96 protein-coding genes, 1 tRNA gene and 2 pseudogenes (1 of these 99 running past the window's edge) are annotated in these 115,343 nt (G+C 69.4%); 34 read left to right on the top strand and 65 right to left on the bottom strand.

Translation table 11 applies throughout. The annotated features are described in order from the left end of the window. The 4 genes in view from ACTWP6_RS13480 to ACTWP6_RS13465 are tightly spaced (at most 19 nt apart) and all read right to left on the bottom strand, a layout consistent with a single transcriptional unit that may run on beyond the window. On the bottom strand, positions 1–536 hold the 5' portion of the coding sequence (locus ACTWP6_RS13480) for a metallopeptidase TldD-related protein (protein WP_443187956.1). 838 nt of this gene lie to the left of the window's left edge; 536 of the gene's 1,374 nt are visible here — the first part of the coding sequence; the start codon lies at positions 534–536; its stop codon lies off the left edge, out of view. A gap of 4 nt (positions 537–540) precedes the next feature. Continuing rightward, entirely contained in the window at positions 541–2,055 is a 1,515-nt protein-coding gene (locus ACTWP6_RS13475; protein WP_260754075.1) for a TldD/PmbA family protein, read from the bottom strand. Between the two features lie 19 nt (positions 2,056–2,074). Continuing rightward, positions 2,075–2,920, bottom strand: a complete 846-nt coding sequence (locus ACTWP6_RS13470; protein ID WP_396884580.1) for an energy-coupling factor transporter transmembrane component T family protein — start codon at positions 2,918–2,920, stop codon at positions 2,075–2,077. Next, the gene (locus tag ACTWP6_RS13465) at positions 2,917–4,962 is read right to left on the bottom strand and encodes an ATP-binding cassette domain-containing protein (RefSeq protein ID WP_443187955.1); all 2,046 of its coding nucleotides are present in this window, start codon (positions 4,960–4,962) and stop codon (positions 2,917–2,919) included. The genes ACTWP6_RS13470 and ACTWP6_RS13465 overlap by 4 nt, the downstream gene beginning before the upstream one ends. 105 nt (positions 4,963–5,067) lie before the next feature. Here ACTWP6_RS13465 and ACTWP6_RS13460 point away from each other — a divergent pair, with 105 nt between their 5' ends. Continuing rightward, positions 5,068–5,508: a MarR family winged helix-turn-helix transcriptional regulator gene (locus ACTWP6_RS13460; protein WP_260754077.1), complete on the top strand. Its 441-nt coding sequence runs from the start codon at positions 5,068–5,070 to the stop codon at positions 5,506–5,508. Between the two features lie 37 nt (positions 5,509–5,545). Then, entirely contained in the window at positions 5,546–6,760 is a 1,215-nt protein-coding gene (locus ACTWP6_RS13455) for an MFS transporter (protein ID WP_443187954.1), read from the top strand. Here ACTWP6_RS13455 and ACTWP6_RS13450 read toward each other — a convergent pair whose 3' ends face one another. Further along, positions 6,761–7,522, bottom strand: a complete 762-nt coding sequence (locus ACTWP6_RS13450; RefSeq protein ID WP_443187953.1) for a VIT1/CCC1 transporter family protein — start codon at positions 7,520–7,522, stop codon at positions 6,761–6,763. It lies immediately after the preceding gene. 102 nt (positions 7,523–7,624) lie between these two features. Here ACTWP6_RS13450 and ACTWP6_RS13445 point away from each other — a divergent pair, with 102 nt between their 5' ends. Continuing rightward, positions 7,625–9,586: an acyl-CoA dehydrogenase family protein gene (locus ACTWP6_RS13445; protein ID WP_443187952.1), complete on the top strand. Its 1,962-nt coding sequence runs from the start codon at positions 7,625–7,627 to the stop codon at positions 9,584–9,586. 6 nt (positions 9,587–9,592) lie between these two features. Here ACTWP6_RS13445 and ACTWP6_RS13440 read toward each other — a convergent pair whose 3' ends face one another. Next, complete coding sequence (locus tag ACTWP6_RS13440) at positions 9,593–10,084, bottom strand: LppP/LprE family lipoprotein (RefSeq protein ID WP_443187951.1); 492 nt, start codon at positions 10,082–10,084, stop codon at positions 9,593–9,595. 328 nt (positions 10,085–10,412) lie between these two features. After that, positions 10,413–10,488: transfer RNA gene (locus tag ACTWP6_RS13435), tRNA-Asn, on the bottom strand. 156 nt (positions 10,489–10,644) lie between these two features. Between ACTWP6_RS13435 and ACTWP6_RS13430 the strand changes: the two genes are divergently transcribed. Further along, positions 10,645–10,896, top strand: a complete 252-nt coding sequence (locus ACTWP6_RS13430) for a hypothetical protein (RefSeq protein WP_443187950.1) — start codon at positions 10,645–10,647, stop codon at positions 10,894–10,896. On the opposite strand, the gene ACTWP6_RS13425 is transcribed toward ACTWP6_RS13430, so the two are convergent. The 3 genes from ACTWP6_RS13425 to ACTWP6_RS13415 are packed head-to-tail and all read right to left on the bottom strand — an operon-like array spanning position 10,893 to position 14,466. Beyond that, positions 10,893–11,186 carry a DUF7155 family protein gene (locus ACTWP6_RS13425; RefSeq protein ID WP_260754085.1) on the bottom strand — a complete coding sequence of 98 codons (294 nt, stop codon included), beginning with the start codon at positions 11,184–11,186 and terminating at the stop codon, positions 10,893–10,895. The two genes, ACTWP6_RS13430 and ACTWP6_RS13425, sit on opposite strands and share 4 nt — an antisense overlap. 57 nt (positions 11,187–11,243) lie before the next feature. Further along, a complete protein-coding gene (dnaG, locus tag ACTWP6_RS13420) occupies positions 11,244–13,187 on the bottom strand; it encodes a DNA primase (RefSeq protein WP_443187949.1) in 1,944 nt (647 codons plus the stop codon). A gap of 4 nt (positions 13,188–13,191) precedes the next feature. After that, a complete protein-coding gene (locus ACTWP6_RS13415; protein WP_260754093.1) occupies positions 13,192–14,466 on the bottom strand; it encodes a deoxyguanosinetriphosphate triphosphohydrolase in 1,275 nt (424 codons plus the stop codon). Between the two features lie 73 nt (positions 14,467–14,539). On the opposite strand from ACTWP6_RS13415, the gene ACTWP6_RS13410 reads away from it, so the two are divergent. Continuing rightward, on the top strand, positions 14,540–16,525 hold the full coding sequence (locus ACTWP6_RS13410; RefSeq protein ID WP_443187948.1) for a TPM domain-containing protein: 1,986 nt from the start codon (positions 14,540–14,542) through the stop codon (positions 16,523–16,525). Between the two features lie 170 nt (positions 16,526–16,695). Then, a complete protein-coding gene (locus ACTWP6_RS13405) occupies positions 16,696–17,580 on the top strand; it encodes a hypothetical protein (RefSeq protein ID WP_443187947.1) in 885 nt (294 codons plus the stop codon). Positions 17,581–17,646: 66 nt separating this feature from the next. Here ACTWP6_RS13405 and ACTWP6_RS13400 read toward each other — a convergent pair whose 3' ends face one another. Further along, positions 17,647–19,077, bottom strand: coding sequence for a glycine--tRNA ligase (locus ACTWP6_RS13400; RefSeq protein WP_443187962.1), 1,431 nt, complete (start codon positions 19,075–19,077; stop codon positions 17,647–17,649). Positions 19,078–19,193: 116 nt separating this feature from the next. On the opposite strand from ACTWP6_RS13400, the gene ACTWP6_RS13395 reads away from it, so the two are divergent. Next, the gene (locus tag ACTWP6_RS13395; protein WP_396885533.1) at positions 19,194–19,487 is read left to right on the top strand and encodes an ArsR/SmtB family transcription factor; all 294 of its coding nucleotides are present in this window, start codon (positions 19,194–19,196) and stop codon (positions 19,485–19,487) included. Beyond that, entirely contained in the window at positions 19,484–19,879 is a 396-nt protein-coding gene (locus tag ACTWP6_RS13390) for a Fur family transcriptional regulator (RefSeq protein WP_260754105.1), read from the top strand. Before ACTWP6_RS13395 ends, ACTWP6_RS13390 begins: the two co-directional genes overlap by 4 nt. On the opposite strand, the gene ACTWP6_RS13385 is transcribed toward ACTWP6_RS13390, so the two are convergent. From ACTWP6_RS13385 to recO, 4 genes are read right to left on the bottom strand one after another with little or no spacing between them, the layout of a single operon-like run. Next, positions 19,876–20,064, bottom strand: coding sequence for a hypothetical protein (locus ACTWP6_RS13385; RefSeq protein WP_260754106.1), 189 nt, complete (start codon positions 20,062–20,064; stop codon positions 19,876–19,878). The two genes, ACTWP6_RS13390 and ACTWP6_RS13385, sit on opposite strands and share 4 nt — an antisense overlap. A gap of 10 nt (positions 20,065–20,074) precedes the next feature. Next, entirely contained in the window at positions 20,075–20,482 is a 408-nt protein-coding gene (locus ACTWP6_RS13380; RefSeq protein WP_260754108.1) for a hypothetical protein, read from the bottom strand. A gap of 7 nt (positions 20,483–20,489) precedes the next feature. Next, the gene (locus ACTWP6_RS13375) at positions 20,490–21,377 is read right to left on the bottom strand and encodes a decaprenyl diphosphate synthase (RefSeq protein WP_396884582.1); all 888 of its coding nucleotides are present in this window, start codon (positions 21,375–21,377) and stop codon (positions 20,490–20,492) included. Next, on the bottom strand, positions 21,319–22,146 hold the full coding sequence (gene recO / locus ACTWP6_RS13370) for a DNA repair protein RecO (protein ID WP_260754114.1): 828 nt from the start codon (positions 22,144–22,146) through the stop codon (positions 21,319–21,321). Before recO ends, ACTWP6_RS13375 begins: the two co-directional genes overlap by 59 nt. Before the next feature lie 63 nt (positions 22,147–22,209). On the opposite strand from recO, the gene ACTWP6_RS13365 reads away from it, so the two are divergent. Both ACTWP6_RS13365 and ACTWP6_RS13360 read left to right on the top strand, forming a co-directional pair. Then, on the top strand, positions 22,210–23,736 hold the full coding sequence (locus ACTWP6_RS13365; protein WP_443187946.1) for an amidase: 1,527 nt from the start codon (positions 22,210–22,212) through the stop codon (positions 23,734–23,736). Positions 23,737–23,812: 76 nt separating this feature from the next. Beyond that, entirely contained in the window at positions 23,813–24,232 is a 420-nt protein-coding gene (locus tag ACTWP6_RS13360) for a CAP domain-containing protein (protein WP_260758180.1), read from the top strand. Here the strand turns inward: ACTWP6_RS13360 and era are convergent, their stop codons facing one another. The 10 genes from era to hrcA all read right to left on the bottom strand — a co-directional run bounded on the left by era (position 24,233) and on the right by hrcA (position 34,847). After that, positions 24,233–25,150 carry a GTPase Era gene (gene era, locus ACTWP6_RS13355; protein ID WP_443187945.1) on the bottom strand — a complete coding sequence of 306 codons (918 nt, stop codon included), beginning with the start codon at positions 25,148–25,150 and terminating at the stop codon, positions 24,233–24,235. Beyond that, positions 25,147–25,464 carry a cytidine deaminase gene (locus ACTWP6_RS13350; RefSeq protein ID WP_260754119.1) on the bottom strand — a complete coding sequence of 106 codons (318 nt, stop codon included), beginning with the start codon at positions 25,462–25,464 and terminating at the stop codon, positions 25,147–25,149. Before ACTWP6_RS13350 ends, era begins: the two co-directional genes overlap by 4 nt. Further along, entirely contained in the window at positions 25,461–26,759 is a 1,299-nt protein-coding gene (locus tag ACTWP6_RS13345) for a hemolysin family protein (RefSeq protein ID WP_443187944.1), read from the bottom strand. Before ACTWP6_RS13345 ends, ACTWP6_RS13350 begins: the two co-directional genes overlap by 4 nt. Then, positions 26,756–27,346 (bottom strand): rRNA maturation RNase YbeY, encoded by a 591-nt coding sequence (ybeY, locus tag ACTWP6_RS13340; protein ID WP_443187943.1) that lies wholly within the window; start codon positions 27,344–27,346, stop codon positions 26,756–26,758. The genes ACTWP6_RS13345 and ybeY overlap by 4 nt, the downstream gene beginning before the upstream one ends. 8 nt (positions 27,347–27,354) lie before the next feature. Next, entirely contained in the window at positions 27,355–28,410 is a 1,056-nt protein-coding gene (locus ACTWP6_RS13335; RefSeq protein WP_260754127.1) for a PhoH family protein, read from the bottom strand. A gap of 77 nt (positions 28,411–28,487) precedes the next feature. Continuing rightward, positions 28,488–31,328 (bottom strand): MMPL/RND family transporter, encoded by a 2,841-nt coding sequence (locus tag ACTWP6_RS13330; protein WP_443187942.1) that lies wholly within the window; start codon positions 31,326–31,328, stop codon positions 28,488–28,490. Continuing rightward, the gene (locus tag ACTWP6_RS13325) at positions 31,325–31,744 is read right to left on the bottom strand and encodes an MmpS family protein (RefSeq protein WP_260758181.1); all 420 of its coding nucleotides are present in this window, start codon (positions 31,742–31,744) and stop codon (positions 31,325–31,327) included. The genes ACTWP6_RS13330 and ACTWP6_RS13325 overlap by 4 nt, the downstream gene beginning before the upstream one ends. A gap of 111 nt (positions 31,745–31,855) precedes the next feature. Further along, a complete protein-coding gene (locus ACTWP6_RS13320) occupies positions 31,856–32,596 on the bottom strand; it encodes a 16S rRNA (uracil(1498)-N(3))-methyltransferase (protein ID WP_260754129.1) in 741 nt (246 codons plus the stop codon). Between the two features lie 18 nt (positions 32,597–32,614). Beyond that, a complete protein-coding gene (dnaJ, locus tag ACTWP6_RS13315) occupies positions 32,615–33,763 on the bottom strand; it encodes a molecular chaperone DnaJ (RefSeq protein WP_260754130.1) in 1,149 nt (382 codons plus the stop codon). Between the two features lie 52 nt (positions 33,764–33,815). Next, a complete protein-coding gene (gene hrcA / locus ACTWP6_RS13310; protein WP_260758182.1) occupies positions 33,816–34,847 on the bottom strand; it encodes a heat-inducible transcriptional repressor HrcA in 1,032 nt (343 codons plus the stop codon). A gap of 161 nt (positions 34,848–35,008) precedes the next feature. Between hrcA and ACTWP6_RS13305 the strand changes: the two genes are divergently transcribed. Then, entirely contained in the window at positions 35,009–35,320 is a 312-nt protein-coding gene (locus ACTWP6_RS13305; RefSeq protein WP_260758183.1) for a type II toxin-antitoxin system VapB family antitoxin, read from the top strand. Positions 35,321–35,720: 400 nt separating this feature from the next. Next, positions 35,721–37,124, top strand: coding sequence for a hypothetical protein (locus tag ACTWP6_RS13300; protein ID WP_443187941.1), 1,404 nt, complete (start codon positions 35,721–35,723; stop codon positions 37,122–37,124). 76 nt (positions 37,125–37,200) lie between these two features. On the opposite strand, the gene ACTWP6_RS13295 is transcribed toward ACTWP6_RS13300, so the two are convergent. From ACTWP6_RS13295 to ACTWP6_RS13260, 8 genes and pseudogenes are all read right to left on the bottom strand, one after another. Next, the gene (locus ACTWP6_RS13295) at positions 37,201–37,410 is read right to left on the bottom strand and encodes an MbtH family protein (RefSeq protein WP_260754132.1); all 210 of its coding nucleotides are present in this window, start codon (positions 37,408–37,410) and stop codon (positions 37,201–37,203) included. After that, complete coding sequence (gene mbtG / locus ACTWP6_RS13290) at positions 37,388–38,695, bottom strand: NADPH-dependent L-lysine N(6)-monooxygenase MbtG (protein WP_443187940.1); 1,308 nt, start codon at positions 38,693–38,695, stop codon at positions 37,388–37,390. Before mbtG ends, ACTWP6_RS13295 begins: the two co-directional genes overlap by 23 nt. After that, on the bottom strand, positions 38,692–43,188 hold the full coding sequence (locus tag ACTWP6_RS13285) for an amino acid adenylation domain-containing protein (RefSeq protein WP_443187939.1): 4,497 nt from the start codon (positions 43,186–43,188) through the stop codon (positions 38,692–38,694). The genes mbtG and ACTWP6_RS13285 overlap by 4 nt, the downstream gene beginning before the upstream one ends. Beyond that, positions 43,185–48,341, bottom strand: a complete 5,157-nt coding sequence (locus ACTWP6_RS13280) for an amino acid adenylation domain-containing protein (RefSeq protein WP_443187938.1) — start codon at positions 48,339–48,341, stop codon at positions 43,185–43,187. The genes ACTWP6_RS13285 and ACTWP6_RS13280 overlap by 4 nt, the downstream gene beginning before the upstream one ends. Further along, positions 48,338–51,253: a mycobactin polyketide synthase MbtD gene (gene mbtD, locus ACTWP6_RS13275; protein WP_443187961.1), complete on the bottom strand. Its 2,916-nt coding sequence runs from the start codon at positions 51,251–51,253 to the stop codon at positions 48,338–48,340. Before mbtD ends, ACTWP6_RS13280 begins: the two co-directional genes overlap by 4 nt. Then, on the bottom strand, positions 51,253–52,563 hold the full coding sequence (locus tag ACTWP6_RS13270) for a polyketide synthase (protein ID WP_443187937.1): 1,311 nt from the start codon (positions 52,561–52,563) through the stop codon (positions 51,253–51,255). Before ACTWP6_RS13270 ends, mbtD begins: the two co-directional genes overlap by 1 nt. After that, positions 52,560–53,313 (bottom strand): annotated as a pseudogene (locus tag ACTWP6_RS13265) (thioesterase II family protein). The gene ACTWP6_RS13270 and the pseudogene ACTWP6_RS13265 overlap by 4 nt, the downstream one beginning before the upstream one ends. After that, positions 53,310–56,780 (bottom strand): non-ribosomal peptide synthetase, encoded by a 3,471-nt coding sequence (locus ACTWP6_RS13260; RefSeq protein ID WP_443187936.1) that lies wholly within the window; start codon positions 56,778–56,780, stop codon positions 53,310–53,312. The pseudogene ACTWP6_RS13265 and the gene ACTWP6_RS13260 overlap by 4 nt, the downstream one beginning before the upstream one ends. A gap of 109 nt (positions 56,781–56,889) precedes the next feature. Here ACTWP6_RS13260 and ACTWP6_RS13255 point away from each other — a divergent pair, with 109 nt between their 5' ends. After that, on the top strand, positions 56,890–58,551 hold the full coding sequence (locus ACTWP6_RS13255; RefSeq protein ID WP_443187935.1) for a (2,3-dihydroxybenzoyl)adenylate synthase: 1,662 nt from the start codon (positions 56,890–56,892) through the stop codon (positions 58,549–58,551). Positions 58,552–58,606: 55 nt separating this feature from the next. On the opposite strand, the gene ACTWP6_RS13250 is transcribed toward ACTWP6_RS13255, so the two are convergent. After that, positions 58,607–59,113: a putative immunity protein gene (locus ACTWP6_RS13250; protein ID WP_260758185.1), complete on the bottom strand. Its 507-nt coding sequence runs from the start codon at positions 59,111–59,113 to the stop codon at positions 58,607–58,609. A gap of 217 nt (positions 59,114–59,330) precedes the next feature. Between ACTWP6_RS13250 and ACTWP6_RS13245 the strand changes: the two are divergent. Then, a pseudogene (locus tag ACTWP6_RS13245) lies at positions 59,331–60,730 on the top strand (HNH endonuclease signature motif containing protein). Positions 60,731–60,788: 58 nt separating this feature from the next. Here ACTWP6_RS13245 and ACTWP6_RS13240 read toward each other — a convergent pair. Then, positions 60,789–65,969 carry a type I polyketide synthase gene (locus ACTWP6_RS13240; RefSeq protein WP_443187934.1) on the bottom strand — a complete coding sequence of 1,727 codons (5,181 nt, stop codon included), beginning with the start codon at positions 65,967–65,969 and terminating at the stop codon, positions 60,789–60,791. A gap of 78 nt (positions 65,970–66,047) precedes the next feature. Continuing rightward, the gene (locus ACTWP6_RS13235) at positions 66,048–66,431 is read right to left on the bottom strand and encodes a nuclear transport factor 2 family protein (protein WP_443187933.1); all 384 of its coding nucleotides are present in this window, start codon (positions 66,429–66,431) and stop codon (positions 66,048–66,050) included. Between the two features lie 48 nt (positions 66,432–66,479). On the opposite strand from ACTWP6_RS13235, the gene ACTWP6_RS13230 reads away from it, so the two are divergent. Further along, positions 66,480–67,340, top strand: coding sequence for an LLM class F420-dependent oxidoreductase (locus tag ACTWP6_RS13230; protein ID WP_260754147.1), 861 nt, complete (start codon positions 66,480–66,482; stop codon positions 67,338–67,340). On the opposite strand, the gene hemW is transcribed toward ACTWP6_RS13230, so the two are convergent. Further along, the gene (gene hemW, locus ACTWP6_RS13225; protein WP_443187960.1) at positions 67,341–68,480 is read right to left on the bottom strand and encodes a radical SAM family heme chaperone HemW; all 1,140 of its coding nucleotides are present in this window, start codon (positions 68,478–68,480) and stop codon (positions 67,341–67,343) included. It abuts the gene before it with no gap. Positions 68,481–68,831: 351 nt separating this feature from the next. On the opposite strand from hemW, the gene ACTWP6_RS13220 reads away from it, so the two are divergent. The 5 genes from ACTWP6_RS13220 (at position 68,832) to ACTWP6_RS13200 (ending at position 74,425) form a co-directional block, all read left to right on the top strand. After that, the gene (locus ACTWP6_RS13220) at positions 68,832–70,538 is read left to right on the top strand and encodes a nitrite/sulfite reductase (protein WP_260754148.1); all 1,707 of its coding nucleotides are present in this window, start codon (positions 68,832–68,834) and stop codon (positions 70,536–70,538) included. Between the two features lie 6 nt (positions 70,539–70,544). Continuing rightward, a complete protein-coding gene (locus tag ACTWP6_RS13215) occupies positions 70,545–71,276 on the top strand; it encodes a phosphoadenylyl-sulfate reductase (protein WP_260754149.1) in 732 nt (243 codons plus the stop codon). 7 nt (positions 71,277–71,283) lie between these two features. Further along, positions 71,284–71,985 (top strand): sirohydrochlorin chelatase, encoded by a 702-nt coding sequence (locus tag ACTWP6_RS13210; protein WP_260754150.1) that lies wholly within the window; start codon positions 71,284–71,286, stop codon positions 71,983–71,985. A gap of 90 nt (positions 71,986–72,075) precedes the next feature. Further along, positions 72,076–73,437 carry a hemolysin family protein gene (locus ACTWP6_RS13205; RefSeq protein ID WP_260754151.1) on the top strand — a complete coding sequence of 454 codons (1,362 nt, stop codon included), beginning with the start codon at positions 72,076–72,078 and terminating at the stop codon, positions 73,435–73,437. After that, on the top strand, positions 73,430–74,425 hold the full coding sequence (locus tag ACTWP6_RS13200; RefSeq protein ID WP_260754152.1) for a CNNM domain-containing protein: 996 nt from the start codon (positions 73,430–73,432) through the stop codon (positions 74,423–74,425). Before ACTWP6_RS13205 ends, ACTWP6_RS13200 begins: the two co-directional genes overlap by 8 nt. 4 nt (positions 74,426–74,429) lie before the next feature. Here the strand turns inward: ACTWP6_RS13200 and ACTWP6_RS13195 are convergent, their stop codons facing one another. The 7 genes from ACTWP6_RS13195 to ACTWP6_RS13165 all read right to left on the bottom strand — a co-directional run bounded on the left by ACTWP6_RS13195 (position 74,430) and on the right by ACTWP6_RS13165 (position 79,996). Next, entirely contained in the window at positions 74,430–75,527 is a 1,098-nt protein-coding gene (locus ACTWP6_RS13195) for a class I SAM-dependent methyltransferase (RefSeq protein ID WP_443187932.1), read from the bottom strand. Positions 75,528–75,675: 148 nt separating this feature from the next. Next, the gene (locus ACTWP6_RS13190; protein WP_260754154.1) at positions 75,676–76,698 is read right to left on the bottom strand and encodes a sulfate/molybdate ABC transporter ATP-binding protein; all 1,023 of its coding nucleotides are present in this window, start codon (positions 76,696–76,698) and stop codon (positions 75,676–75,678) included. A gap of 19 nt (positions 76,699–76,717) precedes the next feature. Then, entirely contained in the window at positions 76,718–77,530 is an 813-nt protein-coding gene (gene cysW / locus ACTWP6_RS13185; protein ID WP_260754156.1) for a sulfate ABC transporter permease subunit CysW, read from the bottom strand. After that, on the bottom strand, positions 77,527–78,420 hold the full coding sequence (gene cysT, locus ACTWP6_RS13180) for a sulfate ABC transporter permease subunit CysT (RefSeq protein WP_443187931.1): 894 nt from the start codon (positions 78,418–78,420) through the stop codon (positions 77,527–77,529). Before cysT ends, cysW begins: the two co-directional genes overlap by 4 nt. Next, positions 78,417–79,442: a sulfate ABC transporter substrate-binding protein gene (locus ACTWP6_RS13175; protein WP_443187930.1), complete on the bottom strand. Its 1,026-nt coding sequence runs from the start codon at positions 79,440–79,442 to the stop codon at positions 78,417–78,419. Before ACTWP6_RS13175 ends, cysT begins: the two co-directional genes overlap by 4 nt. A gap of 114 nt (positions 79,443–79,556) precedes the next feature. After that, positions 79,557–79,649 carry an Ms4533A family Cys-rich leader peptide gene (locus tag ACTWP6_RS13170; RefSeq protein ID WP_356948658.1) on the bottom strand — a complete coding sequence of 31 codons (93 nt, stop codon included), beginning with the start codon at positions 79,647–79,649 and terminating at the stop codon, positions 79,557–79,559. Between the two features lie 140 nt (positions 79,650–79,789). Beyond that, positions 79,790–79,996 (bottom strand): hypothetical protein, encoded by a 207-nt coding sequence (locus ACTWP6_RS13165; protein WP_443187929.1) that lies wholly within the window; start codon positions 79,994–79,996, stop codon positions 79,790–79,792. Positions 79,997–80,081: 85 nt separating this feature from the next. Between ACTWP6_RS13165 and ACTWP6_RS13160 the strand changes: the two genes are divergently transcribed. After that, on the top strand, positions 80,082–82,088 hold the full coding sequence (locus tag ACTWP6_RS13160) for a glycoside hydrolase family 15 protein (protein ID WP_443187928.1): 2,007 nt from the start codon (positions 80,082–80,084) through the stop codon (positions 82,086–82,088). A 75-nt stretch (positions 82,089–82,163) separates the two neighbouring features. After that, positions 82,164–82,430, top strand: coding sequence for an ANTAR domain-containing protein (locus ACTWP6_RS13155; RefSeq protein ID WP_260754161.1), 267 nt, complete (start codon positions 82,164–82,166; stop codon positions 82,428–82,430). 3 nt (positions 82,431–82,433) lie between these two features. Here the strand turns inward: ACTWP6_RS13155 and ACTWP6_RS13150 are convergent, their stop codons facing one another. The 3 genes from ACTWP6_RS13150 to lepA all read right to left on the bottom strand — a co-directional run bounded on the left by ACTWP6_RS13150 (position 82,434) and on the right by lepA (position 85,944). Continuing rightward, positions 82,434–83,159 carry a sensor domain-containing protein gene (locus ACTWP6_RS13150; protein WP_443187927.1) on the bottom strand — a complete coding sequence of 242 codons (726 nt, stop codon included), beginning with the start codon at positions 83,157–83,159 and terminating at the stop codon, positions 82,434–82,436. Between the two features lie 30 nt (positions 83,160–83,189). Beyond that, positions 83,190–83,930, bottom strand: a complete 741-nt coding sequence (locus tag ACTWP6_RS13145; protein WP_443187926.1) for a sensor domain-containing protein — start codon at positions 83,928–83,930, stop codon at positions 83,190–83,192. A gap of 109 nt (positions 83,931–84,039) precedes the next feature. Then, positions 84,040–85,944, bottom strand: a complete 1,905-nt coding sequence (gene lepA, locus ACTWP6_RS13140) for a translation elongation factor 4 (RefSeq protein ID WP_443187959.1) — start codon at positions 85,942–85,944, stop codon at positions 84,040–84,042. Between the two features lie 60 nt (positions 85,945–86,004). Between lepA and ACTWP6_RS13135 the strand changes: the two genes are divergently transcribed. Then, positions 86,005–86,616, top strand: a complete 612-nt coding sequence (locus tag ACTWP6_RS13135; protein ID WP_443187925.1) for a type II toxin-antitoxin system PemK/MazF family toxin — start codon at positions 86,005–86,007, stop codon at positions 86,614–86,616. A 7-nt stretch (positions 86,617–86,623) separates the two neighbouring features. Here ACTWP6_RS13135 and ACTWP6_RS13130 read toward each other — a convergent pair whose 3' ends face one another. Continuing rightward, positions 86,624–87,232, bottom strand: coding sequence for a GNAT family N-acetyltransferase (locus ACTWP6_RS13130; protein ID WP_443187924.1), 609 nt, complete (start codon positions 87,230–87,232; stop codon positions 86,624–86,626). A 5-nt stretch (positions 87,233–87,237) separates the two neighbouring features. Then, positions 87,238–87,666, bottom strand: a complete 429-nt coding sequence (locus ACTWP6_RS13125) for a CBS domain-containing protein (RefSeq protein ID WP_260754167.1) — start codon at positions 87,664–87,666, stop codon at positions 87,238–87,240. A 160-nt stretch (positions 87,667–87,826) separates the two neighbouring features. On the opposite strand from ACTWP6_RS13125, the gene ACTWP6_RS13120 reads away from it, so the two are divergent. Continuing rightward, positions 87,827–88,687, top strand: a complete 861-nt coding sequence (locus ACTWP6_RS13120) for a ribonuclease Z (protein WP_443187923.1) — start codon at positions 87,827–87,829, stop codon at positions 88,685–88,687. On the opposite strand, the gene ACTWP6_RS13115 is transcribed toward ACTWP6_RS13120, so the two are convergent. From ACTWP6_RS13115 to ACTWP6_RS13105, 3 genes are read right to left on the bottom strand one after another with little or no spacing between them, the layout of a single operon-like run. Further along, complete coding sequence (locus tag ACTWP6_RS13115; RefSeq protein WP_443187922.1) at positions 88,671–89,510, bottom strand: transglutaminase family protein; 840 nt, start codon at positions 89,508–89,510, stop codon at positions 88,671–88,673. The genes ACTWP6_RS13120 and ACTWP6_RS13115 overlap by 17 nt on opposite strands. Before the next feature lies 1 nt (position 89,511). Further along, positions 89,512–90,486 carry an alpha-E domain-containing protein gene (locus ACTWP6_RS13110; protein WP_443187921.1) on the bottom strand — a complete coding sequence of 325 codons (975 nt, stop codon included), beginning with the start codon at positions 90,484–90,486 and terminating at the stop codon, positions 89,512–89,514. 12 nt (positions 90,487–90,498) lie between these two features. Continuing rightward, positions 90,499–92,136 carry a circularly permuted type 2 ATP-grasp protein gene (locus ACTWP6_RS13105; protein ID WP_443187920.1) on the bottom strand — a complete coding sequence of 546 codons (1,638 nt, stop codon included), beginning with the start codon at positions 92,134–92,136 and terminating at the stop codon, positions 90,499–90,501. Between the two features lie 197 nt (positions 92,137–92,333). Between ACTWP6_RS13105 and rpsT the strand changes: the two genes are divergently transcribed. Beyond that, on the top strand, positions 92,334–92,594 hold the full coding sequence (gene rpsT, locus ACTWP6_RS13100) for a 30S ribosomal protein S20 (protein ID WP_260754174.1): 261 nt from the start codon (positions 92,334–92,336) through the stop codon (positions 92,592–92,594). A 143-nt stretch (positions 92,595–92,737) separates the two neighbouring features. Here rpsT and holA read toward each other — a convergent pair whose 3' ends face one another. Genes holA through ACTWP6_RS13085 form a run of 3 tightly spaced genes read right to left on the bottom strand, consistent with a single transcriptional unit; the run spans position 92,738 to position 95,989 of the window. Beyond that, positions 92,738–93,688: a DNA polymerase III subunit delta gene (gene holA, locus ACTWP6_RS13095; RefSeq protein WP_443187958.1), complete on the bottom strand. Its 951-nt coding sequence runs from the start codon at positions 93,686–93,688 to the stop codon at positions 92,738–92,740. 5 nt (positions 93,689–93,693) lie between these two features. Next, positions 93,694–95,151 carry a ComEC/Rec2 family competence protein gene (locus ACTWP6_RS13090; protein WP_443187919.1) on the bottom strand — a complete coding sequence of 486 codons (1,458 nt, stop codon included), beginning with the start codon at positions 95,149–95,151 and terminating at the stop codon, positions 93,694–93,696. Positions 95,152–95,155: 4 nt separating this feature from the next. After that, a complete protein-coding gene (locus ACTWP6_RS13085; RefSeq protein WP_443187918.1) occupies positions 95,156–95,989 on the bottom strand; it encodes a ComEA family DNA-binding protein in 834 nt (277 codons plus the stop codon). 113 nt (positions 95,990–96,102) lie between these two features. On the opposite strand from ACTWP6_RS13085, the gene ACTWP6_RS13080 reads away from it, so the two are divergent. From ACTWP6_RS13080 to ACTWP6_RS13070, 3 genes are read left to right on the top strand one after another with little or no spacing between them, the layout of a single operon-like run. Continuing rightward, positions 96,103–96,774: a hypothetical protein gene (locus ACTWP6_RS13080; protein WP_260754177.1), complete on the top strand. Its 672-nt coding sequence runs from the start codon at positions 96,103–96,105 to the stop codon at positions 96,772–96,774. Next, positions 96,774–97,919 (top strand): acyl-CoA dehydrogenase family protein, encoded by a 1,146-nt coding sequence (locus tag ACTWP6_RS13075; protein WP_260754179.1) that lies wholly within the window; start codon positions 96,774–96,776, stop codon positions 97,917–97,919. Before ACTWP6_RS13080 ends, ACTWP6_RS13075 begins: the two co-directional genes overlap by 1 nt. Next, positions 97,916–98,908, top strand: a complete 993-nt coding sequence (locus ACTWP6_RS13070; RefSeq protein ID WP_443187917.1) for an acyl-CoA dehydrogenase family protein — start codon at positions 97,916–97,918, stop codon at positions 98,906–98,908. The genes ACTWP6_RS13075 and ACTWP6_RS13070 overlap by 4 nt, the downstream gene beginning before the upstream one ends. Positions 98,909–98,911: 3 nt before the next feature. On the opposite strand, the gene ACTWP6_RS13065 is transcribed toward ACTWP6_RS13070, so the two are convergent. Continuing rightward, entirely contained in the window at positions 98,912–99,718 is an 807-nt protein-coding gene (locus ACTWP6_RS13065; protein WP_443187916.1) for an SDR family NAD(P)-dependent oxidoreductase, read from the bottom strand. Between the two features lie 31 nt (positions 99,719–99,749). Between ACTWP6_RS13065 and ACTWP6_RS13060 the strand changes: the two genes are divergently transcribed. After that, the gene (locus tag ACTWP6_RS13060) at positions 99,750–100,805 is read left to right on the top strand and encodes an NAD(P)H-dependent amine dehydrogenase family protein (RefSeq protein WP_443187915.1); all 1,056 of its coding nucleotides are present in this window, start codon (positions 99,750–99,752) and stop codon (positions 100,803–100,805) included. 72 nt (positions 100,806–100,877) lie between these two features. Here the strand turns inward: ACTWP6_RS13060 and ACTWP6_RS13055 are convergent, their stop codons facing one another. Genes ACTWP6_RS13055 through ACTWP6_RS13030 form a run of 6 tightly spaced genes read right to left on the bottom strand, consistent with a single transcriptional unit; the run spans position 100,878 to position 104,965 of the window. Next, positions 100,878–101,711, bottom strand: coding sequence for a DegV family protein (locus ACTWP6_RS13055; RefSeq protein ID WP_443187914.1), 834 nt, complete (start codon positions 101,709–101,711; stop codon positions 100,878–100,880). 6 nt (positions 101,712–101,717) lie between these two features. Then, a complete protein-coding gene (gene octT / locus ACTWP6_RS13050) occupies positions 101,718–102,473 on the bottom strand; it encodes a diglucosylglycerate octanoyltransferase (protein ID WP_443187913.1) in 756 nt (251 codons plus the stop codon). After that, positions 102,463–103,140, bottom strand: coding sequence for a glucosyl-3-phosphoglycerate phosphatase (gene gpgP, locus ACTWP6_RS13045; RefSeq protein WP_260754187.1), 678 nt, complete (start codon positions 103,138–103,140; stop codon positions 102,463–102,465). Before gpgP ends, octT begins: the two co-directional genes overlap by 11 nt. Further along, on the bottom strand, positions 103,137–103,559 hold the full coding sequence (gene rsfS / locus ACTWP6_RS13040; RefSeq protein ID WP_260758189.1) for a ribosome silencing factor: 423 nt from the start codon (positions 103,557–103,559) through the stop codon (positions 103,137–103,139). Before rsfS ends, gpgP begins: the two co-directional genes overlap by 4 nt. Further along, positions 103,556–104,179 carry a nicotinate-nucleotide adenylyltransferase gene (gene nadD, locus ACTWP6_RS13035; RefSeq protein WP_396885538.1) on the bottom strand — a complete coding sequence of 208 codons (624 nt, stop codon included), beginning with the start codon at positions 104,177–104,179 and terminating at the stop codon, positions 103,556–103,558. Before nadD ends, rsfS begins: the two co-directional genes overlap by 4 nt. A gap of 57 nt (positions 104,180–104,236) precedes the next feature. After that, positions 104,237–104,965 carry a GntR family transcriptional regulator gene (locus ACTWP6_RS13030; RefSeq protein ID WP_443187912.1) on the bottom strand — a complete coding sequence of 243 codons (729 nt, stop codon included), beginning with the start codon at positions 104,963–104,965 and terminating at the stop codon, positions 104,237–104,239. Positions 104,966–105,106: 141 nt separating this feature from the next. On the opposite strand from ACTWP6_RS13030, the gene ACTWP6_RS13025 reads away from it, so the two are divergent. Genes ACTWP6_RS13025 through ACTWP6_RS13010 form a run of 4 tightly spaced genes read left to right on the top strand, consistent with a single transcriptional unit; the run spans position 105,107 to position 110,683 of the window. Further along, positions 105,107–106,600, top strand: coding sequence for an amino acid permease (locus tag ACTWP6_RS13025; RefSeq protein WP_260754191.1), 1,494 nt, complete (start codon positions 105,107–105,109; stop codon positions 106,598–106,600). A gap of 11 nt (positions 106,601–106,611) precedes the next feature. Next, positions 106,612–108,060: an FGGY family carbohydrate kinase gene (locus ACTWP6_RS13020; protein ID WP_443187911.1), complete on the top strand. Its 1,449-nt coding sequence runs from the start codon at positions 106,612–106,614 to the stop codon at positions 108,058–108,060. After that, positions 108,057–109,442, top strand: a complete 1,386-nt coding sequence (locus tag ACTWP6_RS13015) for an NAD(P)/FAD-dependent oxidoreductase (RefSeq protein WP_443187910.1) — start codon at positions 108,057–108,059, stop codon at positions 109,440–109,442. The genes ACTWP6_RS13020 and ACTWP6_RS13015 overlap by 4 nt, the downstream gene beginning before the upstream one ends. After that, positions 109,439–110,683, top strand: coding sequence for an NAD(P)/FAD-dependent oxidoreductase (locus ACTWP6_RS13010; RefSeq protein WP_443187909.1), 1,245 nt, complete (start codon positions 109,439–109,441; stop codon positions 110,681–110,683). Before ACTWP6_RS13015 ends, ACTWP6_RS13010 begins: the two co-directional genes overlap by 4 nt. Before the next feature lie 77 nt (positions 110,684–110,760). Here ACTWP6_RS13010 and ACTWP6_RS13005 read toward each other — a convergent pair whose 3' ends face one another. The 3 genes from ACTWP6_RS13005 to ACTWP6_RS12995 are packed head-to-tail and all read right to left on the bottom strand — an operon-like array spanning position 110,761 to position 114,359. Next, on the bottom strand, positions 110,761–112,194 hold the full coding sequence (locus ACTWP6_RS13005; RefSeq protein ID WP_443187908.1) for a vWA domain-containing protein: 1,434 nt from the start codon (positions 112,192–112,194) through the stop codon (positions 110,761–110,763). Next, positions 112,194–113,090 (bottom strand): AAA family ATPase, encoded by an 897-nt coding sequence (locus tag ACTWP6_RS13000; RefSeq protein ID WP_260754197.1) that lies wholly within the window; start codon positions 113,088–113,090, stop codon positions 112,194–112,196. The genes ACTWP6_RS13005 and ACTWP6_RS13000 overlap by 1 nt, the downstream gene beginning before the upstream one ends. 21 nt (positions 113,091–113,111) lie before the next feature. Then, positions 113,112–114,359, bottom strand: a complete 1,248-nt coding sequence (locus ACTWP6_RS12995) for a glutamate-5-semialdehyde dehydrogenase (RefSeq protein WP_260754198.1) — start codon at positions 114,357–114,359, stop codon at positions 113,112–113,114. Between the two features lie 86 nt (positions 114,360–114,445). On the opposite strand from ACTWP6_RS12995, the gene ACTWP6_RS12990 reads away from it, so the two are divergent. Continuing rightward, positions 114,446–115,306 (top strand): PfkB family carbohydrate kinase, encoded by an 861-nt coding sequence (locus ACTWP6_RS12990; RefSeq protein WP_443187907.1) that lies wholly within the window; start codon positions 114,446–114,448, stop codon positions 115,304–115,306. Positions 115,307–115,343 lie beyond the last annotated feature (37 nt).

Here is a 115,343-nt window from a genome sequence, read left to right as displayed (position 1 = left end):
CGTTTGGCATTGATCTCCACCGAGCCGGTCGGCTGCGTGAAGCGCCGGCGCAGACCCGTCGAGGTCGCGACGAACGTCGTCTCCAGTTCGTGGCGGGCGAAACCGAACAATGTGTCGCGGCCCCGGAAGCCTTGCGCCAGAGCCTGTGCCACCCCGCCGAACACCTCCGCGCCGGTGCGCGGGATGCCAGCGTCCCAGTCGGCCGGGGTGTCCCCGCCGGGCAGCGGCGGGGCGTTGTCGCGGGCGGGCGGCGCCGTCGCCGCCGCGTTCTGGGATGCGGACACCAGATCGGTGATGACGGCCGGGTCTACAGCACTGGAACGCACCGACCCCACGTGGGCGTCCTCGCCATTGCGCACCACCGAGATGACGGTGGTGGTGCGGCTGGTCGATTCACCGTTGGTGGTCATCGTGTTGTTGGCCCACCGCAGCGACGCATCCACCCGGTCGGTCACCAGCACGATGGTCTCGTCGGCTCTGCCGAGCCTGCGCGCCTCATTCAGCGCAACCTCGACTACCAGTTGTGCTCCGATCATGTGTCTAGCGCCCGCCTTCTTCACGCGTGTTCAGCACGTTGACACCCCGGAACAGTGCCGCCGGGCAGCCGTGACTGACGGCGGCCACCTGACCGGGCTGGGCCTTGCCGCAGTTGAATGCCCCACCGAGACGCCACGTGGACTGTCCGCCAACAGCTTCCAGCGCACCCCAGAAATCGGTGGTGGTCGCCTGGTAGGCGACGTCACGCACCTGGCCGTCGAGCCTGCCGTTACGGATCCGGTAGAAGCGCTGACCGGTGAACTGGAAGTTATAGCGCTGCATGTCAATCGACCAGCTCTTGTCACCGACGATGTACAGCCCGTCGGACACCCGCGCGATCAGGTCCGCGACGCCGAGGTCCTCCGGTCCGGGCTGCAACGAAACGTTGGGCATCCGCTGGATCGGCACGTGATGTGCGGAGTCGGCGTACGAGCAGCCGTTGGACCGGCCCACTCCGAGCCGCGGCGCGAACACACGGTCGAGCTGGTATCCGACGAACACCCCGTCGCGCACCAGATCCCAGCTCTGCGCGCGCACCCCCTCGTCGTCGAAGCCCACTGTCGCAAGTCCGTGCTGCACGGTCCGGTCGGCGGTCACGTTCATCACCGGGGAGCCGTACTGCATCCGGCCGAGCTTGTCCGGGGTGGCGAACGACGTTCCGGCGTAGGCGGCTTCGTATCCGATCGCGCGGTCGTACTCGGTGGCGTGGCCGATCGACTCGTGGATGGTGAGCCACAGATTCGTGGGGTCGATGACCAGATCGGTGGGGCCGGCAACCACGCTGGGCGCCTTGACCTTCTCGGCAAGCAGCGTCGGCAGTTCGGCCAATTCGCCGGACCAGTCCCAGACCTCGTCACCGGCCACCGCTTCCCAGCCCCGCGCGGTCGGCGGGGCCAGCGTGCTCATCGACTCGAACGACCCGGCCGCCGCGTCGACGGACACGGCGTCCAGGCTGGGCAGCACCCGTACCCGCTGCTGCGTGATCGCCGAACCGAACGTATCGGCGTAGAAGGTCTGCTCCTTGGCCGCGTTCAGCCAGGCCGACACGTGATCCACCCCGTCGGCGGCGAGCAACCGGCCGGAGTAGTCCTCCAGCACCGCGATCTTGTCCCGGGCCGGGACCCCGAACGGGTCGATCCGATAGTCCGACACCCAGGAGACGTCCCGGTAGACCGGCTCGGGCGCGAGTTCGATGCGCTCGGCGTTCAACGGCGCCAGCGTGGTGGCGATCCGCACGGCGCGCCGGGCGGTGTCGGCGGCGGCAGCGGTGTCCAGTTCGGCGTGCGAGGCGAACCCCCAAGTGCCGTCGACGATCACCCGCACCGCCAGCCCGATCGCGTAATCGGTGACCGCGGTCTCCAGCGCGCCGTCGCGCAACTGCACGGACTCGGTGGTGATGGCGTGGATGCGAAGGTCTGCGTAGCTGGCGCCCGCCTGCGTCGCGGCGGTCAGGGCCGCATCGGCGAGCGCGTGGCGCGGCAGCGCAAGGAAGTCCGGATCGACGGTTCGGGCTGTCACGCCTTCACACCGTAGTGGTTCAGCGTTGGATGGCGCTGGTGCCCAGGACGGTCAGCTCCAGCGCGAGTGCGATGCCGCACACCGCGATCACGACGGTGAACGCCAGCCAGTCGCGGCGTTTGGGCCCGGACGGGACGGCCGAGATCTGTCCGGCCCCGCCCCGCGCGGTGATCGCGTCGCCCATCTCGTCGGCGCGGCGCAACGCCACCGTGACAGCGGCGGCGAGCAGGTCGATCAGGCTGGACAACCGCTGCCGGATCCGGGGACCGCGGCGGCCGTCCACCTCGCGCGGGCGCAGCCGCCGCGCGGCGTACAGCACGCTGAACTCGTCGACAAGCATCGGAAATGCTCTCAGCGCCAACGCCAGCGCCACCGCCCAGTCGTCGACCGGGATGCGCAGCGCGCGCAGCGGTCGGCCGAGCCTGGCCACCGCGGGCGCGACTTCGGCCACATTCGTGGTCCACGACACCATCGCGCCCAAGCCCAGCAGCACGATCGACAGCGCGGTGATGCGCAGGAAGTTCAACAGCCCGCCCAGGCCGATCTCGACGGATCCGAAGTCGAGCACCGGGCTTCCGCCGGCGAAGGTGGCGGTGACCCCGCCCAGCAGCAGCAGGAACCACAGCCAGCCCGGGATGGTGGGCAACACGCCCCTCGGGATGCGGGCGATGACCGCGCCGACGACGACCAGCAGCGCGACCGCCCCGATCGGCACCCAGCCCGGGTAGAACGTCAGCAGCACCCCGATCCCCGCGACGATCAGCAGCTTCGAGCCCGCCCAGAGCCGGTGCATGACAGTGTCCCCGGGCACCGGCCGCAGCAGCACCACCTGGCGGCGCGGCTTGCGCGGCTCCGCGGCGGTCACGGCCGTCCGCCCGCGGTGGCCGGGGCGGGACTCAGCACACCGTTCTCCAGATGCACTGTGCGCGGGCACAACTCCTCGAGGCCGGCGAAGTCGTGGGAGATCACCACCACGGTCAGGCGCTCTCGGCGGCGCAGATCCTCCAACAGCCGCAACAGACCCCGCTGTGATTCGGCGTCCAGACCGGCGAGCGGTTCGTCGAGGATCAGGGCCCTGGGTGAGCGTGCCAGCAGACCGGCCAGCACCACCCGACGCATCTGGCCCCCGCTGAGCTGGTCGATGCGTCGCATCGCCAGGCCCGGGTCGAGTCCGACGCTGGCCAGCGCGGCGATGACCCGGTCGCTGTCGCGCACCGAGAATCCCGCGGCCGAGGCGATCTCGTGGGCGACGTGACTGCGCATCAGCTGCAGCCGCGCGGCCTGGAATGAGATCGCCACGGCCCCAACCTGTTCGGACACCGGTTTGCCGTCGAGCAGGCAACTGCCGGTGGTGGGCACGGTCAGGCCGGCCATGATCCAGGCCAGTGTGGACTTACCGGAGCCGTTGAGGCCGTGGATGAGCACACCGTCGCCCTCGTGCACCGTGAGGTCGATGTCCTGCAGTGCGGCCTTCGCCCATGGTGTCCCGCTGCCGTACTCGTGGCCGACGCCGACGAGCTCGAGGACGGGGACTCCTCGCGTCGCGTCGGGAGCTGCCGCCGGTGCCGGCACCTCCGCCTGCTCGACCATCTCGGTGTTGTCGGCGGCGCCGTTGCCGGCCAGCATCACCGTGCGGTCGGCGGCCTCGGCCTCGTTGTTGTAGTGGGTGATGTGCACCAGCGCGGTCCGATGCCGCGTGGTCAGCCCAGACAGCACCGACATCAGCGCCTCGCGGCCGTCCTGGTCGACCATGCTGGTGACCTCGTCGGCGATCAGCAGCGCCGGGTCGCGGGCGAGCGCGGCGGCGACCGCAAGCCGCTGCAGTTCGCCACCGGACAGTCCGCCGGTGTCGCGCTCGGCGAACCCGTCGAGCCCGACCTCGGCGAGCAGCTGGTCCACGTCGATGGCGGCCCCCGGCGGCAGGCCCCACACCACGTCGTCGGCGACACGGGTGCCCAGCACCTGGCTCTCCGGATGCTGCATCACCACCGCGGTGCCGCCGATCCTGCCCAATCCGACCGCGCCCGGGCGCTCCACGGTCCCGGCGGTGGGTTCGCGCCCGGACAACACCAGCATCAGCGTCGTCTTGCCCGAGCCGTTGGCGCCGGTCACCGCCAGATGCTCCCCGGGGCGGACCTGCAACGAGACCGGGCCGAGGGCGTCGTGGTCGGTGTTGGGGTAACGGAAGCGGACGTCGCGCAGCTCCAGGGGAACCGGAGCCACGGCGCCGATGTCGGTAGGGGCTTCCAGCTTGTGCACGTCGGGCACGCCGAGCAGGCGGCCCAACACCCGCGACAGCGCCCACCAGCCCACCAGGCTGACGAACGTGATGCTGACGACGCCCGAGGCGAAGAACAGGAACGGCCAGTAGTGCAGCGCGGTGGCGAAATCGCGGGTGAGCCGCGCGGCGAGACTCTCCAGGCCGGGGATGCGCTCGAGGACCGCGGCCAGACCGGTGATGTTGGCGGTGACGGATTCGAAGATCAGGTTGCGCAGCCGGCTCAACACGGCCAGGGCGGCGACGATGACGAGCCCGAACAACGCGCCGGCCACCAGCGCGCAGGCGATGACGGTCGGTGTGCCGCGGCCGCGACGTTTGACGATCCCGGTCAGGCCGCCGATGTAGGCGCAGTTCACGACGGTCATGAAGCCGCCCATTCCGGCGATCAGGAAGGCGACGATCCCGCCGGCCACCGTTGCGGCGAGCAGCACCCGCAGCCGGTATCGGTAGGCGAGCAGCCCCATCGGTACGGTCCCGAGCAGCGACAGTCCGGCGGCGAAGGGCACCACGACGGCGATGATCGCGATCGCCGCGCACAGCGCGGCCATGACGGCGGCCTGGGCCAGTTCGACCGGTTGGAGCGGGCCGGTCCGTCGAAGGACGCGCTCCGGTCCGGCCGATGTCATCACACGATTCTGCCAGTCGTACCGCCGCGGGCAGACAGCCCGGGCTGTGACCGAGACCACGGCCCGCCTTGATTTACATAGCCCCGCCTATGTAACCATGGGCGCATGTCGACGACGCTCGGATCCGATCTGCTGGCGGTGGTGGCCCGGATCAACCGGCTGGCCAATCAGCGGGTCCGGATGCCGGTGCCCTTCGCGCAGGCGCGCCTGCTGTCCACGATCGAGGACCGCGGCGAGGCCAGGATCTCCGATCTGGCCGCACTCGACCACTGCTCTCAACCGACCATGACCACACAGGTGCGCCGCCTGGAGGACGCCGGCATGGTCACCCGCACGGCCGACCCGAACGATGCACGGGCGGTGCTGATCCGGATCACCCCGCAGGGCGTCGCGGCGCTGCGGCAGGCTCGCGCTGACCGCGGCGCGGCGATCGACCCGCACCTGGAGCGGCTGACCGACGCCGAGCGGGACTGCCTGGCCGGCGCGGTGGACATCATGCGCCGGATCATCGAGGACGCCACGACCCAGGGTCCGGGGACGCGCTGATTTGAGCCGATGCATTGGAGATCTATATAGTTCTCCTATGCTTCGTTCCCAACCCAAGGCAGTCTGGGCGGTCGCGTTCGCCTCCGTCGTCGCGTTCATGGGCATCGGCCTCGTCGACCCGATCCTGAAGCCGATCGCCGACAACCTGGACGCGACGCCGTCACAGGTGTCGCTGCTGTTCACCAGCTACATGGCGGTGATGGGGGTCGCGATGCTGGTCACCGGCGTGGTGTCCAGCCGGATCGGCCCGAAACGCACGCTGCTGCTCGGGTTGGTGATCATCATCGCCGGCGCCGGCCTGGCCGGGATGAGCGACTCGGTGATGGGCATCGTCGGCTGGCGGGCGCTGTGGGGCCTGGGGAACGCGCTGTTCATCGCGACCGCGCTGGCCACCATCGTCAACGCGGCCAAAGGTTCGGTCGCGCAGGCCATCATCCTGTACGAGGCCGCACTCGGTGTCGGCATCGCGGTCGGCCCGCTGGTCGGCGGCGTGCTCGGTTCGATCTCGTGGCGCGGCCCGTTCTTCGGGGTCTCCGTGCTGATGGTCGTCGCGCTCGTCGTGACCACGTTCCTGCTTCCGGCCACACCCCGCGCCGAACGCGCCACGACGCTGGCCGACCCGTTCCGCGCCCTGCGCCACCGCGCCCTGTTCGGGGTGGCAGTGACCGCGCTGCTCTACAACTTCGGATTCTTCACGTTGCTGGCGTTCACGCCGTTCCCGCTCGACCTGAGTGCCCACCAGATCGGGTTCATCTTCTTCGGATGGGGTGTCGCGCTGGCGTTCACCTCGGTGTTCGTCGCACCCCGCCTGCAGCGCCGCTTCGGGACCGTGCCGACGTTGCTGGTGAACCTGGTCGCGATGGCGCTGACCCTGGCCGTGATGGCCGTCGGCACCGACAGCAAGGCCGTCCTGGCCACATGCGTGGTGATCGCCGGACTGTGGATCGGCATCAACAACACGTTGATCACCGAGACGGTGATGAAGGCCGCGCCCGTCGAACGCGGTGTCGCGTCGGCGGCCTACAGCTTCATGCGTTTCGGCGGAGCCGCCGTGGCGCCGTGGCTGGCCGGCGTGCTCGGCGAGCAGGTGAACGTGCATCTGCCGTTCTGGGTGGGCACGGCGGCGCTGCTGCTGGCGGCCGGCGTCCTCGTCGCGACGCGCGGACATCTGCGCCACATCGACGTCGAGGAGAGCGAACTCGACGAGCTCACCGATCAGGCGCGCGCGGTCACCGTGGGCAGCGACAGCTGATCACCCGGTCACCGCAGCGCCGATCAGATAACCGACCAGATAGGTCGCGGCGATCGCCACGCCGCCGAGAAGCAGCTGCCGCGACGCCGCCCAGATCAGCGGCCGGCGGGTGAAGCGCGCCGCCACGCCCCCGGCCAGCAGCAGCCCGACCCCGCCGCACGCCAGACCGGCCCACAGCGATTCGTAGCCGAGCAGATACGGAATCAACGGGATGATCGCGCCGACGGCGAACAGGAAGAATGACGAGATCGCCGCGACCCACGGCGACGGCTTCTCGCGGGGATCCACCCCAAGCTCCTGCACGAGATGGAAATTCATGGCCTTGTGCTCGTCCCGGTGGATCTCCTCGGTGGCCTTGGCGGCGGTCTCCGGGCTCATCCCCATGTCGGTCAGCATCGCCACCAACTCGGCGCGCTCGGCCTGCGGATAGTTCTTGAACGCGCGGCGCTCCACCCGCACCTCCGACTCGATCTGCTCGTTCGCCGTCGTCACCGACGTGTACTCCCCCAGCGCCATCGAGAACGCGCCGGCCAGCAATCCGGCCACGCCGCTGATGACGACGGTGTGCGCGTCGGCGCTGGCGGCCACGCCCGCGATCAGGGCGGTGTTGCTCACCAGACCGTCCATCGCGCCGAATGTCGCCGCGCGCAACCAACCTCCGGTCACATCGGAATGTCGATGGCCGGCGACGTGCGGCTTGCCGGTCGGGGACAGAGGCCCCTGCAGTGGCGCCTCGGACGGCCCCTCGGACGGCTGCGTCATGGGCTTGATTGAACACCGGCACGCCACCACCCCGGTGATGAGGTTTACCTGGGTTTGCCACATCACAGTTTGCGGTCACGCCCGGAGGGCTACCGTCGCATCATGACCACCACCGCGGAGCATCTGCGCAACTCACTCGACGGCCGTTTCCGTGACGTGAAGAACCGGGTGCGACAGGAACTCAGCAACGCAATCTTCCGGCCGCACTACACCCCGAACACCGTCATCGCGCGCACGAAAGTCGCCGAGCAGATGAAGATCATGGCCGCCCGCGGCGCGGCCGAGGACGGCTTCAAGAAGGAGCACGGCGGCAACGGCGACGTCGGCGCCGCGGTCACCCAGATCGAGATGCTGGCGATGAGCGACCTGTCGTTGATGGTCAAGGCCGGCGTGCAGTGGGGTCTGTTCGGCGGCGCCATCGAGAATCTGGGGACCGAGCGTCACCACCAGGCGTACGTCAAGAAGCTGATCGACCTCGAGCTGCTCGGCTGTTTCGCGATGACCGAGACCGGTCACGGCAGCGATGTCCAGTCGCTGGAAACCACGGCCACCTACGACCCCGCCACCGAGGAGTTCGTCATCGACTCCCCCACCCCCTCGTCACGCAAGGATTACATCGGCGGCGCAGCCGAGACCGCCCGGGTCGCAGCGGTTTTCGCGCAGCTGATCACCCCGGACGGCGTCACGCACGGCGTGCACTGCTTCGTGGTGCCCATTCGCGACGACGACGGCAACGACCTGCCCGGCGTGACGACGTCGGACTGCCACTACAAGGGTGGGCTCCCCGGCGTCGACAACGGCCGCATCCAGTTCGACAACGTCCGGGTACCGCGCGGGAACCTGCTGAACAAGTACGCCGACGTCGCCGCCGACGGCACCTACAGCTCCCCGATCGAGAACCCCAACCGCCGCTTCTTCACGATGCTGGGCACCCTGATCCGCGGTCGGGTCACCGTCGGTGGCAGCGCGGGCGCGGCCGCGCGCGTCGCTCTCGACATCGCGACCCGGTATGCGTTGCAGCGCAGGCAGTTCTCCGATCCCGACGGCGGTGAGGTGTTGTTGATGGACTACCTCGTCCACCAGCGCCGGCTGTTTCCGTTGATCGCCCGCTCCTACGCGCTGCAGTTCGCTCAAAATGAGCTGGTGGCCCGCTGCCACGAACTGCAGACCGCCGACGACCCAGACCCCGAGGAGCAGCGCGAGCTGGAATCCCGCGCCGCGGGCCTGAAGGCGGCCAACACCTGGCACGCCACCCGCGCCATCCAGGAGGCCCGCGAGGCGTGCGGCGGCGCAGGCTATCTCGCCGAGAACCGGTTGATCGCGTTGAAGGCCGACACCGACGTGTTCACCACGTTCGAAGGCGACAACCACGTGCTGTTCCAGCTGGTGGCCAAGGAGCTGCTGACCGCCTACGCCGACGACATCAAGGGCATGAGCCCGGTCGAGTGGGTACGCTTCGCGGCCAACTTCGCCGGTGAGCGGGTGCTCAAACGCACTGCGGCACAGACGATCATGCAAACCATCCTGGACACCCGGCAGGACAACGAGGAAGAGGGCAGCCTTTTCAACCGGGGTACGCAGGTCCAGATGTTCGAGGACCGCGAGGAGTACATGATCTCGTCGGTGGCGCGGCGGCTGCAGAGCAAGGCCAAGGAGATGAGCGCCTTCGACGCGTTCAACTCGGTGCAGGACCATGTGCTGCACGTCGCGCAGGCCCACATCGACCGCATCGTGCTGGAGGCCTTCGTCGCGGGCATCGACGCCTGCCAGGACCGCCTGGCCCGCGAGATCCTGGGCATGGTGTGCGACCTGTACGCGTTGTCGGTGATCGAAGAGGACAAGGCCTGGTTCGTCGAGCACCGGTTCCTGTCCACCGAGCGCGCCAAGGCCGTCACCCGGGGCATCAACGACCGTTGCCGGCGCCTACGCCCCTATGCCGAGATGCTCGTCGACGGATTCGGCATCCCCGAGCAGCTGCGCTATGCCGAGATGCTGCACCCGGAGCACATCCCCGACGCCGACGAGCACACCCCGCAGAACGCGACCAGCGCGGGGACCATCTAGCGGACGTCAGGGCCCCGGTATCGGGTCCAGGACCGTCAGCCTGCCCTCCTCGAGTGTGACCTTGGCGGTGCCGATACCGGTCGGGCAGCACGGCTCGTCCCGGCCTTGCCGCCACTGGTACTGCACGACGGCGTCGTGCTGGCCCTGCGGGGTCACGGTGATGTAGGGCCGCGGGTCCATCGTCGGTGAACCGACGGGCTCGTCACCGTCGAAGAACAACACCTGCTGCGGGCTGTCGGGCTGATCGCCGGAGGTCACCACCGCCCACTGCAGCCGACAGTCTGCGGCGCTGCCGCGGGCGGTCTCACGCCACGACCCCGGCGGCAGCAGCGACAATTCGGACTCGATGGCCTGCGGGGTCGGGCCCGGGCCGCAGTCGGCGGCCACACTCGTCGGCGCCGGCGCCGGGGGACTCCAGCCACATCCGGCGGCGGCCGTCACGCCGGCGACCAGCACGGCCAGCGCCACATGACTGCCCTGAAGGCGCGCAACTCGCATGCGCCTCAGAATATGCGGGCGCGGCGGGCAACCGTCAAAGCGCTTCTGAGCGCGCGTCTTATCCGCAGCCGCCCCACGGCGCAGCACCACAGGGCGCCGTGGCGCGCACCGGGGGCGAGAAGGACATGGTGGCGAGCGTCGCTCCCGTAGTCGTCGTAGGACGCGAAACCCGTTGACACTCAGTATCGGAGGCTTGCGTCGGTGCGAGGAGCGTATCCACCCGACTGCGGTGCGGACGTGCCGTGACAGGGGGTTCCCACCGAGGCCACAGGAGATTCGCCGACTGCCCCCGGGCGGGAAACCGCCCAGGGCGGTGGGCGGGAACTGATGGCTCCCCCGGCTGGACTCGAACCAGCAACCCTTCGGTTAACAGCCGAATGCTCTGCCAATTGAGCTACAGGGGATTGCCCTCCCGCGGTCTGCGCCGCGGGCCAGAGAGCACTCTAGCCTACGTCGGCGCGACGGTGCCAATGCGCTCCCGGCCCGGCGCGTACAGCCCGTCGTGAGGCAGGATGGAACCCGACACGTCACCTCACTTCGAGACCTCCGGGAGGAGCCCTGTGATCGGGTATGTCGCCGCAGCGGCCGTCGGCTACGTGATGGGAACGAAGGCCGGCCGGCGGCGTTTCGAGCAGATCGCGGGCACCTACCGGGCCGTCACCGGCAGCCCGGCGGCCAAGGCCGTCATCGAAGCCGGGCGACGCAAAATCGCCGAGCGGGTGTCCCCCGACCCGGCGATGGTGAAGTTGACACGCATCGACTCCGGCACCGAGGTTCTCGAGCCGGAGCCGATGGTGAGGAAGAACCCCTAGTTGCCGCCGATGCCCTGACTGATCGTGGTGCCCGGCAGCAGCGGGCCGGTGTAGAAACCGAAGCCGTTGTCACCGAAACCGATCTGCGGGGTGCCGATCGTGGCGCCTGAACCGTTGGAGTAGGACAGGCAGTTGCCGTCCTCCTTGTTGCCGAACCACGCCAGGCAGCGCGGCCCGGCGTTGGCCTCCGCGGCGTTCACGCCGGCGACCGCGTAGAGAGGGACGGCGACCGCGGCGGCGGCGATGGCCCCGGCGATCAGCCGCATCCTGTTGCCCTGGATCCTGCCCATCACAACCCACCTTCTCCCCGACGGTTCAACGCGACCACCATAACCCGCCTATCGGCATCACGCAGTCAGGTCGTTACCGCTGGCCTGTTCCAGCAGGCTGCGCCGGTAGGCCTCCATCGCCACGAGGTCCCCGAACAGCGCGTGGTATTCGTCGCCCTGCTCCACCGGCGACATCCGCTGCAGTTTCGACTTCACCTCGGCGATCTGCCTGCCGATCCACACCTCCTGCAGGCGGGCCAGCACGCCGCCGATGTAGCGCGGCAGCCGCTCGTCGTCGGCGTTGATGGCTTCCACGCCGAGTTCGTTGACCAGGCTCGCCGTCTCCGGGCCGGCCACCCGGTCGCGCACCCTCTCGATCCACTGTGCGCCGGTGATGCCTGAACCGGTGCCGCCGGCGGCCTCGACGGCCGCGCGCACCGCGGCGTAGCCGGGATGGGTGAAGCTGTCCGCGGCCAGCGAGTCGAACACCGGCCCGGCCAGCGCCGGGTACTGCAGCGCCGACTTCAGGGCTTCGCGCTGCGGCCACAACGTCGGATCGGCCGGGTCCGGCCTGGCCATCTGCGGGGCGGGCGCACTCCGGGCGTTCGGCGCCTGCTCGGCGGCGGCTCCACGGCGGCGGGAGCGTTCGGGCATGCCCCGCCTGGTCGCCTCCTCACGCACGCGGCTGAGCACCTGTCCCTCGTCGTTCCAGCCTGTCCATCCCGCGAGGCGCCTCGCGTACTCGTCGCGTAGCGCGTAGTCGCGGATCCGGGCCACCAGCGGGACACATTGGCGCAGCGCGTCAACCTTGGCCTGCGGGTCGTTGTCCAGGACGTCGCCGGCCGGGATCAGGCTGCGGACGGCGAACTCGAACATCGGGATACGGCGCGCCACCAGGTCACGCAGCGCACCGTCGCCGGAGCGCAACCGCAGGTCACACGGGTCCATCCCGTCGGCGGCGACGGCGACGAAGGACTTTCCGGCCACCTGCTGGTCCCCGTCGAACGCCTTCAATGCGGCGGCCTGCCCCGCGGCGTCGCCGTCGAACACGAAGATCAATTCGCCGCGGTACCAGTTGTCGTCCATCATCAGCCGGCGCAGCAGCGCGAGGTGGCTGTCGCCGAACGCGGTGCCGCACGACGCGACGGCGGTGGTCTCCCCGGCCAGGTGCATGGCCATCACATCGGTGTAGCCCTCGACCACCACCGCACGGTGCGACTTGGCGATGTCCCGCTTGGCCAGGTCGAGCCCGAACAGCACCGAGGACTTCTTGTACAGCACGGTCTCGGGGGTGTTGACGTACTTGGCTTCCATCGGGTCGTCGTCGAAGATGCGCCGGGCCCCGAACCCGATGACCTCGCCGCCGCTGGCCCGGATCGGCCACAGCAACCGGCGGTGGAAGCGGTCCATCGGGCCGCGCCGGCCCTCTCTCGAGAGTCCGGCGGCCTCCAGCTCCTTGAACTCGAAGCCCAAGCGCCGCAGGTGTTTTGTCAGCGTGTCCCAACCCGACGGCGCGAAACCGCAACCGAACGTGGTGGCCGCCGCCGCGTCGAAGTTGCGGTCGAGCAGGTACTGGCGCGCCGCCGCGGCCTCGTCGCTCTGAAGCTGTTCGGCGTAGAACTCCTGGGCGGCCGCGTTGGCGGCCAGCAGCCTGCTGCGGCTCCCCCGGTCGCGCTGGACGTTGGTGTTCGCGCCGCCGGTGTAGGTGACGGTGTAGCCGACGCGGTCGGCGAGCAACTCGACGGACTCCACGAAGCTGACGTGCTCGATCTTCTGCAAGAACGCGTAGACGTCGCCGCCCTCGCCACAGCCGAAGCAGTGGAAGTGGCCGTGGTTGGGACGCACGTGGAACGACGGGGACTTCTCGTCGTGGAACGGACACAGCCCCTTCAGCGAGTCGGCGCCCGCCCGGCGCAGCTGCACGTAGTCGCCGACGACGTCCTCGATGTTGACGCGTTCACGAATGGCGGCGATGTCGCGGTCGGGGATCCTGCCCCGTCCTCGAGTCGCTTCGGCCGCCACCCGCTCAGTCTAGAGGCCGGGGCGAGCGCGCTTCGTGCACTCGTTCCAGTCGCCCCTCGGTGTAGGAGGCGATCTGGTCGATAACCACCCGCAGGCGAGCGCCGTCGTCGGGGGCCGCGGCGAACTCCGCCGCGAACTGGGGGTCCAGGCTGCCCGGCGCCTGCCCCCACAGCGCCAGCGCCACCTCGTGGATCCGGTTGCGCTGATCGGCCTGGATCTGGAGGTGCCGGTGGTCGGACATGATGAATTGCAACGCGAGGGTCTTGAGCAGCGCCACCTCGGCGCGCACCAGGCTGGGCACCGCCAGCTCGGCGTCGAACCGGCGCAACCGCCCGGGGCCGGCAACCTCGCGGGTGGCGGTCAACGCGGCGTTGGCGAACCGTCCGACCAACTCACTGGTCAACGTCTTGAGCGCCACCGACGCGGACAGGGTGCCGTCGAACTTGCCCACCGCCGCCACCACCGGCACCTGCGAGAGCCGCGCGGCGGCCTCCATCAGATCGTCGGGGGTCAGCGACGGAAACGACTGGGCGCCGACGTGGGCCAGCGAGGCGGCGGCGTCGGCGTCGGCCAGCACCCGCAGGTCGATGCGGCCGGAGATGACACCGTCCTCGACGTCGTGCACCGAGTAGGCCACGTCGTCGGCCCAGTCCATCACCTGCGCCTCCAGGCACGGCTGCCGGGCGGGTGCGCCCTCGCGCACCCACTGCGCTGCGGCCATGTCGTCGCCGTAGAACCCGAACTTGCGGCGGCCGCCCTCACGGGACCACGGGTACTTCGCCACCGCGTCCAGCGATGCCCGGGTCAGGTTCAGGCCGGCGCTGCGCCCGTGCTCGTCGAGCACCTTGGGCTCGAGCCGGGTCAGGATGCGGAAGTTCTGGGCGTTGCCCTCGAAACCGCCGAAGGCCTTGACGATCTCGTCGAGGGCGCGTTCCCCGTTGTGCCCGTAGGGCGGGTGGCCGATGTCGTGCGCCAGACCGGCGAGATCCACGAGGTCCGGATCGCATCCCAGACCGATCGCCATCCCGCGGCCGATCTGGGCCACCTCCAGCGAATGCGTCAACCGGGTGCGCGGCGTCTCACCGTCGCGCGGGCCCACCACCTGGGTCTTGTCGGCGAGCCGGCGCAGCGCGGCACAGTGCAGGACGCGGGCCCGGTCACGCGCGAAGTCGGAGCGGTGCTCGGTGTCGGTCCCGGGCAGGCCGGCGCTCTTCGCCGGTTCGGCCACCAAGCGCTGGCGGTCGAACGCGTCGTAGCTGTCCTGCAGTCGTGGGCTCACCGAAGCACAGTCTGCCAGGGGTGATCACCCGGTAAACGCAGCCGTCCGGGTGTGCCGCACTACATTGGCGGACATGCGCGTCGCCCGCCTGCTGACCATGCTGCTCGCCATCCTGACCTTGGGGCTTCTCTGCGCCCCCGGGGCCGCCGCCGAGCCGCCGCTGCGGCTGCCCACCTACCTGACCGACAATGCCGGCGCGCTCGACGCGGCCGGGAAAGCCGAGGTGCAGGCCGCGATCGACCGGCTGTACAACGAGAAGCGCCTCCGGCTGTGGGTGGTGTTTGTCGAGGACTTCTCCGGCCAGGACGCGCAGACGTGGGCCCAGACCACTTACCAGCGCAGCGATCTCGGCGATCGGGACGCGATCCTGGCGGTGGCGACCGTCGACCGGGCCTACGCGCTGCTGGCGCCGACCGACGCGGTGCGCGGTGTCGACGTGGATAAGGTCCGGACCAACGACGTCGAACCACTGCTGCGCAACGGCGACTGGGCCGGCGCGGCCGTCGCGGCCGCCGAGGGACTGGCCGGCGGTGGCGGCGGTTCGGTCAGCTGGGTCGGCGTGCTGGTCGCCCTGGCCGTCATCGCGCTGGCGCTGGCACTGTTGGTGGTGTGGCAGCGCCGCCGCCGGCGCAAGCGCCGCAAGGCCGAATTCGAGGCGGCCCAGCGGGTGGACCCGTCGGACCCGAACGCGCTGGCGTCGGTCCCGCTGGATGCGCTCGACGACCTGTCCCGCAAGATCGTCGTCGACGTGGACAACGAGGTGCGCACCAGCGAGAGCGAATTGGCGCTGGCCGTCGAGGAGTTCGGCGAGCACGACACCGCGGCGTTCACCCGGGCGGTGGCCAACGCGAAAACCACGCTGGCCCAGGCGCTCAACGTGCGGCACATCCTCGACGACGCGGTGCCGGAGACCCCGATGCAGCGCCGCGATCTGCTCACCCGCGTCATCGTCGCCGCGGCGAAGGCCGACCAGGAACTCGAAGCGCAGCGGGAGGCGTTCGCGCAACTGCGGGATCTGGTGATCAACGCGCCCAGCAGGCTGGACACCCTGACCCAGCAGATGGTCGACCTGACCGCCCGGCTGACACCGGCCGAACAGACCCTGGAGCACCTGAAGTCCCAGTTCGCCGACACCGCACTGGTTTCGGTGGCCGACAACATCGACGAGGCCCGGCAGCGGCTGGCATTCGCCGACGAGAGCATCGGCACGGCCCGGGGACTGGTGTCCCGGCCCGCCGACAAGCAGGGCGGCCTGGTCGACGCCATCCACGCCGCGGAGGCCGCGCTCGGACAGGCCCGCACCCTGCTCGACGCCGTCGACAGCGCGTCCACTGACATCAACCGGGCGGTGACCGGCCTACCCGCCGTCATCGCCGACATTCAGAACGGCATCAAACAGGCCGGGGCGCAGCTGGGGCAGGGCAACGTCGCGGTGGCCACCGAGCTGAGCGCGGCCAGGGATGCTGCCGTGCAAGCGGTTTCGCACGCGCAAAGCACCGGCAGCAGCGATCCTCTCGGTGCGTTCACCCAGCTCACCCAAGCCGACGCGGAACTCGACCGGCTGCTTGCCGAGGTCGCGCAGGAGCGCGAGACCATCGAGAGGCTCAGCCGGACCTTCGACCAGGCGCTGTTCAACGCGCAGTCGCGGGTGAGGGCGGTGTCGGATTACATCGACACCCGACGCGGGGCGATCGGGCCGGAGGCGCGGACCCGGCTCGCGGAGGCGGTGCGCCAGTTGCAGGCCGCTCGCGACAAGCGCGAGACGAACTTGAACGAGGCCATCGCCCACGCCAACGGCGCAGCGATGCTCGCCGCGCAGGCCCAGTCGCTGGCCAACTCGGACGTCACCGCCGCGCAGCGGCATTTCAACGGCCCGTACGGCGGTGGCGGGGGCGGGGGCGGTCAGATGGGCGCGGTGATCGGCGGCATCCTGATCGGCAACCTGCTCTCGGGCGCGCTGCGTGGTGGGTTCGGCGGAGGCGGCTTCGGCGGCGGTTTCAGCGGCGGCGGGGGCTTCGGCGGCGGCGGCGGCTTCAGCGGAGGCGGCGGCCGCTTCTAACCGCCCTCGTCGCCTCGCCCGCGAGCGTGCGTGTCTGCGGGCGCCACGCCGCCACTTATCCGAACTTCACGCACGCTCGTCGGGCGCTGTTCATCCCCAACCGCGATTTCATCCACAGGCGGGCAGCCCGGCGCGCTGTGAAGCCGGGTCGCCGGCTGACGATCGTGACCATGAACGCGTTCGACGAGCTCTTCGACGCGCAGGGGGGCGTCGCGACATCCGGCCAGCTGCTGCATTTCTGCAGCCGCAGTCGGCTGGACATCGAGATCCGCGACGGCCGTCTGATCAAGGTGTGGCCCGGCGTGTACAGCCGGGTGGAACCGGACACGATGACGCGACTGCGCGGCCTTGACCTGCGGGCCGGCGAGCCCGTCGCGATATGTCTGGGCACCGCGGCCGCCGCGTACGGCTTCGACACCGAGGACACCCGGGACATCCATGCGCTCAATCCGCCGAGACACCAACTGCGCAACTGCGACGGCCTCGTCGTTCACCGGCGTGACGGTGCCCCGTTGAGCGTGGCGGACGGCCGCCCGGCGACTGCAGCGGCGTGGACCGCCGTCGAGGTGGCACGGTCCCTCCGGCGGCCACGGGCGTTGGCGACGCTGGACGCGGCGCTACGCAGTAGAAGCTGCGACCGGCGGGAGCTGACGATCGCTGCCAAGGCGCAGGCCGGTCGGCGCGGCATCGTGGCGGTACGTGACCTCATCCCGCTGGCAGACCCTCGGGCCGAATCGCCGATGGAGAGCGAGGCGAGGCTGGCCATGATCGACGGCCGGCTGCCCGCACCCCTGTTGCAGCACGAGCTCGTCGACCGCAGTTGGCGGATGTGGCGCGTCGACTTCGCCTGGCCGGACGCCAGTCTCGCGGTCGAGTACGACGGGTTCGACTGGCACAGCGACCCGGAGCGGTTCGCCCGGGACCGTCAGAAACGAGCCGCACTCCAGGAGATCGGCTGGAGCATGCTGTCGGTGGTGTCCGACGACGTCCGCAACCACCCTGCGGTCATGGTGCGGCGCATCGAGAACGCATTGATGCGCCGGATGGCGGCCTGAGCGTGCGTGAACTTCGTGATTTCGACGGCGTGTCCGCCGCAGACACGCACGCTCGCGGCAAAAGCCTCAGCTGCCCTTGAGGCGCACCGCGAGGTAGTTCCACACCTCAGAGATTGCCACCCGCTCCTGGGTCATCGCGTCGCGCTCGCGGATCGTGACCGCGTGGTCCTCCAGCGAATCGAAGTCGACCGTGATGCAGTACGGGGTGCCGATCTCGTCCTGGCGGCGGTAGCGGCGTCCGATCGCGCCGGCGTCGTCGAACTCGACGTTCCAGCTCTGGCGTAACTCTGCGGCCAGATCACGCGCCTTCGGCGACAGGTCGGCATGGCGCGACAACGGCAGCACCGCGGCCTTGACCGGCGCCAGGCGCGGATCCAGCCGCAGTACCGTGCGCTTGTCGACGCCGCCCTTGGCGTTGGGAGCCTCATCCTCGGTGTAGGCATCGACCAAGAACGCCATCAGCGAACGCGTCAGGCCCGCTGCCGGCTCGATCACGTACGGCACGTAGCGGGTGTCGCTGGCCTGATCGTAGAACGACAGATCCACGCCGGAATGCTGTGCGTGCGTGGACAAGTCAAAGTTGGTGCGGTTCGCGATACCCTCCAGCTCGCCCCACGGGTTACCGGCGAAACCGAACTTGTACTCGATGTCGGTGGTGCCGTCGGAGTAGTGCGACAGCTTGTCCTTGGGATGCTCGAAGAGCCGCAGGTTGTCGCGATCGATGCCGAGGTCGACGTACCACTGCAGCCGGGTGTCGATCCAGTACTGGTGCCACTCGGGGGCGGTCGACGGCTCGACGAAGAACTCCATCTCCATCTGCTCGAACTCGCGGGTGCGGAAGATGAAGTTGCCCGGGGTGATCTCGTTGCGGAAGCTCTTGCCGATCTGCCCGATACCGAACGGCGGCTTCTTGCGCGCGGTGGTGACCACGTTGGCGAAGTTGACGAAGATGCCCTGCGCGGTCTCTGGTCGCAGATAGTGCAGACCCTCCTCGGATTCGATCGGGCCGAGATAGGTCTTGAGCATCATGTTGAAGTCACGCGGCTCGGTCCACTGCCCCTTGGTGCCGCAGTCCGGGCAGACGATGTCGCTCATCGGCACCGAATCGGGGTCATTGATCCCCTTTTTCTCGGCGTACGCCTCCTGCATGTGGTCCTGCCGGTGGCGCTTGTGGCAGTTCAGGCATTCCACCAGCGGATCGTTGAACACGTCGACGTGGCCGGAGGCCACCCACACCTGACGCGGCAGGATGATCGCGCTGTCCAGGCCGACGACGTCGTCGCGGCCGGTGACCACCGACTTCCACCACTGCCGCTTGATGTTCTCCTTGAGCTCGACGCCCAGCGGCCCGTAATCCCAGGCGGACTTGGTGCCGCCGTAGATCTCGCCGGACTGGAACACCAGCCCGCGCCGCTTGGCCAGGTTCGCAACGGTGTCGATGATCGAAGACGGAGCCACGGATTGACAGCGTAGCGAGGTCACCGGTGACGCCCGCATCACATCCCCCATTGACATGCGCGGTCGTGCATGTATCGTGACACCTAATGAAAACCGTTTCCACTACGGCAGGTGTGCCCGACGTGCACATCCATGCCGGGACCCCGCCGGCCGAGATGCCGGCCCGTGCGGTCCTCGACTCGGCCGGGGATCTGCTGCGCGCCCTGGCCGCACCTGTACGCATCGCCATCGTGCTGCAGCTGCGTGAAGAGGCGCGCTGCGTCCACGAACTGGTCGACGCGCTGGACGTGCCGCAGCCCCTGGTCAGCCAGCACCTTCGCATCCTGAAGTCGGCCGGCGTGGTGGAGGGCTCCCGGTCGGGACGGGAAGTGTTGTACCGACTGGTCGACGATCACCTGGCCGAGATTGTGGTCGCCGCGGTCTCGCACACCGCCGAGGAGCCGCAATGACGGGCGTGATCCGCTCCACCCGGCAGCGCGCCGCCATCTCGGCACTGCTGGAGAACATCGACGACTTCCGCTCCGCCCAGGAACTTCACGACGAGCTCCGCCGCCGCGGCGAGGGCATCGGTTTGACCACGGTGTACCGCACGCTGCAGCAGATGGCGGCGGCCGGCGCGGTCGACACGCTGCGCACCGACACCGGCGAATCGGTGTACCGGCGCTGCTCCGAGCACCACCACCATCACCTGGTCTGCCGCGCCTGCGGTTCGACCGTCGAGATCCAGGGCGGTCAGGTCGAGACGTGGGCCGCCGAGGTCGCCCGCGAGCACGGCTTCTCCGACGTCAGCCACACCATCGAGATCTTCGGGGTCTGCAGCGACTGCGCAGACGGGAACTAACGCCGCTTCCGTCGCGCGCCGGCAACGGCGATGAGGACACCGCCGATCGCGATGATCGGTCCGAGTACAGACCAGGTCGTGGTGCTGCTCATCGGGCTCCCCTGCACCGCGCCGAACCCCTGCAGGGCGAACAGCAGGCCGAACAGCGCGACGACGACACCGACGACGATCATGGCGATGCGCATGTCCGCGACCCTAGCCCGTCAGAGCCTGTCGCACGTCGCTCCCGGTGGACAGCACCATCAGCACAAGCGTCCGCAGCGCGTCGTCAGTGAGTCCGGCGGCCGGAAAGTTGTAGCGCAACAGCACATCACCGGTCTTCTTGGCGTTGCCCCGCGCAGCGCCGATCTTCTCGACCAGAGACACCGTGCCCAGCAGCGTGTCGTGCGCATGCTTGGCCACCTTGGCGCGAATCTTGTTGTCCAGCGGCAGGTCCCACGCCAGCACCTGGGTCAGCGCCACCAGGTCGAGGTCCTTGGCGATGGTGACCACCCGCAACGACGCGAACGTCCCGTCGTGCTGCACCGTCAGCGCGCCGTCGTCCTCGCGGGTCACGGGCAGGATCTCGGCCAGCACGACCGCCAGGCGCTCCGACAGTTCCATCAGGCTCCTAGGCGCGCCCGAAGCGCCGGTTGCGGTTGACGTACTCCTCGCACGCCGCCCACAGGTCGCGGCGGTCGTAGTCCGGCCACAGCTTGTCCTGGAAGACGTATTCGGCGTAGGCGGCCTGCCACAGCAGGAAGTTGCTGGCCCGCTGCTCACCGGAGGTGCGGATGAACAGGTCGACGTCGGGGATGTCGGCCCGGTGCAGGTGCTTGGCGAACGCGGCCTCGCTGATCCGGGCCGGGTTGATCCTGCCGTCGACGGCCTCTTGCGCGAGTTCGCGCGCCGCCTCGACGATCTCGGTGCGGCCCCCGTAGTTGACGCAGTAGTTGATCGTGATGACGTCGTTGTCGACGGTCATCTGCTCGGCGATGTCGAACTCCTTGATCACGCTGCGCCACATGCGGGGCCGCGATCCCACCCAGCGCATCCGCACACCCATGTCGTTGAGGTTCTCGCGGCGGCGGCGCACCACTTCCCGGTTGAACCCCATCAGGAAGCGGACCTCTTCGGTGCTGCGCTTCCAGTTCTCGGTGGAGAACGCGTACACGGTGAGGTGCTTGATGCCGATCTCGATCGCCCCGCAGGTGATGTCGATCAGCACCGCCTCGCCCATCTTGTGGCCCTCGGTGCGCCCCAGACCGCGCTGGGTGGCCCAGCGTCCGTTGCCGTCCATCACGACGGCGACGTGGTTGGGCACCTGACCGGCCGGGATCTGCGGCGCGGCCTCCTTGGAGGTGTGCTGCGGCGGCCGGGCGAATTTGCCGTTGGTGTGCGGGGGCAGCTCGGGGAAGACGACCGGCCAGGTCGACTTGTCCGGGAAGGTCGGATAGTCGTCAGGCGCCGGGGGCAGCTGCGGGTAGCCCTTCTTCCGCTTGGTTGCCATGCGCAACATCCTGCCTGATGCCGCCGGCAGCCATCCGCTCTGCCCGGTAGACACGCTCCACCAGGGGCAAAGTCCGCAACTGCCGTTCCAGATGCCATTGCAGATGGGCGGCCACCAACCCGCTGGCCTGACTGCGGTGCGCCGGGGTGGAGATCTGCGCGTGCTCCCAGTCGCCTTCGTAGAGCGCGGCCATCAGATCCAGCACGCCCTGGGGCGGGGTCACCGACCCGGACGGCCGGCAGTGCACACACACGCTTCCGCCCGCGCCGACATGGAACGCCCGGTGCGGGCCCGGAGCCGCGCACCGCGCGCACTCGGTCAACGCCGGCGCCCACCCCGCGACCCCCATCGCGCGCAGCAGATAGGCGTCGAGGACGAGTTCGCGGGGACGGGTGGCGTCGGCCACCGCGCGCAGCGCGGACACGGTGAGCCTGTGCAGCGCCGGCACCGGGGCGCGCTCCTCCCCCGCGATCCGCTCGGCGGTCTCGAGCATCGCGCAGGCACAGGTGTAGCGGCCGTAGTCGCTGACGATGTCGGAGGCGAACGCGTCGATGGCCTGGACCTGGGTGACGATGTCCAGATTCCGGCCCGGGTGCAGCTGAACATCGATGTGCGCGAACGGTTCCAGCCGCGCACCGAACTTGCTGCGGGTGCGCCGCACGCCCTTGGCCACCGCCCGCACCAGACCGTGATCGCGAGTGAGCAGACTCACGATCCGGTCGGCTTCGCCGAGCTTGTGCTGACGCAGCACCACCGCCCGGTCCCGGTACAGACGCATCGGCCCAGTCTCCCACTGCCGGGGGACGATTTCCGGTTCGCAGCGCCGATATTCTCGTACGTGATGGCCGACACCGATTCCTCCAGCCCTTCCCGCCCCGTCTCCCCTGCTTCCCGGCGCCGCTTCCCCACCCTTGGCAACCAGTTGTTCCAGCTCGCCAGCGGCACCGCCACCTCGGTCGACCTGGTGACCCGCTCGCTGGAGGCCATCGAGGCGAGCCAGCCCACTCTGAACGCGTTCCGGGTGGTGCTGGCCCAGCAGGCGCTGGCCGACGCGGCCGAAGCCGACCGCACCCGTGCGGCCGGCGTGGACCTGTCGCGGTATCCGCTCCTCGGCATTCCGATCGCGGTCAAGGACGACGTCGACGTGGCCGGCGTGCCGACCCGGTTCGGCGCCGACGGCGAGGTCCGTCCCGCCGCGGCCGACGCGGAGGTGGTGCGCCGGCTGCGCGCCGCCGGCGCGGTGATCGTCGGTAAGACCAACACCTGCGAACTCGGCCAGTGGCCGTTCACCAGCGGGCCGGCATTCGGACACACCCGCAATCCGTGGTCGCGGGAGCACACCCCGGGCGGCTCGTCGGGTGGCAGCGCCGCGGCGGTGGCGGCCGGTCTGGTCGCCGCCGCGATCGGTTCCGACGGCGCCGGCAGCGTCCGGATCCCCGCGGCGTGGACGCACCTAGTCGGCATCAAACCTCAACGCGGACGCATCTCGACGTCGCCGTTGGCCGAGGCGTTCAACGGGATCACCGTCAACGGGGTGCTCGCGCGCACCGTCTCCGACGCCGCGCTGCTGCTCGATGCCGCCTCGGGCAATGCGCCCGGCGACCTGCACACCCCGCCTCCGGTGCGGGTATCGGACTACGTCTCACGGGCGCCCGGACCGCTGCGTATCGCAAAGTCCACGAAGTTCCCGTTCACGGTGTTCCGCGCGGCCCTGCACCCGGAGATCGGTGCCGCGCTCGACACCGTCGCCGACCAACTCACCCAGCTGGGTCACACCATCGTCGCCGCCGACCCCGACTACAACCTGCGGATGTCGTGGAACTTCCTCGCCCGCTCGACATCCGGCATTCCGGAGTGGATGGATCGCATGGGTCAGGGCGTGCGGTGGGACGGACGCACCCGCTCCAACGCGCGGATGGGCTGGCTGCTGTCGCAGAACGTGCTACGCAAGGCCCGCGCCCGGGAAGCACAGACCCAACAGCGCATCGGCTGGATCTTCAACCTCGCCGATGTCGTCCTGGCCCCGACCACCGCGCTGCCGCCGCCGAAAGTGCACACGTTCGACGGCCTCGGCGGCCTGGGCACCGACCGGACGATGATCAAGGCGTGCCCGGTGACGTGGCCGTGGAACCTGTTGGGCTGGCCGTCGATCAACGTGCCCGCCGGCTTCACCTCCGACGGCCTGCCGATCGGGGTGCAGTTGATGGGCCCGGCCAACAGCGAACCGCTTCTGGTGTCGCTGGCCGCCGCGCTGGAGGCCCTCAACGGCTGGGCCGCTCATCAGCCAGAGGACTGGTGGACGCCCCAAGCCCCGGCGGAGACACCGAAAATCGCGGCTCCGGACCCGGTCACCGGTCAGGTCGCGTAACCTGCGCTCTGTGATCGTCTGCAGGCTCGCGCGCGCGCTGCCCGCCCTCGTGGTGGTCGGCGCGGCCGTGGCGGCGATGCCCGTGGCCCAGGCCGACAACCGGCGCCTCAACGAGAGCGTCGTCGTCAACGTCTACACGATCCAGAAGAACAACAACTGCGGCACCGAGATCAAGATCAACCCGCAGCTGCAGTTGGCCGCGCAGTGGCACACCAACGACGTCCTGCGCAACCGGGCACTGAGCGGCGACATCGGTTCCGACGGATCCACCGTGCAGGACCGCGCCAACCGTGCCGGGTTCGTCGGCACCGCCGCCGAAACCGTCGCGATCAACCCGGCACTGGCGATCAGCGGCATCGAGATCCTCAACCAGTGGTACTACCGGCCCGACTACATGGCGATCATGAGCAATTGCGCAAACACCGAGATCGGGGTGTGGTCGGAGAACAGCCTGGACCGCACCGTGGTGGTCGCGGTGTACGGCCAGCCTCGCTAGCTAAAAGCCAAGCCTGCCAAGCTGTTTGGGATCGCGCTGCCAGTTCTTGGCGATCTTGACGCGCAGATCGAGAAAGACCTTGGTGCCGAGCAGCTTCTCGATCTGAGTGCGCGCGGCCGTGCCGACCTCGCGCAGCCGGGCCCCGCCCTTACCGATCACGATGCCCTTCTGACTGTCGCGTTCGACGTAGAGAATGGCGTGCACGTCCATGAGCGGATCGTCCTCCGGGCGGCCCGGTCTGTGCTCGACCTCCTCGATCACCACCGCCAGCGAGTGCGGCAGCTCGTCGCGCACCCCCTCCAGCGCGGCCTCCCGGATGAGTTCGGCCATCAGCACTTCCTCGGGTTCATCGGTGAGCTCACCGTCGGGATAGAACGCCGGGCCTGCAGGCAACTGCGCGGCGAGCACATCGGTGAGCACATCGAGCTGTGTTCCCGAAGTCGCTGAGACGGGGACTATCTCGGTGTCCGGCCCGACCAGTTCACTGACCGCGAGCAGCTGCTCGGCGATGCGGTCCTTGGACACCTTGTCGATCTTGGTCACGATCGCCACCAACGTGGTCTTGGGGGCGACGGCGCGAATCTGCTCGTAGATCCAGCGGTCACCAGGACCGATCTTCTCGTCGGCCGGGATGCAGAGCCCGATGACGTCCACCTCGGAATAGGTGTCCTTGACCAGATCGTTGAGCCGCTGACCGAGCAGTGTGCGGGGACGGTGCAGACCGGGGGTGTCGACGAGCACGATCTGGAACTCGTCGCGGTGCACGATGCCGCGGATTGTGTGCCGGGTGGTCTGCGGCCGGTTCGACGTGATCGCGACCTTGGTGCCGACGAGCGCGTTGGTCAGAGTGGACTTGCCGGTGTTGGGTCTTCCAACGAAACAGACGAAGCCGGACCGGAATTCGGCGTCGGCCGTCACAGCGGATTACCCGCGCGGTCGGTGACGATGACAGCGGCACCGCAGGACAGCTCACGGACGGCGGCCACTCCGGCGTCGTCGGCCGAACCACCCACCAGCACGGCGGCTTCCAGCCCGGTGGCGCCGCTGGACACCGCCGCCGCGACGGCCGCCTGCAGAGCCGTAAGGCGCAGGGAGTCGAGGGCGACGGGCGCTCCGGCGTAGGTGCGGCCGTCGGCGTCGCGTACCGCGGCCCCGCTGCCCGCCTCGGCCCGGCCCATCGCACCCCGGGCCAGCACCACCAGCTTGGCGTCCTCGGGTTCGAGCGCGCTCATTCGTGTCCTTCCGCGTTCTCCGGCTGTGCTTCGACAGGACTGACCAATACGGTGCCCACCCGCACCCGGCCGCGCGGGTCCGGCCCGCCCTCGGCCCGAAGTCGCAGCCCGTCCCAGGTCACCTCGGCGCCCGGCAGCGGGACGCGGCCCAGTTCCAGGGCGACCAACCCGCCGACGGTGTCGACGTCGAGGTTCTCGTCGAACTCCAGGTCGTAGAGCTCGCCGAGGTCTTCGATCGACAGGCGGGCTGACACCCGATACTGCCCGTCGCCGAGGTCCTCGACCGGGGCGACCTCGTCGGTGTCGTACTCGTCGGCGATCTCCCCGACGATCTCCTCCAGCACGTCCTCGATCGTCACCAGCCCGGCGATCGCACCGTATTCGTCGACCAGCAGCACCATGTGGACGCGGTCGCGCTGCATCTCGCGCAGCAACTCGTCGAGCGGCTTGGAGTCCGGCACGAAGGTGGGCTTGCGCATCACCTCCGAGACCGGCGTGTCACGGCCGCGGTTGGTCGAGTAATAGGTGCGCTGCACCAGATCCTTGAGGTAGACGACCCCGACGATGTCGTCGACGTTCTCACCGATCACAGGGATGCGCGAGTGGCCGCTGCGCACCGCCAGCGAGGTGGCCTGGCCCGCGGTCTTCTCGCTCTCGATCCACACCATCTCGGTGCGCGGGACCATCACCTCGCGGGCCGGGGTGTCGCCGAGTTCGAACACCGACTGGATCATCCGGCGCTCGTCGTCGGCCACCACACCGCGCTGCTGGGCCAGGTCGACGACCTCGCGCAGCTCGATCTCGGAGGCGAACGGGCCGTTGCGGAAGCCGCGGCCGGGGGTCAGCGCGTTACCGATCAACACCAGCAACCGGCTCACCGGCAACAGCAGCACCGAGATCGCCTGCAGCGGAAGCGCCGTCATCAACGCGATGGTGTAGGCGTTCTGCCGGCCCAGCGTCCGGGGGCCGACCCCCACCGCGACGAAGCTGATGACCGCCATGATCGCCGCCGCAGCCACCAGCCCCCAGGTCACGCCCAGGGTTCCGTCGAGGAACGCCGCCAGCAGCACCGTCGCACTCACCTCGCAGGTGATGCGCAGCAGCACGATGAGGTTGATGTAGCGCGGCCGCTCGGCCATCACCCGGGCCAGGCGCACCGCACCCGGCCGTTCCTCGCGGACCAGCTCCTCGACACGGGCCATCGACACCGTGCTCAGCGCCGCGTCCATCGCAGCGAACAGTCCGCCCAGAAAGATCAGCACGATGGCGCTGATCAGTTGGCCGGCCGGGCTCACGGAGTGTCGCCGGGGTTAACATCGGCGCCGTAGTTCACATCGTCGCCGTAGTTCACATCGTCGAAGTAGCGCGACTTGTCCAGCAGCCGGCGGTCTTTCTCGGTCTGCCGGTCCTGGTGATACGCCTGCACCTGGTCGGCGACCCACTCCTCGAGCAGTTGGCGCTGCAGCGCGAACATCTCTTTTTCCTCGTCGGGTTCGGCGTGGTCGTAGCCGAGCAGGTGAAGCACTCCGTGCACGGTCAGCAGGGCGAGTTCCTGACCGAGCGTGTGGCCCGCGTCGGCGGCCTGCTTGGCGGCGAACTCCGGGCACAGCACGATGTCACCGAGCATCGAGGGACCGGGTTCGGGCGCGTCCGGCCGCCCCCCGGGTTCCAGCTCGTCCATCGGGAAGCTCATCACGTCGGTGGGCCCCGGCAGATCCATCCAACGCATGTGCAGATCGGCCATGGCCGCGGTGTCGAGCAGCACCATCGACAGTTCCGCGGCGGGGTTGACGTCCATCTTGCGGATCACGAACCGGGCGACGCTGATGAGCTCCTCTTCGGAGACATCGACACCGGATTCGTTCGAGACCTCGATACTCATGAAAGTCGTTACCGCCGCGGACGTCCGGAGCCGGACGAACGCCGCTGCGCCCGGTTCATCAGGGTGGGTTCCTCGTATTTCGCGTAGGCGTCCACGATCTCGGACACCAGCCGGTGCCGCACCACGTCGGCGCTGGTGAGTTCGGCGAAGTGGATGTCGTCGATGCCGTCGAGGATGCGCATCGCAGCGTGGAGGCCGGACGCCGCACCGCCGGGCAGGTCGACCTGCGTGATATCGCCTGTCACAACGATTTTCGAGCCGAAACCCAACCGCGTCAGGAACATCTTCATCTGTTCGGCGGTGGTGTTCTGCGCTTCGTCTAAGATGATGAACGCATCGTTTAACGTCCGGCCACGCATAAATGCCAGCGGAGCCACCTCGATCACCCCGGCGCTCATCAGCTTCGGGATCAGTTCGGGATCCATCATGTCGTGCAGCGCGTCGTAGAGCGGCCGCAGGTAAGGGTCGATCTTCTCGTACAGCGTGCCCGGCAGGAAGCCAAGGCGCTCACCGGCTTCCACCGCCGGGCGGGTCAGGATGATCCGGCTGACCTGCTTGCTCTGCAGTGCGCTGACGGCCTTGGCCATCGCCAGATACGTCTTGCCGGTGCCGGCCGGGCCGATACCGAACACGATCGTCTTGGCGTCGATGGCGTCGACGTAGCGTTTCTGGTTGAGCGTCTTGGGCCGGATCGTCTTTCCGCGCCGGGACAGGATGTCGAGCGTCAGCACCTCGGCGGGCGATTCGTCGCCAGTGCCGGTCAGCATCCCGACACCGCGCCGCACCGCGTCCGGCGTCAGCCGCTGCCCCGCGCCGACCACCTCGACCAGCTCGGAGATGACGCGCTCGGCGAGCGCGACGTCGGCGGGCTCACCGGACAGGGTGATGTCGTTGCCGCGAACGTGGATCTCGGCGGACAACAGCTCTTCGAGTTCGCGCAGGTTCTCGTCGGAGGATCCCAGGAGGCCCATGACGTAATCGGGCGGAACTGTGATGCTACTGCGGACCAGCGATCCAGAAGACGATTCAGATGCGGCCGAGCTTGCGTTCTCGCGGGGCGCCACGTGAGGTTTTCTGCCTGCTTCCTGGGTCGGGTATGGGAAACCCCAGTTTAGCGCCGCCCCCGGCGAGCGCCCAATGCTTATGAGCTGGGGCGTTCGCGCGGGGGGCGGGACCGAACCACCAGGGGCCACCAGAACCAGCGTCCCAGCAGCGTCGCGATCGAGGGCATCATGAACGCCCGCACGATGAACGTGTCGAACAGCAGGCCCAGGCCGATCGTGGTGCCGACCTGCGCCATCACCCGCAGATCGCTGACCACCATCGATGCCATGGTCAGAGCGAACACCACCCCGGCGACCGTGACGACGCTGCCGGTGCCGCCGATCGCACGGATGATGCCGGTCTTGATCCCTGCCGGGATCTCCTCCTTGAACCGGGACACCAGCAGCAGGTTGTAGTCCGAACCGACGGCGATCAGCGCGATGATCGACAGGGCCAGCACCATCCAGTGCAGTTCGATGCCGACGATGTGCTGCCAGATCAGGATCGAGATGCCGAACGACGCGCCCAGCGACAGCGTCACGGTCCCCACGATCACCAGCGCGGCGACCAGACTGCGGGTCAGCACCAGCATGATCATCAGCACCAGACACAGCGCCGAGATCACCGCGATCAGCAGGTCGTAGCGGGAGCCGTCAGACATGTCCTTGAACGTCGCGGCGGTGCCTCCGAGCTGGATCGTCGCGTTCTCCAGCGGGGTGCCCTTGAGCGCCTCGATCGCCGCGATCTTGATCGGCTCGACGCGCTGCAGCGCCTCCTCGGTGGTGGGGTTGCCGCGGTGAGCGATCAGCATCCGCACGGTCTTGCCGTCGGGCGAGAAGAAGCTCTCCATCGCCCGCTTGAAGTCCTCGTTCTCGAACACCTCGGGCGGCAGGTAGAACGAGTCGTCGTTCTTCGCGGCGTCGAATGCCTTGCCCATTTCGGTGGAGTCGCGGGTCAACTCGTCCATCTGGTCGTAGAAGCCGCCCATGGTGGCGTACGTCGCCAGCATCATCTGGCGCATGCTCTCCATGGTCTCGATCATCGGCGGGAACGTGGCGAGCATCTCCGGCAGCAATGCCTTCATCTCGTCCATGTTCAGAACGGCCTTGTCGAAGGTGTCGGTCATCGTGCCGATGCCGTCCATGGAGTCGAACAGCGACCGAAACGACCAGCACAACGGGATGTTGTAACAGTGCGGTTCCCAGTAGAAGTAGTTGCGGATGGGCCGGAACTGGTCGTCGAAGTTGGCGACCATGTCACGCAACTGGTGGACGGTGTCGCGCATGTCCGTCATGTCGTCGATCATCACGGTGGTGATGTTCGAGAACTTCGTCATCAGGCCGTACATCTTTTTCATCGTCGCGATGGTCTCGCCGATGTCGTCGGCCTGGACGCGCATGTCGGCGATGCGGTCCTTCATCAGCTTCATGTTCTGCTGCTGGCCGACCCCCTGCATGCTGATCAGGAACGGGATCGACGTGTGTGCGATGGGCGCCCCGTCGGGCCGGCTCGGGGCCTGTACCCGGGCCACCCCTTCGACGTTGAAAACGCGTTTGGCGAGCCGGTCGAGGATCAGGAAATCCGACGGGTTCCGCAGGTCGCGGTCGGCTTCGACGATGAGCACCTCGGGGCTCATCCGTGAGAGCGAGAAGTACTTGGTGGCCGCCTGCAGACCGGCGTTGGCCGGGATGGACTCGGGGATGTAGCGGGTGTCGTCGTAGCTGGTCTGGTAGCCAGGCAGCGCGGCCAACCCGATCAGCGCCAGCGCAAGGGACGCCACCAGAATCGGCCCGGGCCAACGGACCACGGTTGCACCGACCCGCCGCCACGCCCGGATCCGCATGGCGCGCTTGGGTTCGAGCAGCCCGAAGCGGCTGCCGACGGTGACGATGGCCGGTCCCAGGGTGAGCGCGACCGCGACACCGGCGAGGATGCCGACCGCGCACGGCACACCCATACTCTGGAAATACGGCATCCGGGTGAAGGACAGGCAGTACATCGCGCCGGCGATGGTCAGACCGGACCCGAGCACCACGTGCGCGGTGCCACCGAACATCTCGTAGTAGGCCGCTTCGGGGCTCGCCCCCGACGCACGGGCCTCCTGGTAGCGGCCCACCAGGAAGATCGCGTAATCGGTGCCGGCCGCCACGGCCAACGAGATCAGCAGGTTCACCGCGAACGTGGAGAGCCCGATGATCTGGAAGTGGCCCAGCGCCGCCACCACGCCGCGCGCGACCGACATCTGAACGCCGACCATGATCAGCAGCAGCACCACGGTGGCCACCGAGCGGTAGAAGAACAGCAGCAGCACGATGATCACTGCGAACGTGACGAGCAGGATCAGCGCCATGCTGCTCTCGCCGGCGATGTTGACGTCGGCGGTCAATGCCGCGGGGCCGGTCACGTGCACCTGCACGCCGGGCGGCGGAGGCGATTCGGCGACGATCTCGCGCACGGCCGCGACCGACTCGTTGGACTTCGTCTCGCCCATGTTGCCGGCCAGGTTCAGCGCGACGTACGCGGCGTGGCCGTCGGTGCTCTGCGCGGCGGCCTCGGTGAGCGGGTCACCCCACATGTCCTGGATGTTGCGGACGTGATCCGGTGCGGCTTCCAGCTTTTCGATGAGCCGGTCGTAGTAGGCGTGCGCATCGTCGCCGAGCGGCTGGTCGCCCTCGAGCACCACCATCGCGATGGAGTCGGAGTCCGATTCGCCGAAGAGCCGGCCCATGTCCGACATGGCCTTCATCGCCGGCGCATCGCTCGGGCTCATCGACACCGCGTTCTGGGCGGCCACCACCTCCAGCTGCGGCACCAGCAGGTTCAGCGCCGCGACCAGAAGCACCCAGCCCAGGATGATCGGGACCGCGAGCCGGCGGATCCAGCGGGCAACGGGCGTCGGGTCCTGCAGGGACCGACCGGGGTGGGCCGACGCTCTCATGCCGACTTCGTGAAGCAGTAGACGTAGGCGGTCACGTTGTAGGCGGTCCGTTCGTCTTTGACGATGTCGTCGGCCAGGATGCGGCAGCCGATGAAGTCACCGTCACCCTGGGCCACCACGTTGCCGACCATGGCCGGGGAGTTCGTCTCGACCTCGATCGACCACGGCAGCGCGGCACCGACGACCTGATTCGGATCGCCCTGGTCGTCGATGTAGTTGATGTCGGCGGTGGCCCCGGGCTCACCGAAGATCTCGTAGCGGACGATCTTCGGGTCGGAGCGGTTGGCCTCCTCGGACATGTTCCCCGCATAGGTGGGCAGTTGGTGCGAGCCGAAGATGTTGCGGATCCGCCACACCGAGAAAGCTCCGACCACGAGGACGATCACCAATACGAGCGGTATCCACGCTCTGGTCAGACGGGTGAGAATCGGGAGTCCTTCGAGATCGGCGCAGCCCTCAGGCCCTTACAGTCAGAGGGAAGGCTAACCTATCTAAATTCCGGGTGGACGACTACCCCCCGGGGGTGTCTAGGACCAGCGGCCGGTCAGCGCGCCCAGCGCGCCCAGCGCGACCGCGGCGGCCGTGGAGGTGCGCAGCACCGTGGGGCCGAGCCGCACGGCGACCGCACCGGCCGCGGTGAGCGCGGCCAGCTCGTCGTCGGCGACCCCGCCTTCCGGGCCGACGATCAGGGTCAGTGAATCCGCTTGAGCCACCGGCATTTCGGCGAAGGATCGGGTGGCAGACTCGTGCAGCAACAGCACCGTGCCGGGTGCGGCGTTGCGCACCGACGCGACCAGGTCGCGGGTGGACACCACGCCGTCGACCGCGGGGATGCGGGGTCGGCGCGACTGCCTGGCCGCCGATCGGGCCACCGCGCGCCAGCGTCGTAACCCCTTGTCCACCTTCGCGGCGCCGTCCCATCGCGCCACGCAGCGCGACGCCTGCCAGGCGAGGAACGCGTCCGCCCCGGCCTCGGTGGCCAGCTCGACGGCCAGCTCCGAGCGGTCGGATTTGGGCAGGGCCTGCACCACCGTGACCGCCGGCGCCGCAGGCGGGGCGACGCGGCGGTCCAGCACCCTGGCCGTCAGCCGTCCTTTGGCGACGTCCTCGACGATGCAGTGCGCGATCGCCCCGGCGCCGTCGGCGAGGTCGAGCTCCTCCCCCGCCCGGGTCCGGCAGACGGTGGCGGCGTGATGTCCCTCTTCGCCGTCAACGATGGCGAGGTCGCCTGGGGCGGGAACGACGTCGACGTAGAAGAGACTGCGCATCGGGACGGCGGCGCGGGATCAGCGGCCGGTGAACGTCTCACGTAGACGCGAGAACAGCCCGCCGCCGTGCGAGGAGGCACTGCCGTTCTGGGCCGAGCGCACCTCCGCCTTGTCCTTGGTGCGTTCCCTGAACGCGCGCAACAGTTCGATGTCCTCATGGTCGAGCCGGGACGGCACGACCACGTCGATGTGGGCGTGTAGGTCGCCGCGCACCCCGGAGCGCAGGTGCGGCATACCGTGTCCGCGAAGCGTGGTCACTGACCCGGGCTGGGTGCCCGCGGCAATGGTGATCTCGGTGGGGCCGTCGAGGATCGCGTCGACGGTGACCGTCGTACCGAGTGCGGCGTCGACCATCGGCACCGACACCGTGAAATGCAGGTCGTCACCGTCACGGACGAACACCGGGTGGGGCTTCTCGTGCACCTCGACGTAGAGGTCGCCGGCCGGACCCCCGCCCGGCCCGACCTCACCCTGGGCGGCCAGCCGCACCCGCATGCCGTCGCCGACACCGGCGGGGATCTTGACGCTGATCTCGCGGCGGGCCCGCACCCGTCCGTCACCGGAACACCGGTTGCACGGGTCCGGGATAACCTCGCCGACCCCACCGCACACCGGGCACGGCCGTGAGGTCATCACCTGACCCAGCAGCGAGCGCTGCACGGTCTGGATCTCCCCGCGTCCGCCGCACGTGTCGCACGTGATCGGGGAGGAGTCGCCGTGGGTGCCCTTGCCGTGGCAGAGGTCGCACAGGATGGCGGTGTCGACGGTGACCTGCTTGGTCACGCCCGTCGCGCACTCCTCAAGGTCGAGGCGCATCCGCAGCAGCGAATCGGAGCCGGGCCGGACGCGACCGACCGGTCCGCGTGAGGTGGCGCCGCCGCCGAAGAACGCCTCGAAGACGTCGCCGAGACCACCGAACCCGGAGAACCCGCCGCCGCCGGCCGACGCGGATTCCAGCGGGTCGCCGCCGAGATCGACGATGCGCCGCTTCTCCGGATCACTGAGGACCTCGTAGGCGGCGCTGATCTCCTGGAAGCGGGCCTGGGCGCCTTCGTCCGGATTGACGTCCGGGTGCAGTTCGCGGGCGAGCCTGCGATAGGCGCGTTTGATCTCCGAATCACTCGCGCCCTTGCTCACTCCGAGCAACCCGTAATAGTCGCGTGCCACGCTCAACCTTTCCCACCCCACCGATCCGCGTAAACCCGTTCAGGGCGCGCGGTCAGCGGTTTCCTAAGACTTCGCCAATATAGAGAGCAACTGCGGCGACGTTGGCGATGGTTCCCGGATAGTCCATCCGTGTGGGACCCAACACACCCATGCCGCCGAACACCTTGCCCGCGCTGCCGTACGCCGTGCTGATCACCGAGGTTCCCGCCATCTCCTCGGCCTCGGTCTCGTGACCGATGCGCACGGTCACCTTGCCCGCCTCCTGCTGTTTGGCCAGCAGGCGCAGCACCACCACCTGCTCCTCCAGCGCCTCGAGCACCGACCGCAACGAGCCACCGAAGTCGGCGGTGTTACGCGTCAGGTTCGCCGTGCCACCCAGCAGCAGCCGCTCCTCGGTATGTTCGACCAAGGTCTCGACGAGCACGGTTGCGGCTCTGCCGACTGCGTTACCCAGGCCGTCGTGCTCGTTGAGGTTAGACGCCAGGTCCGACACCGCGATCGAGGCCGCCGTCAGGGGCTTGCCTTCGAGGGCCTGGCCCAGCAGGTCGCGCAGCCGCGACAGCTGCGCGTCGTCGATCGCGTCGCCGAGTTCGACGATGCGCTGATCGACGCGGCCGGTGTCGGTGATCACGACCAGCAGCAGCCGCGCCGGCGTCAGCGCCACGACCTCCAGACGCCGCACCGAGGACGTGGTCAGGGTCGGGTACTGGACGACCGCGACCTGACGGGTCAGCTGCGCGAGCAGCCGCACCGCCCGGCGCAGCACATCGTCGAGGTCGACACCGGACTCGAGGAACTGCAGGATCGCTCTCCGCTCCGCCCCCGACATCGGTTTGACGTCCTCGAGCCGGTCGACGAACTCGCGGTAGCCCTTCTCGGTAGGCACCCGCCCCGAACTGGTGTGCGGCTGGGTGATGTACCCCTCGGCCTCCAGAACAGCCAAGTCGTTGCGCACGGTTGCGCTCGATACGCCGAGGTTATGACGTTCCACGAGAGCCTTGGATCCGATCGGCTCCTTCGTGGCGACGAAATCGGCGACGATGGCCCGGAGAACCTCGAAACGACGTTCGTCGGCGCTGCCCATTTGTTCACCCACCTGAAGAAGTCACGTACCGGTCGCGTTCATTTTACGGCGGACCCCGGATGCGGGTCGGTCGAGCGGCCGGGCGACACGGTCGTCGGAGGCAGGCTAACCTAACGAATCAGGCAACAATCACGGGGGCAATGGGCAGCAAAGGCGCGTCGATGATCTTCAAAGGGGTTCGCGATGGCAGGCCCTACCCTGACCACGGTCTGTCGCACCGACAGTGGGCCCAGATCCCGCCCCGGCAGATCCGGCTCGACGAACTCGTCATGACGACCACGGTGCTGGCGCTCGACCGGCTGCTGTCCGAGGACTCGACGTTCTACGGCGATTTGTTCCCACACGCGGTCAAATGGCGCGGCAACGTCTACCTCGAAGACGGACTGCACCGCGCGGTGCGGGCCGCCCTGCGCAATCGCACCGTCCTGCACGCCCGGGTGTTCGACATGGACGTCGCTTCGCAGGCCACCTGAGCCCGTCTCCGTCAGTAACCGGCTTCAGCAATCTCTCGCCGTACGACGTCAGCAGATTCGTAGCAACGATTCTCGCCCACCAGCGCCCAGCCGCCCGGCGCTCAGGCGGCGCTCATAGCAGACTCACGCAACCTCTGCGGCGAAGTGCGCAACACACTGCCGCGTTGCCGATTCGCCCGTTCGCCCACAAACCTGCAGCTCATCGATTACCTTTTAGGTTAGGCAAACCTATTGCCAGGGTCACATCCCTCCGTTAGCATTCACCAATCTCACAGGAGATACATAGGAAATACATAGCTGACAGGGGAAATGTGTGAAGCAAGACCTTCGTGTCCCGGTGCCGGGATGCGTGTACGACACCGGGCGCGCTCCAGCGAGCCACCGTCGCAGCAAAGCGTTCATGGCGAGTGTTGCGGTCGCCGGCGCCGGCGTTCTGGCCGTCGCCCCCACACTCGACACGGCGGCATCGACCGTCCGTCCGCACGCACACGTGACGGCTCACGAGTTGTCGGCGTTCGAAAACCCCCTGGCGCTGTGGGGGACGACGATCTCGAACTCCCTGACCACCGCGGGTGGGCTGGGACACAACATCGTGGCGCAGACGACCGCGCTGGGACAGGCGCTGGGTAACCCCGCGCTGCACGCCGAGATAATCGAGGTCCTGTTCTCGTCGGTGACCAATCCACTGCCGTTTCTCACCGAGACGCTGAAGTTCCCGTTCACCTACGGTGCCCGGATCGGCGCGGGACTCGAGGCCGCCTCGGCGGCCTCGTGGGGTGCGCTCGCGAAGCTGCCCGAGGCGATCGTCACCGCGGCGGGCTTGCTGCTGCAGGGCCAGTTCCTGGCGGCATACGGTCAGATCAACCACTGGTTCCTGGTCGACGCCCTCTCAGAGGGCAGGGCCGGTCTGCTCGATGCCCTCCGCGTTCCCGGCGACTTCCTGGAGTCCATCGGGTTGCACCCCCTAGCCCGAATCCTCGGCACGTCGTGGATGGACGAAGGCACCGCCGGACCCGGCTACGGACCTGGCCTGCTGTCGCGCGGTGTGATCGGCAACCTCGGTCGGGCCCTGTTCGCACCGCCGATCACAGCGATCTTCCAGACCGTCGAGATCCTGGACCGAGCACGGGAAGCGCTGTTCTCAGGCGATCTGGTCACGTTGGTCAGCGAGGTCGTCAACGCCCCGGCCAAGATCCTCAACGCGTTCCTCAACGGCTACGTGCCTGCCTTCGTCGACGACCCCGACAGTCCTTTCCCGCCCGACGGCCCCGGCCGGAACTTCCCCGGCCTGTTCTCCCCCACCGGCACTCTCGACTTCCTCTTCGTCCAATTGCCGCGGGAGATCGCCCGGGCGCTCAATCTGCAGCGCCCGCAGCCGGAGCCCGAAGCCGACGCCTCGGCGAGCAGTCCGACCACAGAGGTGTCGTCGACCTCGGCAGCCTTCTCCGACGATGCGGCGACTTTCACGATCGACACGGCCGGGTCGGGATCAGCCACCGATGCCCAGGACACCGGCGCCCCGGAGGTACCCGCCGACACGGACACGGTGACCGACACCGACGGTCAGAACGGCGGTGACGGCACCGAGCCCCCCGTCGACACTGACGGGGACGACGTCGACGGCGCACCTGTCGGCGAGGACGACACCGACAGCGCGGACGACGTGGCGAGCGACGAGTCGGGCGGCGACGACGCGCCCGCCGGTGGTGACGACGACGAGTCGGCGGCAACCGCACCCGGGTTGGACGCCGGTGCAGGTACCGACGGTGACTCCGGATCCGGCGGATCGGACAGCACCGAGTAACCGGCGTTGACACGAGGGCCCTTGGGGGTGGCCGGGCCGCCACTCCCAAGGGCCCTTCCGGCCTGTGCCTGCGCGGTCAGCTCATCGACTCCCGCAGGCTGCGAGGCCGCAGGTCGGTCCAGGTGTCTTCGACGAAGGCCAGGCAATCGGCACGGGTGCTCTCCCCGAAGACAATTCGCCACCCGGCGGGCACGTCGGCGAAGGTCGGCCACAGGCTGTACTGCTCCTCGTCGTTGACCAGCACGTAGAACGCACCGTTGTCGTCATCGAACGGGTTGGTGCTCATCGGTTCTCCTCGTCGAAGGGGGTTGCGCGGCACCCGCGTAGTGGGCCCCGAGCACACGATCGGACAGCAGCCCGAGGCAGCTGAGGTTCGGAAATCCCGGGCCTTGCATCAGCCCGGACAGGCCGGGCAGGAACAACTTCGGAGTCAGCGCGGCCACCGACAGGTCGTGACCGATGGATTCCTGCAGCGAATCACCCGTCAGCGGGGCGCGCAGCGCCAGCTCGATCAGATCGCGCGCGTCCTGGCTGAACAACGGCTCGAACCACATGGAGTCGGCGCCGGAGCCGTCGATCACCAGATCGAAACCGTGCACGGTCTCCAGCGCTTCGCCGCCGCGGTTCGAGCTGAGGGTCAAGCGGATCCGCTCGTCGCGCGCGACGGCGTGGGCGACCCGGCCGCGCAGATGGCGGATCCGATCGTCGGCGAGCAGCGCGTCCTGCACCCGAGCCGAGAACACGCCACGGTCGGTGCGGGCCAGCGCGTCGCGCCGTTCGGTCACCGTCAAGCCGGCCCAATCCGTCGGGTCGGAGAACAATGTGTTCTCGAAGAAGCTCTCCCCGCGGGTGAACAGGGTGACCTGCGGCGAGATCACGGTGATGGTCGAAACACGGTGCCGGAAAAGCTCGTTGAGCATGGACGCCGCCGTCTCGCCCCCTCCGATGACCGCGACCCGCTCGGCGACGATCAGATCCGGCCGGGCCGCGCGTTCCCAGAACTGGGCGATCGACAGGACATGTGGGTCGTGCGGCAGTATCGAGCGCTGAGCCTGCCCGGGTCCGGTGATCATCACGCCGTCGGCAGCCGCGCTGCGCTGCGGCGTGACCACCTCCCACCGCCGGCCGTCGGTTGAGATGCGTTGCACCTCACCGGTGATCACTGTCATACCGATGTTGTGGGCGACCCAGCGCAGGTAGCGGCTCCACCCGACGTGGGTGGGTGCCGGCCGGCCCCGGTCGATCCATTCCGCGAACTGTGCGGTGGCCACCAGATAGGACTGCCAGCTGTGCCGCATCATCCGCTCGTCGAGTTCGGCGTTGCGGCGGGGCACCAGCGAAGACCGGTACGGGAAGCCCACGTCCTTCTCGGGGCTGGTGCCGAGCCGGTGCTGACCGTCGGTCCAGCCGCCCACGGACTGCCAGTTGGCGGCCACGACGCTGCGCTCGATCGCCACCACGTCGGGCACGTCGACGCCCATGGCGCGCAGTTCGGCGGCTTTGGCCGCCACCGCGATCGCCTTCGGGCCGGCGCCGACGACGGCGAGGGTCGGGGTGGGCGGAGTCGTCATAACGCCTCTGCGAGTGCGGTGACCGCCCGCTGCCAGAGCACGGTGAGCCGGTCGACTTCTGCCGCGTCGGACAGCACGGTGCTCCAGCGCCAGCTGGTGCGTAGCTGCGGCCCGTCGGCGCCGCCGGAGATCACCGAGATGACGTCGAACGTATAGCGCAGCGGCAGGTCCGGCTCGGCGGCGGCCGGCATGTGCGCGTTGAGGGTTTCGTCGGTGATCAGCGACCACGCGTGCGTAGTCTGGTCGGCGCTGAGGTCGTGCCTGCCGACGTAGTTGAACTCGACCTGCGGGTCGGGCATTGCCGCCAGGGCTTCGTCGCGCCGCGTATAGCGCAGCAACCCGTAGTCGAGGCCCCGGTCGGGCACCTCGGCGAGCTGCCGGGCGACCGCGCGGAGCAGGGTGCGGGCCGCGGCCGGATTCCGACCCGCGGTGTGCACGTCGATCGCGGCCTCCCCGGCGCCGAGGCGCACCGGATACACCGACGTGAACCACCCGACGGTGGTGGAGGTGTCGACACCGCCCCCGACGAGCGCGTCCTCCCGGCCGTGCCCCTCCAGGGCGACGAGCGTGCCGTGGTGGGCGGGCTGCCCGCGCTCGATCCGCCACGACGCCAGCGTGAGAGTCAGTGCGGTGAGCAGGAAATCACGCATCTGAAGGCCCGCGTGGTCGAGCCGGTCCAGGATGGCCCGGGTGACGGCGGCATCGGTGAGGACGTCGGTCGTGCGCAGCGAGGCCCAGGTGTCGCGCCGCGGGTCGGCCCGGCGCCGGCCGAGCTCCGGGTCGGGTCCGGCGAGTTGCCCGACCCAGTACTCCCGGCTGTGCTCGACAGTCTCGGTACGGCTGCGCTCGTGCAGTCGCCGCGTCCATTCCCGGTAGGTGGTGTACTCGTGGGCCTGGTCCACGGGGTGCCCGGCAGCCAGCGCGGCATCGAGTTGGGCCAGCGCGCCGAGGATCACGTACCACGACACCACGTCGGTGGCCAGGTGGTGAACGCACAGCGCCAGCACCGGCGGACCCTGCCGGAACCAGACCGCCTGGACCATCGAGCCCGAAGCCGGGTCGATACGGTCAAGTGCGGCAGCCACTTCGACCTCCAGCGCGGTATCGGCGGCGGCATCCACCGCGTGGAGCACGTCGGCGGCGCACACCGCGCCGGGCGCACGGGTCACCAGCCGGCCGCGCTCGTCGAGGACCGCTCGGAGCATGTCGTGGCGGTCCAGCAGGGCCTGCACGATCTGCTCCAGACGCTGCCCCGGCAGATCCGCAGGCAGCGACACGAGCACATTCTGGGTGAACCGGCGGAAGTTCCCGTACTCGTACATCCAGGACATGATCGGCGCGGGCATCACCTCACCGAAGCGGTCGTCGGTGACCGGGGCCGGGGCGTGGTCGTGCGCAGAGGCATCGATCGCGGCGGCCAGTTCGCGAATGTTGTTGCACTCCAGCATCAGCCGGGCCCGCATCTCGATCCCGCGGCGGCGTGCGGCCTGCACCAGGGTCAGCGCCACGATGCTGTCCAGCCCGGTCTCCAAGAAGTCGGCCTCGACGTCGACGCCGTCCTCGCCGAGCACCTCGGACAGCAGTTCGACCAGTGCCGTCTCGGTCGGCGTCTGCGGCGCCGCCGACACGGCGTCCTCGATCGCGATCCCGGCCAGCGCGGCCTCGTCGATCTTGCCGTGCGAGGTCAGCGGCAGCTCGGACAGCACGACGACGCGCTGCGGAACCATGTAGCGCGGCAGGCGTGTGGCCATCAGCGCCCGCAGATCGGCGAGAGCCGGAGGGTTCACCCCTGCGGCGACGTACGCGGTCAGCCTGGCCTGCGCGCCACGCCGGTCGACGGTGACGTGTGCGTCGGTGACGGCTGGGTGCTCGCTCAGTACCGCCGCGATCTCACCGGGTTCGACGCGGAAGCCGCGAATCTTGACCTGGTCGTCGGCACGGCCGAGGAACTGCAGGCCGCCGTCCGCACCGCGCCGCACCACGTCGCCGGTGCGGTACATGCGGGCCCCGGGCGTGAAGGGGTCGGCGACGAACCGTCCCGCCGTTTCGGCGGCACGGCCCAGGTAGCCGCGGGTCAGCTGCCGGCCCGACAGGTACAGCTCCCCCGCGACGCCGTCGGGCACCGGCCGCAGCCATGCGTCGAGCACGTAGGCGCTCATGCTCCGGGTCGGCCGGCCGATCGAGGGTTTCCGGTACTCGTCGATGGGCGCGACCACCGCCTCGACCGTGGTCTCGGTCGGCCCGTAACAATTGAACGCGGTCATTCCGGTGCGGACGCACTCGTCGCCGATCAGCCGCCACAGCGCGGGACTCACCGCCTCCCCTCCGAGGGCCAGCACCGCGAGCGGAACGGTGCTCAGCAGGCCGAAGTCGCGCAGTTGGGCGAACATCGACGGCGTGGTGTCGAGCATGTCGACGGCGAAGCGGCCGATGCCGTACACCAAAGCCTCTGCGTCACGCTGGGATTCGTCGCCGATGAGGTGCACCGAATGCCCGTCGAGCAGCGCCGCGAGCGGCTGCCAGGCGGCGTCGAAGGTGAACGACCACGCGTGACCCACGCGCAGCGGACGACCGATCCGCTCGGCCGCCGGGCGCAGCACGTGCTCGGCGTGGTCCTCGGCGTAGGCCAGCACCGCGCCGTGCGTGCCGACCACGCCCTTGGGTCTGCCGGTGGTGCCGGAGGTGAACACGATGTACGCCGCCTGGTCGGCGGACGCGCGGGCGGGTCGGTATCCGGCCGGCGGCCCGGCGGTGGGCACCGCGGCGACGAACGCATCATCGATCACCACCGCCGCGCCGGACTGTTCGAGAATGTCGCTGATGCGTTCGCCGGGCATGGCCGGGTCGAGCGGGACGATCACCCCGCCTGCCTTGAGCACGCCGAACATCGCCACCACGTAGTCGGGCCCACGCGGCAGCAACACCGCGACCGGGATCTCGGGGCCCACGCCGGCGGCGATGAGCGCAACGGCCATCCGGTCGGCGGCCTCGTCCAGTTCCCGATACGTCAGCGTGCCGCAGTCCCCGCCGGCCTCCCAGGTCAGCGCGACCGACCCGAGCCGGTCGCCGGCGATGCGGGTGAACCTGTCGTGGATGCTGTGGGCAGTCGCCGGATCCGGCGTCACCGGCCCGGGGGGGTACTCGGCGGGCAGCAACACCCCGGCGGCGCGCAGCGGTCGCTCCCAGCAGTCGATCAGGCGTCCAGCAGTGTGCAGCACCCGCCTACCGAGATCGTCCGGCCGCAGCGCGCCGAGCGCGCCGTCGACCGCCTCGACGAACACCGTGAGCCGGTCGTCGGCCAGATGCGCCGCGATGGTCACCGGGAAGTGCGACAGACTCTCCAGCGCCGACGGCACGAACGTCGCGCCGTTCGCCTCGAACTCCGTTTGGCCCACCAGCCCGCCGGGCGGGAAGTTCTCATACACCAGCAAGGTGTCGAACATCTCGCCGATTCCGCCGAGGGCACGCAGCGCGGAGTGGCTCAGGTAGCTGTGATCGCGCAGCGCAGCTGCTTCGCGCTGCAGGGCCAGGCACTGCTCGCCGGTCGGCGCGCCGGGGTCCAGGCGCACCCGCAGCGGCACGGTGTTGATGAACAACCCGACCATGCGCTCGACGCCGACGAGTTCGCCCGGACGTCCGGACACCGTCACGCCGAACACCACGTCGGTGCGGGCGGTGACGACCGAAAGCACGGTGGCCCAAGACATCTGGATCAGGGTGTTGAGCGTGACGCCGCGACTCCTGGCGGCCTCGGCGAGCCGACCGATGGTCTCGGCGTCCAGCATCACCTCGGTGAGCCGGGGCCGTCCCGACGGCGCCGACGACGTCAGAGCCGGCGTCATCAGCGTGGGCCCGTCGACACCGGCCAGATGCCGCCGCCACAGTGCGCGGCCGGACTCGTCGTCGCGACCGGCCAGCCAGCCGATGTAGTCCCGGTAGGGCCGTGGCGGCGGCGGCAGCGCCGTAACGTCACCGCCGGCGCGGTACAGGGTCAGCAGCTCACCCATGAACAACGGCAGCGACCAGCCGTCGATCAAGATGTGGTGGGCGGTCACCACGAACCGCCAGCGCTGCGGCGCCTCGATGAGCAGGAAACGGATGACCGGGCCCCGCTCGAGTGTGAAAGGCGCAGCGCGCTCGTCCTTTTCGATCTCTTCCAGTTCGGCGTCGTCGGCGGCGGTGACATGACGCCACGGCACGTCGACCCGTTTCGGGATGACCTGCACGGCACGGCTGAGGTTGCCCTTGACGAAACTGGCCCGCAGGTTGGCGTGCCGCTCCAGCAGCTCCGCCGCGCACCTGCGGAGCAGGTCGGCGTCCAGCCGACCGGTGGCGTCGGCGGCCATCGCGATGACGTAGGGGTCGTCGTCGCGGCCATCGGACAGCGTCGCCATGGAGAAAAGCCCCTGCTGCAGCGGGCTCAGCGCCAGCACGTCCTCGATGACGGGCGGCTCGGCGCCGGGTTCGGTCTGGGTCGGCTCGGTCTGGGTCATTGCCCGGCGCCCCACGATGCGGTCAGTGCGGCGAGTTCGTCGGCGGGAAGCCCCGACACCGACATCGGCGCGTGGTGGGTGTCCGGCTGGTCATCGGCCGCGCCGGTGCCGCTGTCGATGGCGGCGGCCAGTTGCGCGAGCTGCGGATGCTCGAAGACCATGCGCGCGCTCAGGTCCAGGCCGGCATCGCGTGCCCGGGCGGCGAGTTGGACGGCCAGCACGCTGTCACCGCCGAGCCCGAAGAAGTCGTCGTAGCGGCCCACCTCCCCGGCGCCGAGCAGCCCGGAAAGCAATGCGGCCAAAGCACGTTCGGTGTCGGTCTGCGGCTCCTCGAACTCGACCTCGGCGGGCGGAGCCGCGTTGACGACGTCGCCGGCGGCGGGCCGGCGGGCGACGATCTCGAGTCGGCCGTCGTCGTTCCAGCGGGCACGGTCGCCGGTGCGGTAGCGCTCCGTTGCCTCGAAAGGACCACCGCTCAGGTACAGGTCGCCGAGCACGCCGACCGGCACGGGCGACAGATCGGCGTCGAGCACCTCGACGCGGGCGCCGGTGCTCCATTCCTGCGAGATGCGTTTCCTCTCCTCGGCGCAGAGGATGTCGACGTCGCCGAGCGCACGGTCGGGGGTGTCGACGAACGCCGCCACCACCCGGGTCAGCCACCCGCCGAGCCGTTCGACGGTGCGGCGGGTGTAGAGCTCCGGCCGGTAGATCAGGTAGCCGCGGTAGCCCTCGCCGTCGCGCCCGGAACCGTCCCCGGCCAGGAAGTTCAGCGACAGATCGGCCTGGGCGATGTCGAACGTCGGTTCCAGTGCCGTGAATTCGGTGTCGGCGTCGATCATCTGGCGCTGCGGCAGTTGTTCCCGCACGTGCACCACCACCTGAAACAGCGGGTTGCGGGCCAGGGTGCGCGGCGGATTCACCGCCTCGACGACCTGTTCGAACGGCACGTCCTGATTGGAGTACGCCGACAACGCCATGTCGCGGGCGCGGGTCAGCACCTCGCGCAGCGTCGGGTTGCCGCGCAGGTCGTTGCGCAGCACCACGAAATTGACGAAGAACCCGACGAGCTGTTCCAGCTCGGCCTCGGAGCGGCCCGCCACCGGTGTGCCCATCGGGACGTCCAGGCCGCCACCGGCTTTCGCCAGCGTCACCGCGACCGCGGCCTGCAGCAGCATGAACTCGGTGATGCCGACCTCGCGGCACAGCTCGGCGATTCTGCGCCGAACGTCACCGTCGATGGTGAACTCGACGGCGTCACCCTTGCCGGTGGGCAGCCGGGGGCGCGAGAAGTCCAACGGCAGCCCGGATTCCACCGGAGCACCGGCAAGCTGACGAACCCAGTACTCGCGCTGCGGTGCGGCGATACCGGTGTCGTCGCTGAGCAGCTTCGCTTGCCATGCACCGTAATCCGTGTACTGCACGGGCAGCGGCGCCCAGGTCGGCCGCTCCCCGGCCTTCCGGGCGCGGTATGCGGTCACCAGGTCGCTGAACAGCACGCCGCCGGACCAGTGGTCACCGGCGATATGGTGAATCACCACGGACAGCACATGTTCCGGAGTTTGATCGGCGGCTCGGCCGTCCGGAGCCTGATCCACGGCGAACACCGCCGCCCGGATCGGCCAGTCTTCTTCCAGATCGAAGGTGCGTTTGCGCTCGCGGTCAAGTTCGGCCTGCAGCCACTCCTCGCCCTCACCGCGGGCCCGCCGGACCGGGACGTCAGAGACCGGGTTCACGATCTGGTAGGGCACACCGTCGATCTCGCGATAGGTGGTGCGCAGGACGGCGTGCCGCTCCACGACGTCGCGAATAGCGGCGACGAACGCGTCGACATCGCAGGGGCCGGTCACCCGCGCCGCGAACGGGATGTTGTTGATCGGGCTGCGACCCTCGATCCGGTACCCGAACCACGAACGCAGCTGCGACGACGACAGCGGCGCCGGGCCGTCCAGTGGCGCGGCGACCAGCCGAGGCCTGCGGGTGGTGGCGTTCTCTCCGAACGCCAAGGTGTCGATGTGGGCGGCCAACCGGGCGACGGTCGCGTGCTCGAAGACATCGCGCACCTCGACGTCCGCGCCGAACCGGCTCCGCAGCTCGGCCACCAGCCTGGTGGCCAGCAGCGAGTGCCCGCCCAGGTCGAAGAACGAGTCGTCGGCGCCGACGCCGCTACGACCGAGCAACTCGGCGAACAGCTGCGCCAGTCGGGCCTCGGTGCCCTCGGCCGGCTCACGGAACTCGGTTGCCGCCGAGATGTCCGGCTCGGGCAGCGCGGCGCGGTCGATCTTGCCGTGCGCGGTGATCGGGATCTCGTCGACCACCACGTAGGCGGCCGGCGTCATGTACTCGGGCAGTGCGGCGGCCACCCGGGCGCGGACCCTGTCGACGTCCACCGCCGCCCCGTCGGCCGGGGTCAGGTAGCCGACCAGGCTCTTGCCGAGGTTGGGCAGGTCGGCGACGACGACCACGGCCTGCCCGACGCTGGGGTCCACGGTGATCGCGGCGGCGACGTCGCCCAGTTCGATGCGGAACCCGCGGATCTTGACCTGTTCGTCGGCGCGGCCGACGAACTCGATGTCACCGTCGGCGTTGAGCCGCGCCAGGTCACCGGAGCGGTACATGCGCGCACCGGGGGTGAACGGGTCGGCGACGAACCGCTCGGCGGTCAGCCCCGGCCGGTGATGGTAGCCACGCGCGACATGGGCTCCGCCGATGTAGATCTCGCCGATGGAACCAACCGGCACCGGTTGCAGCGCATCGTCGAGCAGGTGGATCTGCGTGTTGATCTTGGGTTTGCCGATCGGGACGATCCGGGTGCCCTGCCTGCCCTCGACCTTGAACCGGGTGGCGTTGATGACGGTTTCGGTGGGTCCGTAGAAGTTGTGCAGCAGCGCGTCGAAGGTGGCATGGAACTTGTCGGCCACCTCACCGGGCAGCGCTTCACCGCCGATCGGCACCCGCTGCAGGGTGCGCCACTGGTTCACCCCGGGCAGCGACAGGAACAGCCCGAGCAGTGACGGGACGAAGTGCATCGCGGTGATGCCCTCGTCGCGCAGCAGCGCGGTCAGGTAACCGATGTCGTTCAGACCGCCGGGGCGGTGGATCACCAGCCGGGCACCGCAGGCCAGCGTGCCGAACACCTCGGCGATGGACACGTCGAAGCTCGGTGAGGCGACCTGCAGCAGCCGGTCGTTCTCGTCGACCTCGTACTCGTCGGCGAACCAGACGAAGTACTCGGCGACCGGTCGGTGCGGCACCGGGACGCCTTTGGGCAGGCCGGTTGAACCGGAGGTGTAGATCAAGTAGGCCGTGTTGTCCGGGCCCACCGGGCGCACCCGGTCGCTGTCCGTCGGATCGTCGGCGCGCAGCTCGCCGGCATTGCTGACCGCCTCCCGCACAACCACTTTCGCGTCGCAATCGCCCAGGATGAAGTCAACGCGGTCCTGCGGGTAGGTGGGGTCGACCGGGACGTAGACCGCGCCGGCTTTGAGCACGCCCAGCGCGGTTACCACCAGCTCCGGTGACTTGTCGAGCAGCACGGCGACCCGGTCCTCGGCGCCCACCCCTTCCCGGATCAGCCAGTGGGCGACGCGGTTCGCCGCCTCGTTGATCTCGCGGTAGGTGTGCTGGCGCCCCTCGAAGACGACGGCGGTGCCGTCGGGACTGCGCCGGGCCTGCGCCTCGATGAGGTCGGTGATGGTGGCCGGCGGGGTCTCGAACGCCGGGCCCGACGACACCGCGCGCAGCCAGTCGAGGTCCTCGTCGCTCATCAGCTGCAGTGCGCTCAGCGCGGTGTCGGGTGCGCCGAGTGCGCTGCGGATCAATACGGCGTAATGGTCGAGCAGTTGCCGGGCCAATCCGGGTTCGATGATCTCCACCAGGTGCTCGAGCTCCACCACGATCTCGTCGGTGTCGAACTCCACCATGATGCCCAGCGGGAGATGCGTCAGATGTGAACGCAGCTCGGCCCTTTCGCAGGTGACACCGGGCGGGGTGAAGCCGAACCGGTCGCGGCCGCGGAAGCCGAAGCTGACCCGCGTCATCCGCTCGGCGCCGTGCCGCCGGTCGGGGTTGAGCTCACGGACCATCCGGTCCAGGCCGACCCGCTGGTGGGCGAACGCCCCGAGCGCGGTGTCGCGGGTCTGGGTCAGCAGATCGCGGAATGTCATCGCCGGGCGTGGGCGCAACCGCATCGCGACGGTGTTGCCGAAGTAGCCGATGACGTCGTCGGGGTTGCCGTCGCGGTTGAGCACCGGGGTGGCGACCAGGAAGTCGTCGACGTGGCTGTACCGGTGGATCAGCACGCCGAACACCGCCAGCAGCACCGCGTACGGTGTGGCGCCGACCTCGTCGGCCAGTGCCGTGACCCGCGCGCTCGTCTCCCCGTCCAGGCGCAGCGCGGTGCGCTGTGACCGCCAGCTGGTCGGGACCGCCGACCCGGTCGGACCGGGCAGCTCCAGCGGTTCCGGCGGATCGGCCATCACTGTCCGCCAGTACGCGACGTCCTCCTCGTCGGAGCCGGCGGCGGTGGGGACCGCACGGGGCGCCGGGCGCAGCTGTTCACCGACGTAGGCGCGGGTCAGGTCGCCGAAGAACACCTCCCACGAACCGTCGTCCCAGGCGATGTGATGTGCCACCAGCAGCATGACGTGTTCCGTTGCGGCGATGCGGATCACCGTGATACGCAGCGGCGACTCGACGTCCAGGTCGAACGGCTTGGCGAACTCGCGCTGCGCGATCACCTCCAGCCGCAGCCGGCGGGCCCGCTCGGACAGATCGCTCAGATCGTGTTCGGCCCAGCCGGGCATGAGGTCGGCGTGCACGGTGGGCACCGGCATGCCGCTGTCGCCGGCGGCGGTCGCCTCGGTGCGGTACGTCGTGCGCAGCACGCGGTGGCGCCGGGCCACCGCGTCGACCGCAGCGTGCAGCCGGGCGAGGTCGATGTCGCCGGACAGGCGGTAGGACAGGCACACGTTGAGCAGCGCGCCACTCGGGTCGGCGTTGTGCACGAACCACATCCGCAGCTGGCCCTCGGTCAGCGCGTCGGGATCACCCGTGTCCTGGGCGGTGCCGGTGCTCAGCCCACGCTCCTGCATCCTGCGGCGCAGCAGTTCCAGTCGGCGCTCGTCGAGCCCGGCCCCGGTGTCGATGTCAGTCACTGAAAAGAGTTCACTTTCTCTGATAGGCCGGCGATCAGATCCGTACCGGTGATGCCGCCGAGCAGTGTCGCCAGTGGCACGGTGTGGCCAGTCAGCCGTTTCAGACGCTTACGGAGATCCAGCGCGAGCAGCGAGTCGACCCCGAGATCGAACAGCGATGAGTCCAGATCCAGTGCTGCGCAGTCCGCTCCGAGCACTGCCGCGAGCTGGCTGCGTACCGCCTCGGACGGCGCCATCGGCGTGGAACCGGCAGCTGTGTCGGTCTCCCTCGATGTCTGCACCGGTGTCTCGCCGAAGAACGTGCGCATCCGCTCCGGGTCGGCGGCCAGCACCAGCGGATCCCCCGAGAAATCCGCCAGGCTCGCCTCGACGGCGAGTTGGGGGCTCATCTGCCGCAGTCCCGTGCGCTCCACCCGCGCGATCTCCGCGGCGTCGACGATGCCGCTGCCCTCCCAGAGACCGAAGCGCACGGCCGTGCAATGGCGCCCTTCGGCGCGCAACCTGGCAGCCATCACGTCGAGCATCCGGTTGGCTGCCGCATACCCGCCGACACCCTTTCCGCCCCACACGCCGGTCACTGAGGAGCACAACAGGATTCGGGCGTCGTCGCGGATCGGCCAGGTGTGGGTCAGCGCCTCCAGGCCGACGATCTTGGCAGCCGCCATGTCCGCCAGCGCGGCGCCGGTGGTGCCGGTGCGATCGGCGAATATCGCGGTGCCCGCGGCGTGGATGACCAGCGACGCCGGACCGCCGGCGACGTCGGCGGCCGTGGCCGCAAGTCGGCGGGAATCCCGCAGATCGCATGCTGGTGCGATGATCTCGGTACCGAGGTCGTTCACCAGGGCCGGGTCGACGCCGCGGCGGCTCAGCAGCACGATCCGCCGGGCGCCGCGTGCGGCCAGGAAGCGGGCGTAGCTCAACCCGATGGCTCCCGAGCCCCCGGTGATCACCACGTTGTCGAGTGCGCCCGAACCGAGCTCCCATGGTTGCGCGGCGGACGCGTCGCCGAGACTGCGTTGGTACACCGCCCCGTCGCCGCGTAAGGCGAGTTCGCCTGTGGCGTCCAGCATCACGTCGACGGCACCGATCCCGGTCGTCGCTCCGGCCGGCAGGTCCAGGTGGTGGAAGTTCTGGTCGGGGTGTTCGAACCCGATGCAGCGGTGCATGGCGGCCAGCCCGGCCTGGGCCAGATCGGGCAACGGGTCCGCGGCGGTGGCGCTCTCGGCGCCGGCGGTCACCAGCCAGACGTCACGGCACCGGGCGCCGAACGTGTCGGGGTAGCCGAGCAGGCCGGTGTCGACGGCGCAGGACAGCCCGTCCACGGCTCCGGCGGCGTCGCGGTCACCGAACGCGGGTGCGACCGCGATCACCAGATCGGCGTCCGTCGGGTCGGTCAGCACGGCGCGGTCGTGCTCGGCGACGGCGTGCCGCAGCGCCGCGGCCACCGGTGTGGCAGAACCGGTCTCGACCACTGCGATCTTCCGGCGCGGTGTCGCCGTCGCGCGGCCGGGGCGGTGCGGCCGCCAGGTCTCACCGCTTACGGTCAGTTGCGGCAGCGCCGGCAGCGGCTCGGGCTCGGCCCATAGGTGCTCGGCGCGCATCGGCGCACCCGGAAAGCCATACAGCGGCTCGGGCCGGCCGGTCAGAAGGTCGCCCCAGTGATAAGCGGGGTCGGCGGCCGCGACGGTGACGATATTGGCAGACAACGCGTCGCGCACGGACTCGTCGCGGTGTCCGGAGCCGACGAGCACCGCCGCCGCAGCGCCGGCGCGTTCGATGCCGTCTTCAACGGCGAACAGCAGTGACGGGTGCGCAGACATTTCGACGAAAACGCCGGCGCCCAGCCCGATGGCCGTCTGCACGGCCCAGTCGAACCGGATCGTGTTGCGCAGGTTGGCATACCAATAGTCGCCGAACTCGGTGCCGGGGGCGACGGCCTGTCCGGTCGCCGACCCGACGAACTGCACCGGCGAGTCGGCAAACACCGATTCCGGTAACCGCCGGCACAGGTCCTCGCGCTGGGCTTCCATCGCGGTGGTGTGCGCCGGGAAACTCATCGCCAGCTCCTTGGCGAACCGGCCGCGGGCACGGGCGGCCGCCACGGCCGCGGTGACCGCGGACCGCTCTCCCGACACCGCGACCGAGGTCTGCGCGTTGACCGCGGACAACTCCAGCCAGCCGTCGGTGGCGCCGATCAGCTCGGCGGCTTCGTCGGTGTCCACGCCAAGGACCGCGACGCCGTTGTCGCCCGGGATGGCCGCGATCGCCGCCGCCCTTGCGGCGAGCACGCTGACCGCGTCGGCGAGGGTGACGGTTTCGGCGACGTAGGCCGCCGCGACCTCGCCGAGACTGTGTCCGACGGTCAGGTCCGCCACGATGCCACACGAGCGCCATACCGCCGTCAGCGCGACGGAGTGCACGAACTGTGCGGCCTGCAGTTCCAGGTGCGAGACCGGGCCCGGCGCCGCATCGCCGCCGACGAGGAACGGCAGCGGGGACGTCAGCCCGGCCGCGACGAACGCCGCACCCAGCCGGTCGGCTTCGTCACGGTAGGCCGGCAGCTCGCGGTAGGGCTGCGCGCCCATGCCCGGCCACTGGGTGCCCTGCCCGGGATACACGAACGCGGTCCGGCCCGCGGCCCGTCCCGCCGCGTGCGTCACCGACGGGTGCTCGCGTCCCTCGGCGAGCGCCAGTAGACCGGCGGTCAGTTCGTCGTGATCCGCGGCGCGCACGACCGCGCGGTGGCGGCGCGGCCGTCGGGTACGCACCAGCTGGGCGGCCACCTGCGCGGGATCACACGGCTTTCGCCCCAGGTAGTCGAGGATGTCACGGGCGGCGACAGGCAGCAGCGCCTCGTCGTGAGCGCTGAGCGCGACGGCGATCCGCCCGTCGGGCAACCGGCCGGCCGGCATCACGCGGGCCAACCCTGCGCCGACTCGGGCACCGCGACGACGACGTGGGTGTTGGTGCCGCTCATCCCGAACGCCGACACCGCGCCCGTGCGCGTCCCGTCGACGGCGCGCCACGGCGTCAGCTTGGTGGCCAACCGCAAACCCGTGCTCTGCCAATCGATCTCGCGGCTCGGGTCGTCGACGTGCAACGTGGCGGGGACGGCGGCGTGCTCGGCGGCCAACAGCAGCTTGGCCAGGCCGAGCGCACCGGCGGCCGCCTGCGTGTGTCCCACATTGGACTTGACCGAGCCGAGCAACGGGCCCCTCCCGGGCGTCCCGGCTCCGTACGTGGCGGCCAGCGAGGTGAGCTCGGTGCGGTCCCCCAGCCGGGTTCCGGTGCCGTGGCCTTCCACCATGCCCACGCTGTCGATGTCGACACCGGCGGTGGTCAGAGCACGCCGGAACAGCCGGGTCTGGGCCTCGCGGCTGGGAGCGGTGAGCCCGACCGATCTGCCGTCGGAGTTCACGCAACTGGCCAGTACCTCGGCCACGATCCGGCGGCGGTCCCGCAGCGCGGCCGACCTCCGTTGCAGCACGAACATCCCGGCGCCTTCGGCCCACACCGTGCCGCTGGCGTGCGCGCTGTAGGGCCGGCAGTGCCCGTCGTCGGACAACGCGTGCTGTTTGGAGAATTCCACGAAGTAGCCCGGTGAACCCATCACGCACACCCCGCCGGCGAGGGCCAGGTCGCAGTCGCCGGACCGCAGCCCCTGCACGGCGATGTGCAGTGCGGACAGGGCCGACGAGCACGAGGTGTCGACGGTCATCGCCGGACCCGCCAGACCCAGGAGGTAGGCGATGCGGCCGGAGATGACTCCGAGCGAGGTTCCGGTGATCAGATGGCCGCTGTGGTGGGAGAACTCGTCCATCGCGGGCCCGTACCCCATGTCCGAGGCGCCGACGTAGCACCCGGCGTCGTGGCCGTCGAGGTCGTCGGGGTTGATTCCCGCGCTCTCCAGCGCGCGCCACCCGACGCGCAGCGCGACGCGCTGTTGCGGATCCATGGCAACGGCCTCCCGGCGCGAGATGCCGAAGAACTCGGGGTCGAAATGCCCTGCACCGCGCAGAAATCCGCCCAGATTGTGAATCGGTTTGAAGCCGTCCCGCCGCGAGCCGGCCAGCAGCGTCGGCAACGACCAGCCCCGGTCGGTCGGGAACGGGGTCAGCGCCTCCCGCTGTTCGGCGAGCAGGCTCCAGTAGTCGTCTGTGTCCTGCACACCGCCCGGCGCCTCGACCGCCATCCCGACGATGACGACGGGGTCATCGGTCATGTGCAGCTCACCAGCTCGGCGACCTCGTCCCGATGCTCGTCGAGGTAGAAGTGCCCGCCGTCGAACATCGTGAAGGTGTACCGCTACACCTGCGGCCGTGGTGTGAACCTCCCACTGCCGCAACAGGTTCTGTTCGACTCGATGATCGTCGTGGCCGCCGAGCACGTGGATGTCGGCGTCGATGCGCACGCCACGGCCGCAGGTGTAGCGGTTGAAAGCCTGGTAGTCCGCGCGCACCGCGGGCAGCAGCAGCTCGAGGAAGTCTTCGTCCTCCAGCAGTCGCGCGTCGGTGCCGCCGAGGTCGATGATGTCGGCCAGCATCTCCCGGTCGGTGGTGGGCACCGGTCGCGAACCTTCGACGGTCGACGGCGCCTGGCTCGCCGAGGCCCACAACTCGCGGACGGTGACGCCGCGCCGCGCAGCCAGTTGCGCGAACTCGAAGCCGACCAGAGCGCCCATGCAGTGCCCGAACAGCCGCACCTGCCCGAGCCGGGACCAGTCGGCGGCGCCCAGGACGTCCGCCGCCAGGTCGGTGATCGTCTCCGGCGCCGGATGGGCGAGCCGCTCGCCGCGCTGCGGATACTGCACGAGGTAGGTGTCGATGCCCCGGGCGGACAACGCCGACGCGAAACCGCGGTAGGCCGCCGCGGCGCCGCCCGCATGCGGAAACACGATCGTCGCGGTGCCGGTCTCCCCCGGGAACCTTTTGATCCACGGCGTGAGATCCAGCTGGTGGCGCTCGCCGATCATCGCCCGGAGTCCAGCGCGGAAAGCACCTCGGCACCGTCCATCCCGGAGATCTCCAGATAGAGCTCGGCCACTTCAGTCAGCCGCGTGCTGTCGTTCTCGCCGGCGATCAGCCTTGCCGCCAGTGCCGCGGCGGTGCGGGCCGCGAAGATGTCGGCGACCGCGACCGACGGGGTGTCGAGCCAGGTGCGGACGCGCGCGACCACCTGGGTCGCCAGCACGGAATCACCGCCCGAGGCGAAGAAGTCGTCGTCGGCGCCCACGGTGTCGCGCCCGAGGACCGATCCGATGAGCGCGCACAGCGCTGTCTCCAGCGAGGTGGCCGGCGCACGGAACCCGGCGCCGCCGTGCACCTCGGCTTCCCTGAGCCGACGCGTTACCGCTGCCCGGTCGATCTTGCCGCCGAGGGTGTAGGGGATTTCACCGGCGCCGACCACGATCTGCGGGATCATGTGCGGCGGAACGAGTTCGGCCATCGCCGCGGTGACCTTGGCCGGATCCGGCACGGCGTGGCCGGAGTCGGCGCTCACGAGTGCGGCGAGCACGTCCCGGCCGCCGTCGGCGGTCACGACGGCCGCGACCGCGGAGTCGACGCCCGGGACGCAGCGCAGCGCGGACTCCACCTCGCCGAGTTCGACACGGTAACCGCTGATCTTGATCCGGTGGTCGGCCCGGCCGACGAACTCGATGAGGCCGCCGGTTCGGTAGCGCACGAGATCGCCGGTGCGGTACCAGAGCGTGCCGTCATGGCGAACGAACCGCTCGGCGGTCAGATCGGGCCGCGCGCAATAGCCGCGGGCCACACCCCGGCCGCCGACCCAGAGTTCGCCGGGCACCCAGTCGGGGCAGTCCCGGCCGTCCGGTCCGACAACCCGGCAGGCGTTGTTGGGCAGCGGCACGCCGAGCGGAATGGACGCCCAGTCCGCCGGGATGTCGCCGACGACCTCGCAGATGGTGTTGTGCGTGGCCGTTTCGGTGGCACCGCCCAGGCCGGCGAACCGCATGTGCGGGGCCCGGTTCCGCAGCGCCCGCACCATGTCGGGTCGCACCCAGTCGCCGCCGGTGGGAACCACCCGCACCGAGGACAGGTCGCCGTCGACCTCCGAGAGCATCTCCAGCCAGCCCGGCATGAAGTGCAGAACGGTCACGCCATGCTCGGAGATGAGGCGGGCCCACGCGTCGGGATCGCGACGCTGGTCTTCATCGACGACGACGATCGATCCCCCGGCCCGCAGCATGCCGAAGACGTCGAGTACGGACAGATCGCATTCCAGCGTCGACAGCGCCAGGCAGCGGTCGGCGGGGCCGATCTCGAAGTGGCCGTTGATGAACTCGACGGTGTTCATCGCCGCATCGTGGGTCATCTCGACACCCTTGGGTTCACCCGTCGAACCGGAGGTGAACAGGATGTAGGCCAGATCCGCCGGTTCGACGGCGGGCGGCGTGAACCCGGTTTCCCGGCGCCCCACCCGCAGAGCTTCCGTGATCGTCAAGGCCGGCAATGTGGTCGGCGGTTCGCCACCGCACACCAGCGCCATCCGCACCCGGCCGTTGGCCAGCATGCGGGCCGCGCGGTCGGCCGGATGATCCACGCCGACCGGCACATAGACCCCTCCGACGGCCGATATCGCGAGCAGCGCAATGACCTGTTCGTGGTTCTTGGGTCCCATCACCGCGACGGTGTCGCCGTGCCGGATGCCGGCGACGTGCAGCGCGGCCGCGACGGCGAGTACCTGTTCGCACAGTTGCCCGTAGGTGAGGTCGCCCGCTCTGGAGCACACCGCCGGCGCGTCGGGGTGGGTCTGGGCACGACGGAAGAAGCCGTCGTGCAGCACCTCCCCGCTCGGCGCGACGGAGACCGCGTTCACCCTGTCGCGCGCGGCCTGTTGTTCGGCCGTCACCGCGGCTACATCGACTGCTTCCCAGGCAGATTCGTCGGCGGCAAGGCGCGCGAGCTCGGCGACGTGATGGGCGAACATCGCGTCGGCCACACCGGGCCGGAACGCGTCCTCGCGTGTGTCCCAGTTGATCATCAGGCCTTCGGCCACGGGAGTGGCCTGCGCGTCGAGCAGCACCTGCGGCCCCTGCGAGATCGTCCACACTGGCTTGCCGAAGTGCTCGGTGACCTTGCCCGCGAACAGATCTCCGAGCCCCAGCGCACTGGTGTACACGATCGGGGCCAGCACGGGCGTGCCGTGGTGGCGGGTCAGGTCGCGCAGCACCGACAGACCCGAGTAGGAGGAATGGCGCGCCGTGGCGTGCAGCGTCTCCTGCAGCACTCGGCAGCGCGCGATCGGGGTGTCGGCGCAGGTGAGATCGACATCGAGCAGCAGCGACGACGTGAAGTCCCCGACGAGTTTGTCGACGTCGGGGTGGAACTGCTCGCGACCGAACATGGGTAGGTTCAGCAGGAAGCGCCGACTGGTCGACCACCGGGCCAGCGTGCCGGCGTAGGACGCCGCCACCGCCATCGCCGGCGTGATCCCCCGCCGTCGCGCAGCCGCGAAGAGAGCGTCCCGGGTGGCGACATCGAAGATGTGCCAGCGGCGCCGGGCGCGTTTCGGGTCCGCTTGTTCGGCGCGCGGCACCAGCGGCAGCGCGGGACCCTCCGGTAGCTCGGGCACGCGTTCGGCCCACCAGCGGCGGTCGTCCTCCGATTCCGCCGCCGTCGAGGTGAGCGCCGCGCGGTACTCGCGGTAGGTATAGCCGAGGTCGGGAAGGTTTCCGCCGCTGTAGAACTCGGCAAGATCAGCCATGAAGTTGCGGTAACTCACCGCGTCCGCGGCCTGCATGTCCATGTCGACGTGCAACCGGGACCGACCATCCGCGAGCAGCGACAGCGAGAGCTGCAGCACCTCGTCGTGCATCATCTGATGCGACTTCTCCTGCCGGATCTCTTCGAGACGTCGTTCGGCCGCCGGCACGTCGAGCGCGCGCAGGTCGTACACGGTGACGGGCAGACCGCGATCGCCGATGCGCTGGGTGCCGTCGGGCATAATCTCGACGCGCAGCATCGGATGCCGTGCCGCGAGTTTGGCCGCCGCCTCGCGCAGCCGGTCGGGATCGACTCCGGCACCGTCGAATTCGACGTAGAGATGCGCGGCGACGCCACCGAGTTGCTGGTCGTCGTTGCGGCCCACCCACATCGCGTGCTGGATCGGCGCGAGCGGGAAGGTGTCGTCCACCGCGACCATCGCGGGCTCCGCGGCCGGGGCCGCGTCCTGGCGGCCTCCGCCGGCGCCACCGGTCACCAACTCCGTCCACGCGGCCACGGTGGGATTCGCCGCCAGCGCCGCGAAACCGACGTCGATCCCCTGTCGGCGCCAGCGACCGGACAACGACATCATCCGGATCGAGTCCAGGCCGGACGCGATCAGATCGGCCTGCGGGTCGAGGTCAGCCGGGTTCACACCGAGCAGTTCGGCAACCTCGTCGCGGACAGACTGTGCAGTCGTCGACGCCAAACTCACCGAACCTCCTCGAACCACGCCGGATTAAGTGCAGGCTGCCCTAACTTAGTGGAGGCTACCTTATATTCGGGTCACCGAAAACTCCTACCCAGATCGGCGATTTTGACTGATGAGCACCGGATTCTCGACCGAGCAGGGCGACAACCTCACGGACCTGGCGTACGGCTTCGTGCCGTTCCCCGAGGACAGAGCCGAGACCTACCGCAACGCCGGGTACTGGACGGGTCGGTCCCTGGACTCGATCCTGACCGACGCCGCGGCCTCGTGGCCCGACAAACCGGCGATCATCGACTCCGCCGAGAGCTATACGTTCGCCGAGCTCGACGCGATCGCCGACAGAGCCGCCGCCGGTTTGTCCGCTCTGGGCGTCCGTCCGGGCGACCGCGTGCTGCTGCAACTGCCGAATTCGTGCCAGTTCGCCGTCGCCCTGTTCGCCCTGTTGCGTGCCGGGGCGGTGCCGGTGATGTGCCTGACCGGGCATCGCACCGCCGAACTGGGTCACTTCGCGGAGGTCAGTGGCGCCGTCGCGATCATCGTCGGAGACCAGGCCGGCGGATTCGACTACCGGGAGATGGCCGCCGCCCTGGCCGCCGAACACCCGGCGTTGCGGCATGTGATCGTCGACGGCGCATCCGGACCGTTCGTCTCGTGGGCGGCGATCCGCGACCATGCCGGCCCACCGCTCGAGCGTCCGCGGATCGACCCCGGCCTGCCCGCGCTGCTGCTGGTCTCCGGAGGCACCACCGGCCTACCGAAACTCATCGCGCGCACCCACGACGACTACGTCTACAACGCCACCGCCTGCGCCCAGGCCTGCCAGATGAACGGGGACGACGCCTATCTGGTCGCGCTGCCCGCCGGACACAATTTTCCGCTGGCCTGCCCCGGCCTGCTCGGCTCGATGACGGTCGGCGCGCCGACGGTGTTTACCGCCGACCCCAGCCCCGAAAACGCGTTCGCGTTGATCGACAAGTACCGGATCACCGTCACCGGACTGGTCAACGCGCTGGCCAAGCTGTGGGCGCAGGCATGTGAGTGGGAGCCGGTACTGCCGAGTTCGCTGCGGTTCGTCCAGGTCGGCGGATCCCGCATGAGCCCGGAAGAGGCCCGATTCATCCTCGACCGGCTGACCCCTGGCATGTCGCAGATCTTCGGGATGGCCGAGGGGATGCTGAACTTCACCCGGCCCGGAGATCCCGAGGACGTCGTCGTCCACACCCAGGGCCGGCCGATGTCCCCACACGACGAGATGCGCGTCGTCGACGAGAACGGCGACGAGGTGGCACCCGGCGAGGAGGGCGAGCTACTGGTCCGCGGACCGTACACGCTCAACGGTTACTACCGGGCCGACGACGCCAACGCCCGCTCGTTCTCCCCGGACGGCTTCTACCGCACCGGCGACCGGGTTCGGATCTTCTCCGAGGGCGCACGCGCCGGGTACGTGGAGGTGACCGGCCGGGTCAAAGACGTGATCCACCGCGGTGGCGAGACAGTGTCGGCGACCGACCTCGAAGACCACCTGCACACCCACCCGGCGATCTACACGGCTGCCGCCGTGGCGCTCCCCGACGAGTATCTCGGCGAGAAGATCTGTGCGGCAGTGGTTTTCCTCGGTGCGCCGATCACGCTGGCCGAGCTGAACGCGTTTCTCGACGGGCGCGGTGCGTCCAAGCACGCACGCCCCGACGTGCTGACCCCGGTGCGATCGTTGCCGATGACGGCGGTGGGCAAGGTCGACAAGAAGCAGTTGGTCGCGCAGTTGACGTCCTGACACACACGTCGGCCCGGCATTTCTGGCCGTGCCAGGCCGCATCCGGCCGTGTCGTTCAGCGCGGGGCCCGCAGCGTCGCGTCCAAACTCGACATCAGCTGGGCGACGCGGCTCCTGCCGGCCGGCGCCGGAGGGTAACGACACAGGACGTCAATCAGCTCGGGCGTCGCACGCTGCCGCGCTCTCCGGATCGCGGAGATGGCAGCGTCAGGGTCGCCGCCGGCGTTGATCTCGGCTACCCGTGCGGCGTTCGCGGCGGCACGCAGAATGTGGCCCACCTGATGCGGTCGGGCGATGGGATGAAGATAGGCAGCGGATGCGGCGTCCCCTGCTGCCTGTGCGGCCAGGCGCGCCACCTCCTCGGATGCCTCCCGGCCCGCGCGGTGGGCTTCCAGCGAGGCGACGCGCTGCTGCTTCGTCCTGGGCGCGCCATGAACGAAGCGCCAGGCGGCAGCGATGGCGTTCCTCGGCCTGCAGTCGCGGGGATCGGCGTCCTCGAACATCGGCAGGAGCTCTTCGGCGGTCTCGGCGACGAAGCGAGCCACGCTACGCAATTCGCTCATCGACAGTTCGAAGTCGCCCGATGCCACGCCCGCGCCTTCCCCCACTTGCTACTTGTGACGTCCCGTCACCAGGACAATGCCACGTGGCGGTCCGTGGAACGGCTTTTCGTCGCCGATGATCACGGTTGCCGTAAGCGGCGCAAGAATCCTCCATGGATCTCTTTTTCGCACCCTGCCGGGACGTTTTTTGTCGGTGGTTCGCACTAGTGTTCGATATATGGAGCTGGTGTCCGAGGCAGTGGGGGCGATCGCTGAGCAGGTCGCCATCCTGTCGAAAGCCGCCGAGGAGCTGACCCATCGTGAGTTGGTCGGGCTGCTGGCCGAGCTGACCACGGTGCTGCGCACCGTGCCGGCCCTCGAGCACAAGGTGTTGGCCCGGTTGATCGACGAGACCGAACCCCACCGACTCGGGGAATCGTCGTGGAAGGGCGTGCTGACCACCGCGCTGCGGGTCAGTGGCGCCGAAGCGGGACGGCGGCTGCGACGGGCCAAAATGCTGGGGCCGCGGCGGGCGATGACGGGCCAGCCTCTTGCGCCGCTGTGGGAAGCCACCGCTGCCGCCCAGGCCCAGGGCCTGTTGGACGAAGAGCACATCACGGTGATCGCGAAGTTTCACCAGAAGCTACCCGCCTGGGTGGATGTGGACACCCGCGCCGCCGCCGATGCCCACCTGGCCGGCCTGGGCTCGGGTCTAGGCCTGAGGAGCTCGATGCGGCCGCGGGGCGGTTGTTGATGATGATCGATCAGGACGGCCCCGAACCCACCGACGACGAGGTGGCCCGGAAACGGTGGGTGAGGATCGGCAAGCAGCAGCGTGACGGATTCAGCACAATCTCGGGCTACCTCGACGCCGAAACCCGCGCCTACCTGGAGGCCACCCTGGCCAAAGAAGCCGCCCCCGGGGCCAACATGCCCGACCCGCAGCCGGGCGAGGAGCCGGCCGAGGGGCCCGGCGAGGACGAGCCGGGCGGGGCCGGGGCGGGCCCGGAGACGGGTCGGGATACCCGCACCGAAGGGCAGCGCAATCACGACGGCCTCAAAGCCCTGCTGCGCCGCACCCTGGAATCCGGGACACTCGGCAGCCATAACGGGTTACCAGTGACCGTGATCGTCTCGACCAGCTTGCAGGAGCTGGAAAAGGGGGCCGGGGTGGCGGTCACCGGCGGCGGCTCGCTGCTGCCGATGCCCGATCTGATCCACATGGCCGCCCAGGCCCACCACTATCTGTACATCTTTGACGAGCACACCGGTCAAAGCCTGTATCTGGGTCGGGCCAAACGGTTCGCCAACGCCGCCCAGCGGATCGTCCTGCACGGCCGTGATCGTGGCTGCACCCGGCCCGGCTGCACCGTGCCGGGGTACTGGTGTCAGGTCCACCACGCGGTCGCGGACTGGAAGAACGACGGCCAGACCGACATCGACGACCTCACCTTCGCCTGCGGGCCGCACAACCGGATGATCGAAACCACCGGCTGGACCACCACCAAAAACGCCGAGAACCAGACCGAATGGCACCCACCACCAGGGCTCGATACAGGCCGGCACCGCACGCAGCTGATCAATGGCTACCACCACCCCGAACGCCACCTACTCCCCGAAGACGACCAGGGACCGTAGCGCTCACCGAGGCAGGAGCCGAGCCTTGGTGCGACGGGATGATCTCGCTGCCGAAAGATCAGGCGACGTCGGCTTTTTCGGTGTGCGGCGCGAGCAGCTCGACGATCCGGTCGATCACAGCCGCTGCCGTCGGGTGCTCCCAGAGCAGTGTCGGAGGCAGCGACAGACCTGTGCGCTTCTCCAACGCGCGCCGCAGCGCGACCGTCATGATCGAGTCGACGCCGGCCTCCACCAACGGAACCCGCAGATCCACATCAGTTGCCGACAGCCCGAGTTCAGCAGCCACCGCTTCGACGACCTGCTCCGCCACCCACTCGCCCAGCTCGGCTTCGCCGGGTCCGATGGGCACGGCCTCACCCACTTCCGCATCCACGGTCGGTGCGACATCAGCCAGGATCGGCACCGCCGCGGCCTCGGGAAGCAGGGGTAGCACAACCACATTCGGGTCGTCGCCCCGCATGGCCGCATCCAGCGCCCGCATCGCGTCGTCGGCGCCGACAGTCCCCATACCGAGCGCTTCGAGCTGTGCTGCGACGAATCCTGACGTCGATCCCATACCCAGACCGCGCCACGCCGTCCACGCGACGCTGACCGTGTTGTCCCCGAGGCTGCGGCGATGTCTGGCCATCGCGTCCAGGAACGCGTTGGCGCACGCATACGCACCCTGCCCGGGGAAGCCGGCCAGGTAGCCGCACGACGAGTACAGCACCATCCAGTCCAACTGCTCGGGCGGGAACAACTCGTGCAACGCCAGAGTGCCCGACACCTTCGGGCGCATCGCGGTCCGCAAATCATCTGCAGACGTATTCAGCAGCAGCGCACCGGCTTCCACACCAGCCGCATGGACCACGCCCCGTACGGGCGGCAGGTCGGCCAGCACCGCACGCAGCTGATCGACGGCGCCCGAAGCCCCGATGTCGATCGAGGCGACGTGCACGGACACGCCGCGCTCCTCCAGCGCGGACACCGCGCGAACCGCTTCCGTCGGCGTCTTGGCCCACATTCTGCGATGCGGCATCCCTGAGCGCGACAACAACACCAGCCGGCGGGCGCCGAGGTCGGCGAGGCGTTGCGCGATCCGCAGCCCCAACGCCCCGGTGCCGCCGGTCACCAGATATGTTCCGCCGGGCGTGCACGTCATCGGCGCTCCGCCGGGCATGGACGTCTTCGGTGCACCGCCGGCCCGCGCATGCGTCAGCCGGGCGGTCAACGCGACACCATCGCGGACCACCACGACGCCGTGGCCGGGCAGCGACGCCAGCACACCGAGCGGCACCTTCCCGTCGGCGAGGTCGAGTACGCCGCCCCACAGATGCGGATGTTCGGCCGCGGCAACGCGCGATATGCCCCACAACGGTGCGTGCACCAGGTTGGTACCCTCGTGCACGTTTCTGGTGAGAACCCACAGACGCGCCTGAGAACCGTTGCCGTTGAGTCGTTTCACGGTGTCGAGCACCTGCTCGGCCGCAGCCTCCGGCGAATCTGCTCGCGGCAGCAGCAGCACCACCGAGCGCGGGCCGGCGTCGCCGGGCACCTGCTCGACGCTGTCGTAGACGCGATGCGCAACCCCGGCGTCATCGAGGGACCGCAGCACCGCATCGCATTCGGAGCCCACGACGGCGACCTCAGCCGGTCGGTCGCCGACGTCGAACGCGGTTTCGTGCCATGCGATGTGGTGCAGCATCCGGGACGTGTCCGCACCCCCGGCGTTTTCCAGCTCCTCGAACGTCATCGCCGTCAGCGAGGCACGCACCGCTCCCGACTCGTCGGCGATCGCGACGTCGGTCGTCGTGCCCTCCCGTCGGCGCACATGCAGCAGGGCCACGGCCGGTGGCTCGCCACAGACGTGGACGCGGTCGATGCGTGCCGGCATCCGCAGCCGGGGTGGGCCGTCGAATACCGTGGATGCCGCCGACGTCGCCGCGTCCAGCAGCGCAGCCCAGGAACGCGGCGCCGAGCCGTCTGAGGTGGCGCTCACACGCACGAGCAGTTCGCCTGCACCACAGCGCATCTCGTGCACCTGCCAGTCGAAGCCCATCGCCGCCACACCGAGTGTCCCGAGCGTGTCGACGACGTGGCCGGGCGGCAGCTGCTCGGAACAGCGGTCCCAGGTGGCGGTGTGGATGCCGCCGCTCATCAACTCGTTGAGCTCGCCGGCGAAGTCCTCGTCGGTCGCCACGACGGCGCTGCTGTGGGTGAGCCATCCGGACTCGTCGCCGCTGTCGTCGTCGGTGAGTCGCGAGGAGATCCGCAGCGAGCGGTCCTGGAGCACCACCTGGATGTCGCGGGCCCGCCCCGGCGGCACGGGGGTGCGCAGCCGCACGTCGGTGAGTCCCGATCCCGCCGCGGTCAGGAAGGTGTTCAACAGCACGGCGGCGGGGACGATCTCGGTGTTCTGTACCGGATGGTCACCGGGGTAGGGCCGGTTGTCCATGTCGAGCCGGGTCTGCCACACCCGAGCAGGCACCTCCCCGGTCACGTCGACGGCGCCGCCGAGCAGCGTGTGGGACGCGGGATCGTGCAGCGCCCGGGTATTGGGCGGCGGAGTCGGAGTGCGCCAGAACCGGCGGTGCTGCCACTGCGTGCCCGGAAGGTCTGCCCACCGCGTGGCCGGCGTGAACCCGTGCGCGATCGGTGCTCCGTGGCAGTACAGCGCGCCGACCGCGGCGCCGACGGCGTGCCGCTCGGGGTGATCACGCCGCATCATCGGCACCACGGCGTGGTCGTCCATGCCGAGGCTGGTCAGTGTCTCGACGATCGAGTGGGCGACCACCGGATGGGCCGACACCTCGAGGAACAGACGGTGCCCGTCCTGGCCGGCCGCCTGCACGGCTTCTGCGAAGCGCACCCGCCCGCGCAGGTTGGCCACCCAATAATCCGGATCACGCGCCGCATCCGAGCGGGGGTCCGGCAGCGCCGTCGTGTACAGCGGCACCCGGGCCCGGTCCGCCTCGGGCAGCGTCGCGACCAGTCGCGCGAGCTCACCGGTGAGAGCGTCCATCGCCGGGCTGTGGAACGCCACGTCGGTGTTGACTCGGCGCACCGTCATCCCTTCGGCCGTCCACGCCTCGACGATCTCGTCCACCGCGGCCACCGTCCCGGAGATCACGGTGGTCTCCGTCGACGCGCTGATCGCCGCAACCACATCGGTACGTCTCGCCAGCCGGCGGTCGGCTTCACCGAAAGGCAAGCGCACCAATGCCATTGCGCCCTGCCCGGCGACCGCCCGGAATCCCCGGGCGCGGTAGCACGCGATCGACGCGCCCTGCGCCAGGCCGAACACCCCGGCGACCACACACGCCGCCACCTCACCCACCGAATGGCCGATCACCGCGGCCGGTTCCACCCCGCGCTCGCGCAGCAGCGCCGCGAGCCCGACCTGCATCGCGAACGTGAGCGCCTGCACCCGCGCGGTATCCCCCAGCACTCCGGTGGTCAGCGCCTCGCGCGCGGAGAAGCCGAGTTCCCGGCCGAACACCCGGTCGACCTCGTCGACTGTCGCTGCGAAAACCGGTTCGGTGGCGATCAACTCGCGGCCCATGCCGGCCCAGTGCGATCCGTGCCCGGAGAACACCCACACCGCACCGTCCTGCGCATTGGGCACGACCGATCCCGTCACGACCCGCGGATCCCGCTGCTGGGCGGCCAGCGCATCCAGTGCGTCGACGGGTGCGTGTACGTCCTCGGTGAGCACCGCAGCCCTGACTTGTTCGTGGGCTCGACGGGTCCACAACGTGGCGGCCACTTCGTCGGTCGGGATCTGCACGGTGCGCAGGTGCTCTGCCAGGGCTCCTGCCTGGGCGTGCAGACGCGGCTCCGAGCGCGCTGACAACGGGATGAACTCCGCTGTGCCGCCGCTGGTTTCGCCGTCGGCAGCGGCGGGCGCCTCTTCGAGCAGGACGTGTGCGATGGTGCCGCCGTAGCCGTAGCTGCACACCGCGGCGCGCCGCGGCTCGGGCCCCCGTGGCCACGGTTCGGCTTCGATGGGCACCCGCAATCCGCTGCTGCCCCAGTCGACGGCGGTGGTGAGCGTACGGACCCCTGCGGTGGGCGGCAGTTCTTCGTGGTGCAGCGCCAGCGTCGCCTTGATCAACCCGACGACGCCGGCCCCGCCCTCGAGGTGTCCGGTGTTGGGTTTGACCGAACCGATTGCGCATGGACGCTCACCCCGGCCTCGGCCGTAGACGGCCGACAGTGCCGAGATCTCGACGGGATCGCCGGTGGGCGTGCCGGTCCCGTGCGCCTCCAGGTAATCGACACTGGCGGGGTCGATGCCGGCGGCGCGGCAGGCGAGCCGGAACAGGTCCGCCTGGGCCTGCCCGTTGGGCGACATGATGCCGACGGTCCTGCCGTCCTGGGCGACCGCGCCGCCGCGCACCACCGCGAGCACCCGGTCGCCGTCGCGGACGGCGTCGGACAGTCGCTTGAGCACGACCACCGCGGCGCCCTCGCCGCGGCCGTAACCGTCGGCGGAGTCGTCGAAGGTCTTGCAGCGGCCGTCGGGTGCGGTGGCGCCGGCGACGTCGAGCACCCGCGTCAGGCCGGGACCGATGAGGGCGCTCACCCCACCGGCGAGCGCCAGCGAGGTCTCCCCGTCGCGCAGTAGCTGGCAGGCCTGATGCACCGCCACCAGCGACGCCGCGCACGCCGCATCGAGCGCGACGCTGGGCCCGCGCAGATCCAGCAGATGGGACACCCGGTTGGCCACCCCGCACAGCGATGTGCCGATCCCGGTCCACGCCTCGATACCGGCGATGTCTTCCATCAGCAGCTTGCCGTAGTCGTCGGAGTTGACACCCATCAGCACCGCGGTGTCGCTGCCCGCCAGCGAACGCGGTGGGATGCCGGCATGTTCGAGCGCCTCCCATGACACCTCGAGGGCCAGACGTTGCTGCGGATCCATCAGCTCGGCTTCGCGCGGCGAGACGCCGAAAAACTCGGCGTCGAAGCCGGGGAGGTCGTCGAGGAAGGTCCCCCATCGCGTGGTCTCCCTCAGCAGCGCGGCGTTGCGCGGGTCGCGGTGCAGATAGGGCTCCCAGCGTTCGGCAGGCACCTCGGTGACCTTGCTGCCTCCTGCGAGCAGGAACGACCAGAAGTCCCGCGCCGTGGTGATGTCACCCGCAAGCCGGCAGCCGATGCCGACCACGGCGATCGGCGCGGGTGCGGCGGTCCTGTTCGGCGCCGCGGCCGGACTGGGGGCATAGGTGTGGGTAGCCTGCCCTAACCCTGGCGTCGACATGCCGGACATCCTGGCACAGCAGGTTTGCTCCCAGGGAGGTACCCGGACGTTTCGAGGCGATTCCCGGGGCGGGCTCGATCACCGATGCGGTGGTGGCTGCGCTCCCGGGTCCTCGGGATCGACCTCGACCGCGTACGACGTGATCGTCGTGATCTGCTCGCCGGCGAACTCGTAAACCGCGCAGCTGGCCACCGCGGTCACGCCGTCGGGCCTCACGTAGCGGGCGATGGTGTCGACGGCGACGACGTCACCACCGGCGGCCGTGACGCGGCGGTCGAACTCCACCGCCGTGCCCTTCAGGCTCTCCAGGGTGTCCTGGCAGGTGCGCCGGACCGCGTCGGCGCCTTCGAGCACCATGCCGCCGACGATCGTCCACCTGACGTCCCGGGCCAGGTGCTTGAGCGCGTGCTCGAAACGGTGCTCGGAGAACGCACGGGCCACCGCGGCGGAGTCGAAAGCCATGCGCACGACCGTAGCGGCCCGGGCAGTCGGCACGGTATGACTGGAGCTATGAAACTGTCCGGCGTCGGCCTGTGGAGTTCGCAACTGCGGTACGGAAATCCGGACGAGGCGGCCGAAGCCGCCGCCGAGCTCGACGAGCTCGGTTTCACGGCCCTGTGGATCCCCGACGTCGGTGGACCGGTGTTCGACTCGGTGGAGAATCTGCTGTCGGCCACCCAGAAGACGGTCATCGCCACCGGCATCCTGAACCTCTGGATGCACGAACCCGCCGAGGTCGCGGACCGCTACGCCACGCTCACCGAGGCCCACGGCGAGCGGTTCCTGCTCGGCATCGGTGTCAGCCACGCACCGCTGATCGACTCGAAAGAGCCGGGCCGGTACCGCAAGCCGCTGGCCGCCACCAAGGCCTTCCTCGACGGCATCGACGCCTCGCCGCGGCCGGTGCCGACGGCCAACCGGGTGCTGGCCGCGCTCGGCCCGAAGATGCTGCAGCTCTCTGCGACGCGTGCCGGCGGCGCGCACCCCTACCTGACCACGCCCGAGCACACCCGGCAGGCCCGCGGGGTGCTGGGCGCCGGGCCGATGCTGTTGCCCGAGCAGACCGTGATGCTGACCGAGGACCGCGACCAGGCCCGCGAGGTGGGCACCCAGTGGCTCACGTCGTACCTGGCGCTGCCGAACTACGCGAACAACCTGCTGCGGCTCGGCTTCACCGAGGAGGACCTGACCTCGGTGAGTGACCGGGTGTTCGACGCGCTGATCGCCTGGGGTGACGAGGACGCGGTGCGCCGGCGGGTGCGGGAGCATATGGATGCCGGCGCCGACCACGTCTGCGTGCAGGTGCTGACCGCGGATCCGCGGGAGTTCCCGCGCGAGCAGTGGCGCAGGCTCGCCGACGCGCTGCTGTAGTCAGCTCAGCAGGTCCCGCACCACCGCATCGGCCAGCAGCCGTCCCCGGTCGGTGAGCACCAGCGCCTCCCCGTCGGCGCGCAGCAACCCGTCCGCGACGGCGCGTTCGGCGCGGTCGCGTTCCTCGGCAGACAGCACGTGCACCGGCAGACCGGTGCGCAACCGCGCCCGCAGCATCACGTCCTCGACGTGCGAGGTGTCCGTGTCCAAGCGCTCGAAGTCCGCGACCGGCAGGCCGCCGTCGTCGAGCACGGCCGCATAAGCGTTGGGGTGCTTGACGTTCCACCATCTGGTGGAGTCGACGTAGCCGTGCGCGCCGGGGCCGGCACCCCACCACTGGCCGCCGGCCCAGTAGCCGATGTTGTGCCTGCACTCCCCGCCCGGGCGGCTCCAGTTCGACACCTCGTACCAGTCGAAACCGGCGTCGGCCAGCCGCCGGTCGAGTAGTTCGTAGCGGCGGGCAAGCACGTCGTCGTCGGGGGCCGGGAGTTCACCGCGACGCACCCGGCGGGCCAGCGCGGTGCCGTCCTCGACGATCAGCGAATAGGCCGACACGTGGTCGACGCCGGCCTGGACCGCCGCGTCGACCGAGTGCAGCAGGTCGTCGTCGGTCTCCCCCGGCGTGCCGTAGATCAGATCCAGGTTGACGTGGTCGAAACCCGCCTCGCGGGCCTCCCGGGCGGCGTCGAGCGCACGGCCCGGGGAATGCACCCGGTCAAGCGCGGCCAGGACGTGCGGCGCGGTGGACTGCATGCCCAGCGAGATGCGCGTGTAGCCGGCGCGGCGCAGGCCGGCGAAGAACGCCGGCGACGTGGACTCCGGGTTCGACTCGGTGGTGACCTCGGCCCCGGACGCCAGCGTGAACTGGTCGCGCACCGCGTCGAGCACGGCGCTCAGTCCCGCCGCACCGAGCAGCGACGGCGTTCCGCCGCCGACGAACACCGTCTGCACGTCCGGCGGGTGCCCGAGGTGCGCAGCAGCCAGGCGCAGCTCGGTGCGCAGCGCGGCCAGCCAACCGTCGGGGTTGGCGCCGCCCAGTTCAGCCGGGGTGTAGGTGTTGAAGTCGCAGTATCCGCAACGCGCCGCGCAGAACGGCACATGGATGTACAACCCGAACGGGCGGCCCGGTACCGCCGTCATCTCAGGCAGCAGGGGCCGCTGCGCGGTGTCGGAAAGCGGTGTCACCTGCCCAGTCTTCCAGAGCGGGGTTTCGCTCAGCCTGAGCGCAAATATCGGCCGGTTAGGGTCGGTGTGGGTGTCCGTGGCACAATGGCCGACGTGACTGCCCACAGCTTCCCCCGCCGGGTCTCGCTGGTGGTGCGCCGTCATGTCGACTTCAAGCGCGTGTGCACCTGTTGTTGTCTGCCCTAGCTTGCGGATTCTGTAGGACCCAGCCCTAACCAACATCAGCTGGCCGACGGATCTGCGCCGCCGGACAGCCACCGGACTGACGCGCGATCTGAACGCCGGCTCCGACCAGGAGCCCGATCCATGACCACGACAAATGAAGCCGGCTCGCCGGCGGCAGCCACCAAACCCGCCAAGCCCGCCAAGCGACCGCGCGGCGAAGGCCAGTGGGCGCTCGGCTACCGCGAGCCGCTCAATCCCAACGAGCAGTCCAAGAAGGACGACAACCCGCTCAACGTGCGGGCGCGCATCGAGAACATCTACGCCAAGAACGGCTTCGAGAGCATCGACAAAGGTGACCTGCGCGGCCGGTTCCGCTGGTGGGGCCTCTACACCCAGCGCAAGCCGGGGTACGACGGCACCTGGACCGGCGACGAGAACACCGACATGCTCGAGGACTCGTACTTCATGCTGCGGGTCCGCAGCGACGGCGGCGCGCTGACGGCCAAGGCGCTGCGCACCCTTGGCGAGATCTCCACCGAGTTCGCCCGGGACACCGCCGACATCTCTGACCGGCAGAACATCCAGTACCACTGGATCCAGGTGGAGAACATGCCGGAGATCTGGCGGCGGCTCGACGAGGTCGGGCTGCAGACCACCGAGGCGTGCGGCGACTGCCCGCGCGTGGTGCTCGGCTCGCCGCTGGCGGGTGAGTCGCTCGACGAGGTGATCGACGGCACGCCGGCGGTCAACGAGATCGTCAAGCGCTACATCGGCAAGCCGGAGTACTCCAACCTGCCGCGTAAGTTCAAGACCGCGATCTCGGGCCTGCAGGACGTCGTGCACGAGGTCAACGACGTCGCGTTCATCGGCGTCAACCACCCTGAGCACGGTCCGGGCTTCGACCTGTGGGTCGGCGGCGGGCTGTCGACCAACCCGATGCTGGGCCAGCGGGTCGGGGTGTGGGTGCCGCTCGACGAGGTGCCCGACGTGTGGGAGGGCGTGGTCAGCGTCTTCCGCGACTACGGCTACCGGCGGCTGCGCTCCAAGGCCCGGCTGAAGTTCCTGATCAAGGACTGGGGCGTGCAGAAGTTCCGCGAGGTCCTGGAGACCGAGTACCTGAAGCGCCCGCTGATCGACGGGCCCGCTCCCGATCCGGTCACCCGGCCCATCGATCACGTCGGTGTGCAGAAGCTCAAGAACGGCCTGAATGCTGTCGGCGTCGCGCCGATCGCCGGCCGCGTCTCGGGCACCATCCTGACCAGGGTGGCCGACCTCGCCGAGGCGGCGGGCAGCGACCGGATCCGGTTCACGCCGTACCAGAAGCTGATCATTCTCGACGTTCCCGACGACAAACTGGACGAGCTGCGCGCCGGGCTGGACGCGTTGGGCCTGCCGTCGAGCCCGTCGCACTGGCGGCGCAACCTGATGGCGTGCACCGGCATCGAGTTCTGCAAGCTGAGCTTCGCCGAGACCCGCAGCCGCTCCCAGGTGCTGGTGCCCGAGCTGGAGAAGCGTCTGGAGGACATCAACGCCCAGCTCGACGTGCCGGTCACCATCAACATCAACGGCTGCCCCAACTCCTGCGCCCGCATCCAGATCGCCGACATCGGCTTCAAGGGCCAGATGGTTGACGACGGAAACGGCCCTGAGGAGGGCTTCCAGGTGCACTTGGGCGGCAGCCTGGGCCTGGACAGCGGTTTCGGCCGCAAGCTGCGCCAGCACAAGGTGCTCGCGACCGAGCTCGGTGACTACATCGAGCGTGTCGTGCGCAACTTCGTGAAACAACGCGAGGACGGCGAGCGTTTCGCGACGTGGGCGCTTCGCGCCGACGATGCGGATTTGAGGTGATGTGAGGTGACCGACCTGTTGACCGAAACCGATCTGCAGCAGCTGGCCGAGCGCGGTGCCGCTGAGCTCGGGCCGGACGCCACCGCCGAGGAACTGCTGCGCTGGACCGACGAGCACTTCGGATCCGCCGGCGGGGCGGCCGGTCGATCCGGCTACATCGTCGCCTCCAACATGCAGGACGCGGTGCTCGTCGATCTCGCGTCCAAGGTGCGTCCCGGGGTCGATGTGCTGTTCCTCGACACGGGCTACCACTTCGTCGAGACCATCGGCACCCGCGATGCCGTCGAGGCGGTCTACGACGTCAACGTCGTCAACGTGCGCCCCGAGCGCACGGTCGTCGAGCAGGACGCGGTGCTGGGCAAGAACCTGTTCGAGCGCAACGCCAACGAGTGCTGCCGGCTGCGCAAGGTGGAACCGCTGTCCAAGGCGCTGCAGGGCTACTCGGCGTGGGTGACCGGCATCCGCCGAGTGGAGGCGCCGACCCGCGCGAACGCGCCGCTGATCAGCTGGGACAAGGCGTTCGGCCTGGTGAAGATCAACCCGCTGGCGGCGTGGACCGACGAGGACATGCAGGCCTACATCGACGCCCACGGCATTCTGGTCAATCCGCTGGTCGACGAGGGATACCCGTCGATCGGCTGTGCGCCGTGCACCAACAAGCCGGTCGAGGGTGCCGATCCGCGCAGCGGTCGCTGGGCGGGCCAGTCCAAGACGGAATGCGGACTGCACGCATCGTGAGGTTCCGGTGACGCTGGTCCTGACCGCGCACGGCAGTGCCGACCCCCGGTCGGCGGTGACGGCGCGCGCGATCGTCGAATGCGTGCGGTGGCTGCGTCCGGGCCTGGATGCCCGAATCGCGTTCTGCGAGCAGAACTCTCCGAATCTGCGTGACGTGCTGTGCACGCTGCGCCGGCCCTCGGTTGTGGTGCCGCTGTTGCTGGCCGACGCGTACCACGCCCGGGTGGACATCCCCGAGATGATCGCGGACTCGGGCGCGAACGTCTGTCAGGCCGACGTGCTCGGCGAGGATGACCGACTGATTCACGTGCTGCGGCAGCGCCTGGAGCACGCGGGGATCTCGCGGCTGGATCCGAGCGTCGGGGTGCTGGTGACCGCGGTCGGTTCGTCCCGCGCGCAGGCCAATGCCCGCACCGCGACGGTGGCACGTGAGCTGACGCTGACCACCCGGTGGACCGCGACGACGGCGTTCGCCACCGGCCCGCAACCCACTCTCGCCGAGGCGGCCGACGAGTTGCGCCGCCGTGGCGCCACCCGGCTGGTCATCGCGCCGTGGTTTCTCGCGCACGGCCGGATCACCGACCGGGTCGCCGAATTCGCTGCGGCTCAGGGCATCCCGATGTCGGCGCCGCTTGGCGCGCACCGGCAGGTCGCCGCGACGGTGCTGGACCGTTTCGACGCGGCTCTCGCGGTGCACGCGGCCGCCTGACTCACAGCGCTTTCCCAGAGTCGGTACTGTGGGGGCGTCATCCCACCCGAGCAAGGACACGATGCCACCTCATAGACCCGGGGCGGTCGCATGCTGACCGCCGTTCTCGGAATTCTCATCGGCTTCCTGGTGGTGCTGGCGATCACCGCGCTGACCGGATACTTCGTCGCGCAGGAATTCGCCTACATGGCCGTGGACAGGTCGCGGCTCAAAGCTCGGGCCGAGGCCGGTGACCGCGCCGCCGCCCGTGCGCTGGCCGTCACCCGGCGCACCTCGTTCATGCTCTCAGGCGCGCAACTCGGCATCACCGTCACCGGACTGCTGGTGGGCTATGTCGCCGAGCCGCTGATCGGGCGCGGTTTCACGGTGTTGCTCGGCGGCGCCGGGATCCCGACGGCGATCGCCGTGGCGATCGGCGGCCTGGTTGCGATCACGGTGTCCACCGTCGTGCAGATGGTGTTCGGCGAGCTGTTCCCGAAAAACCTCGCGATCGCCCGCCCGGAACCGTTGGCTTGCCGGCTGGCGCTGTCCACCACGCTGTACCTGAAGCTGTTCGGCTGGCTCATCTGGCTGTTCGACCAGTCATCGAACCTGCTGCTGCGCGCTCTGCGCATCGAGCCCGTGCACGACGTCGAGCACTCCGCCACCCCGCGCGACCTCGAACACATCGTCGCCGCGTCCCGCGACGCCGGCGAGATCCCCGACGAACTGTCGGCGCTGCTCGACCGGATCCTCGACTTCCCCACCAGCACAGCCGAACACGCGATGATCCCGCGCTCGCGTGTGGACACCGTGTCCGCCGACGAACCGGTGGCCACCGTGCTGGCGCGGATGGCCACCGGCCACACCCGTTACCCCGTCACCGGCTCGAGTCCCGATGACGTGGTGGGCGTGATCGAGCTGCTGGACCTGCTGGGGCCGGTGCCCGCCACCGACACCGCGCAAGCACATTGCCGGCCGCCGGTGGTGGTGCCCGAGACGTTGCCGTTGCCCAACGTGGTGCGTCATCTTCAGCGGGCCGGGGCGGAGATGGCCATCGTCATCGACGAGTACGGCGGCTTCGCCGGCATCGTCACGATCGAGGACATCGCCGAGGAACTTGTCGGCGAGATCGACGACGAACACGACACCGACACCGAGGCCGACGTGATCGCCGACGGCGACGGCTGGCTTCTCGCCGGAGATCTCCCGCTGGACGAGGCCGAACGTACGCTCGGCGTCACCCTGCCGCCCGGTGACTACGAAACGGTTGCCGGCATGGTGATCGCACATGCGGAAGGACTGCCCGCCGTCGGCGACGAGGTCGTGATCCCGTTGCCCGCCGACCCGGCAGATCTGCGCGGCGACGGAGTGCCCCCGAAACGGTTGTTGAAGGCGCAGGTCCGCTCGATCGAGCGGCGCGTCCCGGCATCGGTGTTCGTGACCGTCTCCGAGGAGGCCGGCGATGAGTAGTCCGTGGGTCGTCGCCGCAGTCACGGTCGCGCTGATCGGCCTGAGCGCCTTCTTCGTCGCGGTCGAGTTCGCACTGATCGCCGCGCGGCGCAACCGGCTGGAGGATGCCGCGGCCACCAGCGCCGCCGCCCGCGCCGCGCTACGCAGCGCCGGCGAGCTCTCCCTGCTGCTGGCCGGCGCTCAGCTCGGGATCACCGTGTGCACGCTGCTCCTCGGTGCGATCACCAAACCCGCTGTGCACCACGCCATCACACCGCTCATTCGCGGTCTTGGCGCCCCGGTTTGGGCGGCCGATGTCGGCGGCTTCGTGCTGGCGTTGCTCATCGTGACATTCCTGCATCTGGTGGTCGGCGAGATGGCGCCGAAGTCGTGGGCCATCGCCCATCCGGAACGGTCCGCGACGCTGCTCGCCCTGCCGATGCGGGGGTTCATGTTCGCGACCCGGCCGCTGCTGCGGGCGCTCAACCACGCCGCGAACTGGTGTCTGCGCCGCGTCGGTGTCACCCCGGTCGACGAACTGGCCGACAGCCAGGACCCCGACGCGCTGCGTCAGCTCGTCGAGCACTCGGCCACCGTCGGCACCCTCGACGAGCGCTATCACGCGAACCTGACCAGCGCGCTGGAACTGGAGGCGCTGACCGTCGGCGAACTGGCCCGCCGCGATGCCCAGTACAGCGAGGTGCCTGCCGACGCGACGCCCGCCGAGATTCAGCAGACCGCGTACAGGTCCGGCCATCTGCGGCTCCTGGTCCGCGACGGCGCAGCGGTGGTGGGCGTGGTCCATGTCCGGGACAGCCTGTCCACCACGGCCACCGCCCGCGAGCTGATGCGGCCCGTGCTGTCAGTTCCGGAGAGCACCCCGGTCTATGAGGCGCTGCGCCTGATGCGGGAGACCCGCAACCACCTGGTCGTGGTCGACGGCCCGTCGGGACGGGGGCTGCTGACGCTCACCGATCTGCTGTACCGGCTGTTGCCTGACGCCGCGTAAACGGTCAGGGCTGGACCTGGAAGATGTTGTTGAACGGTGTCTGTGCCGCCGCCCGGAACCGGCTGAAGCCGGCCTCCCGGACCACGTCCCGGATGCGTGCCGGACCGGCCTGGGTGCCCAGCGCCATCCCCACCGGCTGCGCCAACGACGACGGTGTGCACAGCAACGTCGAAAACCCGTAGTAGGCACGGCCGATCGGGTTGAGGTTGTCTTCCACCCGGTCGCCGGCCGCTGGTTCGACGATCATCCAGGTTCCGTCCTCGGCGATCACCTCGCGGACCCGGCGAGCCGCGCCGACCGGATCGCCCATGTCGTGCAGGCAGTCGAACATCGTCACCAAATCGTATGGCCCACCGCTGATCTCGTCGGCTGCGGCAACCTCGAAACTCACCTGCAGATCGGCGTGTGCCGCGCCGGCCCGCTGCCTGGCGGTCTCGATGGAGCCGGCGTGCACGTCGGTGCCGACGAAGACCGAGTTGGGGAACGCTTGTGCCATGAGCAGCGTCGAACCACCGTGGCCGCAGCCGACGTCCGCGACTCGGGCGCCGCCGGCAAGCTTGTCCGCCACCCCTTCCAGGGCCGGAATCCAGTCGTTGACGATGTGGCTCGCGTAGGTCGGCAGGAAGAACTTCTCGCAGCCGACGTGTACGTCGGAATTGTGTTCTCCCCAGCCCATTCCCGCCCCGGTGCGGGCCGCGTCGACGATTGTCAGGGCGTCGCGCAACGTCCCGTAGGCGAGTTGGAACAGCCCACCGACGAATGCGGGGCTGGTCTCGTCGTGTAGTGCCGTGGCCTGTTCCGGCGGGAGATGGTAGCGCCCTGTCGCCGGGTCGTACGCGACGAAACCACCGGCAGCCTGGGCGTTGAGCCATTCGCGGGCGTAGTGCTGGTCGGTGTGTGTGCGCTCGGCGAGTTCTGCTGGCGTGCTCGGTCCGTTCTCGACGAGGCTGCGGTAATAGCCGAGGCGCTGCCCCATCACCACCAGCGCGCAGTTCAGCGCCGCACCGGTTTCGTCGACCGCGCGCAGCACGAAACTCATCAGCCTGTCCGGATCGACCGAGGGCGTGGGCGTGGCGGGCGGAGATAGCGGAGATGTAGTCATCGTGGTGTCCTTTCTCCGGAGGGCTACACCACTCAGCATGAACCTGCGGACGCCGCAGCGGATCAGGGATGACTACCTGTTTCCAAGCGACCTTCCAGCCAACGGGCCTCCCCCGGCCGACGTGTCGGTTCGGCACGCGAGAGCCCGTTCAGCCGACGGGAACCGGGACGTCGTCGGGCAATGAAGGCACCCGGGTGGCGCGCACGTAGACGGTGTCGCCTTCCTTGAGTCCCAGCGCCTCGGCGTCACCGCGGGTGATCTGCGCCGTGAACGGCGTGTGCGTCGCGGCGTTGGTCAGCTCGACGCGGACCTCGAAGCCCAGCACCACGATCCGGTCGATGGTCGCGCGCGTCACGCCGGTGGACTGGGCGGAGCCGTCCGAGGTGGCGATCGCCATCTCCGGGTTGCGGCCCACCCGGATGTCGTGGGGCCGCACCAGCACCCCGTTGAGTGACGAGACCGCACCCAGGAAGGACATCACGAACGCGTTGGCCGGCCTGTCGTAGACCTCCGTCGGCGACCCGACCTGCTCGATGCGGCCCTTGTTGAGCACCGCGATCCGGTCGGCGACGTCGAGGGCCTCCTGCTGATCGTGGGTGACCAGCACGGTCGTCACGTGCACCTCGTCGTGCAGGCGGCGCAGCCAGGCCCGCAGGTCTTCACGGACCTTGGCGTCCAGCGCGCCGAACGGCTCGTCGAGCAGCAGCACCTCGGGATCGACGGCCAATGCGCGGGCCAGCGCCATGCGCTGGCGCTGCCCGCCGGAGAGCTGGTTGGGGTAGCGGCTCTGGAAGCCCGCCAGCCCCACCACCTGCAGCAGGTCGTCGACCCTGGCCTTGATCTCGGCCTTGGGCTTCTTGCGGATCTTCAACCCGAACGCGACATTGTCGCGCACCGTCAGGTGCTTGAACGCGGCGTAATGCTGGAACACGAAGCCGATTCCGCGCTTCTGCGGCGGGATGTGCGTGACGTCGCGGCCGTTGATGGTGATGGTTCCGGTGTCGGGCTCGTCGAGTCCGGCGATGGCGCGCAACAACGTCGACTTGCCCGATCCGCTGGGCCCGAGCAGCGCGGTCAGCGAACCCGCGGGCACCTCGAAGTCGATGTTGTCGAGCGCGGCGAAGTCGCCGTACCGCTTGTTGGCGCCGGTGACGGTGATCGCGTGGGTCATGCTGTCTGCTCCTATGGGCCTATTTTGCGGCGCGTGTCCGGCGGGCGTCGAGGATCACCTGGGCGATCAGGACGAGGACAGCCACGGTCATCAACAGGGTGGAGATCGCGTAGGCGCCGTATTCGGCGCCGCGGGTATACCGGTCGTGCACCAGCAGGGTGAGAGTCTGGGAAGAGCCGGGCAGGTTCGCCGCGACCATCAGCACCGCACCGAACTCGCCGAGGGTGCGGGCGATCGTCAACACGATGCCGTAGGTCAGCCCCCACCGGATCGACGGAAGCGTGATCCGCCAGAACGTCTGCCACCACTGTGCGCCGAGGGTGGCCGAGGCTTCCTCCTGGTCGGTGCCGATCTCATGGAGCACCGGTTCGACCTCGCGGATCACAAACGGGACCGTGACGAAGATGCTGGCCAGCACGATGCCGGGGAAACCGAAGATGATCTTCCAGCCGAAGCCGTTCTCCAGGAAACCGAAGAGTCCCGCCGACCCCCACAGCAGGATCAGCGCGACGCCGACCACGACCGGAGACACCGCGAACGGGAGGTCGATTATCGCCTGCAGGATGCTCTTGCCACGGAACCTGTTGCGGGCCAAGACCAATGCGGTCGGGACGCCGAACAGCACGTTGAGTGGCACCACGATCGCGACGACGAGCAGAGACAGATTCAGCGCCGAGATCGCCGCCGGGGTGCCGACCGACGCGAGAAACTCGCCGATGCCGGGTGCGAACGTCCGCCACAGGATCAGTCCGACCGGCACGACCACCAGCACGGCGACGTAGGTCAGCGCAACCCAGCGCAGCACATGGCGGACCAGCGGCGAGAGCGTCATGGCGCCAGAGCCTCCCGTTTCGCGGCCCGCGCACCGATGGCGCGCAGGATGAACAGGATCACGAAGGAGATCGCCAGCAGCACGATCGAGATCGCGGCGGCGCCGACCCTGTCGTCGTTCTCGATCAGGGTGCGGATCCATTGCGAAGACACCTCGGTCTCCCCGGGCACCGCGCCGCCGATCAGCACCACCGAGCCGAACTCACCGATGGCGCGGGAGAACGCCAGACCCGCACCCGACAACAACGACGGCAGCAGGGCAGGCAGGATCACCCGCGCCAGGATCGTGACGTTGTTCGCGCCCAATGAAGCCGCGGCCTCCTCCACCTCCCGGTCGAGTTCGAGCAGTACCGGCTGCACCGAGCGCACCACGAACGGCAATGTCACGAACAGCAGTGCGATACCCACACCCCACTTCGTGTGCTGCAGGTGGATGCCCACCGGGCTGGCGGGACCGTACAGCGCGAGCATCACCAGGCTGGCGACGATGGTGGGCAGCGCGAACGGCAGGTCGATCACCGCGTCGACCAGACGCTTGCCGGGGAACTCGTCGCGGGTCAGCACCCAGGCGACGATCAGGCCGAAGAAACCGTTCACGACGGTGACGCCGATGGAAATGGTGAGCGTCACCCGCAGCGACGCGAGCGCGGACGGCGACGTGACCGCCGACCAGAACGCCCCGAACCCACCCTCGGCGGACTGCCACACGATCGCGGCCAGCGGCAGCAGCACGATCAGCGACAGCCACATGGTGGCCGCCCCGACACGCAACGACGTGGAACCGTGGCTGCGATACCGCAGCCGCGAGGGCGGGCCCGAGCCACCGTCACCGGTGAGCTCGGGCCGGATCGATTCGGGATTCGGATCGACCACCCCGGAGGATGAGGTCATCCAGTGGCCTGCTTGTAGATCTTGGTGATGGTGCCGTTGTCCTTGTCGAACAGCTCGGCGTCGACCTTGGACCAGCCGCCGAGATCCTCGATCGTCCACAGCTTCTCCGGGGCCGGGAACTTGTCGGCGTATTCGGCGAGAACGCCCGGGTCAACCGGCCGGAAGTTGGCCTCGGCCCACAGCTTCTGCCCCTCCGGAGTGAACTGGAAGTCCACGAACGCCTGCGCCTTGTCCAGATGCTTGCTGGTGTTGACCACCGCGGTGGGGTTCTCGATCTTGAACGTCTCGGCCGGGTTGACATGCTCGAGGTCGAAGTTCAGCGCCTCGTTCTCGTAGGCCAGCAGCACGTCGCCGCTGCCCTGCCGGAACACGTCGGTGGCCTCGCGGCCCGAGCCGGGACGCAGCTTGACGTGCTCGGTGACCAGCTTGTTGACGAAGTCGATGCCGGCCTGCGGGTCCTGGCCGCCCTTGCTGGCGTACGCGTACGGCGCGAGGAGGTTCCACTTGGCCGCACCCGAACTCAGCGGGCTCGGCGTGATGACCTCGACGCCCGGCTTCAGCAGGTCGTCCCAGGTGCGGATGTTCTTGGGATTGCCGGGACGCACCGCGAAGCTGACCACCGAACCGAACGCGATGCCCTTGTTCGGACCGGCGTCCCAGTTCTCGTCGACCTTGCCGGCCTTGACCAGGCGGGTGATGTCGGGTTCGACGGAGAAGTTCACGATGTCGGCGGGCTTGCCGGCCTCCACCGCGCGCGATTGGTCACCGGACGCGCCGTAGGACCCGGTGACCGCGACGCCCTTGCCCTCCTCGGTGGCCGCGAAAGCCGGCGAGGTCTTCGACCAGCCCGGCTCCGGAACCGCGAACGCGACCAGGGTGAGCGTGGTCTCGGCGTTGGTGTCGGCGCCTTCCCCGCCGGGCACGTCGCTGGCGCCGCCGGCGCAGGCGGCCAGCACTGTCGCCGATACGGCCAACGCGGCGGCGGTGCGCCAGCGCTTCGTCGATTTCAGGGTGTTGTGCATGGATGGCCTTCCGGTGTCGGATTTCGGGGGTGGACCGTTCCGGAAAGGCGGGTTCAGCGCTGAGACAGGTGCGCCACAGCAGTCACCGACACCGAGCCGTGAACGGGCAGAAAGTCAGCGACAACAACAGACATCAGCAACGGCACACAGACCCACGGCAATGAGAGCCACGATGTGGCCGCTCTTGTTGCCGGACGCCGATTGCATGGCGCGAAGCGTAACAGAGTTGCCGGACAGCGGCCGTGCGGGTCTTTTGGCACCCCGTCAGCGCGTGAGCAACCACATCACGATGACGAACACGATCAAAGCCACCAGGACCAGGGTGACCCGCGAACGCGGCATGCCGCTCATGCGTCGCCACCCTCTCTGTCGTCGTCGATGTGTCGGATCCGGTGCAGAATGCGGATGCCGTTGCCCAGCAGGCCGTCGAGCACCACGGCCACCACGTAGGCCAGCGCCAACACCACCGGCATCACGACCACGGTCTGCGCAACGAACGGCAGACCGGACAGCCACAGCTCCACTCCGTCCCACCAGCTGAGGAAGCCGTCCATCCGGCCAGACTATGCGTCCGGGGGCCCGGCGAAACACCGGGTGGTCGAGTAGACGCCGGGGCGCCCGGCAGTCGATGATGAGCAAATGGTTCTGCCGCAGACCGAGACCTCTGCAGAGTTGTCCTCCGACGGGGATTCCGGAGCGTTCGCGCTGGCCGCCCCGCCGGCCTATCCACACCAGAGCGCGCTGCGCAATCCGTTCCCCCCGATCGCAGACTATGCGTTCCTGTCCGACTGCGAGACCCAGTGCCTGATCTCGTCGGCGGGCTCGGTGGAGTGGCTGTGTGTGCCCCGGCCGGACTCCCCCAGCGTGTTCGGCGCGATCCTGGACCGCGGCGCCGGTCATTTCCGCCTCGGCCCCTACGGAGTGTCGGTGCCGGCAGCGCGGCGCTACCTGCCGGGCAGCCTGATCCTGGAGACCACGTGGCAGACCCACACCGGCTGGGTGATCGTGCGCGACGCCCTGGTGATGGGTCCGTGGCACGACCTGGAGACCCGGTCGCGCACGCACCGGCGCACCCCGATGGACTGGGATGCCGAACACATCCTGCTGCGCACCGTCCGGTGCGTCAGCGGCACCGTCGAGCTGGTGATGAGCTGCGAACCGTCGTTCGACTACCACCGCACCAGCGCGCACTGGGAGTACTCGGCGCAGGCGTACGGCGAGGCGATCGCCCGCGCGACCAAGAACCCGGACTCGCACCCGACACTGCGGCTGACCACCAACCTGCGCATCGGTCTGGAGGGTCGCGAGGCGCGGGCGCGGACCCGGCTCAAGGAGGGCGACAACGTCTTCGTCGCGCTCAGCTGGTCCAAGCATCCGGCGCCGCAGAACTACGAAGAGGCCGCCGACAAGATGTGGAAGACCAGTGAGTGCTGGCGCCAGTGGATCAACGTCGGCGACTTCCCCGACCACCCGTGGCGGGCCTACCTGCAGCGCAGCGCGCTCACGCTGAAGGGCCTGACCTACTCGCCGACCGGTGCGCTGCTCGCCGCGCCGACCACGTCGCTACCGGAAACCCCTCAGGGGGAACGCAATTGGGATTACCGGTATGCGTGGGTGCGTGACTCGACGTTCGCGCTGTGGGGTCTGTACACGCTGGGCCTGGACCGCGAGGCCGACGACTTCTTCGCGTTCATCGCCGACGTGTCGGGCGCCAACAACGGCGAGCGGCATCCGCTGCAGGTGATGTACGGGGTCGGCGGGGAACGCAGCCTGGTCGAAGAGGAGCTCAATCACCTGTCGGGCTACGACAACTCGCGCCCGGTGCGCATCGGCAACGGCGCCTACAACCAGATGCAGCACGACATCTGGGGCACCATGCTGGATTCGGTGTATCTGCACACCAAGTCGCGTGAGCAGATCCCCGAGACGCTGTGGCCGGTGCTCAAGGAACAGGTCGAGGAGGCCATCAAGCACTGGCGGGAACCCGACCGGGGCATCTGGGAGGTCCGCGGCGAACCGCAGCACTTCACGTCCAGCAAGATCATGTGCTGGGTGGCGCTGGACCGGGGCGCCAAGCTCGCCGAACTGGAAGGCGAGAAGGCCTACGCGCAGCAATGGCGCGCGATCGCCGAGGAGATCAAAGCCGACATCCTCGAACACGGCGTGGACGAACGCGGAGTGCTGACGCAGCGCTACGGCGACCCGGCGCTCGACGCGTCGCTGCTGCTGGCCGTGCTCACCCGGTTCCTGCCGCCGGACGACCCGCGCATCCGTGCCACGGTGCTGGCCATCGCCGACGAGCTGACCGAGGAAGGTCTGGTGCTGCGCTACCGGGTGGAGGAGACCGACGACGGCCTGTCCGGCGAGGAGGGCACGTTCACGATCTGCTCGTTCTGGCTGGTGTCGGCGCTCGTCGAGATCGGCGAGATCCACCGCGCCCGGCATTTGTGTGAGCGGTTGCTGTCATTCGCCAGCCCGCTGCATCTCTACGCCGAGGAGATCGAGCCCAGCACCGGGCGGCACCTGGGCAACTTCCCGCAGGCGTTCACCCACCTGGCGCTGATCAACGCCGTCGTGCACGTGATCCGCGCCGAGGAGGAGGCCGACAGTTCCGGCGTCTTTCAGCCGGCCAACGCCCCCGTGTAACGACAACATCGCGATTTTGCGTCTGCCCGCGCAGAATGCTGCCGTCGAAGGCCGGCACGATGGACCATCGGTGCCATGAGTTCTCGTGTGGCAGACGACACCTCGCGTCAAGTGATCGACATCGCCGTCGGCATCCTGATCGGCCTGCGTGGCTATTCGCGCGGCGAGGCGTTCGACGAACTGGTGCGCGTGGTGCGCCAGACCGGAATCGGGTTGGGCGCCATCGCTTCCGGGTTGGTCGCAGTCGCCAGCGGTTCGGCGTCGGCCGACCATGCCGAGGCGTTCAACGCGTGGGGTGAGCTGATTATGACCGGTCGTGGGGCGGCGCTCGCCGCGCGGTGAGCGCTACCTGGCCGCGGCGTTCTCGACCATCGCGCTCGCGATCTCGGCGGCCTCGTCGGTGATGCTGTAGCCGCAGGCCCACACCTCGGCGGTCAGGTTGGACACCACCGACAACGCATGCTGGCAGGCCCACCCGTCGGCGCCCTCCTGGGTGGTCAGCTGGGTGATCAGCGTGTCACCGGCCTCGACATCGTCGAGCTCCCACAGGTAGTCGCCGTCCCCAACCGTGATCGCGGCATTGGCGCACTCCTGCCACGTCGCCGACGAGTGGTCGAAGAACTGCCGCGCGTTGCCTGCCGCCGGGTACAGCACGGCCGTCTGCTCCACCCAGTGGTCGTTGTCGTCGTCGGGTTCGCGGGCGACCTGGTCGCGCATCGCCGTCCAGCCGGTGCCCTGATATACCGGCGCCTCCGCGCCGTACACCGCGCCAAGGCACGCCGGATCCGACACCTCGGCCGAGTGGTCGGTCATCTCCTCGAGTTCGCTGGTGACCTTCATCCGGGTCGAGCCGACGATCGCGTTCAACTCCTCGACGGTCAAGAGCACGTCGTCCAGCTTGGCCTCGTCGAGGGGTGGCACATTCAGCGGCGCCGCGCCGCGGCCACGCACCGCGGTTCCGTCCACGCTGCTCACGCACCCGGTCAGCAGCACCGAGAGCGCGATGGCGACACCTGCAGCGCAGGCACGAGGAATCGCGCCGAGATTGTTCACACGATTATTGTCGGCCATCACCGCCGGTCGGCCCACTGCGGCGCGGGTTCAGCGGGCCGCGACGATCTTGTCGAGAATGACGTCGGCGACCGCGACCGCCGGCCGAGCGTCCGCCGCGGCGCGCGGGTCGACGAGCTCGACCTCGACGATGCAGTCGCCGGCCAGCCCGACGGCCCGCACGCCCGTCGGGGACTCGGTGCCACCCGAGGCATGGAGCACACTCGCCGAGACCACGCGTTCACCGAACGAGACTCCGGTGATCCGGCTCATCTCGCCGCCGCCCGGCACCGAGGACTGCAACGCGACGGTCCGCCCGTCACAGCGCCGCCACTGTGCGGTGAGCGACGCGAAAAAAGCTTGGGCGGCAACAGGATCCGTCATCTGCACGACACCGAAGAACCCCGACACCGGCGGTGCGTCGAAACCGCCACCGGCCCAGGTGTTGCTGGCCACCGACTGTACCGGGCTGGTGTCGTAGACGACCTTCTGCATGCGGTAAGCGGCGCTCACGCACTCCGCGGGCGTCACCTGCGCATCGGCGACGCTGCGCAACAGCACGTCGGCATTCCCCTCGACCGGCCGGCCCAGCAGACCGTTCGGACCGGTGGCCAGCAGCGCGGACAACTCCTGCGCGGTGGGCAGGAGCTGTCCAAGCGGCCGCGCGGGCGTGGGCTGTGCGGCCTCGGCGATGCGCACCGTGGGGCGCTCGTCGACGGGAACACCTGCACAACCCGACAGTGTGACAGCCACGCACGCCGCCCCCAGCGCCCCCGCCACCCGCATCGCCATCCCCCTTCGATAGCACGCGCAGCGCGACCGCGCGACCGGTTCGGGAGATGGACGCCGTATCAGAGGCAGCCGTTGACAGTCGGGGCCCGGCCATGCAGACCCGCGCGCGTCACTTCTTCGGCTTGTCCGCGCCTGCCTCGGTGGACAGCGCGGCGACGAACGCCTCCTGCGGCACGTCGACGCGGCCGATGGTCTTCATCCGCTTCTTGCCTTCCTTCTGCTTTTCCAGCAGCTTGCGCTTACGGGTGATGTCACCGCCGTAGCACTTGGACAGCACGTCCTTGCGGATGGCCCGAATGTTCTCGCGCGCAATGATTCTCGATCCGATGGCGGCCTGCACCGGCACCTCGAACTGCTGCCGCGGGATCAGTTCCTTGAGCTTGGTGGTCATCTTGTTGCCGTACGCCGATGCGCCGTCCTTGTGGACGATCGCCGAAAACGCGTCGACGGCCTCGCCCTGCAGCAGGATGTCGACCTTGACCAGGTCGGCCTCCTGCTCGCCGGCCTCCTCGTAGTCCAGGCTGGCGTAGCCGCGGGTGCGGGACTTCAGCGAGTCGAAGAAGTCGAAGATGATCTCGCCGAGCGGCATGGTGTAGCGCAGCTCGACGCGTTCCGGGGACAGGTAGTCCATGCCGCCCAGCTCGCCGCGCCGGGACTGGCACAGCTCCATGATGGTGCCGATGAACTCGCTCGGCGCGATCACCGTGGTCTTGACCACCGGCTCGAACACCGACCGGACCTTGCCCTCGGGCCAGTCCGACGGGTTCGTGACGATGATCTCGGTGCCGTCGTCCTTGATCACGCGGTACACGACGTTCGGCGCGGTCGAGATCAGGTCGAGGTTGAACTCACGTTCAAGCCTCTCCCGGGTGATCTCCATGTGCAGCAGCCCGAGGAACCCGCAGCGGAACCCGAACCCGAGCGCCACCGAGGTCTCGGGTTCGTACGTCAGCGCCGCGTCGTTGAGTTGCAGCTTGTCCAGCGCCTCGCGCAGCACCGGGTAATCCGACCCGTCCACCGGGTACAGGCCCGAATAGACCATCGGCTTGGGCTCGCGGTAGCCCGTCAGCGCCTCCTTGGCGCCGTTGCGGGCGGTCGTCACCGTGTCGCCGACCTTGGACTGGCGGACGTCCTTCACGCCGGTGATGAGGTAGCCCACCTCCCCGACTCCGAGCCCGTCGGAGGCCTTGGGTTCGGGTGAGACGATGCCGACCTCAAGCAGTTCGTGGGTGGCGCCGGTGGACATCATCGCGATGCGCTCGCGCGGGGTGATCTTCCCGTCGACCACCCGCACGTAGGTCACGACGCCGCGGTAGATGTCGTACACCGAGTCGAAGATCATCGCGCGCGCGGGCGCGTCGGGGTCGCCCTGCGGCGGCGGGATCTCCCGCACCACGTGGTCGAGCAGGTCGGCCACGCCCGCACCCGTCTTGCCCGACACCCGCAGCACATCCTCGGGCTCGCACCCGATGATGTGGGCGATCTCGGCGGCATACCGGTCGGGATCGGCGGCGGGCAGGTCGATCTTGTTCAGCACCGGGATGATCGTCAGGTCCCGGTCGAGCGCCAGGTACAGATTGGCCAGCGTCTGCGCCTCGATGCCCTGGGCGGCGTCGACCAGCAGCACCGCGCCCTCGCAGGCCTCCAGCGCGCGGGACACCTCGTAGGTGAAATCGACATGGCCGGGGGTGTCGATCAGATGCAAAACGAACTGCTCACCGTCGACCTCCCACGGCAAGCGCACGTTCTGCGCCTTGATGGTGATGCCGCGCTCGCGCTCGATGTCCATCCGGTCCAGGTACTGGGCCCGCATCGAGCGCTCGTCGACGACGCCGGTGAGCTGCAGCATCCGGTCGGCCAGGGTGGACTTGCCGTGGTCGATGTGGGCGATGATGCAGAAGTTCCGAATCTGCGCCGGCGCAGTGAACGTCTTGTCAGCGAAACTGCTGATGGGAATCTCCTGGTGAGCGGGGTGTGGCAGCCGAAACCGGCCCTTCCAGAGTATCGAGAGCAGGCCCCCGCGGCCCAATCGAGCCCCGATCGGGCCGTCATGCACCACCTATGCTTGGCGGGTATGGCGTCCTCGTCGTCGTATCTGAAGGCGTTCCAGCGTCTCCTGGTGAAAGGCACCGAGAACCTCGTGTTCAACGAGGCCCCCAAACTCGTTCGCCAGCTGCAGAAATCGGAGACATTGCAGCGCGGCATCCAGCAGGGCATCCGCATCGGACTGGACGTGCTGTCCGGACCGGCTGAGTCCGCCGCGCCCGCACTGCCCGCGGGGCGGCCGGTGTCCAGCCGGTTCGTCCCGACCGCCCAGCGCGCCCGGCGGGTGGCCTATGCGCCCGACCTGGACGGCCGCGCCGATCCCGGCGAGATCGTCTGGACCTGGGTGGCCTTCGAGGACGATCCGACCCGCGGCAAGGACCGTCCGGTCCTCGTCGTCGGCCGCGACCGCAACATCCTGCTCGGGCTGATGCTGTCCAGCCAGGACCATCACCGCGACCAGCCGAACTGGGTGGGCATCGGCAGCGGCACCTGGGACTACGACGGAAGACCCAGCTGGGTACGTCTGGACCGGGTGCTCGACGTGCCCGAGGAGGGCATCCGACGGGAGGGCGCGATTCTGGAACGCCGGGTGTTCGAGGTCGTCGCGGCGCGGCTGCGCGCCGACTACTCCTGGAGCTGAGCCGGCACTACTGCGGACGCCGCCACATCTGCCACATCGTCGGCCCACCGCCGGGCACGGTGAGCTCACCGGTCACCTCGAAACCGAACCGCAGGTAGTACGGCACGTTGGATTCTTTGGTGGACTCCAGATAGGCGGGCGCGCCCTCGGCGTCGCAGCGGTCCAGCCGGGACCGCATCAGCGCGTGCCCGAGGCCGGCGCCGCGCATCTCCGGGTCGGAACCGATCACGCCGAGGTACCAGTGCGGCTCTTCCGGATGGTGCTCCTTCATCAGGTCGGCGACGCCCTGGCCACGGCCCACATACCGACCCATCGCCAGCAGGAACGCCGGCATCATCCGCAGTTCCTCCCGCGGGGTCTGCTTCCACCGTCCGGGCGGGTCCCACAGCGCCGCCGCGCCCAGCGCACCGGCCCGGGACGACACCTCGACCGCGTCGCCGCCCAGGAAGTGGTGCCGTGTCATCGCGCCGAACACCTGCGGCAGGGCTTTGGCGCGTTTGGCGTCGTCGGGCACCATCCACATCATCACCGGATCGTCGAAGAACGCCCGGCCGAGCACCCGCGCCAAAGCCTTGACGTCCGGCTTCTGCGCGAAGCGGACATCGATTCCGGGCACCGGCGTCAACCCTGGGTGATGTAGGCCTGGAGGTGCTCGTGCTCGCGCTCGAGTTCCTCCATCCGGGTCTTCACCACGTCGCCGATGCTGACGATCCCGGCGAGCCGGCCGTCCACCACGACGGGGACGTGCCGAACGCGGTTGTTGGTCATCAGCGCGCTCAGGCTGTCCACGGAATCCTCCGGTGTACAGGTGGCCACCATCGACGTCATGATCTCCGACACCGGGCGGCGCAACAGGTCAGCACCCACGTCATGGAGTTTACGGACGACGTCGCGCTCGGAGACGATGCCGAGCAACCCGTCGGGCGACACCACGACCATCGCCCCGATGTTATGCACCGACAGCTCGGTCAGCAGGCCGGCCACCGACGTCTCGGGCGTGATCGTGGCCACGGCCGAGCCCTTGTTTCGCAGCACGTCGGAAATCCGCATCGACTACCCCCTGGTGACGTAGCTCACATCAGGGTACCTCGCGCCGCCGGGCCGCGGAGCGGTTCCGCTGCCCTGGCCAATCACCCTGTGCGGCGCGCTTTTTCACCGCGGTTCACCGATATCTCACCGCTCGGCGGGGCCCACAGGTACGTTCTGGCTCATGATCGAAGTCACCCTGCTGGGCACCGGAAGCCCGATCCCCGACGCCCGGCGCGCCGGCCCGTCGACCCTCGTGCGCGCCGGCGGGCAGACATTCCTGATCGACTGCGGCCGCGGGGTGCTCCAACGCGCGGCCGCCGTCGGCGTCGGCGCCAACGCCATCACCGCGCTGCTGCTGACCCACCTGCACAGCGACCACATCGCCGACCTCGGTGACGTCCTGATCAGCCGGTGGGTGTCGAACTTCACCCCCGACCTGCCGCCGCTGCCCATCATCGGACCGCCCGGCACCGCCGAGGTCGTCGAGAACATGCTCAAGGCGTTTAGCTTCGACATCGGTTACCGCATCGCCCATCACGCCGACCTGACCGCACCACCGCAGGTCGAGGTGGAGGAGGTGACAGCCGGGGTGGTGTGGGGCCGCGACGAGGTCCAGATCAGCGTCGGCCCGACCGACCACCGTCCGGTGGCTCCGACCGTCGGCTTCCGCATCGAACACCACGGCGCGTCGGTCGTGCTCGCCGGCGATACGGTGCCGTGCCGAGGCCTCGACGAACTCGCCGCCGGCGCAGGAGCGCTGGTACACACCGTGATTCGGCCCGACCTGGTCCACGCGTTGCCGATGCAGCGGATCCGGGACATCTGTGACTACCACTCGTCGGTGGAGCAGGCCGCCGAGACCGCGTCCCGCGCCGGAGTCGGCATCCTGATCCTCACCCACTACGTGCCGGCGCCGCAGCCCGGCCAGGAGGAGGAGTGGCGCGCGCTGGCCGCGTCGAAGTTCGACCGTCAGATCGAGATCGGCGACGACCTGCACCGAGTGGAGGTGCACCCGGGAGTGGCTGCTAGGCCAGCCGGGTGATCTCGACGATGACGTCGAGGTCGGTGGACCCCTCCCCGGAGTAGATGCCCTTGAGCGGGGGGACGTCCGCATAGTCGCGGCCCACCCCGACGCTGATGTACTGCTCGTTGATCTCGGCGTCGTTGGTGGGGTCGTAGTGCCACCACTGTCCCGTCCAGGCCTGGATCCAGGCGTGGCTCTGCCCGTCGACGGTGTCGCCGATCTTCGCGTCGCGCGCAGGATGCAGATAGCCCGACACGTACCGCGACGGAATCCCCATGCCGCGCAACAGCATCAGCGTCAGATGGGCGAAGTCCTGGCACACGCCCTTGCCCTCGCGCAGCGCGTCGACACCCGAGGTGTGCACCCCGGTGGTGCCCGGGACGTACTTCAGTTCGCCCTGCACCCAGCGGGCGGCCTCGATCACCGCCTCGGCCGGTTCGTGGTACTTCGCGATCCGCCGGCCGACCCGTTCGATGCGCTTGCTCGACGGCACATAGTGCGTCGGGGCGAGCACCTCGTCGTACTTGTCGATCACCGCCTCTGAGGCGAGATCGGTCCAGGTGACCTTGGTCTCGGGCTCCTCGGGGGTGTCCGTCTCCACCACCGAGGACGCGGTGACCTCGAGTTCGGTGTGCGGAGCGTGCAGGTCGAAGGCCGTCACCGCGGTGCCCCAGTAGTCGACGTAGCGGTAGGACCGCGTCGCGGGCACCGTCTCCACCCGGTTGAGGATCACGTTCTGCCGGGAGTCCGAACGCGGGGTCAACCGCACTTCGTTGAACGACGCGGTGACCGGCGACTTGTAGGCATAGCCGGTCGAATGCACCACGCGCATGCGCCACATATCAGATCTCCCCTTCTTCGATCACCACCGCGTTGCGGCCCGCGTCCGTCCACGCCACCCACGGAGCGGAGTGAAAGTACTGCAGCGCCAACGCTTCTCCGACGTCGAAGCAGGTCTTCTGCAGATTGGCCAGCCGCTGTTCCAGCGAGTCGAGCAGAGCGCCCGGCTGGAGGAACTCCAGCTCACTGCGCGCCCTACCGAGCAGTCGCTGCGCCTCGGCGGTGGCGCCGAGCCGGTTGTGCGGCCGGTTCATCAGCTCGTCGAGGCTGTGCTCGGCCAGGCGCAGCGAGAAGAAGATCGACCGCGGGAAGAGCCGGTCGAGCAACATGAACTCGACCACTCGGCCCGCGTCGAGCACACCCCGGTAGGTCCGCAGGTAGGTGTCGTGGGCTCCGGCCGACCGCAGCAGGGTGACCCAGGCCGGGGACGACGCGCTGTCCCCGACCCGGGACAGCAGCAGGCGCACGGTCATATCCACCCGTTCCAGCGCTCGGCCGAGCACCATGAACCGGTAGCCGTCGTCGCGGCTGAGGGTGGAATCGGCCAGGCCGGCGAACATCGCCGCGCGGCCCTCCACGTAGGACAGGAATTCGTGCGGGCCCAGGCGTTTGGCCGCGCGTTCCCGCTCGGCCAGGGCGTTATAGGTGGTGTTCAGGCACTCCCAGATCTCGGTGGACGTCACTTCCCGTGCGCCCCGGGCATTCTCGCGAGCCGCCGAGATGGCCTCGACGATCGAGCAGGCACCGTCGGTCTCCCGGCTGAACGCGACGATGTCGGTCAGCGACCACACATCAAGGGACTGGTCGGGAGGGTCGATGCCCAGCACGCGCAGCAGGGTGCGCGACGCCTGGTCGGGGTCGACACTGGAGTCTTCGAGCAGCTGGTGCACCGTGACGTCGAGGATCCGGGCGGTGTCGTCGGCCCGCTCGACGTAGCGGCCGATCCAGTACAGCGATTCCGCGTTCCGCGCCAACAATCGAATCGCCCCCTACTGCTGCTGCTGTTGCTGTTGCTGCTGATCCTGGGTGCTGTCGGCCTTGCCGCTCTTGCTGACGCCCTTCCCGGTGGCCGCCTTCGGCAGCGAGCGCACCACCTCGGCGGCGCCGAGCTCGCGGTCGGCGGCCGAAGTTCGCGACGCCAGCACCCAGGTGTCCTTGGATCCGCCGCCCTGGCTGGAGTTCACCACCAGCGACCCCTCGGGCAGCGCGACCCGGGTCAGCCCGCCGGGCAGCACCCACACCTCGTCGCCGTCGTTGACCGCGAACGGGCGCAGGTCCACGTGGCGCGGCGCCAGCTTGTCACCGATCTGGGTCGGCACCGTGGACAACTGCATGACCGGCTGGGCGATCCAGCCGCGGGGGTCGGCGGTGATCTTCTTGGTGATCGTGGCCAGCTCCTTCTCCGACGCGTCCGGACCGAACACGATGCCGTAGCCGCCCGAACCCTCCACCGGTTTGATCACCAGCTCGTCGATGCGGTCCAAGACTTCTTCGCGTTCGTCGTCGAGCCAGCAGCGGAAGGTGTCGACGTTGGCCAGCAGCGGCTTCTCCCCCAGGTAGTACTCGATGATCGTCGGCACGTACGTGTAGACGAGCTTGTCGTCGCCGACCCCGTTGCCGACCGCGCTGGAGATCACCACATTGCCGGCCCGGGCGGCGTTGAGGATGCCGGCGACGCCGAGCACCGAGTCCGGCTTGAACTGCATCGGGTCCAGGTAGTCGTCGTCGATACGCCGGTAGATCACGTCGACCTGGCGTTCACCCTCGGTGGTGCGCATATAGACGGCGTTGTCGCGGCAGAATAGGTCGCGGCCCTCCACCAGCTCCACGCCCATCTGCCGGGCCAGCAGCGAATGCTCGAAGTACGCGGAGTTGTAGACGCCGGGGGTCAGCACGACCACCGTCGGGTCGGCGACGTTGTTGGCCGCGGCGTTGCGCAGCGCCCGCAGCAGGTGCGACGAGTAGTCGCCGACCGCGCGTACCCGGTGGGTGGCGAACAGGTTGGGGAACACGCGCGCCATGGTGCGGCGGTTCTCCATCACGTAGGAGACACCGGACGGCGACCGCAGGTTGTCCTCCAGCACCCGGAAGTTGCCCTGGTCGTCGCGGATCAGGTCGATCCCGGCGACGTGGATGCGCACCCCGTTGGGCGGGACGATGCCGACGGCCTCGCGGTGGAAGTGCTCGCACGAGGTCACCAGCCGACGCGGGATGACACCGTCGCGCAGGATCTCCTGCTCGCCGTAGATGTCGTCCAGATACATCTCCAGTGCCTGCACCCGCTGCCGGATGCCGCGTTCCAGGCGCGTCCACTCGGCCGCGGAGATCACCCGCGGCACCAGGTCCAGGGGGAACGGCCGCTCCTGACCGGACAGCGAAAACGTGATGCCCTGGTCGATGAACGCCCGGCCCAGTGCGTCGGAGCGGGCCTCCAGGTCGGCGACGTCCGACGGGGCGAGTTCCTTGTGGATGCCCTTGTACGGGCCGCGAACGTTGCCCTGCGCGTCGAACATCTCGTCGAACGCCTTGACGTAGGAACCAAGCTGGTTGTAGCCACCGAAGATGCCGTCGTGCCGCTTCGCCGGTTTCGCGGCGGTACGGGTCGTTCGTACCGTGTCGGTCGCCAAGATGTCCCCTATTCTTTGCCGGACGCACGTTGCGCGAGCATTCGAATGCCATGCTGCAGCATTCCGGCCGTTTCAGCAGGCCAGCGGAGCTCGCTTTGGGACATTTCCCCACTCGCTGCTACCCTGAACAGTCGCTGCCCCAGGACGGGCGCCCACAGACTCAAGTAACCCAGTCGAGATTTAGAAGGAATACACGCGTGGCCAACATCAAGTCGCAGGAGAAGCGGAACCGCACCAACGAGCGCCGCAGACTGCGCAACAAGTCGGTGAAGTCGTCGCTTCACACGGCGGTCCGCGGATTCCGTGCGGCTGTTGATGCCGGCGACAAGGACAAGGCCGGCGAGCTGCTGGTCGCGACCAGCCGCAAGCTGGACAAGGCCGCCAGCAAAGGCGTGATCCACAAGAACCAGGCCGCCAACCGTAAGTCGGCGCTGGCCAGGGCCCTCAACAAGATCTGAGCCCCGCACTCGATCTCCCGGCTCCTGCCGGATTTCGACTTTCCTCTCGCTTCAGCCACTGGCCGGCACACGCCGCCCGGTGGCTGAACGGTTTCCTCGGCCGGTCGACCCGCGCCCACAGCTGAGCCCGGGTCCCGGTCAGCTCAGTCGCTGACCAGCTCGGCGACCGAGCGGACTGCCCTCTCCAGCGCATAGTCGGCGTCGGCGGCCGCGCCCTTGACGTCGGCGTTCAGCGCGGCGACCAGCCGAACGGCCTGCGCCACCGAGTCCCGCGACCACCGTCGCGCCTGTTTCTGTGCTTTCTGGACCCGCCACGGCGGCATGCCGAGTTCACCGGCCAGCCGGTACGGGTCGCCGGACAGCGGCGCGACCCGTGCGATGGTGTGCACGGCCTCGGCCAGCGCATCGGCGAGCACCACGTGCGGCTCGCCGGCCATCATCGCCCAGCGCAACGCCTCCGCGGCGCCGGCCACGTCACCCACGACCGCCTTGTCGGCGATGTCGAAACCTTTCACCTCCGCCCGCCCGGAGTGGTAGCGGCGGACGGCCGCGGCATCGACCGCGCCTCCGGTGTCGGCGACGAGCTGCGAGCACGCCGACGCTAGCTCGCGGATGTCCGACCCGACCGCGTCCAGCACGGCGGTCACCGCCGCGTCGTCGACCTTGACGCGCAGCGCCCGGAACTCCTTGCGGACGAAGTCGGCGCGCTCGGCGGCCTTGGTGATCCGCGCGCAGGCATGCACCTCGGCGCCGAGTTTCTTGAGCTGCTCGGCCAGCGACTTGGCCCGGCCCCCGCCGGAGTGCAGCACCACCAGCAGGGTGCCGGGAGGCAGATCGGCGGCGGCATCCTGGATCAGCGCCACCGCGTCCTTGCCGGCCTCGGCGGCCGCCTCCAGCACCACGACCCGTTCATCGGCGAACAGCGACGGGCTGAGCAGCTCGGCGAGCTCACTGACACTGACCTCCCCGGCACGCAACCGGTCGACCGGGACGTCGACGGTGCCTGCGGCGGCGCGGGCGGCCCCCAGCACCGCACCGACGGCGCGCTCGACCAGAAGTTCCTCGTCACCCAGAACCAGGTGCAGCCCCGTCAACTGACTCACCGCACGATGGTGTCACGTCGCGCCGACAGCGCCCAATGCCACACCACCGCAACGACGACGGCCGCCACCGCCACACACAGCACCCCGCCCGCGCCGGACGGAACGGCCACCGCGGCGGCCGGCAACCGCGCGGCACACCGCGCCACCGCCAGCAACCACCACACCTCCGGACCGGTGAAGCGGATCAACAACTCCGCTCCCGGCGGCCACAGCGGGCTCAGCGCCGCCGCGGCCGACCCCAGCACGGTGATCGGCGGGATCACCGGCGCCACGACCAGATTCGCAACCACTGCGACCAGGCTCACCGAACCCGAGATGCCGGCGATCAGCGGCGCTGTGACCAATTGCGCGGCGACGGCGACGCTGACCGCGTCGGCGAGGGGCTTCGGCCAGCCCCGCCCGGCCAGGCGCTGTGACCATGCCGGCGCGAGGACGACCAACGCGGCAGTGGCCGACACCGACAGCGCGAACCCGGCGTCCACGGCGAGCCTGGGCGCGCCGACCATCAACGCGATCACCGTGGCCGCCAGCGCGGGCACGGCCTGCCTGCGCCGGTGCGACAGCACCGCCAACAACGTGATGGCGCCCATCAGGGCGGCCCGCAGCACGCTGGGCGAGGGTTGCACGACCACGACGAACGCGACGAGTGCGAGCGCGGCGAGCGCGACCGCGGCCCGCGGTCCGATCAGCGCGGCCGACAACAGCACCGCCCCGCACACGATCGTCACGTTCGCACCCGACACCGCGGTCAGATGTGTGAGCCCGGAGGCCCGGAACTCCGCGGCGGTCTGCGCCGGGACCGCGGACATGTCGCCGAGCACCAGCGCCGGCAGCATTGCGGCCTGGTCGGGCGGCAACGCCAGACGCGCGGCGGCGGCGAACCCGGCGCGCAGCCGGTGAGCCGACCGGTGGATCGGCGCTGCCTCGCCCACCACCGGCGCACCGTGCGCCGCCAGCACCGCCACGGTGAGGTCGCGGCGCTTCGGAGCGCTGACTCGCGCGCGGAACCGCGCAGGCTGCCCGGCCGTGAGGCTCGCATAGGCCGCGCCGGACGCGAACACCACCACATCGCCCGAGGACGGGCCGCCGTCGAGCTGCACCAGCGCGCCGCGGATCAGCGTGCGGCCTCCCTCCAGCACCCGCGGTGTCTCCGACGGCGTCACGGTCACCGTGACGTCCGAGCCCATGTAGCGCGTGATCGGATGGCCGGCCACGGCGTCGACCCGGACCGCGATCGCGACCCCGAATCCGCCGCCGACCAGCGCCACCGCGGCCACCCCGGCCGCGATCGGCTTCCGGTCGCCGCCCGCCCGCCGGGTCCCCCACCAGCCGGCGGCGAAGGCGGCCCCGACCGCGGCCACCGCGGCAGCCGCCGCACCCGCCTGGAGCCACACGATCCCCGCCGCCGTGACCGCCCAACTGGTCAGCGCGGCCGGCACCAGGCGCAGGTCCACCGGGTCACACCCGGACCAGCGTGCGCAGCTTGTCCAGCCGCGCCGGGCCGATGCCGTCGACGTCGCCGAGTTGATCAACGCTGTCGAACCGGCCGTTGGCGTCGCGCCACGCGATGATCGCCGCCGCGGTGACCGGACCGATGCCCGGCAGGGTGTCGAGTTGCTCGGCGGTGGCCGTGTTCAGGTCGACCACTCCCGTTGTTGCCGAAACGGATTCGCGTGCCGACGGCGTCCCCGGCGAGGAGGGCTCGGACACGATCGAGCTGCCCATCTCGGCCGGCTGACCGGGCGCCGCAGCGATCCCGACCACGATCTGTTCGCCGTCGGCGACCCTGCGCGCCATGTTCAGCCCGAGCACGTCGGCGCCGTCGAGGGCCCCGCCGGCCGCATCCACCGCGTCGGCGATCCTGGCGCCCGGCTTCAGGGTCACCAGACCCGGGGTGTGCACCAGACCCACCACGCTGACCACCACAGGTTCGGCGGGCCCGGGTGACGCCGGCCCCGCGGTGGGGGCGACCGAGGACACCATTTCCACCGGCGGGAGTTTGGCCGACACCACCGCCGGTGGACTGTCCCGGATCAGGGTCACGACGGTGACCAGCACCGCGGCCACACCGACGACGAAGAGCGCCAGGACCCCGGCCCGGCCGGGATCGGCGCGGATCCTCGCCAGCAGCGTCGACGGCCCGTCCTGCGCCGCCGCGGGCAACCACCGTGACAGCAGCGTGTCGGGCGGATCGTCGTCGTCCTCGGCGTCGTCCTCAGCGTCGGGAGCGGCGGCGTCCTGCGCGGCGCCGATCCGCCGTCGCAGCCGCTCGGCGGGCGTTTCGGTGGACATGGCGCGACCGTATGCGCCCGTGGCGACAGCACTGCGCCGATGCGGGGGCGTTGGGACCAACCTGGGGATGAACTCCGCTTTGGGGACAACGGTGGCTAGCATTGCTCTTCGATATGAACCGCCGAGCCCCGTTGATCGCAGGTGTGGCGTTCGCGGTGCTCTACGCGACGGCTGTGCTGCTGCTCCCCGCCATGCCCGGCCCCGACGCCGGCGTCGCCCGGATCGAGGCCCTGCTGCTGGTGGCCTCGGCGCTCACACTGGTCGTGGTACTCGCCTTCGCCCGGGACCGGCTGACGGGTCCGCCCGCGCATCTGTTCACCATCGGATCGGCACTGCTGGCCGCCCAGCTGTGCGTGGCGGCGTGGTTCGCCGCCGGGCCCGAACTGAGGCCCGGTCAGGTCACCGCCGGCACCGCGCGCGCCCTCGACGACATCGGGGCGATGTGGCTGCCGGTCGTCACGATCGCCAACATCCTGGTGGCCGTCCCGATCCTGTTGACCGCCAACGAGGGCCGTCTCCCCCGCTGGCTGGGAACCGCCGCAGCGGTGTTCACGGTGGAACAGATGATCGAGACGATCACCATCATCGGCCCGCCCGGCAGCTTCATCTCCCCCGGCGGCCCGATGAACCACTATCTGGGAGGAACCCTGACCGCCGCCTTCTTCCTCGCTCTCGGCGTCGCGCTTGTCCTGCCCGCGTCTGCGGCTGCGCCCGTCGACGCACCCGCCGAACCGTCCGCACCGGCCGCACAGTCGGCACCCGCCGACGAGACCCCGGTGGACTGATGGCCCCGCCCCGCCTGGTGCCGCCCTGCACCGCCGACACCGCCGCGGCCGACAGTCTGCGCGCCGAGGTCCGCGCGTTCCTCGCCGAACAGCTCGCCGCCGGCGCGTTCACCCCGACCGCGGACGCGTGGTTGTGCGCATGGGACGAGAACTTCACCGCCGCGCTCGCCGCGCGCGGCTGGCTCGGCATGACCGTCCCGGTCGACTACGGCGGGCACGGCCGCAGCTTCCTGGAACGGTTTGTCGTCACCGAGGAATTGCTTGCCGCCGGAGCGCCGGTGGCCGCACACTGGATCGCCGACCGGCAGATCGTGCCGTCGCTGCTCAAGTACGGAACCGAGGCGCAGAAGACCGAGTTCCTGCCCCGGATCGCGCGCGGGCAGTGCTTCTTCGGCATCGGGATGAGCGAGCCGGATTCCGGGTCAGATCTGGCCAGCGTGCGCACCCGCGCCGAACGGGTCGACGGCGGCTGGCGGCTGTCCGGCACCAAGGTCTGGACGTCGGGGGCCCACCTGGCGCACGCGTTCATCGCGCTGGCGCGCACCGCCCCGGTGGATCCGCAGCACCGGCATGCCGGTTTGAGCCAGTTCATCGTCGATCTGCGCGGTGACGGGGTCGAGATCCGCCCGATCGTCTCGATGAACGGCTCCCATCACTTCAACGAGGTGATCCTCGACGGCGCCTTCGTGCCCGACGACATGGTGTTCGGCACCATCGGCGAAGGCTGGACACAGGTCACCTCCGAGCTGAGCTTCGAACGCAGCGGGCCGGAACGGTTCCTGTCGACGTTCGTCCTGCTCGACGCCTGCGCCGAAACCGTCGCCTCACAACGGGTTTCCCGCAGCGACGAGTTGGGACGGCTGGTGGCCCGGGTCGCCGGGCTGCACCAGATGTCGTCCGCGGTGGCCGGCGCGCTGCAACGCCACGAATCCGCGGACGTGGCGGCGGCCGTGGTCAAGGTGCTGGGCACCACCACCGAGGGCGACATCGCCGAGTACGCCCACCTCTCGCTGGATGACGCTGCGCCGCAACAGTTCACGGCGATGGCGAACCTGGCGGTCGATCAGCGTCCCGGCTTCACCCTGCGCGGCGGCACGAACGAGGTGTTGCGCGGAGTCATCGCACGCGGATTGGGGATCCGATGACGATGCCCGGGGTCGACCCCGCACTGGCCGAGATGATGGACGCCGTGTTCGCCGAACACGGCACCGACGAGGACCTGTGGAGCCGGCTCGACGCGCTGGGCCTGGTACGCCTCACGGGCCCCGAGGAGTCCGGCGGCAGTGGCGCCGGCTGGCACGAGGCCGCCGAACTGCTGTCGGCGGCGGTGCGGCACTGCGTGCGGGCACCGCTGGCGGAGAACGATCTGCTGGCGGGCTGGGTGCTGGACGCCGCCGGGATCCGGTATGACGCCGCGGTGCGGACGGTGGCCGTGCTGGACGGGACGGGAACCGCCGGCACGGTGCCCTGGGCGTCACGGGCCGACCGTGTGGTCGTCATCTGGCCGGACGACGCCGGCTGGCTGGCCGCCGATGTGGCCGTCGAAGCGGTGACCATCGCGCCGGGAGCCAACCTGATCGGTGAGCCCAGAGACGATGTGGCAGTGGATATCTCGTCGCTACAGGGGGTTCGTGTCGGTGCCGGGCTGGTCGCACAGCTGCAATTGAGGTCGGCGCTGACCCGGGCCATCCAGGTCTGTGCGGCGCTCGACGGTGCGCTGGAACTGTCGATCGAGCACGCCTCGGCGCGTGTCCAGTTCGGCCGGCCGCTGGCGAAGTTCCAGGCAGTTCAACACCTGATCTCTGACATCGCCGCCGAGGCCGCGCTGGCCCGGTCGGCCACCGAGGCGGCCCTCGCCGTCGCCGTCGACAGCGACTGGTCCTCTCCCCGGGTGGAGTTCCTGGTCGCCGCGGCGCGGTCATGCACCGGGCACGCCACGTCGGTGGTCGTGCGGAACGCCCACCAGGTGCTCGGTGCGATCGGCACCACCCGTGAGCACCGCCTGCACGAATTCACCCGCGCCGCGCTGGCATGGCGTTCGGAGTTCGGATCGGTCCGCCACTGGGACGGGCTGCTCACCGACATGGCGACCCAGACCGGACCGCACACGTTGTGGAACCTGATCGCCCCGTAGCGCTCAGCGCACGATCACCGAGCTGGGTTCCCTTGGTGCTCCGAGCATCTCGCGATGCGACGGTGGGGTGCGGCCGCCCTCGTCGATGATGCCGTAGCGCGCAGCGGCTTCGGCGGCGATCAGGGTGTGCCCGCTGAGGCCGTCCAGGTCCGGATCGCGATACAGCGCGTCGATCACATGACCGGTGAACTCCGGCGTCTCGGCCTGCTCGGCGAACGCCGCCAGCGCGTCGGGGTTGCCGTCGAACGCCGAGCGCAGCTTCTCGGTGAGCAGGATCCCCATCCACACCGAGATTGTCGCGACGCCGGTACCGCGGAAGTCGACCGCCATGTCCGCGGCCATCTTGTCCACCCCCGCCTTTTGTGCGCCGTAGGCCGGGCCGTGCATGTAGCAGACCGAGCCGGGCGAGGACGTGAAGGCGATCAACCCGTGCCGCTGGGCGATCAGCAGCGGCGCGGCGTGCCACGACGCGACGTACGCCGACCGCAGTCCGACGTCGAGCACGTCGGCCAGGTCGCGGGGTTTCTGCCAGAACGGCTTCGGACTGACCAGCCCGTCGGCGATCACCGCGGCGTTGTTGACCAGCAGGTCCAGCCTGCCCGCCTCGGCGCCCACCCGGTCGAACAGCGCCCCTACGGCGTCGTCGTCGCGATGATCGACGCGCATCCCGGTGCCCCACGGCGCATCGTCGGCCACCGTGCGCCCGGTGCCGTAGACCCGCCATCCCCGGCCCGCCAGGGCCGTCGCGATCCCCAGTCCTGCGCCGCGGCTGGCACCCGTCACCACGGCCACCGGCGCCATCTCACCCATTCCGCCACCTTAGAGGCAGTAGCTTGACCCCATGACCACCACCAGCAGTCGACCACTTCGCGTCATCCAGTGGACCACCGGCAACATCGGACGGCGATCGTTGCACGCGATCATCGGCCGCGACGACATGGAGCTCGTCGGGGTGTACGCGCACGGCGCCGACAAGGTGGGGGTCGACGCTGCCGAGCTGGCCGGATGGCCGCAGCCAACCGGCGTGACCGCAACCAACGACATCGAGGAACTGGTGGCGCTGCAGGCGGATGCGTGCTGTTACAACCCGTTGTGGCCCGACATCGACGAGCTGGTGCGGCTGTTGGAGTCCGGAGTCAACGTGTGTTCCAGCGCCGCCTGGATCACCGGGGGCAAGCAGTCCCCCGAAGACCTCGACCGCATCCGGCGCGCATGCGCCGCAGGGAATTCCACGATCTTCGGCAGTGGCGCACACCCCGGCATGAGCAACCTGGTCGGAATGGTCCTGTCCGGGGCGTGCGAGCGCGTCGACGAGATTCGCATCACCGAGTCGGTGGACTGCTCCACCTACGAGTCGGCGGGCACGCAGACCGCGATGGGCTTCTCGCAGGATCCCGACACCCCGGGACTGGCCGAGAGCGTACGGCGGGAGAGTGAGGTGTTCGCCGAGTCCGCCGCGATGATGGCCGACGCGATCGGCGCCACGCTGGACCGAATCACCTTCGACGTCACCTTCACCGCGGCCACCGGTGACAGCGACCTCGGTTTCATGAAGATCCCGGAAGGCACAGTCGCCGGGGTGCACGGCTATCACCGCGGCTGGGTCGGCGACCACAACATCGTCAGTGTCGGCTTCAACTGGATCATGGGAAACCACGTCACCCCGCCCAAACCGCTCGAACACGGCCACGTGATCCAGGTGTTCGGAGTGCCCAACATGCGCACCGTGCTGCACTGCCTGCCGCCCAAGGACTGGACCGAGCCCGGGATCATGGGCCTGGGCATGATCTACACGGCGATGCCGGTGACCAACGCGGTGCCCGCCGTCGTCGCCGCGCCGCCGGGCATCGTCACGCTGGCCGACCTGCCGCCGATCACCGGCCGGGCGGCGGTCTGATCTCGCCGAGATTGCTTTCAGCGTGCGATTTCGCGAGTTCCCTCGCGTGGAATGCGATTTCGGCGGACAGGGTCAATGCACCTGCAGGGCCACTCCCACCGCGCCGGCCCCGACGTGGATCGACAGCAGCGGCCCCATGTCGGCGACGGTGAGCGAGGAGAGCTGCGGAAGCCGTTGCGTCAGTGTGGCACCGAGCTCGTCGGCGGCGTCGTGGTTGTCGACGTGGTGCACGACGACGTCGGCGCACCGGTCGCCGATCACCTGCGCCACCCGATCCACCATCGCGGCATGTGCCTTGGTGACCGTGCGGATGCGCTGGTCGAGCACCAGCCGGCCGTCCACGTCGAGGCACAGCAGCGGTTTGAGGGCCAGTGCGGTGCCCAGCCACGACGCCGTGGTGCGAATCCTGCCGCTGCGGCGCAGATTGTCCAGCCGGTGCACGACGAGGAACACGTGCGAGCGGGTCAGCGCGGAACGCGCCGCGGCCTCGACGGCGTCGATGTCACCACCGGAGCGTGCGCAGTCGGCCGCGGCGAGCGCCACGAACCCCACACCCATCGCGGCCGAGCGCGAGTTCACCACCCGCACCGCGGGGCCGAATTCCCGGGCCGCCGTCGCCGCCGCACTGTAGGTACTCGACAGCGCTCCCGAAAGGTGAACGGCGACAACGCCGTCGCCGCCGCTGTCGGTGAGGGCGCGGCGGTAGGTGTCGACCAACTCGGCGGGGGTCGCGCCGGCGGTGGTCACCTTGGGACGATCGTGGATGTCGTAGGGGATGTCATCGATCCCGTCGCGCAGGTCCTCCCCGTCGAGCAGCACGTGCAGGGGGACCTCGCGAATGTCCCACCGTGTGCGCTCCTCACACGGAAGGCGCGAGGACGAGTCGCTGACGACCACGACCGGCATGGAGCGTCAGCCGCCTATCGAGGGGACGTCCGGGATGTCCACGCCTGCCTCGGCGAGTCCCTTGATCATCAGTTCGGCGACCGCCTGATGGGCTTCGAAGTTCCAGTGGATGCCGTCGGGGTTGCCTCGACCGCTGCGCACCTCTTCGCCCACCGCGGCCTTGAGATCGACCAGCGGCACCCCCTTCTCGGATGCCCAGCGGGTGATCGCTGCGACGGTCCCGGCACGGCCGTGATGGGCCATCCCGTACGTCGGGGCGATGTGCACCGATGGAAGGGATGCCACCACCGGGATGCCCGGACGGTTGAAGTCGATTGCCGCCCTTGTCATCTCGAGATAGTCGACGGTCAGGTGCGGAGGCAGGGCCGGGCGCGCGATCGGCGAGAGCCGGGGCTGCACCCAGCCGTATCCGTCACGCACCCAACGCCGTAGGCGCGGAGGTCGCACGTAGCGGATCAGTTCGCGCAGCACGGTCGGCAGCGGTGACGGTAGCGAATCCATGCCGGACGTTGCGAAGATCACCGCGCCCGCTTTCGGCAACGCCGCCCACGACCGCGGATCCTGGGTGGCCGCCCACCACACGTCCCGACTCGTCCACCCGATCCGGCCGATCAGTTCGACACCCCAGTCAAGTTGCCCCGCAACGAGGTTCGGCCAGATCCGGGGATCGTCTGAGGGAAGCCCGCCGGTGGGCCCGTAGTAGGACAGCGAGTCGCAGAAGATCAGCAGCGTGCGGCGACCGGCCCGTGCCTCAGAGGACATCGTTGGCAACCTGAGCCGAGGCGTTCCACACGTCCAGACGCCACCGGATGTCCGCGAACGACGCCGGGTCACCGTCGGCGCGGGTGTGCCCGGCCAGCTGGACCCAGCTGGCGTTGCCCATGCCGCCGAGCACCGGCCAGTTCTCGGGCGGCAATCCCAGCAGCGCCGCGGTCAGCGCAGCGATCAGGCCGCCGTGCGCGACGAGCACCACGGGGCGCTCCGAGCCGGCCGCCCCCCACTCGGTCTGCCGGGCGACCAACTCCTGCACCAGCGGCAGGCTGCGCGCGGCCACGTCGATTCGGCTCTCCCCGCCGTGCGGAGCCCAGCGCGCGTCGTCACGCCATGCCAGCCGCGCACCCGGAGCGACGGCGTCGACCTCCAGGTGGGTCATGCCCTGCCAGTCGCCCAGATGAGTCTCCCGCAGTCGGGTGTCGATGCTGACCGGCTGGCCGCTGCGGTCACCGAGCGCGACGGCGGTGTCGAGCGCACGGCGCAGATCCGAGGACACGATCAGCAGCGGCTGCCGCTTGGCGAGCACCTCGGCGGCCGCCACGGCCTGTTCCCTGCCCAGGTCGCTGAGGTCGGTGTCGAGCTGACCCTGCATCCGGCTGCCGGCGTTGTACTCGGTCTGCCCATGCCGCAGCATGACCAGGCGGCGAACCCTCATTCCTCGTCCCGCGGCAGGTCATCCCGCGGCGCGGCCTCCTGCGGCGCGTCTTCCTGCGGGACGTCGAGGTCCACCGGCACTGTCGGGCAGTCCCGCCACAGCCGGTCCAGTGCGTAGAAATTGCGTTCGTCTTCGTGCTGGATGTGCACCACGATGTCGACGTAGTCGAGCAGGGTCCAGCGACCTTCCCGGGTGCCCTCCCGGCGTGCCGGCTTGTAGCCGGCACGGCGCATCTTCTCCTCGACCTCGTCGACGATCGCGTTGACCTGCCGATCGTTGGATCCGGACGCGATGACGAAACAGTCGGTGATGACGAGCTGGCCGGACACGTCGATCACGACGACGTCCTCGGCGAGTTTGGCCGCCGCCGCCCTGGCGGCGACGGTGGCCATGTCGATGGCTTCGGCTGAGGCGGTCAGGGGTGCTCTCCTTCACCTACAAGGCTGGGGCTCCGATAGAGATTACGTTTGGCCACGTACTGCACGACACCGTCGGGGACCAGATACCAGATCGGCCGCGACTCCTCGGCCCGCCGGCGGCAGTCCGTCGACGAGATCGCCAGCGCCGGCACCTCGATCAGGTTCAGGGCGTCATCGGGCAGCTCGGCCATGGCCGCCGTGATGTGTTTTCCGTCGAGTTCGTAGCCGGGCCGGCTGACTCCGACGAACCGGGCGATCGAGAACATCTCCTCCCAGTTCTGCCAGGACAGGATCGACGCCAGCGCGTCGGCACCGGTGATGAAGTACAGGTCGGCGTCGGGATTCTGGGCCCGCAGATCCCGCAGCGTGTCTTTGGTGTAGGTGGGACCGCCGCGGTCGATGTCGGCTCTGCTGACGGAAAACCGCGGATTGGACGCCGTCGCGATCACCGTCATCAGATAGCGGTCCTCGGCCGCGGTCACCGGCCTGCTGCGCTTCTGCCAGGGCTGGCCGGTCGGCACGAACACCACCTCGTCGAGCTCGAACCGGTCGGCGACCTCGCTGGCCGCGACGAGGTGGCCGTTGTGGATGGGATCGAAGGTCCCGCCCATCACGCCCAGCCTTCTGCGCCGTCGGCCGCCTGCTTGCACGAATAGCGAGCTTACGGGAGCGCGGCCTCAGACAGCCGAGAGCCGATGGGCGTGCAACGCCTCGGACACCTCGAACGCCGCGCGGTCGGCGCGGTAGACGTCGCGGGCGTACTCCACACACCGCCCGGAGCTGTCCTCGGTGTTCCGGGTCAGCAGGGTCCCGGCCGAGCCCGCCCGCACACCGAGCTGCGCGCTCGTCGCGTCATCGAGCACGATGGATTCCAGTACCGCGGTCGAGCGGGCCAGGTCGATGCCGAACCGGGTGCGCAGTACCGCCCACAGCGAGCCGTCGTCGGTCACGTCGAGAATGCCGGGCGTCAGGTCGGCGGGAAGGTACGTCGTCTCCAACGCGAACGGAACGTCGTCGACACTGCGCAGTCGATGAAAGACGTGCACGGCGGCGCCGTCGGCGAGATCGAGTGCGCGCCGCACCGCGGGACTGGCCACCCGATGTTCGGCCCACAACAACTTCGCCGCCGGCCGCCGGCCCATCCGGGCGACCTCTTCCGAGAAGCTGCCGACATGGAACCGCACCCGCGGCTCGGCCACGAACGTGCCGCGCGGCGGCTTGCGGTAGACCACGCCTTCGCTCTCCAGCAGCGACAGCGCCTGACGGGCGGTCATGCGGCTGACCCCGTGCCGTTCGGCGAGCTCACGTTCGGACGGCAACAGCGTGTGCGGGCCCAGCGCTTCGGTGGCGATCAAGTCGCGGACGTCAGCGGCAATCGACATGTACAGGGGCGTGCCTGCGGGCATCTTTGCAGCGTAGCGACGTAACTGAACTTCGGTCGTCAAGATGTCCCGGGTAAACACTGTGTGACCTCGTTGACGCGGGGCCGCAGGACACCCATACTCTGGTTCAACCACATGGTCTAGACCATAGATTTGGAGCGATCGATGTCTGAGCAGTCTTCGCGGCAGTCTTCGCGCAGTGATGCCGCCGACCTCGCCCAGTTCGGGTACAAGGAGTCGCTGGAACGACGGACCGGGAAGTTCGCCTCGTTCGCGGTCGCGTTCGCGTTCGTGTCGATCGCAACGGGCATCTTCACCACCTACGGCTCGGTGCTCAACAGTTCGGGTCCGGTCGGCATCTGGACGTGGCCGATAGCGGTGATCGGTCAGCTCGCGGTCGCCTTCGTGCTGGGGGCGCTGGCCTCCCGGATCCCGGTGACCGGTTACCACTACCAGTGGATGTCGCGCCTGGCGAACCCGGTCCTGGGCTGGATCATCGGCTGGATCTCGTTCTCGTTCCTGGCGGTCGTCGTCTGCGCGGTGGACTACACGATCGCCTCGACGATCCTGCCGGTGCTGCTGAACTACGAGAGCACCCCGACGATCGCGTGGGTGATGACGGCCGTCGTGCTGCTGCTGCAGGCACTGCTGGTGGCGTTCTCGACCCCGTGGGCCGAGCGGGTGAACAACAGCCTGGTCACCCTGGAGCTGATCGGGATGGTCGCGCTCACCGCGCTGCTCCTGGTTGTCGCGGCTGTGCGCGGCGACATGGATTTCGGCAACCTGTTCAGCAAGGGCGCCGTGTCCGCAGAAGGGTTCTGGAGCTTCGGCGACTGGACCTCGGCCGGTCCGTGGATGCTGGGCTTTCTTCTCGGCGCGTTCACGATCGTCGGTTTCGAATCCGCGGCCAACCTCGCCGAGGAGACCCACGACCCGGAGCGGGTGGTGCCGCGGGCGATGTGGCAGGCCGTGCTGGCCTCCGGTGTGCTCGGATTCGTGTTCCTGGTGGCGGTGACGCTGGCCGCGGGTGATCCGGTGGCGCTGGCCGAATCCGGCACGCCGATCGCCGACGTCATCGACAAGACGCTCGGCTCGGTGGTCGCCACGCTGCTGCTGTTGATGGTGGTGCTCGCGATCTTCGCGTGCGGGCTGGTCATCATGATCACCGGCGTGCGGCTGACCTGGGCGATGTCACGCGACAAGCGGTTCCCCGGCTGGCAGCAATGGAGTCAGATCTCGCCCCGGTTCCATACTCCCCTCAAGGCCACGGTGCTGTACTTCTGCCTGGCGCAGCTGATCCTGGCGATCTTCGCGCACTCGGAGACCGCTCTGTTCACCCTGTTCGGCGCCGCGACGCTGCTGCCGGCGGTGATGTACGCGTCCACGGTGGTGCTGTACCTGGTCAAGCGCAAGGAACTGCCCAGCAACGGCAAGTTCGACCTGGGCGTCTGGGAGGCCCCGATCCTGGTGGTGGCGGTGGTCTGGCTGGTTTTCGAGTTGGCGCTGTTCCGCGACGCATCTTTCAAGGAGGCGTGGTCCTACGTCATCGTGATGGTGGCGATCGGGGCGGCCTACCTGGGCTACCTGCTGATCCGCTACGGCAAGAAGAGTCTGTCGATGCCGGACATGCACTCCATCGACGCCGAACTGCGGGAGTGACGGACCACGCGATGGGTCACATCCTGGCCATCGATCAGGGCACGTCCGGAACCAAGGCCGTCGTCGTCGACGCAGCCGGGCACGTCCTGGCCGTCGCCGAGGAGTCCCTGCGCCCGGACTATCTGCCCGGCGGCGGCGTCGAGCAGGATCCCGAGGCGCTGTTCGATTCCGTCGTCACCGCCGGACGCCGCGCGCTCGAGTTGGCCGGGGTGACCGCCACCGCGGTCGCGCTGGCCAACCAGGGCGAGACGGTTCTGGCGTGGGACCGCACCACCGGGCAACCCCTCACCCCCGCGGTCGTGTGGCAGGACCGGCGCGCCGAGTCCCTGTGCGCCGCACTCGCCGATCACGCCGACGAGGTTGCCCGGCGGACCGGGCTGGTGCTCGATCCGTACTTCTCCGCACCGAAGATGGCGTGGATCCGCGCCCAGCTGACCCGCGACGGGGTGGTGACCACGACCGACACGTGGCTGGTGCACCGGCTGTGCGGCGCGTTCGTCACCGACGCGTCCACCGCAAGCCGCTCGCTGCTCATGTCGTTGGACAAGGTGCAGTGGGACGACGACCTCGTCGCGCTGTTCGGCCTGGACGGCGAGGCGCTGCCGCAGATCGTCGCCAGCGACGAGATCATAGGCACCACAGAGGTTTTCGGCCCGAGTCTGCCGGTCACCGGCCTGGTCGTCGACCAGCAGGCGGCACTGCTGGCCGAGAGCTGTCTGGAGCCGGGATCGGCGAAATGCACTTACGGCACCGGCGCGTTCCTGCTCGCGCAGCTCGGGTCCGACGCGGTGCGGTCGACCTCCGGGCTGACGACGTCGGTGGCCTGGCGGTTACGTGACCAGACGCGGTACTGCATCGACGGCCAGGTTTACACGGCCGCATCCGCGATCCGTTGGGCCGTGGATCTCGGGTTGGTACCGTCGGCCGATCAGATCGACTCCGCCGCAGCGGAATCCAGCGACGGCGTGTTATGCGTGCCGGCGCTGGCGGGGCTGGCGGCGCCGTGGTGGGATTCGGGCGCGACCGCGTCGTTCTCGGGGATGACTTTGTCGAGCGGACGCGGCCAGTTGGTACGGGCGCTGGTCGAAGGAATCGCCGCGCAGGTGACCGCACTGACCGACCTGGTGTCGGCGGACCTCGGCAGGCCATTGACACGGCTGCGCGTGGACGGCGGCCTGACCCGGTCGGCCGCCCTGATGCAGGCCCAGGCCGACCTGGCTCGCATCCCGGTCGAGGTGTACCCGTCGCTGCACGCGACCGCGCTCGGTGCGGCCGCGTGTGCCCGGCTCGCACTCGACCCCGGGATCTCCGTCGCGGACGCGGTGGGGCACTGGGTTCCCGCACAGACCTACCAACCGCGGTGGTCGGCCGACCGCGCCGCCGACTACCTGCACCGCTGGCGTCGTGCCGCTGATTCGGCTGCCACACAGCAGAATTCATCTGAGGAGAGCACATCATGACCTCCGAAGGCGTCTCCGACGTCGTCGTGATCGGCGCCGGGATCGTCGGCGCCGCGATCGCCCGGGCCCTGGCCGGCACCGACCTGTCGGTCACGATGGTCGAGGCCCGCAACGATGTCGGCGACGGCACCAGCAAAGCCAACACCGCGTTGCTGCACACCGGTTTCGACGCCACCCCCGGGACGCTGGAATCCCGGCTGGTGGCCAGGGGCTACCACCTGCTCGGCGACTACACCGAACAGACCGGCATCCCGGTGGAACGCACCGGCGCAATGCTGGTGGCCTGGACCGAGGAGGAGGCCGACGCGCTGCCCGGCCTGATCGTCAAGGCCGAGCGCAACGGCTACCGCGAATGCGGCCTCGTCACCGCCGACGAGGTGTACCGCAGGGTTCCCGACCTCGGCCCGGGCGCGCTGGCCGGTCTGACCGTGCCCGGCGAATCGGTCATCTGTACCTGGACCACCAACCTGGCGCTGGCCACCGACGCGGTAGCCCGGGGCGCGCGACTGCTGCGCGGTGCACAGGTCACCGGCGTCGACCGCGGGCCCGACCACACGACGCTGCACACCACCGCCGGGGACGTGCGCGGGCGGTGGGTCATCAACGCTGCCGGCCTGGGCGCCGACCATCTCGACGCCGAGTTCGGGTACGAGCGCTTCACCGTCATCCCGCGCCGTGGCGAACTGCTGGTGTTCGACAAACTGACCAGGCCGATGGTGCCGCTGATCGTGCTGGCCGTGCCGTCTTCCCGCGGCAAGGGTGTGCTGGTGAGCCCGACCATCTACGGCAACGTGATGGTGGGCCCGACATCGGAGAACCTCAAAGACCGCACGGCCACGGGAACATCCGAGAAGGGGTTCGACTTCTTGATCTCGAGGGGACGGGCGTTGATGCCGTCGCTGTTCGACGAGGAGGTCACCGCCAGCTACGCCGGGCTGCGCGCGGCGACCGATCACGACGACTATCTCATCGACCTCGATGCACGGCAGCGCTACGTGCTCGTCGGCGGAATCCGCTCCACCGGTCTCACGTCGGGTATGGCGGTGGCCGAGTACGTCACCGAGCTGTTGGCCAGGGCCGGCGTCGAGGTCACCGAACGTGACGGCCTGCCACCGCCGCCCCGCATGCCCAATCTCGGCGAAGCCGCGGTGCGCCCGTACCAGGACAGTGAACGCATCGCCGCCGACGCGGAGTACGGAAGGATCGTCTGCTTCTGCGAGCGGGTCACCGCCGGAGAGATCCGCGATGCCTTCGACTCCCCGATTCCGCCCGCGGACCTCGACGGGCTGCGCCGGCGCACCCGCGTGATGAACGGGCGCTGCCAGGGGTTCTACTGCGGCGCGCACACCCAGACCCTGCTCCAGGCAGGAACCGCGCGGTGAACCACGTCGCAGTGGCCGTCATCGGCGCAGGACCGTCCGGACTCACGGCCGCCGCCGCGCTGGCCCCCGCGGTCGACGGCGAAGTCCTTGTGCTCGAGCGTGAGGCGCAGACCGGTGGAATCCCCCGGCACAGTGACCATCTCGGGTATGGCATGCGCGACCTGCACCGGTTCATCTCCGGGCCTGCCTACGCCCGGCGTCTGACCGACATGGCCCGCGACGCCGGGGCCGTGCTGGAAACCGAGGCGATGGTCACCGGGTGGGCGGGTGAACGCACCGTGCAGATCACCTCCCCGCGCGGCGTGCGGACCGTCACCGCCGACGCGGTCGTCCTTGCCACCGGCGCCCGCGAACGCCCCCGCCCGGCCCGCCTGGTGCCCGGCGACCGCCCCGAGGGTGTCTACACCACCGGACAGCTGCAGAACATGGTGCACGTGCACCACACCGCCGTCGGTCGCCGGGCGGTGATCGTGGGCGCCGAACTGGTCAGCTGGTCGGCGGTGCTCACCCTGCGTGAAGCCGGTTGCGCCACCGCGGCGATGATCAGCGGCTATCCCCGTGCCGAGGCGTACGCCGCGTTCCGGTCGGCCGGCCGGATACTGCTGGACGAGCCGGTGCTCACCGGCAGCCGCGTGGTCGGCATTCACGGCAAGGACCGGGTCCGCGCGGTCACCGTGGAACACATCGCCACCGGACAGCGTCGTGAGATCGCCTGTGACACCGTGGTGTTCACCGGCGACTGGATCCCCGACCACGAGCTCGCCCGCACCGGCGGACTGCAGATGGACTCCGCCACGCGCGGCCCCGTCGTGGATCCGGCCCTGCGGACCAGCCGTCCGGGCGTGTTCGCGGTCGGCAACCTGCTGCACCCGGTGGACACCGCCGACGGCGCCGCCCTCGACGGCCGCCACGTCGCCCCCGCGGTGCAGTCCTGGCTGCGCCGCCGCGACGACGCCGCGCCGACCCCGGCCGTGACCCCGATCCGCGTCGACGCACCGCTGCGTTGGGTTGCCCCGCAACTGGTCTCCGCCGACGGCGGCGTCCCCGCCCGCGGCGACCTGCTTTTGTGGACCGACGAGTACCGCCGCTTGCCGCGGCTGCGCGCCATGCAGGACGGCCGGCTGCTGGCGAGCAAACGCACCCCGTGGCCGGCCGCGCCCGGGCGGGTCTACCGGGCGCCGTGGTCATTGGTGGCCGGTGCCGACCCGAAGGGCGGTCCGGTCACGCTGTCGCTGGCCTGATCATCTCGTCGCCGAAATTGCATTCCGCGCGGTCTCCGGACGAAAAACACCGCGTGGAGTGCGATTTCGGCGGGAAACTAGACGGGGAGCAGCGCGTCGATCACCGAGGCGAGCTGCTTGGCCGAGCGGCACTCGTGCATGGTGATGATGTCCTGATAACGCGGCACGGCGGAATCACCGCTGCCCCACAGGTGCCTGGGCTCGGGGTTGAGCCAGTGCGCATGCCTGCTGGCGTTGACCATGTGGGCGAGCAGATCGGTCTCAGGGTTACGGTAATTGTTGCGGCCGTCCCCGAGGACCAGCAGCGAGCTGCGCGGCGACAGCACGTTGGGGAACTTGTCGAGGAACGACACGAACGCGTGCCCGTAATCGGAATGCCCGTCCCGGGTGTAGACGGCGGCCTCACGGGTGATCCGTTGCACGGCCACGGCGAGATCGGCGTCGGGACCGAACAATTCGGTGACCTCGTCGGTGGTGTCTATAAAGGCGAACACGCGCACGCGGGAGAACTGCTGGCGCAGAGCGTGCACCAGCAGCAGCGTGAAATGGCTGAACCCGGCCACAGATCCGGACACATCGCAGAGCACCACCAGCTCGGGACGCGCCGGATGCGGCTTCTTGAGCACCACGTCGATCGGGACACCACCGGTCGACATCGACTTGCGCAGCGTCTTGCGCAGGTCGATCTCGCCGGCGCGGGAACGCCGTCGCCGAGCCGCCAGCCGGGTGGCCAGCATGCGGGCCAGCGGGCCGACCGTGCGGCGCATCTGCCGCAGCTGCTCGCCTGACGCGCGCAGGAACTCGACGTTCTCGGCCAGCTGCGGAACCCCGTACATCTGCACGTGATCGCGGCCGAGCTGCTCGGCGGTGCGCCGCTTGGTCTCCGACTCCACCATCTTGCGCAGCTGCGCGATACGTTGCGCAGCAATGGCTTTGGCGATCTGCTCCTGGGTGGGCGTGGGCTCCTCGCCGTACGGGGCAAGCAGCCCCGCCAACAGCCGGCCCTCCAGGTCGTCCAGGCTCATCGCCTTGAGCGCCTGGTAGGACGAATACGACGGCCTGCGGCTGGAGTTGTACCGGCCATAGGCCTCGACGATCTGGGCGATCATCGCCGCCAGCCGCTCGTCGAGATCGGCCAGTTCCTGGTTGTCGGTCAGCATGTCGAGCAGGGCCTGGCGCATCGCCTCGATGTCCTCCGGCGGCAGACCTGGCTCGTCGTCCGGATCCTCGAGCACGGTCCTCGCACCCAGCGCCGCCGGGAAATACAGATCGAACAGTGCGTCATAGGTGTCGCGGTGGTCGGCACGGCGCAACACCGCGCACGCCAGGCCTTCCCGCAGCACGTTCCGGTCGGCCAGCCCCAGCGTCGCCATCACCTGGCCGGCATCCACCGTCTCCGACGGACCCACCGAGATCCCCTGCACGCGCAACGCTTCCACGAACTCGACCAGGTGGCCGGGAATTCCGTGGGGCGCCAGCGGCTGGGGCGGGCGGGTGCGTCGCGGGGGCATCAGTTGAGTCTCAACTCGCCCGCGGCTTTGATCTGGTCGGACTGGTGCTTGAGGACGACGCCGAGCGTCGCGGCGATCACCTCGTCGTCGACGGTGTCCATGCCCAGGGCCAGCAGCGTGCGGCCCCAGTCGATGGTCTCGGCCACCGACGGCAGCTTCTTGAGCGCCATCCCCCGCATCACGCCGATGATTCGCACCAGTTCCTCAGCGAGCCGCTCCGGCAGCTCGGGCACCCGGGAGAGCAGGATGCGACGCTCCAGATCCGGGTCCGGGAAGTCGATGTGCAGAAACAGACACCGGCGTTTGAGCGCTTCGGACAGTTCGCGGGTCGCGTTCGACGTCAGCACCACCAGCGGCCGCCGCTCGGCGGTGATGGTGCCGAGCTCGGGCACCGTCACCGCGAAATCGCTGAGCACTTCCAGCAGCAGACCCTCGATCTCGATGTCGGCCTTGTCGGTCTCGTCGATCAGCAGCACCGTCGGGTCGGTGCGCCGGATCGCGGTCAGCAGCGGACGGGTCAGCAGGAACTCTTCGGAGAAGACGTCGTCCTTGGTGCGGTCCCAGTCGGTGCCGTCGGAACCGGCGCCGGCATTGCCGGCCTGGATGCGCAGGATCTGCTTGGCGTGGTTCCACTCGTAGAGCGCCCGGGCCTCGTCGACGCCCTCGTAGCACTGCAGGCGCACCAGTTCGGAGCCTGTCGACTGGGCGATAGCGCGCGCCAGTTCGGTCTTACCGACACCGGCGGGCCCCTCGACCAGCAGTGGCTTGCCGAGCCGGTCGGCGAGGAACACCGCGGTGGCCGTCGCAGTGTCGGGCAGATAACCAGTTTCGGCCAGCCGCTTGGCGACATCGCCGATGTCGGCGAACAGCGGCACGATCTGTGCGGGAACGCTCACGGGTGCTTCTCTCCTCGGGGCTCAGGCCGGACGGGTGTGGCCGGCACCCCACACGATCCATTTGGTCGACGTCAGTTCGGGTAGACCCATGGGTCCTCGGGCATGCAGCTTCTGGGTCGAGATGCCGATCTCGGCGCCGAAGCCGAACTGCTCACCGTCGGTGAACGCCGTCGAAGCGTTGACCATCACCGCGGCGGCGTCGACGCGTTCGCTGAACCGTTGGGCCGCAGCCAGATCGGTGGTCACGATGGCTTCGGTGTGGCCGGTGCCGTACTCGTTGATGTGCTCGATCGCGGCGTCGAGACCGTCGACCACCGCCAGCGCGATGTCCATCGACAGGAACTCGGAGCGCAACTGCTCCTCGGACGGCTCGGCGTGCACCGAGACCCCCGCCGCGGCCAGCGCATCGGTCAGCCGCGGCACCGCCACGTCGGCGATGGCCGCGTCGATCAGCAGCGACTCGGCGGCGTTGCACACGCTCGGGCGCCGGGTCTTGGCATTCAGCACGATGGATTCGGCCATGTCCAGATCGGCCGACTTGTGAACGTAGACATGGCAGTTGCCGACGCCGGTCTCGATCGTAGGCACCTGCGCGTCGCGCACGACGGCGTCGATCAGCCCGGCGCCGCCGCGCGGGATCACCACGTCGACCAGTCCGCGCGCCTGGATCAGATGGGTCACGGTGGCCCGGTCCTTGCTGGACAGCAGTTGCACCGCGTCGGCATCGAGTCCCTCGGTGGCCAGCGCCGCCCGCAGCGCGTTCACCAGCGCCGCGTTGGACTGCGCGGCCGACGAACTGCCCCGCAACAGAACCGCGTTGCCCGATTTCAACGTCAACCCGAACGCATCGACGGTGACGTTGGGGCGGCCTTCGTAGACGATGCCGACCACACCCAACGGGACCCTCTGCTGCCGCAATTGCAGACCGTTGGGCAGTGTGCGGCCACGCAGCACCTCACCGACCGGATCCGGCAGACCGGCCACCTGACGCAGCCCGTCGGCGATAGCGTCCACCCGGGTGGGGTTCAGCGCGAGCCGGTCGAGCATCGCCTCGGGGGTGCCCGCGGCCCGTGCCGCGGCGAGGTCGACCTCGTTGGCATCCAGGATCGTGCGGGTGTGCATCAGGACGTGGTCGGCGGCGGCGCGCAGGGCGCGGTTCTTGACGTCGGCACTCAACGTCGCCAGCGTCCGGGACACCCGGCGGGCCCGGCGTGCGGCGTCGTGAACCTGCTGCCGCAAGTCGGGGGTGGCGGGGTTCTGCACGCTCATCAGGCCAGGGTATCGAACCTCCCGTCGGCAAACGGCATGGCATTCGACACGCGTCCACCCTCGCGCTGCGACTAGCTTGGACTCTCATGGTGACGCGGGTCTGCGTGGTCGGCAGTGTCAACGCCGACCTCACGTTCACCGTCGAGGCGCTGCCCCGGGCCGGACAGACCGTGCTGGCCTCGGCGCTGTCCACCTCGCCGGGCGGTAAGGGCGGTAACCAGGCGGTGGCCGCGGCACGCGCCGGCGCCGCGGTGCAGCTGGTCGCGGCGCTGGGCACCGACGCCGCCGCCGGGCAACTGCAGGCGCATCTGCGCGCCAACGGCGTCGGCACGGACGGCCTTACCCGGGTGCCCGGGCCCAGCGGGTCCGCGGCGATCGTGGTCGACGCCGCTGCCGAGAACTGCATCGTCGTCGCGCCGGGCGCCAACGCGCATCTGAACCTGAGTTCGCCGGCGGTGCAGGCGGTGGTGGCCCGCAGCGACGTGGTGCTGTTGTCGCTGGAGATCCCGATGGACACCGTGGTCGCCGCGGCCCGGGTCGGGCGTGCCGCCCGGGCGGCTGTGGTGCTCAACGCGTCCCCGGCCCCACCCGACATCGCGACGCTGGCCGGCCTCGTCGACGTGGTCGTCGTCAACGAAACCGAGTCCGACGACTGGCTCGACGGTGACCGGCCCCGGGTACCGCACCTGGTCGTCACCCGTGGTGCCCGCGGTGCCACCCATTTCGGCGAGGGCCGTTCGGACATCCCGGCGCCCGCCGTCGAGGCGGTGGACACCACCGGCGCCGGCGACGTGTTCGCCGGTGTGTTCGCCGCGCACTGGCCGCGCGGCGTCCCCTACGCGCTGGCCCGAGCGTGCGCGGCCGGGGCGCTGGCGACGCTGGTGCCCGGTGCCGGCGACTGTGCCCCTTACAGTGAGGCTGTCGAGGACGTGCTTGAGGCGTCCTGACCGGACGGAAGGACTGCGCCAGATGAGCACCGAATCC

The organism is Mycobacterium sp. 4D054, from assembly GCF_052245755.1.
GTDB lineage: Bacteria > Actinomycetota > Actinomycetes > Mycobacteriales > Mycobacteriaceae > Mycobacterium.
The sequence above is the reverse complement of the archived record's forward strand: the minus strand, read 5'-3'. Positions and strand labels throughout refer to the sequence as shown.

Coding starts and splice junctions, on each gene's coding strand:
- ACTWP6_RS13445 (WP_443187952.1), top strand. CDS start 7,625: ATGACCACCACCGCGGAGCATCTGCGCAACTCACTCGACGGCCGTTTC.
- ACTWP6_RS13405 (WP_443187947.1), top strand. CDS start 16,696: ATGAACGCGTTCGACGAGCTCTTCGACGCGCAGGGGGGCGTCGCGACA.
- ACTWP6_RS13195 (WP_443187932.1), bottom strand. CDS start 75,527: ATGACTACATCTCCGCTATCTCCGCCCGCCACGCCCACGCCCTCGGTC.
- ACTWP6_RS13360 (WP_260758180.1), top strand. CDS start 23,813: ATGCCCGTGGCCCAGGCCGACAACCGGCGCCTCAACGAGAGCGTCGTC.
- ACTWP6_RS13025 (WP_260754191.1), top strand. CDS start 105,107: ATGTCTGAGCAGTCTTCGCGGCAGTCTTCGCGCAGTGATGCCGCCGAC.
- gpgP (WP_260754187.1), bottom strand. CDS start 103,140: ATGAGGGTTCGCCGCCTGGTCATGCTGCGGCATGGGCAGACCGAGTAC.
- ACTWP6_RS13465 (WP_443187955.1), bottom strand. CDS start 4,962: ATGACATCGGCCGGACCGGAGCGCGTCCTTCGACGGACCGGCCCGCTC.
- ACTWP6_RS13365 (WP_443187946.1), top strand. CDS start 22,210: ATGGCCGACACCGATTCCTCCAGCCCTTCCCGCCCCGTCTCCCCTGCT.
- ACTWP6_RS13270 (WP_443187937.1), bottom strand. CDS start 52,563: ATGACCGATGACCCCGTCGTCATCGTCGGGATGGCGGTCGAGGCGCCG.
- ACTWP6_RS13230 (WP_260754147.1), top strand. CDS start 66,480: ATGAAACTGTCCGGCGTCGGCCTGTGGAGTTCGCAACTGCGGTACGGA.
- ACTWP6_RS13200 (WP_260754152.1), top strand. CDS start 73,430: ATGAGTAGTCCGTGGGTCGTCGCCGCAGTCACGGTCGCGCTGATCGGC.
- ACTWP6_RS13155 (WP_260754161.1), top strand. CDS start 82,164: ATGAGTTCTCGTGTGGCAGACGACACCTCGCGTCAAGTGATCGACATC.
- ACTWP6_RS13150 (WP_443187927.1), bottom strand. CDS start 83,159: ATGGCCGACAATAATCGTGTGAACAATCTCGGCGCGATTCCTCGTGCC.
- ACTWP6_RS13375 (WP_396884582.1), bottom strand. CDS start 21,377: ATGTTGCGCATGGCAACCAAGCGGAAGAAGGGCTACCCGCAGCTGCCC.
- mbtD (WP_443187961.1), bottom strand. CDS start 51,253: ATGCCGGCCGGCCGGTTGCCCGACGGGCGGATCGCCGTCGCGCTCAGC.
- ACTWP6_RS13410 (WP_443187948.1), top strand. CDS start 14,540: ATGCGCGTCGCCCGCCTGCTGACCATGCTGCTCGCCATCCTGACCTTG.
- ACTWP6_RS13250 (WP_260758185.1), bottom strand. CDS start 59,113: ATGAGCGAATTGCGTAGCGTGGCTCGCTTCGTCGCCGAGACCGCCGAA.
- ACTWP6_RS13255 (WP_443187935.1), top strand. CDS start 56,890: ATGAGCACCGGATTCTCGACCGAGCAGGGCGACAACCTCACGGACCTG.
- ACTWP6_RS13285 (WP_443187939.1), bottom strand. CDS start 43,188: ATGACCCAGACCGAGCCGACCCAGACCGAACCCGGCGCCGAGCCGCCC.
- ACTWP6_RS13020 (WP_443187911.1), top strand. CDS start 106,612: ATGGGTCACATCCTGGCCATCGATCAGGGCACGTCCGGAACCAAGGCC.
- recO (WP_260754114.1), bottom strand. CDS start 22,146: ATGCGTCTGTACCGGGACCGGGCGGTGGTGCTGCGTCAGCACAAGCTC.
- ybeY (WP_443187943.1), bottom strand. CDS start 27,346: ATGAGTATCGAGGTCTCGAACGAATCCGGTGTCGATGTCTCCGAAGAG.
- ACTWP6_RS13135 (WP_443187925.1), top strand. CDS start 86,005: ATGGCGTCCTCGTCGTCGTATCTGAAGGCGTTCCAGCGTCTCCTGGTG.
- ACTWP6_RS13460 (WP_260754077.1), top strand. CDS start 5,068: ATGTCGACGACGCTCGGATCCGATCTGCTGGCGGTGGTGGCCCGGATC.
- ACTWP6_RS13190 (WP_260754154.1), bottom strand. CDS start 76,698: ATGACCCACGCGATCACCGTCACCGGCGCCAACAAGCGGTACGGCGAC.
- cysT (WP_443187931.1), bottom strand. CDS start 78,420: ATGACCTCATCCTCCGGGGTGGTCGATCCGAATCCCGAATCGATCCGG.
- ACTWP6_RS13085 (WP_443187918.1), bottom strand. CDS start 95,989: ATGTCCACCGAAACGCCCGCCGAGCGGCTGCGACGGCGGATCGGCGCC.
- ACTWP6_RS13115 (WP_443187922.1), bottom strand. CDS start 89,510: ATGTGGCGCATGCGCGTGGTGCATTCGACCGGCTATGCCTACAAGTCG.
- ACTWP6_RS13400 (WP_443187962.1), bottom strand. CDS start 19,077: ATGCGGGCGTCACCGGTGACCTCGCTACGCTGTCAATCCGTGGCTCCG.
- ACTWP6_RS13220 (WP_260754148.1), top strand. CDS start 68,832: ATGACCACGACAAATGAAGCCGGCTCGCCGGCGGCAGCCACCAAACCC.
- ACTWP6_RS13160 (WP_443187928.1), top strand. CDS start 80,082: ATGGTTCTGCCGCAGACCGAGACCTCTGCAGAGTTGTCCTCCGACGGG.
- ACTWP6_RS13305 (WP_260758183.1), top strand. CDS start 35,009: ATGATCTTCAAAGGGGTTCGCGATGGCAGGCCCTACCCTGACCACGGT.
- ACTWP6_RS13240 (WP_443187934.1), bottom strand. CDS start 65,969: ATGTCGACGCCAGGGTTAGGGCAGGCTACCCACACCTATGCCCCCAGT.
- ACTWP6_RS13120 (WP_443187923.1), top strand. CDS start 87,827: ATGATCGAAGTCACCCTGCTGGGCACCGGAAGCCCGATCCCCGACGCC.
- ACTWP6_RS13145 (WP_443187926.1), bottom strand. CDS start 83,930: ATGGCGATGCGGGTGGCGGGGGCGCTGGGGGCGGCGTGCGTGGCTGTC.
- ACTWP6_RS13295 (WP_260754132.1), bottom strand. CDS start 37,410: ATGAGCACCAACCCGTTCGATGACGACAACGGTGCGTTCTACGTGCTG.
- ACTWP6_RS13060 (WP_443187915.1), top strand. CDS start 99,750: ATGACCACCACCAGCAGTCGACCACTTCGCGTCATCCAGTGGACCACC.
- ACTWP6_RS13005 (WP_443187908.1), bottom strand. CDS start 112,194: ATGCCCCCGCGACGCACCCGCCCGCCCCAGCCGCTGGCGCCCCACGGA.
- ACTWP6_RS12995 (WP_260754198.1), bottom strand. CDS start 114,359: ATGAGCGTGCAGAACCCCGCCACCCCCGACTTGCGGCAGCAGGTTCAC.
- ACTWP6_RS13165 (WP_443187929.1), bottom strand. CDS start 79,996: ATGGACGGCTTCCTCAGCTGGTGGGACGGAGTGGAGCTGTGGCTGTCC.
- ACTWP6_RS13425 (WP_260754085.1), bottom strand. CDS start 11,186: ATGGGCAGGATCCAGGGCAACAGGATGCGGCTGATCGCCGGGGCCATC.
- ACTWP6_RS13390 (WP_260754105.1), top strand. CDS start 19,484: ATGACGGGCGTGATCCGCTCCACCCGGCAGCGCGCCGCCATCTCGGCA.
- ACTWP6_RS13330 (WP_443187942.1), bottom strand. CDS start 31,328: ATGAGAGCGTCGGCCCACCCCGGTCGGTCCCTGCAGGACCCGACGCCC.
- ACTWP6_RS13350 (WP_260754119.1), bottom strand. CDS start 25,464: ATGAGCGCGCTCGAACCCGAGGACGCCAAGCTGGTGGTGCTGGCCCGG.
- ACTWP6_RS13015 (WP_443187910.1), top strand. CDS start 108,057: ATGACCTCCGAAGGCGTCTCCGACGTCGTCGTGATCGGCGCCGGGATC.
- octT (WP_443187913.1), bottom strand. CDS start 102,473: ATGTCCTCTGAGGCACGGGCCGGTCGCCGCACGCTGCTGATCTTCTGC.
- ACTWP6_RS13055 (WP_443187914.1), bottom strand. CDS start 101,711: ATGCCGGTCGTGGTCGTCAGCGACTCGTCCTCGCGCCTTCCGTGTGAG.
- ACTWP6_RS12990 (WP_443187907.1), top strand. CDS start 114,446: ATGGTGACGCGGGTCTGCGTGGTCGGCAGTGTCAACGCCGACCTCACG.
- ACTWP6_RS13385 (WP_260754106.1), bottom strand. CDS start 20,064: ATGCGCATCGCCATGATCGTCGTCGGTGTCGTCGTCGCGCTGTTCGGC.
- ACTWP6_RS13030 (WP_443187912.1), bottom strand. CDS start 104,965: ATGCCCGCAGGCACGCCCCTGTACATGTCGATTGCCGCTGACGTCCGC.
- ACTWP6_RS13170 (WP_356948658.1), bottom strand. CDS start 79,649: ATGCAATCGGCGTCCGGCAACAAGAGCGGCCACATCGTGGCTCTCATT.
- ACTWP6_RS13070 (WP_443187917.1), top strand. CDS start 97,916: ATGACGATGCCCGGGGTCGACCCCGCACTGGCCGAGATGATGGACGCC.
- ACTWP6_RS13380 (WP_260754108.1), bottom strand. CDS start 20,482: ATGGAACTGTCGGAGCGCCTGGCGGTCGTGCTGGCCGAGATCCTGCCC.
- ACTWP6_RS13075 (WP_260754179.1), top strand. CDS start 96,774: ATGGCCCCGCCCCGCCTGGTGCCGCCCTGCACCGCCGACACCGCCGCG.
- ACTWP6_RS13320 (WP_260754129.1), bottom strand. CDS start 32,596: ATGCGCAGTCTCTTCTACGTCGACGTCGTTCCCGCCCCAGGCGACCTC.
- ACTWP6_RS13455 (WP_443187954.1), top strand. CDS start 5,546: ATGCTTCGTTCCCAACCCAAGGCAGTCTGGGCGGTCGCGTTCGCCTCC.
- ACTWP6_RS13175 (WP_443187930.1), bottom strand. CDS start 79,442: ATGCACAACACCCTGAAATCGACGAAGCGCTGGCGCACCGCCGCCGCG.
- cysW (WP_260754156.1), bottom strand. CDS start 77,530: ATGACGCTCTCGCCGCTGGTCCGCCATGTGCTGCGCTGGGTTGCGCTG.
- ACTWP6_RS13065 (WP_443187916.1), bottom strand. CDS start 99,718: ATGGGTGAGATGGCGCCGGTGGCCGTGGTGACGGGTGCCAGCCGCGGC.
- ACTWP6_RS13235 (WP_443187933.1), bottom strand. CDS start 66,431: ATGGCTTTCGACTCCGCCGCGGTGGCCCGTGCGTTCTCCGAGCACCGT.
- ACTWP6_RS13440 (WP_443187951.1), bottom strand. CDS start 10,084: ATGCGAGTTGCGCGCCTTCAGGGCAGTCATGTGGCGCTGGCCGTGCTG.
- hemW (WP_443187960.1), bottom strand. CDS start 68,480: ATGACGGCGGTACCGGGCCGCCCGTTCGGGTTGTACATCCATGTGCCG.
- ACTWP6_RS13125 (WP_260754167.1), bottom strand. CDS start 87,666: ATGCGGATTTCCGACGTGCTGCGAAACAAGGGCTCGGCCGTGGCCACG.
- ACTWP6_RS13300 (WP_443187941.1), top strand. CDS start 35,721: ATGGCGAGTGTTGCGGTCGCCGGCGCCGGCGTTCTGGCCGTCGCCCCC.
- ACTWP6_RS13080 (WP_260754177.1), top strand. CDS start 96,103: ATGAACCGCCGAGCCCCGTTGATCGCAGGTGTGGCGTTCGCGGTGCTC.
- mbtG (WP_443187940.1), bottom strand. CDS start 38,695: ATGACGACTCCGCCCACCCCGACCCTCGCCGTCGTCGGCGCCGGCCCG.
- ACTWP6_RS13205 (WP_260754151.1), top strand. CDS start 72,076: ATGCTGACCGCCGTTCTCGGAATTCTCATCGGCTTCCTGGTGGTGCTG.
- ACTWP6_RS13395 (WP_396885533.1), top strand. CDS start 19,194: ATGCCGGCCCGTGCGGTCCTCGACTCGGCCGGGGATCTGCTGCGCGCC.
- ACTWP6_RS13450 (WP_443187953.1), bottom strand. CDS start 7,522: ATGACGCAGCCGTCCGAGGGGCCGTCCGAGGCGCCACTGCAGGGGCCT.
- hrcA (WP_260758182.1), bottom strand. CDS start 34,847: ATGGGCAGCGCCGACGAACGTCGTTTCGAGGTTCTCCGGGCCATCGTC.